This window comes from Novosphingobium sp. CECT 9465 (assembly GCF_920987055.1).
Taxonomy (GTDB): domain Bacteria; phylum Pseudomonadota; class Alphaproteobacteria; order Sphingomonadales; family Sphingomonadaceae; genus Novosphingobium.
Map to the genome: position 1 here is coordinate 792501 of NZ_CAKLBX010000001.1, position 112723 is coordinate 905223.

Annotated in this window: 114 protein-coding genes, 2 tRNA genes and 1 pseudogene (2 of these 117 only partly in view); 59 read left to right on the forward strand and 58 right to left on the reverse strand. The window is 62.2% G+C overall.

What is annotated here, in order from left to right:
- Nucleotides 1-1491, forward strand: the end of a protein-coding gene (locus LUA85_RS03860; RefSeq protein ID WP_231467053.1) for a PAS-domain containing protein. Its footprint begins 1863 nt before the window's first position; 1491 of the gene's 3354 nt are visible here — the last part of the coding sequence; the start codon falls outside the window, past its left edge; it ends in the stop codon at nt 1489-1491.
- Here LUA85_RS03860 and LUA85_RS03865 read toward each other — a convergent pair.
- On the reverse strand, nt 1465-2088 hold the full coding sequence (locus LUA85_RS03865) for a response regulator transcription factor (protein ID WP_231467055.1): 624 nt from the start codon (nt 2086-2088) through the stop codon (nt 1465-1467). The genes LUA85_RS03860 and LUA85_RS03865 overlap by 27 nt on opposite strands.
- Before the next feature lie 242 nt (nt 2089-2330).
- On the opposite strand from LUA85_RS03865, the gene LUA85_RS03870 reads away from it, so the two are divergent.
- Nucleotides 2331-2780, forward strand: coding sequence for a glycosyltransferase (locus tag LUA85_RS03870; protein ID WP_256448216.1), 450 nt, complete (start codon nt 2331-2333; stop codon nt 2778-2780).
- Nucleotides 2781-2960: 180 nt separating this feature from the next.
- Nucleotides 2961-4826, forward strand: coding sequence for an acyltransferase family protein (locus LUA85_RS03875; RefSeq protein ID WP_231467058.1), 1866 nt, complete (start codon nt 2961-2963; stop codon nt 4824-4826).
- A gap of 10 nt (nt 4827-4836) precedes the next feature.
- On the opposite strand, the gene acs is transcribed toward LUA85_RS03875, so the two are convergent.
- A complete protein-coding gene (gene acs / locus LUA85_RS03880) occupies nt 4837-6786 on the reverse strand; it encodes an acetate--CoA ligase (protein ID WP_231467060.1) in 1950 nt (649 codons plus the stop codon).
- Between the two features lie 173 nt (nt 6787-6959).
- Between acs and LUA85_RS03885 the strand changes: the two genes are divergently transcribed.
- The 9 genes from LUA85_RS03885 (at nt 6960) to LUA85_RS03925 (ending at nt 16618) form a co-directional block, all read left to right on the forward strand.
- The gene (locus tag LUA85_RS03885; RefSeq protein ID WP_231467062.1) at nt 6960-8369 is read left to right on the forward strand and encodes a DcaP family trimeric outer membrane transporter; all 1410 of its coding nucleotides are present in this window, start codon (nt 6960-6962) and stop codon (nt 8367-8369) included.
- A 19-nt stretch (nt 8370-8388) separates the two neighbouring features.
- Nucleotides 8389-10101 carry an MFS transporter gene (locus LUA85_RS03890; protein ID WP_231467064.1) on the forward strand — a complete coding sequence of 571 codons (1713 nt, stop codon included), beginning with the start codon at nt 8389-8391 and terminating at the stop codon, nt 10099-10101.
- 93 nt (nt 10102-10194) lie between these two features.
- Nucleotides 10195-10530 carry a DOPA 4,5-dioxygenase family protein gene (locus LUA85_RS03895; RefSeq protein ID WP_231467066.1) on the forward strand — a complete coding sequence of 112 codons (336 nt, stop codon included), beginning with the start codon at nt 10195-10197 and terminating at the stop codon, nt 10528-10530.
- A 183-nt stretch (nt 10531-10713) separates the two neighbouring features.
- Nucleotides 10714-11436 carry a response regulator transcription factor gene (locus tag LUA85_RS03900; protein WP_231467067.1) on the forward strand — a complete coding sequence of 241 codons (723 nt, stop codon included), beginning with the start codon at nt 10714-10716 and terminating at the stop codon, nt 11434-11436.
- Nucleotides 11433-12743 (forward strand): ATP-binding protein, encoded by a 1311-nt coding sequence (locus tag LUA85_RS03905; RefSeq protein WP_231467069.1) that lies wholly within the window; start codon nt 11433-11435, stop codon nt 12741-12743. The genes LUA85_RS03900 and LUA85_RS03905 overlap by 4 nt, the downstream gene beginning before the upstream one ends.
- Nucleotides 12744-12865: 122 nt before the next feature.
- Nucleotides 12866-13561, forward strand: coding sequence for a carbonic anhydrase (locus LUA85_RS03910; protein WP_231467071.1), 696 nt, complete (start codon nt 12866-12868; stop codon nt 13559-13561).
- Nucleotides 13558-15102, forward strand: a complete 1545-nt coding sequence (locus LUA85_RS03915) for a SulP family inorganic anion transporter (protein ID WP_231467074.1) — start codon at nt 13558-13560, stop codon at nt 15100-15102. Before LUA85_RS03910 ends, LUA85_RS03915 begins: the two co-directional genes overlap by 4 nt.
- Nucleotides 15103-15348: 246 nt before the next feature.
- Nucleotides 15349-16194 (forward strand): TorF family putative porin, encoded by an 846-nt coding sequence (locus LUA85_RS03920; protein ID WP_231467076.1) that lies wholly within the window; start codon nt 15349-15351, stop codon nt 16192-16194.
- Between the two features lie 118 nt (nt 16195-16312).
- Nucleotides 16313-16618 carry a hypothetical protein gene (locus LUA85_RS03925; RefSeq protein WP_231467078.1) on the forward strand — a complete coding sequence of 102 codons (306 nt, stop codon included), beginning with the start codon at nt 16313-16315 and terminating at the stop codon, nt 16616-16618.
- Nucleotides 16619-16650: 32 nt separating this feature from the next.
- On the opposite strand, the gene LUA85_RS03930 is transcribed toward LUA85_RS03925, so the two are convergent.
- Both LUA85_RS03930 and yghU read right to left on the reverse strand, forming a co-directional pair.
- A tRNA-Gln gene (locus LUA85_RS03930) sits at nt 16651-16725 on the reverse strand.
- Between the two features lie 89 nt (nt 16726-16814).
- Complete coding sequence (gene yghU / locus LUA85_RS03935) at nt 16815-17681, reverse strand: glutathione-dependent disulfide-bond oxidoreductase (RefSeq protein ID WP_231467080.1); 867 nt, start codon at nt 17679-17681, stop codon at nt 16815-16817.
- Between the two features lie 89 nt (nt 17682-17770).
- Here yghU and LUA85_RS03940 point away from each other — a divergent pair, with 89 nt between their 5' ends.
- Complete coding sequence (locus LUA85_RS03940) at nt 17771-18799, forward strand: DNA topoisomerase IB (protein ID WP_231467082.1); 1029 nt, start codon at nt 17771-17773, stop codon at nt 18797-18799.
- Between the two features lie 26 nt (nt 18800-18825).
- Here the strand turns inward: LUA85_RS03940 and LUA85_RS03945 are convergent, their stop codons facing one another.
- The gene (locus tag LUA85_RS03945; protein ID WP_231467084.1) at nt 18826-19497 is read right to left on the reverse strand and encodes an HAD-IA family hydrolase; all 672 of its coding nucleotides are present in this window, start codon (nt 19495-19497) and stop codon (nt 18826-18828) included.
- A gap of 61 nt (nt 19498-19558) precedes the next feature.
- Here LUA85_RS03945 and glmU point away from each other — a divergent pair, with 61 nt between their 5' ends.
- From glmU to LUA85_RS03960, 3 genes are all read left to right on the forward strand, one after another.
- Nucleotides 19559-20920 carry a bifunctional UDP-N-acetylglucosamine diphosphorylase/glucosamine-1-phosphate N-acetyltransferase GlmU gene (glmU, locus tag LUA85_RS03950; protein ID WP_231467085.1) on the forward strand — a complete coding sequence of 454 codons (1362 nt, stop codon included), beginning with the start codon at nt 19559-19561 and terminating at the stop codon, nt 20918-20920.
- Between the two features lie 137 nt (nt 20921-21057).
- Nucleotides 21058-21543: a hypothetical protein gene (locus LUA85_RS03955; RefSeq protein ID WP_231467087.1), complete on the forward strand. Its 486-nt coding sequence runs from the start codon at nt 21058-21060 to the stop codon at nt 21541-21543.
- A 70-nt stretch (nt 21544-21613) separates the two neighbouring features.
- Nucleotides 21614-21904, forward strand: coding sequence for a DNA-binding transcriptional regulator (locus tag LUA85_RS03960; RefSeq protein WP_231467088.1), 291 nt, complete (start codon nt 21614-21616; stop codon nt 21902-21904).
- Nucleotides 21905-22163: 259 nt separating this feature from the next.
- On the opposite strand, the gene LUA85_RS03965 is transcribed toward LUA85_RS03960, so the two are convergent.
- The gene (locus LUA85_RS03965; RefSeq protein WP_231467089.1) at nt 22164-22574 is read right to left on the reverse strand and encodes a DUF3597 domain-containing protein; all 411 of its coding nucleotides are present in this window, start codon (nt 22572-22574) and stop codon (nt 22164-22166) included.
- A 566-nt stretch (nt 22575-23140) separates the two neighbouring features.
- Between LUA85_RS03965 and glmS the strand changes: the two genes are divergently transcribed.
- Complete coding sequence (gene glmS, locus LUA85_RS03970; RefSeq protein WP_231467091.1) at nt 23141-24964, forward strand: glutamine--fructose-6-phosphate transaminase (isomerizing); 1824 nt, start codon at nt 23141-23143, stop codon at nt 24962-24964.
- 101 nt (nt 24965-25065) lie between these two features.
- Here the strand turns inward: glmS and gltX are convergent, their stop codons facing one another.
- The 3 genes from gltX to LUA85_RS03985 form a co-directional block, all read right to left on the reverse strand.
- Nucleotides 25066-26394, reverse strand: a complete 1329-nt coding sequence (gene gltX, locus LUA85_RS03975; RefSeq protein ID WP_231467093.1) for a glutamate--tRNA ligase — start codon at nt 26392-26394, stop codon at nt 25066-25068.
- Between the two features lie 27 nt (nt 26395-26421).
- Nucleotides 26422-26856, reverse strand: coding sequence for a hypothetical protein (locus tag LUA85_RS03980; RefSeq protein ID WP_231467095.1), 435 nt, complete (start codon nt 26854-26856; stop codon nt 26422-26424).
- Between the two features lie 77 nt (nt 26857-26933).
- A complete protein-coding gene (locus LUA85_RS03985) occupies nt 26934-28601 on the reverse strand; it encodes an NAD+ synthase (RefSeq protein WP_231467097.1) in 1668 nt (555 codons plus the stop codon).
- A 101-nt stretch (nt 28602-28702) separates the two neighbouring features.
- On the opposite strand from LUA85_RS03985, the gene LUA85_RS03990 reads away from it, so the two are divergent.
- Nucleotides 28703-29638 carry a ribose-phosphate pyrophosphokinase gene (locus LUA85_RS03990; RefSeq protein ID WP_231467099.1) on the forward strand — a complete coding sequence of 312 codons (936 nt, stop codon included), beginning with the start codon at nt 28703-28705 and terminating at the stop codon, nt 29636-29638.
- 125 nt (nt 29639-29763) lie between these two features.
- Here LUA85_RS03990 and LUA85_RS03995 read toward each other — a convergent pair whose 3' ends face one another.
- Together LUA85_RS03995 and LUA85_RS04000 are read right to left on the reverse strand one after the other, a co-directional pair.
- Nucleotides 29764-30123: a hypothetical protein gene (locus LUA85_RS03995; protein ID WP_231467102.1), complete on the reverse strand. Its 360-nt coding sequence runs from the start codon at nt 30121-30123 to the stop codon at nt 29764-29766.
- A gap of 44 nt (nt 30124-30167) precedes the next feature.
- Nucleotides 30168-31112, reverse strand: coding sequence for a helix-turn-helix domain-containing protein (locus LUA85_RS04000; protein ID WP_231467104.1), 945 nt, complete (start codon nt 31110-31112; stop codon nt 30168-30170).
- Nucleotides 31113-31268: 156 nt separating this feature from the next.
- Between LUA85_RS04000 and LUA85_RS04005 the strand changes: the two genes are divergently transcribed.
- A complete protein-coding gene (locus tag LUA85_RS04005) occupies nt 31269-32048 on the forward strand; it encodes an inositol monophosphatase family protein (protein ID WP_231467106.1) in 780 nt (259 codons plus the stop codon).
- Between the two features lie 41 nt (nt 32049-32089).
- Nucleotides 32090-32482 (forward strand): annotated as a pseudogene (locus LUA85_RS21670) (gamma-glutamylcyclotransferase family protein); the annotation flags it as partial.
- A 73-nt stretch (nt 32483-32555) separates the two neighbouring features.
- Here LUA85_RS21670 and LUA85_RS04010 read toward each other — a convergent pair.
- The 11 genes from LUA85_RS04010 to LUA85_RS04060 all read right to left on the reverse strand — a co-directional run bounded on the left by LUA85_RS04010 (nt 32556) and on the right by LUA85_RS04060 (nt 41022).
- Entirely contained in the window at nt 32556-33437 is an 882-nt protein-coding gene (locus LUA85_RS04010; protein WP_231467108.1) for a LysR substrate-binding domain-containing protein, read from the reverse strand.
- A gap of 9 nt (nt 33438-33446) precedes the next feature.
- Nucleotides 33447-34388 (reverse strand): transporter associated domain-containing protein, encoded by a 942-nt coding sequence (locus tag LUA85_RS04015; RefSeq protein ID WP_231467110.1) that lies wholly within the window; start codon nt 34386-34388, stop codon nt 33447-33449.
- Nucleotides 34389-34407: 19 nt separating this feature from the next.
- Nucleotides 34408-34911 carry an rRNA maturation RNase YbeY gene (gene ybeY / locus LUA85_RS04020; protein WP_231467112.1) on the reverse strand — a complete coding sequence of 168 codons (504 nt, stop codon included), beginning with the start codon at nt 34909-34911 and terminating at the stop codon, nt 34408-34410.
- The gene (locus LUA85_RS04025) at nt 34908-35960 is read right to left on the reverse strand and encodes a PhoH family protein (protein ID WP_231467114.1); all 1053 of its coding nucleotides are present in this window, start codon (nt 35958-35960) and stop codon (nt 34908-34910) included. The genes ybeY and LUA85_RS04025 overlap by 4 nt, the downstream gene beginning before the upstream one ends.
- Before the next feature lie 92 nt (nt 35961-36052).
- Nucleotides 36053-37399 carry a tRNA (N6-isopentenyl adenosine(37)-C2)-methylthiotransferase MiaB gene (gene miaB / locus LUA85_RS04030; RefSeq protein ID WP_231467116.1) on the reverse strand — a complete coding sequence of 449 codons (1347 nt, stop codon included), beginning with the start codon at nt 37397-37399 and terminating at the stop codon, nt 36053-36055.
- 33 nt (nt 37400-37432) lie between these two features.
- Complete coding sequence (locus tag LUA85_RS04035) at nt 37433-38206, reverse strand: 1-acyl-sn-glycerol-3-phosphate acyltransferase (protein WP_231467118.1); 774 nt, start codon at nt 38204-38206, stop codon at nt 37433-37435.
- Complete coding sequence (locus LUA85_RS04040) at nt 38190-38612, reverse strand: Fur family transcriptional regulator (protein ID WP_231467120.1); 423 nt, start codon at nt 38610-38612, stop codon at nt 38190-38192. Before LUA85_RS04040 ends, LUA85_RS04035 begins: the two co-directional genes overlap by 17 nt.
- A gap of 113 nt (nt 38613-38725) precedes the next feature.
- On the reverse strand, nt 38726-39166 hold the full coding sequence (locus LUA85_RS04045) for a MucR family transcriptional regulator (RefSeq protein WP_231467122.1): 441 nt from the start codon (nt 39164-39166) through the stop codon (nt 38726-38728).
- 166 nt (nt 39167-39332) lie between these two features.
- A complete protein-coding gene (locus tag LUA85_RS04050) occupies nt 39333-39806 on the reverse strand; it encodes a GNAT family N-acetyltransferase (RefSeq protein WP_231467124.1) in 474 nt (157 codons plus the stop codon).
- 18 nt (nt 39807-39824) lie between these two features.
- The gene (gene tsaB / locus LUA85_RS04055; RefSeq protein WP_231467126.1) at nt 39825-40442 is read right to left on the reverse strand and encodes a tRNA (adenosine(37)-N6)-threonylcarbamoyltransferase complex dimerization subunit type 1 TsaB; all 618 of its coding nucleotides are present in this window, start codon (nt 40440-40442) and stop codon (nt 39825-39827) included.
- Nucleotides 40443-40446: 4 nt separating this feature from the next.
- Nucleotides 40447-41022, reverse strand: a complete 576-nt coding sequence (locus LUA85_RS04060; RefSeq protein ID WP_231471761.1) for a NifU family protein — start codon at nt 41020-41022, stop codon at nt 40447-40449.
- A 98-nt stretch (nt 41023-41120) separates the two neighbouring features.
- Between LUA85_RS04060 and LUA85_RS04065 the strand changes: the two genes are divergently transcribed.
- Nucleotides 41121-41708, forward strand: a complete 588-nt coding sequence (locus LUA85_RS04065; RefSeq protein ID WP_231467128.1) for an FKBP-type peptidyl-prolyl cis-trans isomerase — start codon at nt 41121-41123, stop codon at nt 41706-41708.
- A 48-nt stretch (nt 41709-41756) separates the two neighbouring features.
- A complete protein-coding gene (locus LUA85_RS04070; protein WP_231467130.1) occupies nt 41757-44633 on the forward strand; it encodes a pitrilysin family protein in 2877 nt (958 codons plus the stop codon).
- Here the strand turns inward: LUA85_RS04070 and LUA85_RS04075 are convergent.
- From LUA85_RS04075 to LUA85_RS04085, 3 genes are read right to left on the reverse strand one after another with little or no spacing between them, the layout of a single operon-like run.
- Nucleotides 44630-45277 (reverse strand): TadE/TadG family type IV pilus assembly protein, encoded by a 648-nt coding sequence (locus LUA85_RS04075; RefSeq protein WP_231467132.1) that lies wholly within the window; start codon nt 45275-45277, stop codon nt 44630-44632. The two genes, LUA85_RS04070 and LUA85_RS04075, sit on opposite strands and share 4 nt — an antisense overlap.
- Nucleotides 45274-45858 (reverse strand): TadE/TadG family type IV pilus assembly protein, encoded by a 585-nt coding sequence (locus tag LUA85_RS04080; RefSeq protein WP_231467134.1) that lies wholly within the window; start codon nt 45856-45858, stop codon nt 45274-45276. Before LUA85_RS04080 ends, LUA85_RS04075 begins: the two co-directional genes overlap by 4 nt.
- Entirely contained in the window at nt 45855-47795 is a 1941-nt protein-coding gene (locus LUA85_RS04085; protein ID WP_231467136.1) for a pilus assembly protein, read from the reverse strand. The genes LUA85_RS04080 and LUA85_RS04085 overlap by 4 nt, the downstream gene beginning before the upstream one ends.
- Nucleotides 47796-48045: 250 nt before the next feature.
- Here LUA85_RS04085 and LUA85_RS04090 point away from each other — a divergent pair, with 250 nt between their 5' ends.
- The gene (locus tag LUA85_RS04090; protein ID WP_231467138.1) at nt 48046-49419 is read left to right on the forward strand and encodes a class II 3-deoxy-7-phosphoheptulonate synthase; all 1374 of its coding nucleotides are present in this window, start codon (nt 48046-48048) and stop codon (nt 49417-49419) included.
- A 241-nt stretch (nt 49420-49660) separates the two neighbouring features.
- On the opposite strand, the gene LUA85_RS04095 is transcribed toward LUA85_RS04090, so the two are convergent.
- Complete coding sequence (locus tag LUA85_RS04095; protein WP_231467140.1) at nt 49661-50050, reverse strand: ribonuclease HI; 390 nt, start codon at nt 50048-50050, stop codon at nt 49661-49663.
- A gap of 28 nt (nt 50051-50078) precedes the next feature.
- Nucleotides 50079-50729: a guanylate kinase gene (gmk, locus tag LUA85_RS04100; RefSeq protein ID WP_231467142.1), complete on the reverse strand. Its 651-nt coding sequence runs from the start codon at nt 50727-50729 to the stop codon at nt 50079-50081.
- Here gmk and LUA85_RS04105 point away from each other — a divergent pair.
- A complete protein-coding gene (locus tag LUA85_RS04105) occupies nt 50728-51471 on the forward strand; it encodes a hypothetical protein (protein WP_231467144.1) in 744 nt (247 codons plus the stop codon). The two genes, gmk and LUA85_RS04105, sit on opposite strands and share 2 nt — an antisense overlap.
- On the opposite strand, the gene LUA85_RS04110 is transcribed toward LUA85_RS04105, so the two are convergent.
- A complete protein-coding gene (locus tag LUA85_RS04110) occupies nt 51387-51794 on the reverse strand; it encodes a hypothetical protein (protein ID WP_231467146.1) in 408 nt (135 codons plus the stop codon). The two genes, LUA85_RS04105 and LUA85_RS04110, sit on opposite strands and share 85 nt — an antisense overlap.
- Before the next feature lie 32 nt (nt 51795-51826).
- Nucleotides 51827-52324: an SspB family protein gene (locus LUA85_RS04115; RefSeq protein ID WP_231471762.1), complete on the reverse strand. Its 498-nt coding sequence runs from the start codon at nt 52322-52324 to the stop codon at nt 51827-51829.
- Nucleotides 52325-52408: 84 nt separating this feature from the next.
- Between LUA85_RS04115 and hisB the strand changes: the two genes are divergently transcribed.
- The 15 genes from hisB to LUA85_RS04190 all read left to right on the forward strand — a co-directional run bounded on the left by hisB (nt 52409) and on the right by LUA85_RS04190 (nt 63000).
- Nucleotides 52409-53002 carry an imidazoleglycerol-phosphate dehydratase HisB gene (hisB, locus tag LUA85_RS04120; RefSeq protein WP_231471763.1) on the forward strand — a complete coding sequence of 198 codons (594 nt, stop codon included), beginning with the start codon at nt 52409-52411 and terminating at the stop codon, nt 53000-53002.
- Nucleotides 52995-53624, forward strand: coding sequence for an imidazole glycerol phosphate synthase subunit HisH (gene hisH / locus LUA85_RS04125; RefSeq protein WP_231467149.1), 630 nt, complete (start codon nt 52995-52997; stop codon nt 53622-53624). Before hisB ends, hisH begins: the two co-directional genes overlap by 8 nt.
- A gap of 69 nt (nt 53625-53693) precedes the next feature.
- Nucleotides 53694-54827 (forward strand): glycosidase, encoded by a 1134-nt coding sequence (locus LUA85_RS04130; RefSeq protein ID WP_231467151.1) that lies wholly within the window; start codon nt 53694-53696, stop codon nt 54825-54827.
- Nucleotides 54828-55070: 243 nt separating this feature from the next.
- Nucleotides 55071-55796 (forward strand): 1-(5-phosphoribosyl)-5-[(5-phosphoribosylamino)methylideneamino]imidazole-4-carboxamide isomerase, encoded by a 726-nt coding sequence (hisA, locus tag LUA85_RS04135; RefSeq protein ID WP_231467153.1) that lies wholly within the window; start codon nt 55071-55073, stop codon nt 55794-55796.
- Between the two features lie 122 nt (nt 55797-55918).
- Nucleotides 55919-56680, forward strand: a complete 762-nt coding sequence (hisF, locus tag LUA85_RS04140) for an imidazole glycerol phosphate synthase subunit HisF (RefSeq protein WP_231467154.1) — start codon at nt 55919-55921, stop codon at nt 56678-56680.
- Between the two features lie 120 nt (nt 56681-56800).
- On the forward strand, nt 56801-56965 hold the full coding sequence (locus tag LUA85_RS04145) for a hypothetical protein (protein WP_231467157.1): 165 nt from the start codon (nt 56801-56803) through the stop codon (nt 56963-56965).
- 46 nt (nt 56966-57011) lie between these two features.
- Nucleotides 57012-57335, forward strand: a complete 324-nt coding sequence (locus LUA85_RS04150) for a phosphoribosyl-ATP diphosphatase (protein WP_231467159.1) — start codon at nt 57012-57014, stop codon at nt 57333-57335.
- Between the two features lies 1 nt (nt 57336).
- Nucleotides 57337-57714: a histidine triad nucleotide-binding protein gene (locus tag LUA85_RS04155; protein WP_231467161.1), complete on the forward strand. Its 378-nt coding sequence runs from the start codon at nt 57337-57339 to the stop codon at nt 57712-57714.
- A gap of 75 nt (nt 57715-57789) precedes the next feature.
- The gene (locus LUA85_RS04160; protein ID WP_231467163.1) at nt 57790-58254 is read left to right on the forward strand and encodes a YbgC/FadM family acyl-CoA thioesterase; all 465 of its coding nucleotides are present in this window, start codon (nt 57790-57792) and stop codon (nt 58252-58254) included.
- Complete coding sequence (gene tolQ / locus LUA85_RS04165) at nt 58251-58952, forward strand: protein TolQ (protein WP_231467165.1); 702 nt, start codon at nt 58251-58253, stop codon at nt 58950-58952. The genes LUA85_RS04160 and tolQ overlap by 4 nt, the downstream gene beginning before the upstream one ends.
- Nucleotides 58953-58961: 9 nt before the next feature.
- Entirely contained in the window at nt 58962-59408 is a 447-nt protein-coding gene (locus LUA85_RS04170) for a biopolymer transporter ExbD (protein WP_231467168.1), read from the forward strand.
- Nucleotides 59409-59418: 10 nt separating this feature from the next.
- Nucleotides 59419-60366 (forward strand): hypothetical protein, encoded by a 948-nt coding sequence (locus LUA85_RS04175; RefSeq protein WP_231467170.1) that lies wholly within the window; start codon nt 59419-59421, stop codon nt 60364-60366.
- Nucleotides 60363-61745, forward strand: coding sequence for a Tol-Pal system beta propeller repeat protein TolB (gene tolB, locus LUA85_RS04180; RefSeq protein ID WP_231467171.1), 1383 nt, complete (start codon nt 60363-60365; stop codon nt 61743-61745). The genes LUA85_RS04175 and tolB overlap by 4 nt, the downstream gene beginning before the upstream one ends.
- Before the next feature lie 110 nt (nt 61746-61855).
- Complete coding sequence (pal, locus tag LUA85_RS04185) at nt 61856-62368, forward strand: peptidoglycan-associated lipoprotein Pal (protein WP_231467173.1); 513 nt, start codon at nt 61856-61858, stop codon at nt 62366-62368.
- A 98-nt stretch (nt 62369-62466) separates the two neighbouring features.
- Nucleotides 62467-63000: a J domain-containing protein gene (locus LUA85_RS04190; protein WP_231467174.1), complete on the forward strand. Its 534-nt coding sequence runs from the start codon at nt 62467-62469 to the stop codon at nt 62998-63000.
- Between the two features lie 4 nt (nt 63001-63004).
- Here the strand turns inward: LUA85_RS04190 and LUA85_RS04195 are convergent, their stop codons facing one another.
- The 4 genes from LUA85_RS04195 to LUA85_RS04210 are packed head-to-tail and all read right to left on the reverse strand — an operon-like array spanning nt 63005 to nt 65879.
- Nucleotides 63005-64186: a CCA tRNA nucleotidyltransferase gene (locus tag LUA85_RS04195; protein ID WP_231467176.1), complete on the reverse strand. Its 1182-nt coding sequence runs from the start codon at nt 64184-64186 to the stop codon at nt 63005-63007.
- Nucleotides 64179-64781 (reverse strand): CoA pyrophosphatase, encoded by a 603-nt coding sequence (locus tag LUA85_RS04200; RefSeq protein WP_231467178.1) that lies wholly within the window; start codon nt 64779-64781, stop codon nt 64179-64181. Before LUA85_RS04200 ends, LUA85_RS04195 begins: the two co-directional genes overlap by 8 nt.
- Nucleotides 64778-65347, reverse strand: a complete 570-nt coding sequence (locus LUA85_RS04205; protein ID WP_231467180.1) for a DUF1285 domain-containing protein — start codon at nt 65345-65347, stop codon at nt 64778-64780. The genes LUA85_RS04200 and LUA85_RS04205 overlap by 4 nt, the downstream gene beginning before the upstream one ends.
- 22 nt (nt 65348-65369) lie before the next feature.
- Nucleotides 65370-65879 carry a GNAT family N-acetyltransferase gene (locus tag LUA85_RS04210; RefSeq protein WP_231467182.1) on the reverse strand — a complete coding sequence of 170 codons (510 nt, stop codon included), beginning with the start codon at nt 65877-65879 and terminating at the stop codon, nt 65370-65372.
- Nucleotides 65880-66105: 226 nt separating this feature from the next.
- On the opposite strand from LUA85_RS04210, the gene LUA85_RS04215 reads away from it, so the two are divergent.
- The 3 genes from LUA85_RS04215 to LUA85_RS04225 are packed head-to-tail and all read left to right on the forward strand — an operon-like array spanning nt 66106 to nt 68673.
- A complete protein-coding gene (locus LUA85_RS04215) occupies nt 66106-67527 on the forward strand; it encodes a cytochrome ubiquinol oxidase subunit I (RefSeq protein ID WP_231467184.1) in 1422 nt (473 codons plus the stop codon).
- Nucleotides 67527-68525, forward strand: a complete 999-nt coding sequence (gene cydB, locus LUA85_RS04220) for a cytochrome d ubiquinol oxidase subunit II (RefSeq protein WP_305799984.1) — start codon at nt 67527-67529, stop codon at nt 68523-68525. Before LUA85_RS04215 ends, cydB begins: the two co-directional genes overlap by 1 nt.
- Complete coding sequence (locus tag LUA85_RS04225) at nt 68512-68673, forward strand: DUF2474 family protein (protein ID WP_231467189.1); 162 nt, start codon at nt 68512-68514, stop codon at nt 68671-68673. Before cydB ends, LUA85_RS04225 begins: the two co-directional genes overlap by 14 nt.
- Here LUA85_RS04225 and LUA85_RS04230 read toward each other — a convergent pair.
- Nucleotides 68654-70048, reverse strand: a complete 1395-nt coding sequence (locus LUA85_RS04230; RefSeq protein WP_231467191.1) for a short-chain fatty acyl-CoA regulator family protein — start codon at nt 70046-70048, stop codon at nt 68654-68656. The two genes, LUA85_RS04225 and LUA85_RS04230, sit on opposite strands and share 20 nt — an antisense overlap.
- A gap of 146 nt (nt 70049-70194) precedes the next feature.
- On the opposite strand from LUA85_RS04230, the gene LUA85_RS04235 reads away from it, so the two are divergent.
- The 3 genes from LUA85_RS04235 to LUA85_RS04245 all read left to right on the forward strand — a co-directional run bounded on the left by LUA85_RS04235 (nt 70195) and on the right by LUA85_RS04245 (nt 74547).
- Entirely contained in the window at nt 70195-71790 is a 1596-nt protein-coding gene (locus LUA85_RS04235) for an isocitrate lyase (protein WP_231467194.1), read from the forward strand.
- A 79-nt stretch (nt 71791-71869) separates the two neighbouring features.
- The gene (locus LUA85_RS04240) at nt 71870-72040 is read left to right on the forward strand and encodes a hypothetical protein (protein WP_231467195.1); all 171 of its coding nucleotides are present in this window, start codon (nt 71870-71872) and stop codon (nt 72038-72040) included.
- Nucleotides 72041-72192: 152 nt separating this feature from the next.
- Nucleotides 72193-74547: a bifunctional diguanylate cyclase/phosphodiesterase gene (locus tag LUA85_RS04245; RefSeq protein ID WP_231467196.1), complete on the forward strand. Its 2355-nt coding sequence runs from the start codon at nt 72193-72195 to the stop codon at nt 74545-74547.
- Here LUA85_RS04245 and purQ read toward each other — a convergent pair.
- The gene (purQ, locus tag LUA85_RS04250) at nt 74544-75221 is read right to left on the reverse strand and encodes a phosphoribosylformylglycinamidine synthase subunit PurQ (protein WP_231467198.1); all 678 of its coding nucleotides are present in this window, start codon (nt 75219-75221) and stop codon (nt 74544-74546) included. The genes LUA85_RS04245 and purQ overlap by 4 nt on opposite strands.
- Nucleotides 75222-75236: 15 nt before the next feature.
- On the reverse strand, nt 75237-75470 hold the full coding sequence (gene purS, locus LUA85_RS04255; protein WP_231467201.1) for a phosphoribosylformylglycinamidine synthase subunit PurS: 234 nt from the start codon (nt 75468-75470) through the stop codon (nt 75237-75239).
- 386 nt (nt 75471-75856) lie between these two features.
- On the opposite strand from purS, the gene LUA85_RS04260 reads away from it, so the two are divergent.
- Nucleotides 75857-76462 carry a TetR/AcrR family transcriptional regulator gene (locus LUA85_RS04260; RefSeq protein WP_231467203.1) on the forward strand — a complete coding sequence of 202 codons (606 nt, stop codon included), beginning with the start codon at nt 75857-75859 and terminating at the stop codon, nt 76460-76462.
- Nucleotides 76463-76472: 10 nt separating this feature from the next.
- Here LUA85_RS04260 and LUA85_RS04265 read toward each other — a convergent pair whose 3' ends face one another.
- The 4 genes from LUA85_RS04265 to purC all read right to left on the reverse strand — a co-directional run bounded on the left by LUA85_RS04265 (nt 76473) and on the right by purC (nt 81192).
- Nucleotides 76473-79316, reverse strand: coding sequence for a pitrilysin family protein (locus LUA85_RS04265; RefSeq protein WP_231467206.1), 2844 nt, complete (start codon nt 79314-79316; stop codon nt 76473-76475).
- A 50-nt stretch (nt 79317-79366) separates the two neighbouring features.
- Entirely contained in the window at nt 79367-80014 is a 648-nt protein-coding gene (locus LUA85_RS04270) for a hypothetical protein (RefSeq protein WP_231467208.1), read from the reverse strand.
- Entirely contained in the window at nt 80011-80235 is a 225-nt protein-coding gene (locus tag LUA85_RS04275) for a DUF2188 domain-containing protein (RefSeq protein ID WP_231467211.1), read from the reverse strand. Before LUA85_RS04275 ends, LUA85_RS04270 begins: the two co-directional genes overlap by 4 nt.
- Before the next feature lie 171 nt (nt 80236-80406).
- On the reverse strand, nt 80407-81192 hold the full coding sequence (gene purC, locus LUA85_RS04280; protein WP_231471764.1) for a phosphoribosylaminoimidazolesuccinocarboxamide synthase: 786 nt from the start codon (nt 81190-81192) through the stop codon (nt 80407-80409).
- A gap of 238 nt (nt 81193-81430) precedes the next feature.
- Here purC and LUA85_RS04285 point away from each other — a divergent pair, with 238 nt between their 5' ends.
- From LUA85_RS04285 to LUA85_RS04295, 3 genes are all read left to right on the forward strand, one after another.
- Nucleotides 81431-83635, forward strand: coding sequence for an alpha-ketoacid dehydrogenase subunit alpha/beta (locus LUA85_RS04285; RefSeq protein WP_231467214.1), 2205 nt, complete (start codon nt 81431-81433; stop codon nt 83633-83635).
- 130 nt (nt 83636-83765) lie between these two features.
- Nucleotides 83766-84797: an ACP S-malonyltransferase gene (locus tag LUA85_RS04290; RefSeq protein WP_231467216.1), complete on the forward strand. Its 1032-nt coding sequence runs from the start codon at nt 83766-83768 to the stop codon at nt 84795-84797.
- Nucleotides 84794-85258, forward strand: coding sequence for a low molecular weight protein-tyrosine-phosphatase (locus tag LUA85_RS04295; protein ID WP_231467218.1), 465 nt, complete (start codon nt 84794-84796; stop codon nt 85256-85258). The genes LUA85_RS04290 and LUA85_RS04295 overlap by 4 nt, the downstream gene beginning before the upstream one ends.
- Nucleotides 85259-85313: 55 nt before the next feature.
- On the opposite strand, the gene LUA85_RS04300 is transcribed toward LUA85_RS04295, so the two are convergent.
- From LUA85_RS04300 to LUA85_RS04315, 4 genes are all read right to left on the reverse strand, one after another.
- Nucleotides 85314-85616: a hypothetical protein gene (locus tag LUA85_RS04300; protein ID WP_231467220.1), complete on the reverse strand. Its 303-nt coding sequence runs from the start codon at nt 85614-85616 to the stop codon at nt 85314-85316.
- A gap of 10 nt (nt 85617-85626) precedes the next feature.
- A complete protein-coding gene (locus tag LUA85_RS04305; protein ID WP_231467222.1) occupies nt 85627-86085 on the reverse strand; it encodes a hypothetical protein in 459 nt (152 codons plus the stop codon).
- Nucleotides 86082-86822, reverse strand: coding sequence for a hypothetical protein (locus tag LUA85_RS04310; RefSeq protein ID WP_231467224.1), 741 nt, complete (start codon nt 86820-86822; stop codon nt 86082-86084). Before LUA85_RS04310 ends, LUA85_RS04305 begins: the two co-directional genes overlap by 4 nt.
- A 649-nt stretch (nt 86823-87471) precedes the next feature.
- Nucleotides 87472-88238 (reverse strand): IS5 family transposase gene (locus LUA85_RS04315; protein WP_231466484.1). Its coding sequence is split into 2 segments (ribosomal slippage): nt 87472-87926 and nt 87926-88238, totalling 768 coding nucleotides; the frame shifts between segments, so codons are not numbered across the junction.
- A 55-nt stretch (nt 88239-88293) separates the two neighbouring features.
- Here LUA85_RS04315 and LUA85_RS04320 point away from each other — a divergent pair.
- A complete protein-coding gene (locus LUA85_RS04320; RefSeq protein WP_231466483.1) occupies nt 88294-88461 on the forward strand; it encodes a hypothetical protein in 168 nt (55 codons plus the stop codon).
- A 21-nt stretch (nt 88462-88482) separates the two neighbouring features.
- On the opposite strand, the gene LUA85_RS21580 is transcribed toward LUA85_RS04320, so the two are convergent.
- The 3 genes from LUA85_RS21580 to LUA85_RS04330 are packed head-to-tail and all read right to left on the reverse strand — an operon-like array spanning nt 88483 to nt 91532.
- Nucleotides 88483-88617 carry a hypothetical protein gene (locus LUA85_RS21580; RefSeq protein WP_256448220.1) on the reverse strand — a complete coding sequence of 45 codons (135 nt, stop codon included), beginning with the start codon at nt 88615-88617 and terminating at the stop codon, nt 88483-88485.
- Nucleotides 88614-89597 (reverse strand): alpha/beta hydrolase, encoded by a 984-nt coding sequence (locus LUA85_RS04325; RefSeq protein ID WP_231467225.1) that lies wholly within the window; start codon nt 89595-89597, stop codon nt 88614-88616. Before LUA85_RS04325 ends, LUA85_RS21580 begins: the two co-directional genes overlap by 4 nt.
- 51 nt (nt 89598-89648) lie before the next feature.
- Nucleotides 89649-91532, reverse strand: a complete 1884-nt coding sequence (locus LUA85_RS04330; protein WP_231467227.1) for a bifunctional sugar phosphate isomerase/epimerase/4-hydroxyphenylpyruvate dioxygenase family protein — start codon at nt 91530-91532, stop codon at nt 89649-89651.
- Nucleotides 91533-91669: 137 nt separating this feature from the next.
- Here LUA85_RS04330 and LUA85_RS04335 point away from each other — a divergent pair, with 137 nt between their 5' ends.
- From LUA85_RS04335 to LUA85_RS04350, 4 genes are all read left to right on the forward strand, one after another.
- The gene (locus tag LUA85_RS04335) at nt 91670-92491 is read left to right on the forward strand and encodes a TetR/AcrR family transcriptional regulator (protein WP_231467229.1); all 822 of its coding nucleotides are present in this window, start codon (nt 91670-91672) and stop codon (nt 92489-92491) included.
- Nucleotides 92492-92566: 75 nt separating this feature from the next.
- The gene (locus LUA85_RS04340; RefSeq protein WP_231467231.1) at nt 92567-93811 is read left to right on the forward strand and encodes an MFS transporter; all 1245 of its coding nucleotides are present in this window, start codon (nt 92567-92569) and stop codon (nt 93809-93811) included.
- Between the two features lie 78 nt (nt 93812-93889).
- The gene (locus tag LUA85_RS04345; RefSeq protein ID WP_231467234.1) at nt 93890-96847 is read left to right on the forward strand and encodes a TonB-dependent receptor domain-containing protein; all 2958 of its coding nucleotides are present in this window, start codon (nt 93890-93892) and stop codon (nt 96845-96847) included.
- A gap of 69 nt (nt 96848-96916) precedes the next feature.
- On the forward strand, nt 96917-97816 hold the full coding sequence (locus tag LUA85_RS04350; protein WP_231467237.1) for a shikimate dehydrogenase: 900 nt from the start codon (nt 96917-96919) through the stop codon (nt 97814-97816).
- A 165-nt stretch (nt 97817-97981) separates the two neighbouring features.
- On the opposite strand, the gene LUA85_RS04355 is transcribed toward LUA85_RS04350, so the two are convergent.
- The 5 genes from LUA85_RS04355 to infA all read right to left on the reverse strand — a co-directional run bounded on the left by LUA85_RS04355 (nt 97982) and on the right by infA (nt 100204).
- A tRNA-Phe gene (locus LUA85_RS04355) sits at nt 97982-98057 on the reverse strand.
- Nucleotides 98058-98195: 138 nt separating this feature from the next.
- Nucleotides 98196-98369, reverse strand: coding sequence for a DNA gyrase inhibitor YacG (yacG, locus tag LUA85_RS04360; protein WP_231467240.1), 174 nt, complete (start codon nt 98367-98369; stop codon nt 98196-98198).
- The gene (locus tag LUA85_RS04365; RefSeq protein ID WP_231467242.1) at nt 98366-99358 is read right to left on the reverse strand and encodes a ribonuclease E/G; all 993 of its coding nucleotides are present in this window, start codon (nt 99356-99358) and stop codon (nt 98366-98368) included. Before LUA85_RS04365 ends, yacG begins: the two co-directional genes overlap by 4 nt.
- The gene (locus tag LUA85_RS04370; RefSeq protein ID WP_371823645.1) at nt 99348-99878 is read right to left on the reverse strand and encodes a nucleoside triphosphate pyrophosphatase; all 531 of its coding nucleotides are present in this window, start codon (nt 99876-99878) and stop codon (nt 99348-99350) included. Before LUA85_RS04370 ends, LUA85_RS04365 begins: the two co-directional genes overlap by 11 nt.
- A gap of 80 nt (nt 99879-99958) precedes the next feature.
- Nucleotides 99959-100204 (reverse strand): translation initiation factor IF-1, encoded by a 246-nt coding sequence (infA, locus tag LUA85_RS04375; protein ID WP_231467245.1) that lies wholly within the window; start codon nt 100202-100204, stop codon nt 99959-99961.
- 239 nt (nt 100205-100443) lie between these two features.
- On the opposite strand from infA, the gene LUA85_RS04380 reads away from it, so the two are divergent.
- Nucleotides 100444-102867 carry a TonB-dependent receptor domain-containing protein gene (locus tag LUA85_RS04380; RefSeq protein WP_231467247.1) on the forward strand — a complete coding sequence of 808 codons (2424 nt, stop codon included), beginning with the start codon at nt 100444-100446 and terminating at the stop codon, nt 102865-102867.
- On the opposite strand, the gene LUA85_RS04385 is transcribed toward LUA85_RS04380, so the two are convergent.
- Complete coding sequence (locus tag LUA85_RS04385; RefSeq protein ID WP_231467249.1) at nt 102868-103275, reverse strand: PilZ domain-containing protein; 408 nt, start codon at nt 103273-103275, stop codon at nt 102868-102870.
- A 150-nt stretch (nt 103276-103425) separates the two neighbouring features.
- On the opposite strand from LUA85_RS04385, the gene uvrC reads away from it, so the two are divergent.
- The 4 genes from uvrC (at nt 103426) to LUA85_RS04405 (ending at nt 107889) form a co-directional block, all read left to right on the forward strand.
- Nucleotides 103426-105363 carry an excinuclease ABC subunit UvrC gene (gene uvrC / locus LUA85_RS04390; RefSeq protein ID WP_231467251.1) on the forward strand — a complete coding sequence of 646 codons (1938 nt, stop codon included), beginning with the start codon at nt 103426-103428 and terminating at the stop codon, nt 105361-105363.
- A 10-nt stretch (nt 105364-105373) separates the two neighbouring features.
- Nucleotides 105374-106438: a PLP-dependent cysteine synthase family protein gene (locus LUA85_RS04395; protein WP_231467253.1), complete on the forward strand. Its 1065-nt coding sequence runs from the start codon at nt 105374-105376 to the stop codon at nt 106436-106438.
- A gap of 123 nt (nt 106439-106561) precedes the next feature.
- Nucleotides 106562-107428: a hypothetical protein gene (locus tag LUA85_RS04400; RefSeq protein WP_231467255.1), complete on the forward strand. Its 867-nt coding sequence runs from the start codon at nt 106562-106564 to the stop codon at nt 107426-107428.
- Nucleotides 107425-107889 (forward strand): hypothetical protein, encoded by a 465-nt coding sequence (locus LUA85_RS04405; RefSeq protein ID WP_231467258.1) that lies wholly within the window; start codon nt 107425-107427, stop codon nt 107887-107889. Before LUA85_RS04400 ends, LUA85_RS04405 begins: the two co-directional genes overlap by 4 nt.
- Nucleotides 107890-107903: 14 nt before the next feature.
- Here the strand turns inward: LUA85_RS04405 and LUA85_RS04410 are convergent, their stop codons facing one another.
- From LUA85_RS04410 to LUA85_RS04430, 5 genes are all read right to left on the reverse strand, one after another.
- Nucleotides 107904-108845, reverse strand: a complete 942-nt coding sequence (locus LUA85_RS04410; protein WP_006966739.1) for an IS110 family transposase — start codon at nt 108843-108845, stop codon at nt 107904-107906.
- A 487-nt stretch (nt 108846-109332) separates the two neighbouring features.
- On the reverse strand, nt 109333-110226 hold the full coding sequence (locus LUA85_RS04415) for an acyl-CoA thioesterase II (protein ID WP_231467260.1): 894 nt from the start codon (nt 110224-110226) through the stop codon (nt 109333-109335).
- Nucleotides 110227-110278: 52 nt separating this feature from the next.
- Nucleotides 110279-111160 (reverse strand): cupin-like domain-containing protein, encoded by an 882-nt coding sequence (locus LUA85_RS04420; protein ID WP_231471766.1) that lies wholly within the window; start codon nt 111158-111160, stop codon nt 110279-110281.
- Nucleotides 111160-112296, reverse strand: a complete 1137-nt coding sequence (locus LUA85_RS04425) for a GNAT family N-acetyltransferase (protein ID WP_231467263.1) — start codon at nt 112294-112296, stop codon at nt 111160-111162. Before LUA85_RS04425 ends, LUA85_RS04420 begins: the two co-directional genes overlap by 1 nt.
- Nucleotides 112297-112486: 190 nt before the next feature.
- On the reverse strand, nt 112487-112723 hold the final stretch of the coding sequence (locus LUA85_RS04430; RefSeq protein WP_231467267.1) for a sodium-translocating pyrophosphatase. 1887 nt of this gene lie beyond the right edge of the window; the window shows 237 of its 2124 coding nt (coding positions 1888-2124); its start codon lies off the right edge, out of view; it ends in the stop codon at nt 112487-112489.

Genomic DNA, 112723 nt, shown 5'->3' on the forward strand with positions numbered 1-112723 from the left:
GATGCGCAGCTCAATGTCGTTGCCTGGAACACTCGCTATGTCGATCTGTTCGGCTATCCGGCGGGTCTCGTACGCGTCGGTGTGCCCGTCGCCGATCTTATCCGGTACAATGTCGAACGCGGCCAGTTTGCCGGATCGGTGGATGACGAGGTCGACAAACGCATCCGGCACCTGAAGGCGCGCCGCAGTTATTCATCCGAACGCGTTCGTCCCGATGGCAGGGTGATAAAGTCTGTCGGCGGGCCGATGCCCGGTGGTGGATACCTGACATCGTTCACGGACATTTCCGATGATGCCGCCGTGCGCGACGAACTGGAGCGGACACTGGACGAGCTTGAGCAGCGCGTGGCCGAGCGGACATACGAACTGCGGCAGGCAAATGTCCGACTTGCCGATGCTACCCGCGAAAAGACGCGCTTTCTTGCAGCGGCAAGCCATGATCTGCTGCAACCCTTGCATGCCGCAAGACTGTTCACTTCAGCGCTGGATCGTAATCTGGAAGGTAATGCCAAAGTGCTGGCAGAGCGGGTGGATCGTTCGATTGTGGCGGCGGAGGCGCTGTTGCGCGCCTTGCTCGATATTTCGAAGCTGGATGCCGGCGGGGTTCAGCCCAGCCCTGAAATCGTCGTGCTTGAACCGCTATTGACAGACCTGCTGGAGAGCATGCGGCCACTTGCCGATGAAAAGGGGCTGTCGCTGCGCGCCGGATCGCTGGCGGGGGCGACATTGACCGATCCCGGCCTGTTGCGTTCGGTATTGCAGAACCTGATGGCCAACGCTGTGCGCTATACTGTTGCAGGCGGCGTAGTGGTAGGTGTGCGGCGGCGCGGGGCCTATCTGCGGATCGATGTGATCGATAGCGGGGTGGGTATTCCGGCTGATCGCCAACGCGAAATCTTTGGCGAATTCACCCGGCTTGGAACTGTCGAGGTGGAAGGCCTTGGTCTGGGGCTGGCGATCGTTGAGCGGATCGCGAAGCTGCTCGGCGTGCGGGTCGAGATGGCCTCGCACGAAGGACGCGGCAGCCGCTTCAGCGTGTGGCTCCCAGCGGTGGAAACGGCTTCTGGCACGGTCGGCAATTCACGCGCAGGACCATCGTCGGGAGGGATGGTAATGGCGCGTTCACTGCGCGTGCTGGTGGTCGATAACGAGGCGGACATTGTCGACGCGACCATGGCGATGCTGGCGGGGTTGGGGCACGACGCGGTAGGCGCGGGCGATATTCCAGACGCCTTGGCTCTGGTGGGCGAATGTGATGTCCTGCTGGCGGACTATCATCTCGACAACGGCGAAGACGGGCTGGCGTTGATCAAGATGGCCCGGAAACTGAACCCTGCGATTGCGGTGGCACTGGTGACCGCTGAAAGCGGCCCGGCTTTGCGCCACACGATCAGCCCGCACGATATTGCCCTTTTCGTCAAACCGGCCGATCCCGCGGCGATCGAGGCATTTCTGGCGCGCATCTCAATTGGTGAGATCAAGCCCCAGTGAACGCGCGACGAGCGCTGCCTGTGTACGGTTCTGTACATCAAGTTTGCGCATGATTGCGGTCATGTGCGCCTTGACCGTGGCCTCGCTCATGCCCAGATCGAAGGCAATCTGCTTGTTCAGCTTTCCATCGAGTACGCAGAGCAGCACTTTCAATTGCGTCGGCGTCAACCCTGCAACTTCGCGACGGACCTGATCGACCGGATCGGCGGAAGTGCCGTGAGCGGATGTGCCGTTCAGCGCCGCGCGCATTGCGTCTTCGATCTGGGAAAGATCGGCATCCTTGCGCAGGAACCCGACCGCGCCAAACGCGCGCGCTTCGTCTGCGGCCAACGCGCCTTCGGCACTGGAAACGACCAGGATGGGCACATCCGGCTTTTCGGCATGAAGCAGCGCAATCCCCGAATAGCCGATGGCGCCCGGCATTTTCAGGTCGAGCGTGATCAGGCGCAGATCGTCGGCCTCTGCGGCTGCCCGCGCCGCGGCATTCAGGGTGCCGGCCTCGATCACGCGGGCAAGCGGGGCGGCATTGGCCACCGCCAGTGCCAGCGCCTGCCGGAACAGCGGATGATCGTCCGCAATCAGAATGGTTTCGCTCACGCCCCTCCACCAGGCTTGTCAAATGCGCCGCCGCCGCCAGCCTGTTGGCATGCAAGGTATCTACAATGCGCGGAACGGCAAGGGGGATGTGCATTTACCGCGTTCGAGCGGCAGGCTTTGGATGAACACGAAATTTTGCGGGACGGTGGGGCGGTCGAAATTCCCGTGAAACCCTCAAAATATATTCGGATACGTCTTTGCTTGCGTGTTCCAGCAATCGCACCCTATCCTGATGACGAGAAATGATTGACGCCAACTCTGAATGGATTTCGTACCATAGCCACATGTCCAACACGCAGGTACTCGAAACCATGCGGTCCGCCCATGTTGGTATGCTTCCAACATATGCGGATACTTATGGCTATGCGGTGCTTGAGATGCAGGCTGCGGGATGTCCTGTTATCACCACCAACGTCCGTGCGCTTCCCGAAATCAATTCCGAAGAAAAGGGCTGGGTGATCAAAGTGCCCCGAAATGCGCTGGGTGAGGGGCGACACCAGACGCCTGAAGGGCGCCGACAGATCAGTGCGGAAATTCGCGCCGGGATTGCTCGCGCCCTTCACCAGATATTCGCCGACCGCATGGTGATCGCCCGGAAAGCCGAAAATGCCATTTCCCACATTCAGGCATCCCATGACCCGGATGCCCACGCGCGCGCTTTGAAGGCAATCTATACCCAAGCGGTTTCCTGAGTACGGGCTGGTTGTGATTGATATATTGGCGTCACAGGCTTGTTTATCTTGTATTAGGTGATTCGAAATCGACGGGGGCGTGATTTTGTGATGATCCGGCATCTGTACAGTGGATTTGCATTTGCCAGGTCAGGCCAGGACCAACGCGCCCAAGCCGGTTATCGATCCGATATTGATGGCATGCGGGCGATTGCCGTCATTGCAGTCGTACTTTTCCATCTCGATTTCAGGATGGTTGGCGGGGGCTTCGTCGGGGTCGATATCTTTTTCGTGATATCGGGATATTTGATCGGAAAATCCATTCTGCAGCAATTGCGGGAGGGGCGATTTTCTCTTGGGGATTTCTACCAGAGGCGTCTGCGCCGAATTGCGCCAGCGCTGGTTGCCATGCTTGCGGCCACGACCGTCGCGGGATGGTTCATCCTGCTTCCCAGCCCCTATGCCGGTTACGGTGCGTCGCTGATCGCAGCGGTGCTCTCGGTCGCAAACATCTATTTCTGGTTCGAAACCGATTATTTCGCAGCGGCGGCGCACGAACAGCCATTGCTTCACACATGGTCGCTCGGCGTCGAGGAGCAGTTCTACATCCTGCTGCCTATCGCGCTTCTGGCAACATTCAAGGCGCGGCGGCTTGACCTTGCATGGCTGGCGTTCCTCGCATTCGCATCGTTTGCGGCCAGCATCGTCATTGCCCGAAGCTCTCCAACCGCCAACTTCTATCTGATTCCGACGCGCGCCTGGGAATTGCTGCTGGGTACATTTTCGGCAGAATTGGGCTTCAGGATCTTGCGTGAACGCAGGATCCTCCGCGAGATACTTGCCGTGATGGCAATCGCGGTGATTGCGCTGTGCATCTTCACTTATGATCGATCCACGTCGTTTCCCGGATTGGGCGCTGCGCCGCCAGTGGTCGCCACAGCCGTCCTGCTGTCCATCGGAGCGCACGGGTCGAGCGTCGTCAGTCGCGCACTTGGCTTGAAGCCTGCTGTGTGGGCGGGTCTGATCTCCTATTCCCTCTACCTGTGGCATTGGCCTGTGATCGTGTTGATGAAGCAGTGGATGGCTTCGGGCTGGCTGAGAATGCCGGACCGGATCATGGCCCTTGCGATCATGGTGATCCTCGCGGTGCTGTCCTGGTGGCTTGTCGAGCGGCCATTCCGTTCGGCGCGAGTATCCAACAGGGCGGTCTGGTGGTTCTCCGGGATCAGCGCCCTGCTGCTTTCGCTGGCTGGCGCGGGGCTGGTTCTGGCCAACGGCGTTGCGCAGCGATTTCGGCCAGATATCGCGCAGGTGGCTGGCTGGCTGGATCGGCCGGAAGGAAAGAGGGACGGTTGCATCATCGGTCTTTTCGCCTCGCCGGGCACTGCCGTATCGCCGTCGTGCTTGCAGCGGGATGGTACGCGGCCCGATGTCCTTATCCTGGGCGACAGCCACGCGAACCATTTGCGCAAAGGGCTGGCCCGCCGATATCCCGGCATCAACTTCATGCAGGCCGCAGCTGCCGGTTGCAGGGTCACCATTGAGCCAGCCCCGAACGAAACGCCAACGTGCAGCGCATTCCGCAAAGAGGTGTTTGGCCACTTGCTGTCGGAAAATCCGCCGCGGCATGTATTGCTGGCGCTTTTCTGGGGTGAGGGGATATCACCATCGCTCAAGCCAACGGTTGACTGGATGCAGCAGCGCGGGATCGACGTGATCATCGGAGGGCCGGTAGCGCGCTATGAAGTGGCCCTTCCGCAAGCCATCGCGGTTTCGAAAATGCGTGGTGATCTGACCATTACAGACCGGACGCGGATTCCCGGTGTCGCCGAAGCGGATGCTGCCTTCAGGACCTTTGCCGAAAGCGAAGGCGTTGGCTACATGTCCAGTTACTCAGCGATGTGCCCGAACGATAAATGCATCGTCGAAATCAAACCCGGACTGCCGATCCAGTTCGATTCGCATCACCTGAACGATGAAGGTTCCTATATCGTTTCTGCAGCCTTCCCGGCAGATCGCGTGCTGGCTGCGGGGAAGGCTTCAGGAGCGGCGGACCGCGCAAGGTGACATCCGCCGATCACGCCCGCGCGAGTTGCGGGCGGTTGGCCAGCAGGTTGTCCACCACCCCCGGATCGGCCAGCGTCGATGTGTCGCCCAGATTGGAGACGTCGTTCTCGCCGATCTTGCGCAGGATGCGGCGCATGATCTTGCCGGAGCGGGTCTTGGGCAGGCCGGGGGCGAACTGGATCACGTCGGGCGTGGCTATGGGGCCGATTTCGTGGCGGACCCATGCGATCAGTTCCTTGCGCAAGGCGTCATCGGGTTCGATTTCGGCATTGCAGGTGACGAAGGCGTAGATGCCCTGGCCCTTGATGTCGTGCGGCATGCCGACGACCGCCGCTTCGGCCACCTTCGGGTGGGCCACCAGCGCGCTTTCGATTTCGGCGGTGCCCATCCGATGGCCGGATACGTTGATCACGTCGTCAATGCGCCCGGTGATCCAGTAATAGCCATCGGCATCGCGGCGGCAGCCGTCACCAGTGAAATACTGGCCCTTGAATGTGCTGAAATAGGTCTGGAAAAAGCGTTCGTGATCGCCCCAGACGCTGCGCATCTGGCCGGGCCAGCTGTCGGTGATGACCAGGCAACCATCGGTGGCACCGTCCAGAAACACACCGTCATTATCGACCAGTGCGGGCTTCACGCCAAAGAACGGGCGGCTGGCCGATCCAGGCTTCAGCGGAGTGGCGCCGGGCAGGGGAGTGATCATCGCGGCCCCGGTTTCGGTCTGCCACCATGTGTCCACGATCGGGCAGCGACCATCGCCCACCACCTTGTGATACCATTCCCACGCTTCGGGATTGATCGGTTCGCCCACCGACCCCAGCAGGCGCAGCGAGGCGCGACTGGTGCGCTTCACCCAGTCATCGCCTTCGCGCATCAGCGCGCGCAGGGCGGTGGGGGCGCCATAGAAGATTTCGACCTTGAACTTGTCCACGACCTGCCAGAACCGGCTCGCGTCGGGGAAGTTGGGCACACCTTCGAACATCACCGTGGTCGCGCCGTTCATCAGCGGACCGTAGACGACATAGCTGTGGCCGGTAACCCAGCCGATGTCTGCCGCGCACCAGTAGATCTGGCCGGGTCGGTAATCGAACACGTACTGGTGCGTCATCGATGCCCAGACCGCATAACCGCCGGTGGTGTGCAGCACACCCTTGGGCTTGCCGGTGGAGCCTGAGGTGTAGAGGATGAACAGCGGGTCTTCTGCGTTCATTTCCTCAGGCGCGCAATCGGCAGATTGCTGCGCCACCGCGCTCGCCCAGTCCACATCGCGGCCTTCCACGAAGCCCACGTCCGCGCCGGTGCGGCGCAGCATGATGACGGTATCGACGCCGGGGCACTGCTTCAGCGCTTCATCGACGTTGGCCTTGAGCGGCACCTTGCGGCCGCCGCGCAGGCCTTCGTCGGATGTCAGCACGATGCGGCTGTCGCAGTCGGTGATGCGCCCGGCCAGAGCATCGGGGCTGAAGCCTGCAAACACGATCGAATGGATCGCGCCGATCCGCGCGCAGGCCAGCATGGCAACCGCCGCTTCGGGCACCATCGGCAGGTAGATCGTCACCCGCTCGCCCTTCCTGACGCCCTTGGCCTTGAGCAGGTTGGCGAAGCGGCAGACGTCTTCGTGGAGCTGGCGATATGTGATTTCGCGGTGCGGCTCTTCCAGGCCATCAGGCTCCCACAGGATCGCCACGTCATCGCCGCGCGTGGCCAGATGGCGATCAAGGCAGTTGGCGGAAAGGTTGAGCGTACCATCCTCGAACCAGCGAATGCCGAAATCAGCTTCATTGAACGAGGTGTTCTTTACCTTGGTGAAGGGCTTGATCCAGTCGAGCCGCTGGCCGTGTTCCGCCCAGAAGCTTTCGGGGTTCTCTACCGATTGACGATACATTTCATGGTAGCGCGGTTCATCCACCAGCGCATCGCGCGCCCATTCCGCCGGAACCGGATAGACTGCCTCGCCCATGTCACGCTCTCCTTTTCGAGTCTTCTCTTGCCACCACGTTACCGCAGCAGGGGCCGCCGGGGCTTTTAGACAATAGTCGTAGATATAAGACCATCCTCTCTCTGGTTGCCACGTCCCGGTCAAGGGATTGTCCCGGCAGGATGTCGCGAAATGCCGGCACCGGGAGAGGGAACATGTTGCACTCACGCTGGCGAACGCAGGCGATCCTGCTGGCAGCCACTGCGCTTACGACGCCGATGGTTGCAAGCGCCGCCGCACCGTCAAAACGCGAGGCAGAACTGGAAGCGCGCCTGCTGCGGCTGGAAATCGAGATGGCGGCGCTGAAAGGCGATCTTGAACAGGCGAAGGCCGAGAAGGCCGTTGCAGTCGATATCCAAGCCCTGCAAGTGGCGCAGGCTGCCGTGGCGAAGGCCGATGCAACCGCCGTGAAGCTTGCGGCGCTTGAAGCAAAGCCGCAGCCCGATGGCTTCAGGGTCGGCTCCACCACATTCAGGATGGGCGGGTTCGTCAAGGTCGTCGGCAGCGCCACGCACTTCAGTTCAGGTGAACTTGCGGGTGGATCGCTGGGCAAGGAATTCTTCCTCCCGCAACAGATACCGGTGGGCGGCAGCGCCAGCACCGATGTGATCGGCCATGCCCGGCAAACACGCCTGTTCTTTGCCACCAGTACTCCGATGGGCGGCAAGGAACTGAAAAGTCATATCGAATTCGATTTCGCATTGGCAGCAGCGCCGCTGGGGGCGCAGCGCGCAACCAATGCCTATACGCCCACCTTCCGGCGCGGATTCATCGCATATGGCAACCTGCTGATCGGCCAGGAATGGACGACGTTTCAGAACGCCGCGCACTTGCCCGAATCCACTGATTTCGTTGGCCCGATGGATGGTTCGATCTTCGTTCGCCAGATGATGGTGCAGTATCGCCAGCCGCTGGGCAGCGGACTGGACCTCTACCTTGCAGCGGAAAATCCGCAGACCGAGACGATCACCTCAACTTCGGCGGCGATGGTCGACAACGATCAGGACCGGATGCCCGATTTCATCGCCAAGCTCGCCTTCAAGGACAAGACGAAGGAACTTCACGTTGCGGGGCTGGTCCGTTCGGTATCGGTGCACAGCGGCGGTGCGGGCGACAATGCTCTGGGCTGGGGAGCAACCGTTGGCGGCAAGGTCCTGTTCGGCCATGACCTGCGCCATGATATCCGCTTTGTCGCATCGGGCGGGCGCGGCATCGGGCGCTACTTCACGGTCGGCTATGCGCCGGATGCGATCTATGATCGTGCCGTGGCAGACCGGCTCAATCTGGTCAGCAATGTCGCGGCATGGGCATCGGTCAAGCTCGGCTGGACTGCGTCGGTGCGCTCGACCTTCATGGCGGGCTATCAGCATGCCGATTATCCCGATACCATCGCCACGCCGGGACTTGCCAATGTCGAGGCGTGGAGCGTTGCGGGCAACCTGTTCTGGTCGCCGGTGCGCAATCTCGATTTCGGGATCGAATACCGTCATGCCCTGCGCGAAGTCGCATCAGGGCTGACGGGCAAGATGGACCGCGTCGAACTGGCAGCAAAATATACGTTCTGAGGGACGAGGGAGAGGAACAATGGCAATAATCGAAGATGGCTTGCCCCGGCATCACAAGGCAACCCACAACGAAAAGCTGATCATCACCGCGTCGTCATTGGGCACGGTGTTCGAATGGTACGACTTCTATCTTTACGGCCTGCTCACCGCGATCATCGCGGCCAAATTCCTGACCGGGCTGAACCCGACCACATCGTTCATCATGGCGCTGCTGGTATTCGCGGCGGGCTTCATCGTCCGTCCTTTCGGGGCGCTGGTGTTCGGGCGCATCGGCGATATGGTAGGGCGGCGTTATACGTTCATCGTCACGCTGCTGGTCATGGGCCTGTCTACGTTCCTGGTGGGTTGCCTGCCCACGTATGAAACGGTCGGTGTTGCTGCGCCAATCATGCTGGTGGTGCTGCGCATGTTTCAGGGGCTGGCGCTGGGCGGCGAATATGGCGGGGCCGCCACTTACGTTGCCGAACACGCACCCGAAGGGAAACGCGGGCTGTACACCAGCTGGATCCAGATCACCGCCACGGCAGGCCTCGCCATGGCGCTGTTGATCGTGATCCTCGTGCGCTCTCCGGTGACGGGCGTTGGTGAAGAGGCGTTCAAGGACTGGGGCTGGCGTGTGCCATACCTGCTTTCGGGCCTGTTCCTGATGGTCGGGCTGTGGCTGCGCCTCAAGCTGCATGAATCGCCCGTTTTCCAGAAGATGAAGGATGAAGGCACGTCGTCCAAGCGCCCGCTGACCGAAGCCTTCGGCGAATGGAAGAACCTGAAGATCGTGCTGATCGCGTTCTTCGGTGCCATCGCGGGCCAGGCGGTCGTCTGGTACACCGGCCAGCTCTATGCGATGTACTTCCTTGAAAAGATGCTCAAGGTCGATGGTCTTACCGCGAACATGCTGATCATCATCGCACTGGCGCTTGCCACGCCGTTCTTCCTGTTCTTCGGCTGGCTGTCCGACAAGATCGGCCGCAAGAAGATCATCCTGACCGGCTGTGCGCTGGCCGCGCTCACGCTGTTCCCCGCGTTCCACATGCTGACCGATGCTGCCAATCCGGCACTGGCCCGCGCGCTTGCCACCGCTCCGGTCAAGGTTACCGCAAATGCTGGCGAATGCTCGTCGCAGTTCGATCCGGTGGGCGGCAACAAGTTCGACACCACCAGTTGCGATATCGTCAAGAACGCGCTCGCCAAGGCAGCGGTGAATTACGAGAATGTTGCAGCACCCGCCGGGACCGTGGCTGCCGTCACAATCGGCGACATGACCATCACCGCGCCCGATCCGGCCAGGCTTTCGGGTGATGACAAGAAGGCCGCGATTGCCGCCTTCACCGCCCAAGTCGCGGGTACGCCGGCCAGCGATGGCAAGCCTGCGGTGATCGGCGAACTGGAAAAGGTCGGCTATCCGACCAAAGCCGATCCCGACGAGATCAACCAGCCGATGGTCGTGGCGATCCTGTTCTACCTCGTGCTGCTGGTGACGATGGTTTACGGTCCGATTGCGGCCATGCTGGTCGAACTGTTCCCCAGCCGCATCCGCTACACCTCGATGAGCCTGCCTTATCACATCGGCAATGGCTGGCTTGGCGGGCTGCTTCCGGCCATCGGTTTTGCCATGGTCGCGGCCAACGGGGATATCTACTATGGCTTCTGGTATCCCGTAGTCGTCGCTGCTGCCACTTGCGTCTTCGGTCTGTTCTTCCTGCCTGAAACTTTCAGGAAGAACATCGACGATTGAACCTGGAACGGGGTGGACGCCGCGCCTGCCGGTATTCCCCCCGTTCGCACGAGAGCGCTTGAAGCAATGGCCTGCGTGGGGCAGGACCGTGTGATGACCCGTTTCGCCGATTACCACGCCCACATCTATTTCAACCCTGACGAGGCCGAACAGGCGGGCGCGCTGTGCATGGCCATGCGCGATGCCCTTGGCCTTGCCATGGGCCGCGTCCATTCCCGCCCGGTTGGTCCCCATCCGCGCGGCTCCTGCCAGATGACCATCCCTTCAGCCCGCATCGGCGAAGCGCTGGAATGGCTGATGACCCATCGCGGGCATTTCACGGTGTTTGCCCATGGCAACAGCGGCAACGATCTTGCCGATCACACCGCGCACGTCATGTGGCTGGGGCAAAGCGAAACGCTCGATCTCAGACAGTTCGGGCCGGTTTGAAGCGGTTTTGCGCTCCAGCAACATTTTGTCGCGACTGCGCCCGCCTGCGGAAAAAGGGTCCGTCCAGCTAGGACGCGCATCGTCGGGCGTCTTACCAGCTGGAAAGGTGCCTGAACTCGTCCTTGGCAGCCCGCGCATGTCGACCTATCGTATGTGCGGATGCCGCAACCTTGCCGGGAATTTATGCAATCACCTTCGATCGTACTGGTGGAAGACGACGGGCCACTGCGGACGCTGACCGCGCGCGCCCTGCGTGAAAACGGCTATGCGGTAAGAACCGCCGCCACCGGCGCGGAAATGTGGGTGGCGCTGGAAAACGAACCGGCGGACCTCGTCGTGCTCGACATCATGCTGCCGGGCACCAGCGGCATAGAGCTTTTCCGCCGCCTGCGCCGCCAGAGCGACGTGCCGATCATCTTCGTGTCCGCCCGTGGCAGTGAGGAAGATCGTGTGCTGGGGCTTGAACTGGGAGCAGACGATTACCTGGCGAAGCCGTTCAGCACCCGCGAACTGGTCGCCCGCATCGGCGCAGTGCTACGTCGTGGCACGACGATGGGCAGCGATTCTTCCGGGGAATCCGGCGGGCGCAGCGGCGATATCCGCTTCGATGGGTGGACCGTCTCCATGGCCCGGCGCGAACTTCATTCGCCCAGCGGTGCGATGGTCGACCTGACCGGCGCCGAATTCGATCTGCTGGCTACTTTCATCGGGCAGCCTCAGCGTGTGCTCGGCCGCGAACGCCTGATCGAATTGTCACGTACGCGGCTGGGTGACAGCTCGGACCGCAGCGTCGACGTATTGGTCAGCCGCCTGCGGCGCAAGCTTTCGGCGGCGGGTGGTCCCGCGCCAATCGTTACCGTGCGCGGCGTGGGGTACATGTTCCGGGCAGAAGTGGCGCGCGCTTGACGCTGTTCCGCCGGTTCGGACTGCCAGAGCGGCTGCTGGCGATCCTCCTGCTGGTGGCCGGGGTGGATTTTGCCGCCAACACCCTGCTGTTCGATCGCGCCAGCCGTTTTGCGCTGCGCGAAGACGATGCCGCGCGCGTGGCCGAACACCTCGTCATCGCCAGTCGCGTGATCGAGCGTACGCCGCAAGCCAGCCGCGCGCGCGTCGCCCGCGATCTCAGCACCAGGCGGTTTTCGCTGGAGTGGCGCGCCAGGGGGCCGCGTCCCGTCGGCCCGGTGGCGCTTGTCGGGATGCGCGAGCAGATCCTCGACGTTGCGACCGAACTCGATCACGCCGATCTGCAATTGCACCTCCGATCCATCGGCGCATCGGGCAATATCGTGGGATCGGTGCTTTTGCCCGATCGCAGCGTCCTGCAATTCCAGACGTATGCGAGCGACGCCTGGACTTTGAATGCGGGGCGCATCGTCACCTTGCTGCTGCCAACGCTGGTGCTGGTCGTTCTTGCCTGGGCCTTGTTCCGGGCTACGCTTTCGCCATTGCGGACCCTAGTGCGCGCCTCGCGCAAGGTGGGGGCCGAATCGCCTGAGCCGATTCCCGAACAGGGCACCGGCGAAGTGCGCGAACTGATCGCCGCGTTCAACCAGATGCAGCAGCGCATTCACCAGTCGATGGCTGATCGCACCCAGTCGATGCTGGCCATCGGCCACGATCTTCGTACCCCGCTCTCACGCATGCAGTTGCGCCTTGAACGCGCGGGGCTGGACCCCGAAACGGTCGAGGACATGACCACGGACCTTGGCGAGATGCGGCACATGCTCGAATCTCTGCAAGCCTTCGTCGAAAGCGGTGGATCGCGCCTGCCGCCCGAAAGAATCGATGTGGCGGTGATGACGCAGACACTGATCGATACTGCCGCGGACGAAGGGCGCGATGCCACTTACCATGGGCTGGACAGCCTTGAAATCATGGCGCGGCCGGTATCCCTGCGGCGGGCCTTGTCCAACCTGATCGAGAATGCGCTCCATTATGCCGGCAGCGTGTGGGTGACCGTCCGGCGCGATGGGGCCATGGCCGAGATCGTGTTCGAGGACGACGGGCCGGGCATTCCCCCCGAACGGCTGGATGACGTGCTCCAGCCCTTCGTCCGGCTCGATACCGCGCGCAGCCGCGATACGCCCGGAATGGGACTGGGTCTGCCCATCGTCTCGCGCGCCATCGCTCTGGAAGGCGGTGTGCTGCAATTGCGAAACCGGGAACAGGGCGGCCTTTGCGTGACCATCCGGCTTCCCTGCGCGACAACCTGAAATGCTGGAAATATTTCGTTACAAAGCGGTCTGACACAGGCAAAGCCGGTAGCATATCTATGTTCGCAATCGCGGCATTTTCGCCGCGGTCAACCGATCCGCAACGGAAAAGGGTGACAACTGTGAACGAACTCCTCGGCCGTGTCTTCAGCTTCGAGAAGACCGTATTCCCCGATAGCCGCGAACTGTTCGGCAAGCTTTCGACCGAGGGCCAGTCGCCCAAGGCCCTGATGATTTCATGCGCCGATTCGCGCATCGTGCCCGAACAGATCATGCAGGCAGAGCCGGGCGAACTCTTCGTCTGCCGCAATGCCGGCAACATGGTGCCCTCTTATGCCACCATGAACGGTGGCGTTTCGTCGACCGTAGAATATGCCGTCGTGGCGCTCGGTGTGCGCGATATCATCGTCTGCGGACATTCGGATTGCGGCGCGATGAAGGCGCTGGCCGCCCCGGAAGAGCCAAAGGGTATGCCGAATGTGGTTGCCTGGCTGCGTCATGGCGCCGCCGCAGAGCATGTCATTTCCAGCTGTGCGCCCCATCTCCATGGTGATGAGCGTGTACGTGCTGTGAGCCTTCAGAACATCATCGCCCAGATCGATCATCTGCGCACGCATCCATCGGTCGCCGCTGCCATTGCACGTGGCGAAATGGCGCTGCACGGCTGGTTCGTCGATATTACGGCAGGCGTGGTGCTGGGTCTTGATGGCGATACAGGGCAGTTCGTGCCCATGCGCGAAGACCGCCCGCTCCCCGTGGCGCTGCCGGCTTATGTTCGCGTGGCTAATGAGCCTTCCTATGCGGTGGCGGCTGAATGACGACGGCACTGGCAGCGGAGCAGGAAAAAGCGGAGGGGACTGGTCCCTTCCGCTTTTTCGCGCGTGATTTTACCGCATCGATCGTCGTTTTCCTGGTCGCCATGCCGCTATGCATGGGCATTGCCATCGCATCGGGTGTGCCGCCGGAAAAAGGACTCGTTACCGGCATTATCGGCGGAATTGTTGTCGGCCTGCTCGCAGGTTCTCCGCTTCAGGTCAGCGGGCCTGCCGCAGGGCTTGCCGTAATCGTGTTCGAATTCGTGCGCGACAATGGCCTGTCCGCGCTTGGCCCGGTGCTGGTGCTTGCTGGCGCGATTCAGGTCGTGGCGGGAGTGGCGCGGCTTGGCGGCGCATTCCGTGCGATCTCGCCTGCCGTGGTTCATGGCATGCTCGCCGGTATCGGTGCGCTGATCGTTATCGGGCAGTTCCATATCCTTTTCGATGAAAAGCCGTTGTCGAGCGGCCCTGAAAATCTTGCGATGATGCCTGCACGCATCCTGGGCCTGACACCGTTCGATCTGCGCTCCACCGAACTCGCCCTGATGCTCGGCCTTCTCACCATCGGCACGATGCTGCTGTGGGAAAAGGTCAAGCCTGCAAAGCTTGGACTTTTGCCCGGTGCGCTGCTTGGGGTGATGGCGGCAACGCTTGTTGCGGCGGGCTTCGGCCTTGATGTCGCGCGTATCACAGTGCCGGAATCCATTGCCGCTGCCTTTGCCTTGCCGGAAGCCGGTGCCTTTTCTGTGCTGGGCAATTCTTCGCTGATCCTTTCAGCCGTTGCCATTGCCTTCATTGCCAGCGCTGAAACGCTGTTGTCGGCTGCTGCGGTTGATCGCATGCACGACGGCGTCCGCACCGATTACAACAAGGAACTGCGCGCACAGGGCGTCGGCAATTTGCTGTGCGGCGTGTTCAACGCTCTGCCGATGACCGGCGTGATCGTGCGCTCCTCTGCCAATGTGCAGGCGGGCGCGATGACGCGGCTTTCGGCCGTTTTGCATGGCGTCTGGATATTGGGCTTCGTCGCGCTTCTGCCATGGCTTTTGCGTGAAGTGCCGATGGCCGCGCTTGGCGGTGTTCTGGTGGTCACCGGCTGGAAACTGGTCAGCATCAAGCATGTCCGCCACCTGTTCCGTGTGCACGGGTTCCTCCCTGCCCTCATCTGGACCGCCACGTTCGTCCTCGTGGTGACGACTGACCTGCTCACCGGCGTTCTCGTCGGCCTCGCATTGTCGGTGGTCGAAGTTCTCCCGCATGTGCGAAACCTTCGTTTCCGCGTTGGCGAAAAGTCTGTCGGTGAAGCGGTCGGGCTTGAACTTGAAGGCGCGGCGACTTTCCTGGGTCTCACCCGGCTGACCAACGCCTTGGAACAGCTCCCGCCAAGCAAAGCCGTTCATGTGAACATGGATCGTGTCCACATGATCGATCACACGACGGCCGAAATGCTTAACGAATGGGTCGTTCGTCGGCGCTTGCGGGGTGATGTGGTCAAGGTGACCGGGCCTGATGCGGTCATACGCACGCTGGCGCCTGCAACCTGATTTCGCCGGCCTGATTTCGCCGGAGCGCCCCCTCCGGCCTTGTGCCGGGCGGTTCCCGACCTCCCTCATCGGAACCGCCCGGCATATTTTTGCATTGCAGCATTGGAAACATTTAGTTACAATATAGACATACTTTAGCAATAAATGGCGTGTATGAATCGGCTTCCGCGGCGACAGTGCTCCATTGAGAGGCTCTGCGCAGCGGACGCAGCTGGAACGTGATAATCCTTACAGGGAGCGTTCCGTATGAAGATCCGTCTGGCCGCAGCCGTGGCTGCAATTGCCATCGCCACCGCCGCGACCCCCGCTTTCGCTCAGGAAGAAGAGTCCGGCCCGATCACCGTTTCGGGCAGTGCTGCCCTTGTGTCCGACTACCGCTTCCGCGGCGTGTCGATGTCCGACAAGGAAATGGCTGTTCAGGCTGGCGTTACCGTCAGCCATGAAAGCGGCCTCTATGTCGGTACCTGGGGTTCGAATCTGGCAGGTTGGGGGACCTTCCTTGGCTCGAACATGGAACTCGACATCTACGGTGGTTACAAGACCACTATCAATGACGTGACCGTCGACGTCGGCCTGACCTGGTACATGTATCCGGGCGGTCTCGACAACACAGACTTTGCAGAACCCTACGTCAAGGTTTCCAGCGCCGTCGGCCCTGCCAGCGTTCTGGTTGGTGTAGCCTATGCTCCCAAGCAGGAAGCGCTCGGAAAGTGGTATAACAATGGTGCCTCGGCTTCCACGGGCGTTTACGACAACCCCGGTGCCAAGGCTGACAACCTCTACCTGTGGACCGATGTTTCTGCAGCCATTCCTGAAACGCCGCTGACGGTAAAGGCGCATCTCGGCTACAGCAAGAGCGGTAATGACGGCCTCGGACCTCAAGGTACGGCCGTTTCGCCAACCGGCGAATATGTCGACTGGCTGGTAGGTGCCGATTACGCTCTCGGACCAGTGGTCCTTGGCGTCGCTTATGTCGATACAAACATCAGCGATACGGAACGCGCTTACCTGACGCCGAACTTCGCGTCGACCAAGGATGGTTCCTCCATCGCCAGCTCGCGCGTTGTTGTTTCGGCAACGGTTGCGTTCTGATCTGACGCTGCAAAACGTCTGACAGAAGCCCTCTCTCCCTTCGGGGAGGGAGGGTTTTTTGTTTGGTCCCGATCTGCGATAGGCTTGTTTCGCCAGGGCGAAGCAAGGGTGCAACCGGATGCAACTGATCGAACATGCATTGGCGGCGCTGGCGATTCAGGCCGTGATCGGTTTTGCAACGCGCAACTGGTGGGCAGGGGCCGCGCTGGCCTGTGGCTATTTCATCGGGAGAGAGCTGGCGCAGGCCGAATATCGCTGGATCGAACAATTCGGCAAGGGCCTTCGCGCCAACCTGCCGTGGTGGGGTGCGTTCGATCTGCGGGTCTGGCCAAAGGCAGACCAATGGGCCGACTGGATCGGGCCAATCGCCGCCACCACTACCGCCGCCGCAATCATCCACCGCCGCCGCAAACCGCGCGGTTGAAGGCTATGCCGATCCGTTCCGAAATTTCCTGCTGGCTGGGGCGGCAGGATTCGAACCTGCGAATGGCGGCATCAAAAGCCGCTGCCTTACCACTTGGCGACGCCCCATCAGGAGGCGCGCTTATAGCGCAGGTTGCGCGGATGAAAAGGGGGGCAAAGCGATACATTGCGGCATTTTGCCCGGCCCCCTTTCCCGGTCAGAAGCCCTTGACGATGCCTTGCAGGCTTTCAGGCGGAAGAACGTCGAAATCGCTGGCGTCGTGGCGTTCGGCAATGCCCTTCTGCGAGTTCACCAACCGCCCGCGCAACACGCCGGGGCGCGCGTCGATCTCGCCCACCCAGCGCCCGACGTACTCGTATTCATGCATTGAAAGGAACGTCGCCGCCTCGCCATAGGCTTCGCCGCGATAGATGTTGCCGAACCAGGTGTAAGTGGCCAGATCGGCAATCGTATAGTCGTCGCCCGCAAGATAGCGCGTTTTGGCCAGCTGGCGGTTGGCCACGTCGAACAGGCGCTTGGTTTCCATGGCATAGCGGTCGATCGCGTATTCGATCTTGATCGGCGCGTAGTTGTAGAAGTGTCCGAAGCCGCCGCCGATGAACGGCGCGCTGCCCACCTGCCAGAACAGCCACGAAAGACACTCGGCCCGCGCGGCGCCCGATGTCGGCAGCAGTACGCCGAACTTTTCCGCCAGATGCATCAGGATCGCGCCCGATTCGAACACGCGGAACGGTTCAGGCCCGGAGCGGTCGACCATCGCCGGGATTTTGGAATTGGGATTGATATCCACAAAGCCGCTCGAAAACTGATCGCCTTCAAAGATTTTGATCAGCCAGGCGTCGTACTCAGCCTCGGAAAAGCCCATCTGGAGCAGTTCTTCCAGCATGATCGTCGCCTTCTGGCCATTGGGCGTGCCCAGCGAATAGATCTGGAACGGATGCTTGCCGACCGGCAGATCTCTCTCGCTCGTCGGCCCGGCAATCGGCCGGTTCACGCTGGCAAAGGCGCCGCCATTAGCCTTGTCCCAGGTCCACACCTTGGGGGGAACGTACTCTTCGGACATGGCCTGCTCCTTCGAATTTAGTTAGTGTTACAAACTATATTGAAACGATGCGAGCGGAACCGCAAGAGCCATCGCCCGTTCGCTCCAACATGGAAAGCAAAGCCGCTTCGCACAAGCCCGGACTGGTCTTCGTCGATGACAGTCTGCCCGGCGTCACCCGCCGCCGTTGCGGCAAAGGCTGGGCCTATTTCGATCCCGCCGGCGCCCGGATCAGGGATCGTGCCGAGATCGATCGCCTGAACGCCATCGCCCTGCCGCCCGCCTACTGCGAAACCTGGTATTGCCCCGCATCCAACGGCCATATCCTCGCCACTGGCATCGACGCCAAGGGCCGGAAACAGTACCGCTATCACCCTGATTTCCGCACGGCGCGCGAAGGCGAGAAGTTCGACCGCTGCGCCGCCTTCGGCCGCCTCCTGCCGCTCGTGCGGAAGCGCGTGGAGGATGATCTTTCCGCCCCGCGCCTCACCCGCGAGCGCTGCATCGCAGGCGTCGTCCGCCTGCTCGATGGCGGCGGCATCCGCATCGGTAACGAGGCCTATGTCCGCGCCAACAAGAGCTTCGGCGCGACTACGTTGCGGATGCGCCATGCCGAGGTGAAGGGTCAGGTCCTGCGCCTGCGCTTCCGCGCCAAATCGGGCAAGGAGCGCGAAATGCGTATCACCGACCGCAGCCTTGCCCGCTTCGTCAGGAAGATGCAGGACCTGCCCGGTCAGCACCTGTTCCAGTATGTGGACGACAGCGGCGAGGCCTGCCCGGTCGGATCGGGCGAAGTGAACGCATGGCTGCGCGAGACGATGGGCGACGACTTCACCGCCAAGCATTTCCGCACCTGGCGCGCCAGCGCGCTCGCCTTAGGCCTGCTCGCCGAAGCGCGCCAAAAGCTCACCCTCAAGGCGCTGCTTGAGCAAGTGTCCGAGCACCTCGGCAATACCCCCGCCATCGCCCGCAAAAGCTACGTCCATCCCGCCGTGCTCGCGCTGGTGGACGATCAGGAGGCATGGCGCGCGTCTCTTCGCTTGCCGCGCGCAACCCGCTGGCTATCGCGCGAGGAAAGGGGGCTGATTGACCTGCTGGAGGGCGGCCCGGCGGCGGCGGAACTGCTGGCAGTGGCCTGAGCTTCGCGCACGAACGAGATAGGAATTTACCCCAACTGCTCCAGCGCCCCCACCAGATCAGCGAAGTGATCCACCACCACGTCCGCGCCCAGTTGATCCGGCGGCAGATCACAGAACCCGAACCCCACCGCCACCACCGGCAACCCGGCCGCCCGCGCTGCGCCCACGTCGAACGTCGTATCCCCCACAAACGCCGCGCGCCCGCCGCCGCAGCGTTCGACCATCGCGTGGAGCATATCGGGGCGGGGCTTGGCGGTGCCAGCGCCCAGCGTATCGCCACCGATGATCGTGGCAAAGCGGTGCGCCAGGCCCAGTTCCTCGAACAGTTGCACCGCCAGATGCTCCTTCTTGTTCGTCGCCACGGCCAGTTTCACCCCGCGCGCCTCCAGCGCATCGAGCATGTCGTAACCGCCCGGAAACAGCGCGGTGTGCGCGGCAATGTTCTCGCCGTAGAACCGCACCAGTTCGGCTTGCAACCCGTCAAAAGCCGCCTCGTCCACCCCGCCCGACTCCATCAGTGCAGACCGCAGCATCTGCGCCGCGCCGCCGCCAATGTGGCGCGCCACATCGTCCAGCGGCACAGGCGCGCGCCCCGCCAATGCCATCGCATGGTTCAGCGCCACGCCAAGGTCGCGGCTGGTATCCAGCAAGGTGCCATCAAGGTCGAAGCCGACCACATCAAAAGGAAATTGTGCCATGGTCGCGTCAACTGGCCTCCCGTTCTGGAAAGCGCAAGATTTGTCTGGCAAGGATACGGGTATGACCGACACGACACCAGCAGCCACCCCCGTAGCCACGATCGTCCTCGCCGCCGGAAAAGGCACCCGCATGAAGAGCGACCTGCACAAGGTCCTTCACCCCATTGCCGGGCGCCCCATGCTGATGCACCTGATGGACAGCGCCGAAGCCCTCGCGCCAGCCCGGCAGGTCGTCGTCGCAGGCCACGGCCGCGAACAGCTCGAAAAGGCGCTCGGCACCCGCGCCACCATCGCCGTGCAGGATCCGCAGCACGGCACCGCCCACGCCGTCCAGCAGGCCGAAGCCGCACTCGCAGGCTTCGATGGCGATGTGCTGATCCTCTATGGCGACGTGCCTTTCGTCCGCACCGCTACCATGCAGTCCATGCTGGATCGCCTCCACGAAGCTGACAGCCCCGCCGCCGTCGTCCTCGCCTTCGCGCCCGAAAACCCTCTGCAATATGGCCGGGTGATCGCAGAAGGCGACCGTATCGTGAAGATGGTCGAACACAAGGACGCCACCACCGAAGAACGCGCCTGCAACGTCTGCAATTCAGGCCTGATGGCCGTGCGCAGCGAAGACCTGTTCGGCCTGCTCGCCCGCGTCGGCAACGATAACGCCCAAGGCGAATACTACTTGCCCGACGTGGTCAACATCGCCATCGCCGATGGCCGCACCTGTGCGGTCGTGGTGACGGACGATGCCGACGAAGTGGCCGGGATCAATTCCCGCGCCGAACTGGCCGAAGCCGAAGGCCGGTGGCAACAACGCCGCCGGGCGCAGGCCATGGCAGACGGCGCCAGCCTGATCGCCCCCGAAACCGTGTGGTTCGCCTGGGACACGCAGATCGGGCGTGACGTCACCATCGAACCCAACGTCGTCTTCGGCCCCGGCGTGACCGTGGCGGACAACGTCGTGATCCACGCGTTCAGCCACCTTGAGGGCGCGACGCTGGCAGAGGGCGTCCAGATCGGCCCCTACGCCCGCCTGCGGCCCGGCGCAGTGCTGGAGGAAAAGGCCAAGGTCGGCAACTTCGTCGAGATCAAGAACGCCGTCCTGCACAAGGGCGCCAAGGCCAACCACCTCAGCTACCTCGGCGACGCAGACGTCGGCGCCGGCGCCAACATCGGCGCAGGCACGATCACCTGCAACTACGACGGCTACTTCAAGCACAAGACCATAATCGGCGAACGCGCCTTCATCGGCTCGAACTCGGCGCTGATCGCTCCGATAAAGATCGGCGCGGACGCGATTGTGGCGGCAGGCAGCGCGGTGTCACGCGATGTGGGCGACGGCGAATTGCGGATGGTGAGGGCGGAACAACTGGTCAAGCCGGGCTGGGCTGACCGGTTTCACGACGCGATGAAGAAGAAGAAGGGGTGAGGGCTTTGTGCGACCCAACAATTACGCTGTTTAGGGTTTGCAAGCGTCTTCGACGGGTTTCAGTTTGATTCTCAGAAAGTATTTTCTAAAATTGATTGCACAAATTATTGATTCTAAATTTGTGAATAGGATAAATTATGCGGGCAAATTTTCTGATCTTCGCATTCGCGATAGCATCAATTACGCCTGCTTTCGCAGCCGAAAAAGGTGGTACATCTGAAGCTCAAAAATTTGCGTCAGCTCGCACATTTTCATTGCCAAACTTGCCTGCGGATAAGCTTAAGTCCGAATTGTTCCGAAAGGTCAATGGAAATGTAGTAATGGCCGACATTGTGGATCTAAATCTAGATTTTGTGAAGGATCATGGAAAACCTTCGTTTATGCCTCCGCAGATGGCTCCACAGACCTCTACTATAATTCTGAAGTTTCCAGACGGCTGGTGGACCATGAATATGGTCAGGTCCGATGGCAACGGTTCGTTCTTGTGTAGAGTCAGTGTGAGTTTGTTTGAGCCAAAGCCGGACGAAAAGGATTTTTCAAAATATGTATTTTGGTGTCAAGCTGCCCTCACATTGTCAGTGCTCGATCCCGCTATATTGGACGGTGGATTAGCGGGCGAATAATGCCAACCTGAAATTACGGTGACACGTGAGTAAATCCCCAAATTCGTCTCGCAACATACGGAGCCGAATCATGAGCGAAGTTTACAACAGCGTTATGGATGGCCTGAATGAAGCGCTGGCTTTCGCGCGTGGCGATAAGACCCGCGCCGTTGTCCATCAGGTCGAAGTGCCCGCCGTTGATGTCGCTGCGATCCGGGCCAGCACCGGTCTGTCGCAGGGCGCGTTTGCGCGTAGTATCGGCGTTGCCAAGGGCACGCTGCTCAACTGGGAACATGGTCGCCGCCGCCCGACCGGCCCCGCGCAAGTGCTGCTGGCGATGATCGCGAAGAAGCCCTCGCTGGTGAGCGAACTCCTGCGCTGAAATTCCCGTCGCCCCGGACTTGATTGGCGGTTATCCCCTTCGAGGCAGCAAATACCCAACTTCGTCTTGCTGAACTTGTTTCAGCATCCATTTATCCCTACGGACCGCCGTGCGACTGGAGAGATGGGCCCTGAAACGAGTTCAGGGTGACGATGTGGTATGAGCAGCATGCAAAAGGGGCCGCCACCGACTTGGCTCGGACCGACGGGTGAGCGAAGGTCGCGCGGGGCAGCGCATCCGCCGCCCCGCGCGCCCAACCTTAATCCGTCAAATCAGCAGGCACCTTGCCACCGTTCTCGGCCAACTTGCGCATCGTTGCCTTGTGCAGCCAGATGTTCATTTCCGCCGAACCGTCGAGCGCGCCGGTGTAGCCGAGTTCCTGCGCGAGTTCCTTGCGGTTTGCGAGGCTGGAATCGATGTCGAGCAGCTTCATCAGGTCGACAATTGAGGTGCGCCAGTTGAGCGACTGGCCTTGCGCCATCTCGGTGAGATTGGCTTCGACATCGACTGGTGCGGCTGGCGCTGGCGCGGGTGCTGCCGGGGCAGGGGCACTTGGCGCCGGGGCGGCATTGGCGGCGGGCGCAGGCGCCGGCTTCGGCGTCTGGCCGGTCTGCGTGGGCCGCGTACCCTTCCATGAAATGGCGTCCATGATCTTGCTGAAAATGCTCATCTTGCGCTCCTGCGTGGGGTTACAGCACAGGCAACCGGCAGTGACGGCATTGTGTTCCGGGTTCGCTGCAAATGCATCGCAAACCCACCCCCAGCCCTTCCCGCAAGCGGGAGGGGAGAAGTTCAAACAACGCCCCTCCCGCAAGCGGGAGGGGAGAAGTTCAAACAACGCGCCTCCTGCATGCGCGAGGGGAGCGAGACTTGCGGCTCTGCAAGAGGCGTTAGTCGCAGCGGGGTGGGCATCCGCGCCTTTTGCCTGGCCGAAGCAGAATCCCACAAGCCATTTTCCTACAGGCCCGCGAACACGGCAGCGTTCGCAGCATGATCCCGTCGCCCATCCACCCCGCGTTCCTGCGCCTTATCCCATAAGCGGGCAGGATGGGGCCAAAGCGCCAGCCAGACCGCCCCAGACCTTCCCTCTGGACTGTGTAAGCTACCTCCGCCCGGACCGGATCAATCCGCGAATCCCCGCTGGACAAACCGCCCGGCGCTGGCGAATGGAAAGACAATCCCAACTTCTTCGTGCGATAGAGTGCGAAACGGCTTCTTCAGGATCAAGCGACAGCCATGTGCGGAATTATCGGAATTGTCGGCAAGGAACAGGTGGCGGACCGGCTGGTCGATGGCCTGCGCCGCATGGAATATCGCGGCTATGACAGCGCGGGGGTCTGCCTTGTCGAAGGCGGGCAGCTCATCCGTCGCCGTGCCGAGGGCAAGCTGAACAATCTGGTGATCGAACTCGCGCGCAATCCGGCGCAAGGGCTGATCGGCATCGCGCACACCCGCTGGGCCACCCACGGCGCGCCGACCACCAGCAACGCCCACCCCCACGCGACCGAACATGTCGCGCTGGTCCACAACGGCATCATCGAAAACTTCAAGCCGCTGCGCGATGCCTTGATAGGGCGGGGCCGCACGTTCGAGAGCGAGACCGACACCGAAGTCGTCGCGCACCTCGTCTCCGAACAGGTCGAGGCGGGCCTTTCCCCGCAGGACGCGGTCAAGGCCGTGCTGCCGCAGCTGCGCGGCGCCTTCGCGCTCGCCATCGCGTTTCGCGCGCATGACGACATGCTGATCGGCGCGCGCCTCGGCTCGCCGCTGGTGGTGGGCTATGGTGAGGGGGAGACCTATCTCGGCTCCGACGCGCTTGCGCTCGCGCCGCTGACCCAGCGCATCACTTATCTTGAAGAAGGCGATTGGGTCGTCATCACCCGCGAAGGCGCGCAGATCTTCGATGTGGACGATAATGCGGTGACCCGCCCCATCGTCGCTTCTGGTGCAACCGCCGCCGCCATCGAGAAGGGCAATTATCGCCACTTCATGCAGAAGGAAATCTTCGAGCAGCCGGTGGTCGTCGCGCAAACCCTGCGCTCGTATCTGCGCCGGGTGGAGCAGACCGTGGCGCTGCCGCAGATCGATTTCGATCTCGCCAGTATCAACCGCGTCACCATCGTCGCGTGCGGCACCAGCTTCTACGCCGCGATGGTCGCCAAATACTGGTTCGAACAGTTCGCGCGTCTGCCGGTGGACATCGATGTGGCGTCCGAATTCCGCTACCGCGATCCGGTGCTGGAACCCGGCGGCCTGTCGCTGTTCATTTCGCAGAGCGGCGAGACGGCGGACACGCTGGCCGCGCTGCGCCACTGCAAGGCGGCGGGGCAGACCATCGCGGTCGTCGTCAATGTGCCCACCAGCACCATGGCGCGCGAGGCGGACCTGCTCCTGCCCACCCATGCCGGCCCGGAAATCGGCGTGGCTTCGACCAAGGCGTTCACCTGCCAGCTTGCGGTTCTGGCGGCTCTGGCAGCGCATCTCGCGGTCAAGCGCGGGCGGATGAACCGCGCCGAAGAGGCCGAGATCGTTGAACATCTGGTCGAAGTGCCCGCCGCGCTCAATGCCGCTCTGGCCCATGACGATGAGATCGCGGGCATGGCCCACCTGATCGCACCAGCGCGCGACGTGCTCTATCTTGGGCGCGGGGCGGACTATCCGCTGGCGCTGGAAGGCGCGCTGAAGCTCAAGGAAATCAGCTACATTCACGCCGAGGGTTATGCTTCGGGGGAAATGAAGCACGGGCCGATCGCGCTGATCGACGAACTGGTGCCGGTGATCGTGCTGGCCCCGTCAGGCCCGCTGTTCGAAAAGACCGTGAGCAACATGCAGGAAGTCCGCGCGCGCGGGGGCAAGGTCGTGCTGATTTCCGACGCGGAAGGCATTGCTGAAGCCGGGGAGGGGTGCCTCGCCACCATCGAAATGCCCAAGGTTCACCCGCTGATCGCGCCGCTGGTCTATGCCGTGCCGGTGCAATTGCTTGCCTATCACGTTGCCGTGGCCAAGGGCACCGATGTTGACCAACCGCGCAATCTGGCGAAGTCGGTTACGGTGGAATAACGCTACACTTCCCCCCTCCCCGGCGGGGAGGGGCTGGGGGTGGGGGCTCCACAGACGTTGAACACCCCCACCCGGCCTCCCCCTCAAGGCGGAGGAGAAGGCTACGCGCGCAGCCTGCGCACCGCTTCATCCTGCGCAATCAGGGGAAGCAGCGCTGCCATTTCCGGGCCGTGGTCCTGACCGGTCAGTGCCTGACGCAGCGGCAGGAACAGCGTCTTGCCCTTGCGCCCGGTGCTGTCCTTGAGCGAAGTGGTCAGCGCGCGCCAGGGATCGGCGCTCCAGTCGAGCGAGACTGCGACGTTCGCCGCCTCTGCCAGAAACGCCCGCGTTTCGTCGTCGAACGCAGGCGGAGCAATCGGTCCGGTCACCACCTGCCACCAGCCCGCAGCCTCATCGATATGGGCAAGGTTGGGGCGGATCGCCTCCCAGGCCGCTTCGCTCATGCCATCGGGCAGGAGGTGTGCGACGCGGGCATAGGGCAGGCGATGCACGATCTGGGCGTTGACGCGGTGCAGGTCCGCCTCGTCAAAGCGCGCCGGTGCGCGGCCGAAGCGCGAAAGATCGAAGCTGGCGGCCAGCGCATCGGCATCGAGCGTCGCGTCCACCGGATCGGACGTACCGAGCCGCGCCAGCAGCGCAACGATGGCTTCCGGCTCGATGCCTTGCTGGCGGAAATCGGCCATACCCAGTGCGCCAAGGCGCTTGGACAGCTTGCCCTCGCTGCCGGTCAGCAGGGCTTCGTGGGCAAAGCGCGGCGGCTGCGCGCCCAGCGCGGTAAACATCTGGATCTGTGTGGCGGTGTTCGAAACGTGATCCTCGCCGCGCAAAACGTCAGTCACGCCCATCGCGATATCGTCAATCGCGGACGGCAGCATATAGAGCCACGATCCATCGGCGCGGCGCACGACAGGGTCCGACATCTGGCGCGGATCGAAGCTCTGGGGACCGCGGATGCCATCTTCCCAGGTGATCGGCTGGTCATGGTCGAGAAGGAAGCGCCAGTGCGGCTTCTCGCCCGCCGCCGCTTTCGCCGCATGCTCGTCCTCGGTCAGCTTCAGGCCGGAACGGTCATAGATCGGCGGAAGCCCGCGCCCCAGCAGCACCTTGCGCTTGAGGTCGAGTTCCTGCGACGTTTCGTAACAGCGATAGAGCCGCCCGGCCTCGACCAGACGCTCGAACTCGGCCTGGTATATCGCGAAGCGCGCTGACTGCCGTTCTTCGCCATCGGGCACCAGCCCCAGCCAGATCAGATCGGCGCGGATCGCCTCGACATATTCCTCGCGGCTACGCTCGGCATCGGTATCGTCGATGCGCAGCAGGAACTTGCCGTTGGTCTTCTTTGCCAGCAGCCAGTTATGCAGCGCGGTGCGGACATTGCCGACGTGCAGCTTTCCGGTGGGTGAGGGGGCGAAGCGGGTTACCGTGATCATGGTTCACGCCCCTATCGCGGAGCGGCGTCAAGGGGAAGGGAGCAGTGCGACCGCGTGGACGGTGGATTCGTAGAGAGCGGCGTGGCGTTCGGGGCGCACGAAACCGTCGACTGCCAATGCAAAACCGGTGCGGTCCGCCGCCAGCGCCGTGCGGACGAGCGCGGATAGCGTCACCTCGTCGGGCGTCATCGCCAGGCAGCAGGGGCGGTTGACCATGAACGGTTCGGGCCAGACCTGCTTGATCGTGGCAACAAGGCCATGGACCGCGCAGGCGGCTTCGATGCTGCGATAACGTCGGGCAAGGTCGGGCACGGGATCGCGGTCGGCCTGATCGAACAGCGCGCACAGGCGCATCGCCATGACCATGTGCAGCGCGGTCAGCGTCAATCCGCGCACGTCGTGCGGCCGGGCGAGCCTTTCGACCGTGCTGGAGAACCGGGTGGTGTATTCGCCTGCTGGCATCGGAAATCCTCTCTTGCGAACGATTCGCAAACTAGGGCGCTTAGCTCTTCCCGTCAATGCGAATCGTTCGCAATAATTCAGCCCGTGCGAAAGCCATGCGTGAGCGGGTAACGGCGATCACGCCCATAATTGCGCGCACCAAGCTTTACGCCGGGAGGGGCCTGCCGTCGCTTGTATTCCGCCACATGAAGCAGGCGCTCCACGCGCACCACGGTTGCACGGTCGAACCCTTCGGCAACGACCTGATCGACGCTCTTTTCGTTCTCAACCAGCCCGGTAAGGATGCCATCGAGCACGTCATAAGGCGGCAGCGAATCCGAATCCTTCTGGTCGGGACGAAGTTCGGCGCTGGGCGGCTTGGTGATGATCCGTTCGGGCATGACCGGACCATCGGGACCAAGCCCGATCTTCGGACGCTTTTCGTTGCGCCACTTCGAAACCGCGAAGACGGTGGTCTTGTAGGCGTCTTTCAGCGGATTGTAGCCGCCGTTCATGTCGCCATAAATGGTGGCATAGCCCACGCTCATCTCGCTCTTGTTGCCGGTCGTCACCAACATCGGGCCGAATTTGTTGGAAAGCGCCATCAGCGTGACACCGCGAATGCGCGACTGGATGTTCTCTTCTGTAAGATCGGGCTGCTTGTCGGCAAATACCGGGGCCAGCATGTCGGCAAAGCCAAGCACCGCCGGATTGATCGGCACGGTATCGAGTTTTACGCCGAGCATGCTTGCACACCCTGCGGCATCGTCGAGGCTTTCCTGACTGGTGTAAATGCTGGGCATCATCACGCACCACACGCGGTCTGCGCCCAGTGCATCCACCGCAATGGCGGCGCAGATCGCGGAATCGATCCCGCCTGACAAGCCGAGAACGACGCCGGGGAAGCGGTTCTTGTTCACATAATCGCGCAGGGCCATGACCATTGCGCAATAGATGTCCTCTGGATGTTCGGCGAGGTCATGGACTTCTCCCGCCTCGCACCGCCAGCGGTGGCCCGACCCGAATTCAGTACGCGTCCAGACGGTTGTCGCAATGGCTTCCTCCCAATCGGGCATCTGTACCCACAGCGCGCCTTCGGGACCGACGACGAAACTGGCGCCATCGAACACGATCTCGTCCTGCCCGCCCACGCGGTTGAGATAGACCAGCGGAATGCCGGTATCGATGGCGCGGCGCTTTGCCACGCCATCGATGCGCAGCACGTCCTTGTCTATTTCATAGGGACTGCCGTTGACGCAGATAAAGATTTCCGCGCCAAGTTCGGCAAGGTGGCGGCAGACATCGGGTTGCCAGATGTCCTCGCAGATCGGCAGGCCCAGCATGGCGCCCTTGAACAGCACCGGTTCGGGCAGGGGACCGGGCATGAAATAGCGCTTTTCATCGAACGTGCCGTAATTGGGCAGTTCATACTTGAAGCGCGTGGCGGCGATGCGCCCGCCTTCCAGCAGCGCCACGCCGTTATGTAGTGCGCCGTCGCGCACGAACACCGAGCCGACCAGCATGGCCGGGCCGCCATCCGCGGTGACTTCGGCCAGTTTCTGCAATTCTGCCGCGGCGCGCTGGATCAACGCGGGTTTCATGATCAGGTCTTCGGGCGGATAGCCGATCAACTGCAATTCGGGATAGACGATCAGGTCGCTGTCACGCGACCTTTCTCGCACGGCCAGCATCGCGGCGGCGTTGGCGGCAAGATCGCCAACCGATTGGTTGAGCTGGGCGAGGGTGATGCGAAGTGTGTCGGCCATGATGGATCACTAGGCGGCAAACCGCATGGCCTGCAAGAGTTGCAAACCTGTCATCTTGGGCTAAGGGCCGCTTGGGGATCGAATTCGAGGGAATCGCACGCATGAAGATCATGGCCGGCAACTCCAATCTGCCGCTCGCTCGCGCCATTTCGGCTTATCTCGAAATGCCGCTGACTGACGCCAGCGTGCGCCGCTTTGCCGATGAGGAAGTTTTCGTCGAAATCCATGAGAATGTGCGTGGCGAAGACGTGTTCGTGGTGCAATCGACCAGCTATCCGGCGAACGACAATCTCCTTGAACTGCTGATCTGCATCGATGCGCTGCGCCGCGCATCGGCCAAGCGCATTACCGCCGTGGTCCCCTACTTCGGCTATGCCCGCCAGGACCGCAAACCCGGTCCGCGCACACCGATTTCTGCCAAGCTGGTGTCCAACCTCATTACCACGGCGGGCGCCGATCGCGTGCTTGCCGTCGATCTCCATGCCGGACAGATCCAGGGTTTCTTCGATATCCCGACCGACAACCTGTTCGCCGCGCCGGTCATGGCAGCAGATATCCAGACGCGTTATGGCGCGCAGGAACTGATGGTCGTTTCGCCAGACGTTGGCGGCGTGGTGCGCGCCCGCGCGCTGGCAAAGCGGCTCAACAATGCGCCGCTGGCCATCGTCGACAAGCGCCGTGACCGCCCCGGCCAGTCCGAAGTGATGAACATCATCGGCGATGTGAAGGGCCGCATGTGCATCCTGATCGACGATATCATCGATTCGGGCGGTACGCTGTGCAACGCGGCGCAGGCGCTGCTTGATGCCGGCGCGGCGGGTGTATCGGCCTATATCACGCACGGCGTCCTTTCCGGCGGCGCGGTTGCCCGCGTAGCGAGTTCGGCGCTGAAGGAACTGGTAATCACTGACACGATCATGCCGACCGAAGCGACGGCAACCTGCGATCGCATCCGTGTGCTGACCATCGCTCCGCTGATCGGTGAGGCGGTGCGTCGCATCGCTGATGAAAGCTCGGTCTCCAGCCTGTTCGATTGATCCTGCGAATGGGTCATTGCGAAGCCGAAGGCTGAAGCAATCCAGAGCCTTTGTGTTCGACACTCTGGATTGCCGCGTCGGCTTCGCCTCCTCGCAATGACGATTCATAATTTGCGTACGCGGGCCTAGTCGGCGGCGGAAGGCTTTGCCGCCAGCCGCAACCGTTCCAGCCACGCGCGGGCCTGCTTCGGTTCGCCCACGGCATGCGCGCCAGGCTTGCCGCGCGCGGCCATGAATTCGTCGTGAAGCGTGAACGGCTCCATGAACAGCGTTTCGCGCGCCACGGCGATTTCGTCCGCGATGTCCTGAAGATTGGCGATAACCGGCGCAGTGGCAGCGCGCATGATCTTGTCGGCAGTGTGATCGAACAGGCCCCACTTGCCCGCAGCAGTTGTGTGCAGCGCCTCGATCAGGGCTTCCAGATAGTCCGCTTCCATTTCGGCGCGGCGCTTGTCGAGACGTTCGAGACGATCTGCTTTTGCCATTGTCCGGCGATAGGCAGCACAAGCGGCTTACGCAACCAGCGCCGTCATTCCCAAGGCTTTATACCGCCGGGCGCAATCCGCTGGATCGCTTCGAGGCGGCGACTCTGCCGGGTTTCGAGGCCGATGGTGATCAGCGGCTGAGGCCGTTCGACAAACTGGCGTGGACTCATCCCGAACATCGCGGTGAATTCGCGGATCAGGTGGCTCTGATCGTAATAGCGCAAGGCCAGCGCGTCGGCCTCGTCCTGATCGGCGACACCACGCAAATGACTGGCCATGTCAAGCGCGCGGGCGCGGCGCAGCACTTGCTTGGGCGTCATGCCGAAGTCCCGCTTCACGATACGCTCAAGGCGACGCTGCTCCACGCCCAGATCGTTTGCCAACTGGGCGACGGAGACGGTCGGGTCCGAAAAGGTGGCAGCTTCGAAACGGGCGGATATCTGGTCCGGTTCACGGACGGCACGGTCCGCGATCAGGCTGCGCATCTCGTTTTCCATTGCCAGAGTCCATTCCTCCGGCGTGGCATCGGGATCGCACAGGGTCAGCCAGCGCGATTCGGGCATATGCAGTTGGGTGAATGTGGCAAGGTTGTCGGTCAGTCCCGATATTTCCGGGCCATTGAGGGCGTGGCATGCACCGGGACGCAGGAAAACGCCAACGCTGGCAAAGCTTCCGGTCACGCTGATCGGCATGCGCCGGGAATGCGGGCCAAACAGCATGGCGGCCTGTTCGGACGTTTTGACGCCTTCGGCAGTGGTGGCCTGCCATTTGCCGCGCAATTGCACTCTGATCGAGGCAAAGTCGCTAAGCAGGCCGCAATCAAGCCGATGCCCCGCCGGCATGTCTACCACCGTAACGTAAAAGCGGCCCACCCAGCGTTCGAGATCTGGCGCAGGGGCGCGGCTGAACGAGATCGGCTGGCCATCGCGGGTAGCCCCGTTGGCCGAGACGACCGCGCTGTCGATCGCGGGTTTGCTGCTGCGACTCACTTCTGCGCCCCTTAAACAACCGTTGCCGCGGCCTAGCCCCCGCCGGTCCATATATCTGTGCGGTTTCTCACGCCCTAACCCATGTTACAGCCAAGGTGTATCGCAAAGGGATTCGTCGGCTTGATCAATTCCCTTTTGCAGGCGAAGAGGCAACGCATGAAGCTTGAACATGACATCGCTCTTGCCATGCGCCTTGCCGATGCGGCGGCGGCGGCAATCCGTCCGCATTTCCGCACCGTGATTGCAGAGCGCAAGGGCGACGATACCCCGGTGACCCTGGCCGACCGGGCCGCAGAAGAAGCAATGCGCCGCATCCTGACTGCGGAGGTCCCGCGCGATACGATCATTGGCGAGGAGTTCGGCTCTACGGCTGGCACTTCAGGGCGCAGCTGGGTGCTCGATCCGATCGATGGCACTGCCGGGTTCCTGGCAGGACGGCCGATCTTCGGTACGCTCATCGCGCTGGTGATCGAAGGCTTCCCGGTGCTGGGGGTGATGGACCAGCCCATAACCGGAGAGCGCTGGGTCGGCGCCACCGGCATGGCGACAACACTGAATGGCAAGCCGGTGCGGACGCGGGTGTGTCGCGAGTTGAACGAGGCGACTCTGGCGACCACCGGACCGCATTATTTCGATGATCATGATGGCGCGCATTTCATGGGGCTTGCTGCCAAGACCGATCACAAGCGCATGGTCATGGGTGGCGATTGCTACAACTATGCAATGCTGGCAACCGGCCAGATCGACCTGGTGTGCGAGGCGGGCCTGAAGCTGCACGACTGGGCAGCGCTGGTGCCCATCGTCGAAGGCGCCGGCGGCACCATGGCGGACTGGAATGGCGAGCCGCTGCATGCAGGGTCGGACGGCCACATTATCGCACTGGGTGATCCTGCGCGGCTCGATGATGTGGTCGAGGCGCTGGCCTGCCATCACTGACCGCCCCTTGCGCATCGGCGGCCCCATGTTCACTGGTGCCGATGCGCGGGCGCTGGTTTTTCTTCTACGGCACCCTGATGCACGATCATGCAAATGCGCTGACCCGCGCGATCCTGCCCTTGTTTGCAGGTGGCGGGCGACGGGCGTTCGTACGCGGGCGGTTGCGTGGTGTGCAGACGCCACAGGGCTGGTATCCCGTGCTTTGTACCGGCGATGGCCGGGTGTCGGGCAGACTTTATCGCGCAGGACACGGCTTTCAGCCCAGGCACTTGCGCGCGCTGGATGTTTACGAGGGATTTGACGGGCGTCGTCCCTCACGGTCCGAATATGTGCGGCGGGCGATCCGCATCAGGGTTGCGGGCGGCGGCATCGTGAATGCGCAGGTGTATTGTTACAATCGCGCCGTCCATCCGGGCTTGCCGATCATTCCGGGCGGCGATTTCACGGCTTTTGCAAGGCGCCGCCGCCTGCGCGTGTTTGCTGCCGATCAGCGGGTATTCACACCGGTCAAAGTCCGGCCTTCAGCATCCAGTCGTGAAACAGGCGAACGGGGCGTGATTGCAGTGCGCGGGGCCGGCATACGAACCAGTAGGAGTAGGGGCTGTCGACATCGATGTCATAGAGCCGGGCGAGGCGGGGATCATGGCTACGGAGATAATGATCGTCATGCATGATCGCGATGCCCAGCCCTTGTGCGGCGGCTTCCAGGATCAACTGGCCGGAATCGAAATGATCGATGGCGGCCGGTTCCAGCTTTTCGAGATGGAGGACCTTCTTCCACGCTTCGAAGCTCATCGGCAGATCGTTGTGGACAAGGAAGGTCTGCTTCGAAAGCCGGGCAACGTCGGGCCGCGGACCAAGTTCCTCGGCCAGGGCGACCGATGTGATTGCGTGGACGCGGTTGTGATCGAGCCGTACCGAATGCAGCGAGGCATCAGGCCCTTCGGACAGGACGATAGCTGCATCGATCGTGTCGCCCAGCTTGGTTTCGGCGGCGTGGCCTGAATCGATGTCAATGTGCAGTTGAGGGTGCAATTTGCGCAATTCACCAAGGCGCGGGAACAGACGCTGGCTGCCGAACAGCGGAAGTACGCCCAGCCGCAGGCGCATGACCTTGCCCGTATCGATCAGGCGGTCCACCCGGTCGGCCATTTCGTCAATCAGGGGCGCAACCGCATCATAAAGCTGCTGGCCTTCCTCGGTCAGTTTCAGGGCCTGATGTTTGCGTTCGAACAGCGCCTTTCCGACGAATTCTTCAAGCGCACCCAGCCTGCGTGACAGCGCCGAGGGGCTGAGCGCGAGTTCTGCCGCCGCAGTCTTTGCCGAACCGGCGCGCACGACACGGATGAACGCCTCAAGCGAACGCAGTGGTGGCAGGCGGCGGATCATCGCTTCGTCCTATTCATCATCAACCGTTTCCGCCTGCGGAGCATGCAGCCGAAGGCGGGTAAGGCGGCGTTCGTCGCCTCCTGTCACTTCCAGCCGCCATCCGCTGGCGTGTTCGAGCACACGGCCGACAGGCGGCACTTCACCGGCCAGCACTACCGCCAGGCCGCCTAGCGTATCCACGTCTTCCTCGACTTCCGCAAGCCGGGGATCGACCATTTCGGCCACGTCGTCCAGTTCGGCACGGGCATCTGCATCCCACGTGTCAGGATCGATGCGGCAGATCATCTCCTGCGGCGCGTCATCGTGTTCGTCCTCGATTTCGCCGATGATCTCCTCGACCAGATCCTCGATGGTGATGATGCCGTCGGTCCCTGAATATTCGTCGATCACCACGGCCAGATGCGTACGGCGGCTACGCATGTCCGCCAATACGTCAAGCGCCCCGCGCGCCTGCGGCACGAACAGCGGCTGGCGCATCAGGCTGGTCCAGTCCTTGGGCGGAGCCTTGCCCGAAAGATGCATGCCCGCCACGATCACAAACACGTCCTTGACGTGGATCATGCCGATGATCTCGTCGAGGGATTCACCGAATACCGGCATGCGGCTGTGGCCGTGTTCGGCAAAAGCGCCAACAATCTCGTCGAACGTGGCAGACGCAGGCACGGCCACGATCTCGCCGCGCGGAATGGCTACGTCGTCGGCGTCATGCTCGCTGAAATGCAGGAGATTGCGGAGCATCTGGCGTTCGAGCGGCACAAGGTCGCCCTTTCCCGCACCGCCCGCGCGCGGCTCGCCCTCGTGCTCGTCGATGGCCTCTTCGATCTGCGCGCGGAGCGACTGGTCATGGTCGGGACCGCGAAAGAACGCCTTGATTGCGCGCCATAGCGGGCGGCTGCTACTGTCTGCGTCTCCAGACCGGCTTTCGCCGGCGGAGTCATTGCCCTCGGGCACTACCTGGAACTCCCTGCTGTCAGTCTTCGACCGCATATGGGTCTGCGATGCCCATCAGCGCAAGCGACTTCCGCTCCAGATTTTCCATTTCCTCGGCCTGGGCTTCACCCAGTTCGTGATCGTGGCCCGCCAGATGCAAAAGGCCGTGAACGATGAGGTGCGTGGCGTGGACCTCCACCGACACTCCCTTTTCCGCAGCTTCGCGGACGCAGACGCCATGGGCGAGGATCATGTCGCCCAACATGCCGGGCGCGCCTTCACTGGCCCCGGCCCTGAGCACTTCCTCGCGGCTGAGCATCGGGAACGACAGGACGTTGGTTGGCTTGTCCTTGGCCCGCCATTGCTTGTTCAGCGCGTGCACTTCCTCGTCATCGGCCATGACAAGGCTGACCAACAGGTTTTCATGGGCGAGCTCCGGGGCCACTTTCGCGGTGGCCTCGGCAGCCCGGTTGGCGAGCGCTTCCCAGTCGGTCGCATCGCCCCAGATGGGATCGATATCGATTTCCAGCGTCGGTGCGCTCACGCGTCCTTGCCCTCATATGCCTCGACGATCCGCCCCACGATGGGGTGGCGCACGACGTCGGCGATGTTGAAGCGCACGGTGGCAATGCCGTCCACGCCTTCCAGACGGTGCACCGCATCGTTCAATCCGCTGGCCCCGACGCCGCCGGGGATATCGACCTGTTTGGGATCGCCGCACACCACCATGCGGCTGTTCTGGCCGAAGCGGGTAAGGAACATCTTCATCTGCGCAGGGGTGGTGTTCTGCGCTTCATCGAGGATCACGAAGGCATCGGCCAGTGTGCGTCCGCGCATGAAGGCGATGGGCGCAATCTCGATTTCGCCACTGGCGATGCGGCGTTCGACCTGTTCGGGCGGCATGCAATCGTAAAGCGCATCGTAAAGCGGGCGAAGATAGGGATCGACCTTTTCCTTCATGTCACCCGGAAGGAAACCGAGCCGCTCGCCCGCTTCCACCGCCGGACGCGACAGGATCAGGCGCTGGACAGAACCAGAGATCAGTTGCGCCACGGCCTGCGCCACGGCGACATACGTCTTGCCGGTGCCTGCCGGACCGAGTGCGAAGATCACGTCATTGGAAATGAGCGCCTTCATATATTCGATCTGGGTGGGGCTGCGCGGGACGATGGTTTTCTTGCGCGTGCGGATCATGATCGGCGGTGTCCCGCCGGGCATGCCGCTGATGATGCCTTCCAGCGTCGGTTCGACCGACATCGCGATCAGCGATTCGACCGCACCTGCATCAAGATCCTGCCCGGTCAGCAGTCGCTGGTGCATGCCCTTGAGAACATCGCGCGCGCGCGCGACAGAATCATCCGGGCCTTCGATCATGACGCGGTTGCCGCGCGCCGAAATGTAAACCCCCAACCTGTTCTCGATCAGCACGAGATTGGTATCGAACTGGCCGAACAGTGCGCCAAGCACGGTCTGTTCATCGAATTCGACTTCGATCCGGGCGCGTCGGTGTTGATCCGGCTTGTGCAAGTCCGACCGAGGGTAGTCCGGGCGATGATGCGCCTCATCATGGGCGCGGGGGAATTTACGGGCCATGCTCTCCTTTCAGGTAAGGGGCCTGGCCATGAGAATAGGGGGGGAAGTTGCAGGCGCAAGGCAGTGCGCGGCGAAATTACCCCGTAAAGCGTTTATTCCACAGGAGTCTGCAAGACACGCCCTGAAAGCGAGTTCGGCCCAGCTTCGATCAATTCCACATCGACCAGATCGCCGATCGCGAAATCGCCGATGAAATGCACCGATTGCAGCCACGGCGATTTGCCGAGCCACTGGCCGGGCAGCTTGCCCCGACGTTCGACCAGCACGGTGCAACGCCGCCCGATACTGGCCTGGTTGAAGGCAAGCGAACTGCGCTGGAGCGCGGCTTGCAAGCGCTGCAACCGTTCGTCCATTTCGACGGCGGGGACATGATCGGCCATTGTGGCCGCCGGTGTGCCGGGTCGCGGGGAATACTTGAAGCTGAACGCCTGCGCATAGCCGACCGCTTCAACGAGTTTCACCGTTTCATTGAATTCGGACGGAGTTTCACCGGGGAAGCCGACGATGAAATCCCCGGAAATCGCGATGTCAGGCCGCACCGCCCGGATACGGTCAAGAAGCGACAGGTAACTGCTGACCGTGTGGCTGCGGTTCATCGCTGCCAGCACGCGGTCGCTGCCCGCCTGTACGGGCAGATGGAGGAAGGGCATCAACTTGTCGATCTCGCCGTGCGCGGCGATCAGGCCCTCGGTCATGTCGTTAGGATGGCTGGTGGTGTAGCGAATGCGGCTGAGATCAGGATCGGCGGCAAGCGCGCGGATCAGGCCATCAAGGCCGATCGTGCGACCCTTGTCGTCCTCGGACGTCCAGGCATTCACGTTCTGGCCAAGCAGCGTGATTTCCCGTGCGCCGCCCGCGACGAGAAGCCTAGCCTCCTCGACCAGGTCGTTGAACGGGCGCGATATTTCCGCGCCGCGCGTGTAAGGTACGACGCAATAGGTGCAGAACTTGTCGCAGCCTTCCTGGACTGTAAGGAAGGCGGACGGGCCGGATTTCCGACGCTTGGGCAGGGCGGCGAACTTGGCCTGTGCGGGCATATCGGTTTCGGTCGCACGGCCACCGGCGGCGGCGCGCGCCACCATATCGGGCAAATGGTGATAGGATTGCGGGCCGACCACGACCTTGACACTGGGGGCGCGGGCCATGATTTCCTCGCCTTCGGCCTGGGCGACGCATCCGGCAACGGCGATCAACGGGGCAGTGCCATCTTCGCGGCGCAAGCGCCCAATGTCGGAATAGACCTTTTCGGTCGCCCTTTCGCGGATATGGCAGGTGTTCAGCACGACGAGGTCCGCATCCTCGCCCCCGCTGACCGCGGTCATGCCCTGCGCGCCGAGCAGTTCGGCCATGCGTTCACCGTCATAGACGTTCATCTGGCAGCCGAAGCTCTTGACGCTGAATGTCTTCGGGAAGCTTTTGGGGGCAGAGGATGCAGGCATGGCCGCGCCGATACGGGATTCGGGGGCGTTTGGCTACCGTTTGCGGGCAAGCGCGGCAAGGATGCGTTCGCGCGCGGCGATCGCCATCGTCTTGCGATTGACGGTTTCGCTCTCGTCCAGGGCCGCAAGGAAGTGAACTGTCACCTGCTGGCGGCGGCGGCGCGCAAGGATCTTGAGGAAGTTGTCCAGCCCCGGCTCTTCGCCGATCCATGCCATGGCGGCCACATCGGGACCATAATCGAGCCAGACCGGCTGGATGGCGATGCCGGGCGGTGGCGGATCGAGCGCAGACAGCAGCGAGGACTTGAACGGCAGCAGGCCGTTACCATCGCTGGTTGTGCCTTCGGGAAATACGGTCAGCGCACCGGTATCGGTCAGCGCTGCACGAACCAGTTCGACCTGGGTGTGCACAGAGCGGCGTTCATGGCGCGCCACGAACACGGTGTCGTTCATATCGCACAGCCATTTGAGCAGTCCGTGATCGGCAAGGCCTGAATGCGCGACGAAGGCGCTGCCGCTGGCCCCTGCGATAACCGGAATGTCGAGCCAGCTTACATGATTCGACAAAAGGAAAGCGCCCTTGCGGGAAGGCGCACCCTCGATCCGCACTTTCGCTCCGGCGATAGTCGCAATCCCGCCAAGGAACAGGCGCGGCCAAGGGTTATGCAGCCGCAGGACCGGCCACACGTAGTAAAAGGGAATGCAAACGATCAGCCACAGCAGCATCGCGGACAGACGCAGGCCGATGCGCAACCTTGCGGCCAGCGAAAACCCGATTCCGCTGGCGGCGTCAGCCGTCCCGTTCAAGCTTGACGCCGTAAAGTTCCATCCGGTGATCGACCAGGCGATAGCCCAGCTTTTCCGAGATCTGGCGCTGAAGCTGTTCGAGTTCGGGATCGACGAATTCGATGACCTTGCCCGTTTCGACATCGATCAGGTGATCGTGATGGGCCTCAGGCGATGCTTCATACCGCGCGCGACCATCGCCAAAATCGTGGCGATCGAGAATGCCGGCTTCTTCGAACAGCCGCACTGTCCGGTAAACCGTGGCGATCGAAATTCGGGGATCGATGGACGCGGCCCGTTCGTGCAGCTTTTCTACATCGGGATGATCGTCGCTGTCCGACAGGACACGCGCAATGGTGCGACGCTGATCGGTGATGCGCAGTCCACGCTCTGCGCAGAGAGCTTCGATGTCGATGGCCTGGTGCACTGGGAATCCGTCAAAAAAACAGCCGAAAAGAAATCGGCCCGCCGAACTATAGAGCGGCGGGCCGAATCTTCAACAGTGCGCAATGCAATTGCGCCGTCTATATTTTTCGCAGGTCACGCAGCGGCAGGCTTGCGTCCACGCTTTGGTGCAGGCTTGCGGCCCAGGCCGATCTTCTTGGCAAGTTCACGGCGCTTTTCAGCATAAGCCGGAGCGACCATCGGATAATCGGCCGGGAGATTCCAGCGTGTGCGATACTGGTCCGGCGTCATGTTGTAGCGCGTGGAAAGGTGGCGCTTGAGCATCTTGAGCTTCTTGCCATCTTCCAGACAGACGATGTGATCGTTCTTGACCGAAGAGCGGATCGACACGGCCGGCTCAGGCATCGGCTCTTCAGCAGCAACAGGCTGATCAAGGCCAGCAAGCGCCGTATAGACGTTGCTGATCAGGACGGGCAGGTCGCTGACGGCGACGCTGTTGTTGCTGACATGTGCAGCCACGATGTCCGACGTGAGCGTGATCAGGGTTTCACGCATGTCGATTTGAACTTCACTCATTGCGAACCAACCTTCTGTGTTTGCTCGTATCGAGCCTTTGGTTATTTCAAGATATAAAAGGTGATGTGGATCACCTTTTATAGTCGAGTCGATCAAGGATACAACCATAGGATTCAACTTTTTTTAATGCGGTTTTGCACTTAGCAAAATCTCGTCAAGTATCTGTTCAATCATCAAAGACCAGTTCCTGGCTGATGGCATCGATGCGACTGCCTGCTGCGGTGCGGTAATAAGCTGGACGAACACCGATTTCCCGAAAACCATGCGCCGCATAGAGATAACTGGCCGGATTATCGCGTCGCATCTCAAGGAAAATCCGCGCCATTCCATTGGCGCGCGCCTGATTGATGAAGCGCTGCAATAGTTGCCGGCCAAGTCCTTGGCGGCGGTATTGCGGTGCGATTGCGAACAGAAGCAATTCTTCTTCGTCAAGAATACTGCGGCCCATGAAGAAGCCAGCCGTATCGGTATTCGGGTCAAGTACATCCGAACCATCAGGTCCGATCAACCCGTAGCGGCAATTGCCGACCGTCAAGGCGTCGCCAACCTGCCTGCGGTTCCAGGCTTCGCCAAATTCAGGGGGAAAAGCGCGCTCCATGACAGACATGATCCGATCAATGTCGTCAGGCGGTGCGATCATCGGCGTGTGGGTCTGCGGTCAGGCCGCTGCCGGCAGTCGCGCATCCGGCGCGCGGCCATAGCTCGGCCTTGGATCGGCATGGAATGCGGTCACTGGCAGCAGTGCCACGCGCCGTGCATCCGGCCGCAGATCGAGTGCCAGAGTGTCCGATCGCGCTTGGGCAATGGCCATTGCCTGGCTGCCCGCGACAATCGGAGCGGTCGAACGTGAGATCGCCTCGGCCGGCGGGAGCGAGGCCAGGGCTGCGCCTGGCAGGCCGTCGGGGCCGAACGGCTGGAAGAACCATTCGCCGTGGCCGCCCGTCATGCACACGTCGACAGGGCTGCGGGGGTGTTCGGCCTGCGCCATGGCGGCGACCAGCCACAGGCTCTCGAAGCCCTCAAGCCGCGCGCCCCATGCCATCGCCAGCGCTCTGGCCGCGGCAAGGCCTACGCGAATGCCGGTGAAACTGCCGGGGCCAACATCGACCGCAATGATGTCCGCGCGGCCTTTGCCGGGCAGACTGGCGATCATCGGAACAAGCCGTTCGGCATGGCCGCGGCCGAGGGTCAGGCATTCTCCGGCGACGAGTCGGCCATCCTCGATCAGGGCGATCGAGCAACTTTCCGTTGCGCTGTCGATCACCAGAGTCCGCATCGCGTCAGGCAGCGCGCACTTCGCTGACTTCGGGGACGTAGTGCTTGAGCAGGCTTTCGATGCCGTTCTTCAGCGTTGCGCTGGATGACGGGCAACCTGAACACGCCCCCTGCATCTGCAGGTAGACCACGCCTTCGCGGAAGCCGCGATAGATGATGTCTCCGCCATCGTTGGCAACCGCCGGGCGGACGCGGGTCTCGATCAGGTCCTTGATCTGTTCGATCACTTCTGCATCTGCCGGATCGTCGCTGAAATCATCGGATTCAGCGGGCACCGCGATGCCAGCGGCACTGCCGGGGGTGAACAGCGGTGCCTGTGCCACGAAATGATCGAGCAGCAGCGAAAGCACCTGCGGCTTGAGGCTGGCCCATTCGACGCCGGGAGCAGCCGTCACCGAAACAAAATCGCGCCCGAAGAATACGCCGGTCACATCGCCCAGATCGAACAGGGCCTGCGCCAGCGGCGATGCCTCTGCCGCTTCGGGCGAAGTGAATTCGCGCGTACCAGTGGCCATCACCAGTTCTCCGGGCAGGAACTTGAGCGTGGCGGGGTTGGGCGTGGTTTCGGTCTCTATGAACATGATTCGCATGTACGCCTGCCACAAGCGGGGTCAAGTGGACGAAATGAGTCGTATTTGCGTTTCGCGCCGGGTTTTTCGATTTATCCGCAAGGCGGCGCATGGCGCAGATCAACACCAGCGCCTATGCGGGAGCCATGACGACCTTCGCCAAGGCTCTGAGCCGCATCGCCCCTGTCCTGTTCATCGCAATTGCATCGACTGCTGTGGCCGCCGCGCCGCCCAAGCCGCCGGTCCCTTCGATGCAGGCAATTCCGCTACCGCTGAACCCGGTGGTGAGCGCGAGCCAGCGTCTGTGCACGATAAAGACCGCCAGCGGGCTGGGGGCGATGACACTGAAGCCTGCCGAGGGGGCAAGACCCGCCAAGGCGGATTTCGCGCTGGTCAATTACATCGGTTATCTTGCCGCTGACGGGACCGTCTTCGATCAGGCGATGCAGGCCGCTTTCCCGGTCGAAGGAGTCATTCCCGGCTTTTCCGAAGGTTTGCAGATGATGGCCAAGGGCAGCACCTGGCGCTTCTGCGTCCCGGCGGTACTGGGTTATGGTGCTGAAGTATCCGGCCCGATTCCAGCCAATTCCGACCTCGTATTCCAGGTCGAACTGGTCGATTTCAAGACTTCTGCCGAAGTCGAGGCGATGCGTGCCGAACAAGGTGCGCAACAAGGCTCGATGGAAAGCCCGCAATAACAGGTCTATTCACTGGTCCTTAATCCCAAGGCTACCTATAGTCGGGCGATGCAATCCCCAAAAACGCGCGCCCTGCGCCTTGGCCTTCTCCTTCCGCTCCTGCTGCTGTCCGCGGCCCCGATCGATGCCCGCGCGCCGGCAAAGGCAGAGGTTCCGTGGCTCTACAAGGGATCGGACGTCCCGCAGGACAAGCAATGGACCTTCGGCGTCCTGCCGAACGGCATCCGCTATGCCGTTCGGCACAATGGCGTGCCGCCCGAACAGGTTTCGATCCGCGTCCTTGTGGATGCAGGGTCGATGTATGAAACCGATGCCCAGCGTGGGTATGCACACCTGCTGGAACACCTGACCTTCCGCGAATCGAAATATCTCAAGGAAGGCGAGACGATCCCTACCTGGCAGCGGCTGGGTGCCACGTTCGGCAGCGATACCAATGCCGAGACCAGCCCGACGCAGACCGTCTACAAGCTGGATATTCCGCAAGCCTCACCCGAAAAGCTGGACGAGACGTTCAGGCTGCTGTCGGGCATGATCATGGCGCCGGTGTTCACCGACCATGGCGTGAAGACCGAAGTACCGATCGTGCTGGCCGAAATGCGCGAACGCACCAGCCCGCAATCGCGTGTGCTGGACCAGACGCGCGACCTGTTCTTCAAGGGCCAGCTGCTCGCCTCGCGCAATCCCATCGGCACGCCGCAGACACTGGAAGCCGCCAATGCAGCGGCGATCAAGGCGTTTCACGACAAGTGGTATCGCCCCGACAATACCGTGATCGTGGTGGCGGGCGATGCCGATCCTGCAGCGCTGATCGCGCGCATCGAACAGTGGTTTGGCGGCTGGAAGGTGGCGGGAAAGAAGCCGCCGCAGCCAAATTTCGGCAAGCCCGTTGCCCCGGCTGGCGTCGATCCGAAGAATCCGGTGGGCGAGGCGAAAGTTCTGGTCGAGCCGGATCTGCCGCGCATCGTCAACTGGGCCATCCTGCGCCCCTGGGTGAAGGTCAACGATACCATCGCCTACAATCAGGGACTGATGGTGGATCGGCTCGCGCTCGCGCTGATCAACCGCCGCCTCGAAGGACGTGCCCGTGGTGGCGGCAGCTATCTCGTCGCCTCGGTTGACGAAATGAAGCAGGAGCTTTCGCGATCGGCCGACGCGACCATTGTCACGGTCACGCCGCTGGGCGAGGACTGGAAAAGCGCCGTTACCGATGTTCGCTCGGTTATCGCCGATGCTTTGGCGACGGCGCCTTCTCAGGAAGAGATTGACCGCGAGGTGGCCGAGTTCGAAGTGGCGTTCAAGGTGGGCGTGGAAACGCAATCGACCATCGCCGGATCGAAGGCGGCGGACGACATCGTCAACGCGGTCGATATCCGCGAGACGGTGGCCAACCCCGATACCGTCTATGACATCTTCAGGCAGTCCATCCCCCGGTTCAAGCCGGAGGCAGTGCTGGCGAGCACGCGCAAGCTGTTCCAGGGCACGGTGATCCGTCCGATGATGATCACGCCCAAGGCGGGCGAAGCGGATGAGGCGGCATTGCGCGCAGCGCTGACCACTGCCGTCGATGCGGCTTCGGGCAGTCGCGTGGCTGCCAATTCGCTGAGTTTCGCAGACTTGCCACCCGTGGGACCAAAGGGCGCTGTGGCTTCGGCGCGGCCGATCGGCCTGCTGGGGATCGAACAGGTTGAATTGGCGAACGGGGTCAAGGTCCTGTTGTGGCCCAACGATGCAGAGCCGGGGCGGATCATCGTCAAGGTGCGGTTCGGCGGCGGCTATTCGGCGATCAGGCCGCAGGATGCGGTCTATGGCCCGATGGGATCGGTGGCGCTGATGGACAGCGGCATCGGTACGCTGGGCCGCGACGATCTTGATCGGCTCGCCACCGGGCGCAAGCTGAGCCTCGATTTCGATATCGACGACACCGCGTTCCGCATGTCTGCCGATACGCGCCCCGCCGACCTTGAAGACCAGCTTTACCTGATGGCGGCCAAACTGGTGACGCCGCGCTGGGACCCGAACCCCGTCCTGCGCGCCAGGGCAGCGGCAAAGCTGCAATACGAAAGCTACAACTCATCGCCGATGGCGGTGCTGGGCCGTGATCTCACCTGGCTGTTGCGCGATGGCGATCCGCGCTATGCCACGCCCAACCCGGCAGAACTCGACAAGGTAACGCCGGAAGGCTTCCGCGCGACATGGGAGCCATTGCTGGCGCAAGGCCCGATCGAGATCGATCTGTTCGGCGATTTCAACCGCGAACAGGCGTTGGCATCGCTGGAAAAGACCTTTGGTGCCTTGCCTGCGCGGACGGCTGCTCCTGCCTCGGCGCTTGCGCCTTCGATCCCTGCGCATAATGCGGAGCCGCTGGTGCTGACCCATCGCGGCGATCCTTCGCAGGCGGCGGCAGTCGTGGCATGGCCGACCGGCGGTGGGCAGGCGGGTGTGCGGGAAAGTCGGCAACTCGAAATCCTGGCGCAGATATTCAACAACCGCCTGTTCGATGCGATGCGCGAAAAGACCGGCGCCAGCTATGCACCACAAGTGGGTTCAAGCTGGCCGCTGGACTTGCCATCAGGCGGGTATATCGCCGCAACCGTGCAGTTGCGACCCACCGATTTCGCAGCGTTCTTTGCCGCGGCTGACAAGATCGCGGCCGATCTTGCCGCCAGCCCGCCGACGGTGGACGAAGTGGGCCGGGTGACAGAGCCGCTCAAGCAGTTGATCACGCGCGCCAGCACCGGCAACGGGTTCTACATGTTCCAGCTGGAAGGCGCGGCCAACGATCCGCGCAAGATCGCTGCGATCCGCACGATCCTGAACGATTACAGCCAGACCACGCCCGAACGGATGCAGGCGCTTGCCGCGCGTTATCTGAAGCAGGACAAGAGCTGGCGGTTGCAGGTCGTGCCTGAGAAAGCGACGCCTTAACAGTCGTTCGACGATTTGGCGTTGCCGATTCCCGGCGTAAGGTTGCGGTTGTCCCGCACGATGACTGCTGCCTGTTCGTGCATGGTAAAGGGCTGGACGAACATCGTGCCGAACAGGCCCTTGTAGGTGTACCACACTTCCGCGACCATCACGGCAGAGCCAGCGGGCGCGGTCACCTTGGTCTTGCCCAGCGCAAGGCCATTGGCGATGCCTGACAAGGCGCTACCCAACGGATCGGGCTTGCCGTGGGACGAGCTTTTCTTGAGGTTGCCCTTGCACTGCTGCCGGTGAACGTATTGCTTGCCGGTCACCGGGTGGGCTTCGAGGCTGGAGAGGATCACGCGGCCTTCGCCTTCCAGATTGATGTTGCGGCCTTCTTCCAGCGCGCCGGTGAGGACCGAAGCGACATCGTCGGTGGAAATGGTCGGGGTCACGCCGCTGTTGTCGGTCTGGCCAAGGCGCGATGCGTTGTCGGCCAGGGCGATGGCGACCTGGCTGGCCTCCATCGCCGCCGCATTCATCCACGCGATTTCCGCGCCATACATGCCCAGCGTCATGAACACCGGCAGCACGATGGCGAATTCGGTGATCGAGACACCGGCACTGTCGCGCCCAATGGCGCGCATCTTGTCCAGCAGGCTCATGCGCAAGTCCCCGCGCTTGCGCCATAGCCCGCCTGTACCCCGAACGGCTGATTCCGGGTGACGGCAGTGGATGTCAGTGTGCGGGTCGACCAGTGTTCCGGCAGGAACGGAACCTTGAAGACGGGCGAAAACGACGCGGTGACAGTATAGACGACAACGTCGTTGGCGGTGCCTTCGCTGGACGCATGGCCGACATCGTCGTCCCACTGGCCGTTGCGGTTTTCATCGGTATAGGCCTCGCCATTGTCGCACGTGCCGCTGGTATTGGCATCGTTCCACTTTTCCGGGCGGCCAATGTCGGCGAAATCGTAATAACTGGTGCGCGCCGTCTTGATCGTGACGCCTGGCAGTACCGGGCGGATCGCGTCCAGGACTTTTGCGTCTGCTTCGGATGTGCTGCGTGTTTCCAGCGCGGAATCGCGCGCGGCGCGGCGCACGGCACCGCTCAATACCGATTTGCCATAGACCATCTGGCCGATGTCCATGATCCCCAGCAAAAGCGTCATGAACAGTGGCACCACGATGGCGAACTCGATGATCGTCGCGCCTTGCATGTCGTCAGCAAGAAGCCGCCTGATCATTGCACGACCCGCAATTCGCCCACCTGCTTGGCGATGGACTGGAAAGCTGCATCCAGCTTGCTGGCATTTTCCGCGGTAAATGCACTTTCGTCAGACGCGCAGGCATCGAGTTCGGTCGTCATGGTCTGGGCAAAGGCAATCACCCACAGGCGGATGCCCTTGGCCTTCACCGCTTCGCACAAGGCGAGAAACCGTGCATTGTGGCGCGATGTGTCGCCCGTCACGCCATCGTCCGTCACGCGGTGGTCATGGTATTCGATACCCCAGGCGGATTGTGTCGAATAGGAAGGCGACATCTCTCCATCGGTCATGAAGATCAGGTGGCGCGAAACCTCGCCGCCATTGTCCGGCGCTTCGCGGACATTGTCTGCCCACATGCCGTCCGACGAAAACAGGCGTCCGCCCCACGCCATTCCGATATCGTGATACGTGCCGCCTTCGGCCACCAGTGAATCCGCAAAGGCATAATAGGATGACTTGTCCATCGGCGCGAGCAGCCGGGCTGCGGTGGGGCAGAACGATGACGCCTGCTGGCCGGTGGGCGAAGGCAGCGCGCTGTTCATGTAAACCGTGCCGAAATAGGTGACGGTACGGATATAGGCGACCTCTGGCCACAACGGCGCCCAGCGCGTGGCATCTGAGCCATCCGGGGCGTTGTCGATATCGAGGTCCATAGCGCCTGTCGGCGTCATCCCGTTGATCGAAGACCACGTGAAACTGTCTTCGGAGACCGTCGCGCGCTCCTCGATGCAACCATCCCATTGCGACGAGACCGCAGCGGCGTTTTCGCCGGTGTAGGTCGTGGTCGTTTCGAACAGTTTGAAGCGGCTCGTATCGTAAGTGACCGGGCGGTATTCCCATCGGTCGAACGCTTCGGCGGTCACATAGATCGGATCCGCAGTCTGCGTCTCGGTGTGGACGACTTCGCGTGTTCCGGTCCGGTATTTGAGCCTGTAGCTGAGCAGGGCATTGTTGCAGGCGTAAAGGGTTGCCGTCTGGACCTGCGTGGTAGTGGTGGTGACCACCTGTTGCCCCGAAGCGTTCGTCGTCGTCACGCTGGCGACCGTGGCCGCCCCGCTGTTCGTCCAGGCGGTGTCGGCGGGCTTGTGGTTGTTGCAGCTGTTGAGGCTGAGATAGAGCGTGGAGTTGTAATTCGCCCAATTGGTGTAGACTGGCGTGGTCGTTGTCTCGCTACTGGCATTGGCCGGGGTGCCGTACCCGCTGAGCGTCTTGACCGTCTTGTAGATCGGTTTGCGCGACTGGATCGTCCAGCTGTCGACAAGATAGGCAGGGTCCTGATCGACCAGCAGCTGCCCCACGTTGACCGTGGAACTATAGGGTACGAAACCATAGCGAATGCGGGCATTGGTGCCTGACAAGGCGGTTTCGACCGTATCGTAGAAGTTCTTCATCGAGACGCGCAGCGCCTCCATCCGCGTCTGCGTACTTCCCGCCAGTGCCCACGACATGGACCCGGTGGTGTCGAGCACCATCATGATGTCGCTGTTGCCAACGCCCATCGATGCCGTGCAATCGATGGTCACTTCCATTGCGCCGAAGCCGAACAGGTGCATCAGCAGGGGCGGCATGAATGTCGTGGCGCTGCCATCGATCGTGCTGCCGTTATCGGCGGAAGAGGCGCTGAATTCGGTATCGCGCGCGCCGTAATAATCCTCGTTGAAGTTGGCCGCAAAATAGGTGTCGGCCTGCGCCTTGGCCCTGGCGTCGAAGCCTTCGGTGCTTACCGACTTGCGACCGGCAAGCACGGCGGCATCGCAGGCGGCCTGTAGCCGGGTCTGCGTCCGCCAGGCGCGGCTGATATCGATTGCCCCGCCGATCAGCGCTGCCACCGCAAATATCGCCATCGCCGAAAGCGGCAGGATATTGCCCGCGCGATTGCGCAGGAGGGCAAGGAAAAGACGGTGGAAACACGACATGGGCTGCGGTGAAAATCCCGTGATGGCTAACGACACCACAGCGGCACATGTCCGAAACGCGGGTTTAGTGCCGATGGTTCAGGTTAACCTACCCTCACGAGGCCCAATCAACCGCTTATCGGCCATAGTGGACTCCACGTAATCCGGCGCAGTTTGGCTTATGCAAATCTTCGATTGCGGTAACAGAAACGCTTCCTTTGCATTTCCGCCGCGCCCGGCTTATGGCCCCGCCTCTTGAAAGGAAGAGCAAGTGGCACAGAACTGGACTGCGGATTCGTGGCGCGGATATGAAGGACGGCATCTGCCGGCTTATCGGAACGCCGAAAAGCTGAACGAGGTCGAGACGACCCTGACGAGCTTTCCGCCGCTGGTCTTTGCCGGCGAGGCACGCGCGCTCAAGGCTGATCTGGCGCAAGTGGCTGCGGGCAAGGGTTTCCTGCTGCAGGGCGGAGACTGCGCTGAAAGCTTTGCCGAATTCCACCCCAACAACATTCGCGACACTTTCCGTGTGCTGTTGCAGATGGCGGTCGTACTGACATTCGCCAGCAAGCAGCCGGTGGTGAAAGTGGGCCGCATGGCCGGGCAGTTCGCCAAGCCGCGCTCTTCGCCCGTCGAGACCATCGGTGGCGTGGAATTGCCGAGCTATCTTGGCGACAATATCAACGGCATCGATTTCACCCCGGAATCGCGCATTCCTGATCCCGAACGCATGCTGCGCGCCTATAGTCAGGCTGCCGCAACGCTGAACCTGCTGCGCGCGTTTTCGACCGGCGGTTATGCCAACTTGCGCCAGGTCCACCAGTGGACGCTGGACCATATCGGCAAAAGTCCGTGGGCGACGAAGTTTGCCGAGATGGCGGACAAGATCGGCGAATCGCTCGACTTCATGGAAGCCTGTGGCGTCGATCCGCGCACCGTGCCGCAGCTTCAGGGCACCAGTTTCTACACCAGCCACGAAGCGCTGCTGCTGCAATATGAAGAGGCAATGACCCGGCAGGATTCGCTGACCGGGGACTGGTACGATACCAGCGCACACATGCTGTGGATCGGCGATCGCACCCGCTTTGAAGGATCGGCCCATGTCGAATTCCTGCGCGGTGTGGGCAACCCCATCGGCATGAAGTGCGGTCCTTCGCTGACCCCGGACGCGCTGCTCAAGATGCTCGATACGCTCAACCCATCGCGCGAAGCCGGCCGGATGACGCTGATCAGCCGCTTCGGGCATGACAAGGTCGAGGCAGGGCTTGCCCCGCTCGTGCGCGCGGTGAAGCGCGAGGGGCACCCGGTGGTGTGGTCTTGCGATCCGATGCACGGCAACGTCATCAAGGCCGATAACGGGTACAAGACGCGCCCGTTCGACCGGATCCTGACCGAAGTGAAAGGCTTTTTTGCCGTTCACCGCGCCGAAGGTACGCATGCGGGCGGCATCCACATCGAGATGACCGGCCGCGATGTGACCGAATGCACCGGCGGCGCCGTGGCGATCACGCAGGAAGGCCTTGCGGACCGCTATCACACGCATTGCGATCCGCGCCTCAACGCCGCACAGTCGATCGAACTGGCGTTCCTGCTGGCCGAAGCGCTGAATGCAGAGCGCGCGGGCACCAAGGCCGAAGCGGCCTGATCGCACCACGTGCAGCCGTTGTAACAGGATTTGCGCCGGAGGCCCTCATGGGTCTCTGGCACTTTTCCCAAGCCATTATGCCGTTTGCAGACATAAGCCTTGGTTTTGTCATTGCGAACCCCGCGAAGCGGGAAGAAGCAACCCAGAGCGGTTTGCGCAGACTCTGGATTGCTTCAGCCTTCGGCCTCGCAATGACGATGATCCAGATTAAACGCACGAGACTCTAGTTGCCCACTTCCCATCACCGCTCGTGTCGCGCCGCCAGCGCTATTCCTGCAAGGTTCTGCGCGCGTCTGATCCAGCGGATGCGCGCGGGTGGGTGGACTTCAGCCAACGTGACAAATCGCGCATAATGCGCCCTGCCGGCAGCCGAGCGGCCTTTTGCGATGCCATTGGCCTGTGCGATCACCGGTACGCTGTCGCCCACCAGTTCAAAGTCGTGCGCGCCCGTCGCTTGTGCAATTTCCAGCGCATGAAGCAGCGCCAGCCACTCGGCATCGCTGTTGGAACCGTGGCCCAGATCATCGCGGATATGCACTTTCCCGCGCACCACTGCCGCCACTTCGATCGGGCCGGGATTGGGGCGGCAACCGCCATCGAAGAACACCTTGAGCCTGCGTTTGCCCGACATCGGTTGCTCTCCGGCAAAGCCGGGCCGTTCAGCCCCGCATCAATCCGCGCACGAAATCGATAAGACCGGTCTGGCGGGTGCGGCGCATGCGTTCGGCAGCCAGAATCTCGCGCACTTTCTCGAAGCATCCGGTCACGTCGTCGTTGATCACGACGTAATCGTAGCCGTCCCAGTGGCTGATTTCCGCCTGGGCGCGGGCCATGCGGGCGGCGATCACGTCGGCGCTGTCAGTACCGCGACCGGTCAGGCGGCGGTTCAGTTCCTCCAGACTGGGGGGCAGGATGAACACGCGCACCACATCGGCCTGCGCTTTCTGGTGCAATTGTTGTGTGCCCTGCCAGTCGATATCGAACAGCACATCGCCGCCCGCCTTCAGGCGATCACGGATATGGGCCTTGGGCGTACCGTAGCAATTGCCGAAGACCGTCGCCCATTCGTAGAACTCGCCCGCATTCACCATGCGGTCGAATTCGGCCTGATCGACGAAGAAGTAGTCCCGGCCTTCGACTTCCCCATCCCGCATCGGTCGCGTGGTTACCGAAACCGACATGGCGATCTCGTTGTCTTCACTCAACAATTTGCGCGCGATCGTGGTCTTGCCGGCACCAGACGGCGAGGAAAGGATGAACATGAGGCCCCGGCGGTGCAGGGTATCGTCGTGCGGGATCGTTGCAGGCATGCGCGCTAGTGCCGCAACCGCCGCCCGATGGTCAAGCCGTGTTCCATCACAATCGCGGCTTGCAGTGCCCGGCGATGCCATGGATGAGAACGCGATGACGCCATCGATCATCCTCGACCCTGCCACCGCGCGCGCGCTGCTGAACGGGCGCAAGACCCAGGTCCGCATGATCGCAGGCGGTGGTCATGGGATGTTTCCCATCGGCGCGCGCATTTACGGGCGGGAGGCTTGCGCGCCGGGACGGATGCAGGATGGCAGGGAAGTGCTGACCGATCTCCACCGCGCCGAATTCGTGGCGTTTGCTGATGGCTGGCGACGGGATTGCGCGGGGCAGGGATGGCAGGGCGCCGTGCCACATGATCCCAACGAAATGTGGGTCAGCGCGGTTCACATGCCCATTTGGGCCTGCCGGGTCATGCTTGAGGTGCGCGGTAGACGGACGGAGCGGCTCCAGGATATTGCGACCCAGGACTTGCGCGCCGAAGGTGTGCAGCCGATCCTTGCAGGATTGCTGTGGCGCGGGGCAAGGCCGTTGCCCGGCCTGCACTGGTCAGCGCGGCGGGCTTTTGCAGCCCATTGGGATGTGACCCATCCCGTCCCCGGCCTGCGATGGGCCGATAACCCGATTGTGGAAGTTCTTGATGTGGCGGTTGCGAATCAGGCCTTCTTGCCGCGCGCGACCTGTTCTTCCAGTGCCGCCGTGCCTTCGACTTCGGCTTCGGTGCGGCGTTTGCGATCATAGAGCGTCTTTGCCAGCATCCCGCCGCCGACGATGATGGCACCGGGGACCGAACGCGTGGCAATGCGCGCAATGGCGGTGCCGACCAGCGTCTGCATCATGGTCCGGCCCTTGATCACGCGCCCGGCCTTTTTCTTGCCGAGCTTCGTGCCGATCAGCCCCCGCTCCACGCCATGGCGCAACAAGGCACCGCCTGCGCGAAGGGCAACATCGGCAAGGATCAGGTTCGTCATCGGGTTGGGGCTGGGGGCAGGCACCTTGTCGATGGCCCCTTTGGCCGCTTGGGTTGCCCTGTCGCGACTGTTGACGCCACTCTTCTTGACCATGCCCTTGCCTTTGCTAGCGGGCGGGGTGCGCCCTACTTTTTCTTGCCGAAATCAACCGTGACGACGTTCGATCCGTCGTCGCTGCGTTCAACGGTGCTTTCGTCGGCTTGTTCCGGCGAATCGTTCTCGGCAGCGTCGACCGGCTCGGCTTCGTCATCCACCACAGCCTGGAACTGCAATCCGAAATCGACGGCAGGATCAACGAAGGCGGTGATCGCGGAGAACGGGATCAGCAGGATCGACGGGATCTGGTTGAACGAAAGACCCACGCTGAAGCGGTCTTCCTCGACCTTGAGATCCCAGAACTTGTTTTGCAGGACGATCGTCATCTCATCCGGGAAGCGTTCGCGCAGCCGCTGCGGAATGTCCACGCCGGGCGCGCCGGTCTTGAACGTGATGTAGAAATGGTGCGTGCCCGGCAACATGCCGCCGCCTGCCGCTACCTGGCCCAGAACCCGGCCAACGACCGCGCGCAGGGCCTCCTGCACGATTTCGTCGTAGGGGATCAGGCTGTCGGGTGCATCGCTCATGCCGCCACAACTGGCCTTGGCTGCGTTTCGGGTCAAGTGGGCACGGTGATTGATTCTCAAGAGGAGGGGCGTATAGGCGCGTTCATGCGCACCGGATCGATCACGCGAAAAACCGAGGAAACCGACATTGCCGTGTCGGTGAACCTCGATGGGACGGGCATTTACAAGGTGGAGACCGGCATCGGCTTTCTCGATCACATGATCGAGCAGTTCAGCCGTCATTCGCTGATCGATATCGAATGCCGGGTGAAGGGCGATCTTCACGTCGACCAGCACCACACGACTGAGGACAGCGCCATTGCGCTGGGCCAGGCCATCGCACAGGCGCTGGGCGACAAGAAGGGCATCACCCGCTACGGCCACACCTATTCGCCGATGGACGAGGCGTTGTGTCGCGTCGCGCTGGATATTTCGGGCCGCCCGGTGCTCGTGTGGAAGGCAGCTTTCACACAACCCCGCCTTGGCGAGATGGACACCGAACTGTTCGAACACTGGTTCGCTTCGATTTCGCAGGCCGCCGGGATCACCCTGCATATCGAAAGCCTTTACGGTTCGAACAATCACCACATCGTCGAAGGCATCTACAAGGGTTTCGCCCGCGCGATGCGGCAGGCCGTGGCGATAGACCCGCGCAAGGCCGACGCCGTGCCTTCGACCAAGGGCATCCTCGGTGGCTGATACCCTCGCACTGGTGGATTACGGCGCGGGCAACCTGCGCTCGGTCGCCAATGCGCTGAAGGCGGCCGGCGCTGAGGGCGTGGTCGTTACCGCCGATCCCAGTGTCGTGCGGACCGCTGACCGCATCGTCCTGCCGGGCGTCGGCGCTTTTCGACACTGCATCGGCGCGCTGGCGGGTGTTCCGGGGCTGATCGATGCGCTGGAAGAGCGGGTGCTGGTGGGCGCTGCGCCGTTCCTGGGCATTTGCGTGGGCATGCAACTGCTGGCGGATCGCGGCGTGGAGCACGGCGTGACCAACGGCCTTGGCTGGATCGGAGGCGAAGTGCGCGCCATCGAACCTGCGGACCCCACGATCAAGGTGCCGCACATGGGCTGGAACGATGTAGCGCCGATGCCGCATCCCGGTGGTGCGGAACTGGTCGAACCGGGCGAAGCCTATTTCCTGCACTCCTACCATTTCGTAGCCGAAGAGGGCGCACACATCGCGGCGATGAGCGATCATGGCGGCGGGATCGTTGCGGCGGTGGCGCGCGACAACATCCTTGGCGTACAATTCCACCCGGAAAAGAGCCAGGGCTATGGCCTTGCCATGCTGACGCGTTTCCTTGAATGGAAGCCTTGACGGGGCGGCCTGAGGGAACCTGACGGGATGCAGGGACTTCCTTCCCTTTGAGAAGGAGTTTTCGCGCCGATGAGCAAGTTTCCGTTTGATCGTCTCGTGTTCACACCATTCATGGTCGACCTTGAACGGTCGCCGCTGGCGGGGCACTTCGGGGCGGAAACATTTGTGCTGGGCGCTTTCAATCCCGGCATGACCGTTCTGCCCAACGGCAACCTGCTGCTCATGGTGCGGGTTGCCGAAGCGCTGCGCCACCCGATCAGGGACGGAAAGGTTCACGCGATCCGCTGGCACGATGGCGGTTACGTCATCGATGCCTGGCCGCTGGAGCTTGCGGACACGTCGGACCCGCGCAAGTTCCTGCTGCATGGCGGAGGGTGGAAGGTCATGGCGCTGACTTCGCTGTCATGGCTGCTGCCGGTTGAAATGTCAGCCGATGGTCTCGATGTGGTCGCAGCCCACTATGACAAGGCTATCGCGCCACAGGGCACCTACCAGGCCTATGGGATTGAAGATGCGCGAATTTCGAAAATGGGTGATGGCGCCTATCTGATGACGACCTGCTCGGTCAGCCCGGAACGCCATTCGACAACCCTCTATTCGTCGCACAACGGGCTGGACTGGACCTTCGAAGGCATCGTGCTGGACCACCAGAACAAGGACATGCTGATTTTCGAGGGGTTGATTCGGGGTGAATACTGGGCGCAGACCCGCCCCTTGGGCGATCTCTATTTTGCCTATCCTCCCGGCAGTGAATGGCGCGCAGGCCCTTCGATAAATCTTGCGACATCACCCGATGCCTTGCACTGGCGGCCGCATATCAATCCCGGCATCCGTCCGCATTCGGGCACCGCGGCGACCGCGCGGATCGGCGGGGGCGCACCGCCGGTCATGACGGAGATTGGCGGACAGAGGGGGTGGCTGACGCTGTGGCACGGCGTGGAACCCAAGGAGATCGTCGGCATCTATCGCACGTACTGGTCGCTGCTCGATCCGCACGATCCATCGCAAGTGATCGCGGGCAGCCACGCGCCGTTGCTAGAACCGGACGCCGAATTGACCCGCCCGCTCGAAGACCTGCTTTATCTGCGCGACGTGGTGTTCACGACCGGCATCGTCGATGCTGGCGAACGCTTCATCGTCGCTTCGGGTGAAGCTGACCTTGCCTGTCGGATCACACATGTTCCGAAGGAGGCATTCAGGTAAGAGTGTTTCGCGCAAAGGCGCCAAGAAAAGGAAGGCGCTAAGGAGGGCGTATTGGCCGATAGGTGCTGTGCGGATCGCATCTTGATTTGGACCGGTTCGGGTGAAAGGCGGCGTTGTCGCAGGGGGACCATCTTCGCGCCTTTTTGCTCTTGCTGCCTTTGCGCGAACCTGCTGCAACTTCTGCGCGCCCACACGCGAAACCCACCTTCACGCCAAGCCGAAGCGGTGCTAGGCGCGCGGTCCATGATCGTCTTTCCCGCCATTGACCTGAAAGCTGGCCAGGTCGTCCGCCTTGCCGAAGGAGACATGGATCGCGCGACCGTTTACGGCGACGATCCCGCGCATCAGGCGGCTTTGTTCGCACAGGCCGGATCGCAATTCCTCCATGTGGTCGATCTCGACGGCTCGTTCGCGGGCCGGGCCGAGAATCGCGAGGCGGTGGAAGGCATCCTCAAGGCGTTCACTGGCCACGTCCAGCTCGGCGGTGGAATCCGCACGCGCGAGGCGGTTTCGGGCTGGTTCGACCTCGGCGTTTCGCGCGTGGTCATGGGCACGGCGGCGCTGAAAGACCCGCAATTCGTCAAGGATATGGCCAAGGAATTTCCCGGCGGCATCGTCGTGGCGGTGGACGCGCGCGACGGCATGGTTGCCACCGAGGGCTGGGCCGATGTGTCCGATGTGTCGGTGGTCGATCTCGCCCGCCGGTTCGAAGATGCGGGCGTTGCCAGCCTGCTGTTCACCGACATTGGCCGTGATGGCCTGCTCAAGGGCGTGAATATCGAAGCGACCGTCGAACTGGCCCGCCGCGTGGACATTCCGGTGATCGCCAGCGGTGGCGTGAAGGGTCTGGACGATATCCGCATGCTCAAGATCCACGAAGTCGACGGGATCGAGGGCGTGATTACAGGGCGGGCGCTGTTCGAAGGTCGGCTCGATCTGGCCGCTGCGATTGCGATGGCGGAAGCCTGAAATCCACAAGCGCCGCGCGCGGGCTTCGACAGGCTCAGCACGAACGGGGTTTTGTGATAATGTGAAAGTCCGCTCATCCTGAGCCTGTCGAAGGATGCGCGCTGCCACCCGGAGCTAGTTCCATGACCGTCCGCGTCCGCGTCATCCCCTGCCTTGATGTCCGCGATGGCCGCGTGGTCAAGGGCGTGAATTTCGTCGATCTGCGCGATGCGGGCGATCCGGTCGAACAGGCCCGCGCCTATGACAAGGCGGGCGCAGACGAACTGTGCTTCCTCGACATTTCCGCCACGCACGAAGGACGCGGTACGCTGCTCGATGTCGTCGCGCGCACCGCCGAGGTCTGCTTCATGCCGCTGACTGTGGGCGGCGGAGTCCGCGCGGTGGAAGACGCCCGCGCTCTGCTGCTGGCAGGGGCGGACAAGGTTGCGGTCAATTCCGCCGCCGTCGCCCGGCCAGAACTGGTGCGCGACATCGCCGAGAAGTTCGGCGCGCAGTGCGTGGTCGGCTCGGTCGATGCGCGGCGGGTTGCGCCGGGGAAATGGGAAATCTTCACCCACGGCGGGCGCAAGGGGACCGGGATCGACGCGCTGGCCCATGCGGTGAAACTGGCCGAACTGGGCGCTGGCGAATTGCTGGTCACATCAATGGACGGCGATGGAACGAAAGCGGGCTACGATCTTGAACTGACCCGTGCGATTGCCGATGCCGTGCCGGTTCCAGTCATCGCCAGCGGCGGTGTCGGTACACTCGATCACCTCGTGGCAGGGGTCACGCAGGGCCATGCCAGCGCGGTACTGGCGGCTTCGATCTTCCACTTCGGCACACACTCGATTGCCGAGGCTCACGCCGCCTTGCGCAGCGCGGGATTGCCTGCGCGTTCGTAATCCTTCGGTCAGTCCCGTAATGGGTCATTAACCATACGATATAAGGGGTTATACCGAATCACAGGCTCTGGCAGGGCAAGGCGTGAACCACACACGGTTTGCCAGATCAGGTCACCCCCCGTGCTTCGCATATCCTTTGCCCTTGCTGCGCTCCTCGCTTTCGCCACGCCTGCGCTCGCGCAGTCGGCAGGCATTTCCATTCCTGAACCCACCGATGGCGCGCTGTTCGCGCTGGGTCTGGTCGGGCTGGTTGTCGGCAGGCAGGTTGCCAAGCGGCGGAAGTGACGCTGCTGGCTTGACCGGCGCGAACAGGCGTTTCATGGCGTTGCGCATGGAACACAGCGACACTCTCGCCCGCCTTGAAGCCACGATTGCCCAGCGCATGCAGGGCGATCCTTCGGCGAGCTATGTCGCGAAGCTCAATGCCAGGGGCATCGCCAAGATCGCGCAGAAGGTGGGCGAGGAAGGCACCGAGACCGTCATCGCCGCACTGGCAGGCGATCACGCCGAACTTGTGGGTGAAGCTGCCGACCTGATATTCCACCTGATGGTACTGCTTGCCGCCCGGCAAGTGCCGCTGGCCGACGTACTGGCGGAATTGCAGCGCCGCGAAGGCACATCGGGCATTGCCGAAAAAGCTGGCAGGAGCAACTGACATGGCCGTTGACGCGACGCAGCCCTATGACGACCAGAACATCTTTGCGAAAATCCTGCGTGGGGAAATCCCCAACAAGACCATCTATCAGGACGATTTCGCGCTGGCTTTCCACGATATCAATCCGCAAGCGCCAACGCATGTTCTGGTGATTCCCACAGGCGCCTATGTCAGCTGGGACGATTTCTCGGCCAGGGCGAGCGACGCCGAAATTGCCGGTTTCGTGCGCGCCGTGGGCAAAGTCGCGCGCGACATGGGGTTGGTTGCGCCGGGTTATCGCCTGCTCTCGAATGCAGGCACGGACAGCCATCAGGAAGTACCGCACCTGCACGTCCATCTATTCGCCGGAAAGCCGCTCGGCCCGATGCTCGTGCGTTGAAACGGACTTTCGCGGGGTCAGGACGTTAACCGCCCCTTGCCCTTCGACTCGTCGCAAGGGTAGAGTCCGTGTCGCATGACCTTGCCCCAGCCTTCTTCCGGTCTTTTTGACGGTAGCCAGCACCTGTTCGCGGTCCGCGTCTATTTCGAGGACACGGACCTTTCGGGCGTGGTCTATCACGCCAATTATCTGCGCTGGTTCGAACGCGCCCGGTCAGACATGCTCCGTCTGCTGGCGATTGACCAGCGCGCCGCGCATGAAGCGGGTGAGGGGGCCTATGCGGTCAGCACCATGGATTTGCGCTATCTTCGCCCGGCAAAGCTGGATGATAGCGTACTGATCAATAGCCACGTTGCCGAACTTTCGCCCGCTTCCTGCCGCATCGTGCAGCGTGCGTTCAGGGATGAAACGCTCCTGTGCGAAGCGAAAGTGCGTGTCGCTTTCGTTGCCCCGAACGGTCGCCCGCGTCGCCAGCCGCGCGAATGGGTGGCAGCTTTCCAGACCGTCTTTTCCGAATCTGAAGGACTACAATCCGCATGACGTTCGAGTTGTTAAGCCAAGGCGTTTCCTTCGCGCCCACTTCGCTCAATCCGGTGCAGTTGTTCCTCGATGCCGATTACGTCGTGCAGGCGGTAATGGCGGGGCTGGTGCTGGCGAGTGTGTGGACATGGACGATCATCATCGGCTTTTCGCTGAAAATGGGCAGCGCCCAGCGCAATTGCGACAAGTATGAACGCGAGTTCTGGGAAGCGCGCGATATCGACCAGTTCCAGAAGGACAACAAGGGGCGTGACCTGCCTTCGGCGCGGCTTGTCAACGCTGCCCTGGCCGAATGGCGGCGATCGACCTCAGGCAAGGCAATCGACCGCGAAGGCACACGGCAGCGCCTGTCGAGCGCGCTGGAAGGAGCGGTCGTTGCCGAAACCGATGCGCTGGCCAGCCGGTTGAACTTTCTTGCCACCGTCGGTTCGGTCGCGCCTTTCGTGGGCTTGTTCGGCACGGTCTGGGGGATCATGGACAGCTTCTTCAACATCGGCGCGCAGCAGAATTCCTCGCTCGCGGTGGTGGCTCCCGGCATTTCCGAAGCGCTGTTCGCCACGGCCATTGGCCTGTTCGCGGCCATCCCGGCGGTCATCGCCTACAACCGCTTTTCGCACCGCGTGAACCGCTTCGAAACGCGGCTTTACCGCTTTGCCGATCGCTTCCACGCCTCGCTCAGCCGCGAACTGGAGGCCTGAGCCGTGGCGATGTCCATGGGCACAGGCGGCGGCGCGGGCCGTGGGCGGCGAGGTCGGGGCGGTCGCGCGGCGATGAGCGAGATCAACGTGACGCCGCTGGTCGATGTCATGCTGGTGCTGCTGATCATCTTCATGGTCACCGCGCCGATGCTGGCGGCAGGTGTGCCGGTGGACCTGCCCGACAGCAAGGCCGATCCGCTGGACCAGCAGCAGGATCAGATCACCGTCAGCATCGATGCGCAAGGCGTGGTGTTCCTTGACGATCAGCAGCTTGCGCCGGGAGAATTGGCAGATCGCCTTGCGGGCCTTGATCGTGGTCCGAAGCCACCGCTGGTGACGCTCAGGGCTGACCGTGTGCTCGACTGGGGCCGGGTTGCCGCCGTGATGGGCGAATTGAACGCAGCGGGCTTCAAATCGATCTCGCTGGTCACCAACAGTTCATCCGCACCGCAATAGGCTTGATAGGATGCGAGATTCCAGCGCAGGCGGACTGAGCAAGCAGGAAGGGGCCGGGCTGATCATTGCAGCGGCGGCGCACGTTGCGTTGCTCGTCGCCTTCTCGCTCGCGCCACCCGGCAAGACCATCCAGCCGCCGCCCGAACGGATGGAAGTGACGTTCTCGGAAGAGATCGCGGATCAGTCGACGTCGCCCGATCCCGCAGCGCAAGCTGCGCCCGATGTCGCGCCCCAACTGGGTGAGTCGCAACCGGAGCCTGAGCCGGTCGTGGAACCCGCGCCGCCGCAGCCAGCGCCGCCCCCGCCGAAGCCACAACCTGCGCCGCCGAAGCCCGCCCCGCGGCCCGTTGCCAGGCCGCAGCCCGCGCCGCCGCGTCCTGCACCGCCCAAGCCTGTGGCCAAGCCTGTGGCCAAGCCGCAACCAGCACCTGCACGCCCTGCGCCGGCGAAACCCGCTGCCAAGCCTGCTCCGGCAAAGCCGACCGCCAAATCGGCGCCGGCCAAACCCGCTGACGCAAGTCCGCGCCGCCGCCCTGATGCGCCCAGCGGGGCAAGCCGCGTGGGATCGGATTTCCTCAAGGGCATTCCCGGCGCCAGCGCGCCAGGCACTGCAAAATCACCGCCTGCCGCCACCATCGGCCCGGAAGTGAAGGCCTCGCTCGCCAGCGCCATATCGCGCCAGATCAAGCCGCGCTGGGCCGCGCCGCAAGGGGTCGATGCCGATAAACTGGTGACGATCCTGGCATGGGACCTCAATGCCGACGGGAGCCTTGCCGGGCGTCCGCGCGTTGTCAGCCAGCAAGGCATCACGCCTGCCAACGAGGCGCAAGCTCCGCGTCATGCCGAACAGGCGATCCGTGCGGTCCAGCTTGCCGCGCCGTTCGATCTGCCTGAAATGTATTACTCCGGCTGGAAACGCATCGCCGCGTTCCGCTTCGACAGGAAGTTGTCTCAATGAAGATGCGCCACCTTCTCCTGCTCGCAGGGTTGATATCAGCCCCCGCGTTCGTTGCTGCGCAACAGACTGCGCTGCCATCGTCGGCTGCCCCGCAGGTTGCCGAAGACGAAGGCGGGCTGACCGGCTCGGTTTCGGACGAGAACGAATGGCAGGACCTCGGCATCGCGATTCCGGCGTTCCCTACCAACGCCAGTGTCAGCACGGCTGCCGAAGGGGGCAATACCGAGGCGTTGGGCCGCAATGTTGCGCGCGTGGTCTATAATGATCTCAAGAACAACGGCTTGTTCAAGCCGGTCGGTCCCGATGCGCTGCCTGCGATCGATTTTCCGCAAGTCTCCGCTCCTGCTTTCGATGGCTGGCGCGGACGCTCGGCCGAAATGCTGGTGCAGGGTTTCGTTCGCGCCAACGATGACGGTCGGTTGACCGTTGGCTGCTACCTCTATGACGTGGCGCTCGGCAGCGAACTGGCGCGGCAGGGCTATGTCGTGAAGCCTGAGGATTGGCGCCGCGCCGCGCACAAATGCGCTGACATGGTCTATTCGCGCCTGTCCGGTGAAAGCCCGTTCTTCGACAGCAAGATCGCCTATATCGCCGAAACCGGCCCCAAGGACCGCCGCCGCAAGCAACTGGCGATCATGGATTCCGATGGCGCCAATCACCGCTTCATCACCAATGGTCAGGCCACGGCGCTGACGCCGCGCTATTCGCCCGACTACAGCCAGATCGTCTATCTCAGCTATCTCAACGGTGCACCCCGCATCTATATCTACAACATCGGCACCGGGCAGCAGAAGCTGGTCACGTCGAGCAACAACCCCACATTTTCGCCGCGCTGGTCGCCAGACGGGAAGTGGATTCTCTATTCGATGGCGATTGCCGGTAACACCGACATCTATCGCGTTTCGGTCAACGGCGGGCAGTCGATTCGCCTGACCGATTCGCCGGGGCTGGACGTGGGCGGATCCTATTCGCCCGATGGCAGCAGGATCGTATTCGAGAGCGATCGTTCGGGCGGACAGCAGATTTACGTGATGAACGCCGATGGATCGAACCAGAAGCGTATCAGCTTTTTTGGCGGTCGCGCAGCCACGCCGGAATGGTCGCCCCGTGGGGACCAGATCGCGTTCACGCATCTGGGCGGCAATTTCCGTATCGCTGTCACCACGCCGTCTGGCGGGGATATGCGTTTCCTGACAGACAGTTGGCAGGATGAAGCGCCAACATGGTCACCCAACGGCCGGATCGTTCAGTTCTTTCGCACCGAACGCGGCAGCGGAAGGACCGGTGTCTGGCAGGTGGACCTGACCGGGCGGAACGAACGGAAACTGAATACACCCGTCGATGGTTCCGATCCATCATGGGGACCGGTTTTGCCCTGAACGGTCGTGGTGAATTTCGCTACGTAACGGGTGAATCCGGTCACTTGCTATTGCACGGCGCGCATATCACCATGCGCCGTCCCTTTTCTTCCCTCCCAAAGGAGAAACGTATGTCCCGTTCGCTGATGATCGCCGGCCTTGCCGCCGTCACGTTGAGCCTTGGCGCCTGCGCGTCCAAGCCCAAGGAACTGCCGCCTGAACCCGGCACCGCCAACACCACACAGACGATGCCGGCACCTATGCAGCCGACCGGGCCAATCCCCGGCAGTCAGGCCGATTTCCTCGCTTCGGTAATGTCGGATACCGTCAATTTTGATACGGACCGCTACAATATCGACGCATCGGACCAGGGCATTCTGCAAAGCCAGGCGCAGTGGCTCGGCCGCTATCCCGCCAAATCGATCACCATAGAGGGCCATGCCGACGAACGCGGCACCCGCGATTACAACATTGCCCTTGGCGAACGCCGCGCCAATTCGGCCAAGAACTACCTCGTCAGTCTCGGCATCGACGCAAGCCGCATTTCGACGGTCAGCTATGGCAAGGAACGCCCGCTGGCGCTCGGTTCCGACGAGGAATCGTGGGCAAAGAATCGCCGCGCGGTTACCGTAACGGTCAACTAAGTCCGGCATCCTGCGACGCTGGTTTTCGAACCGGCGCCGCAGGATTGTCCTGCTTCCCGTCTTGACCTTTGGCGGCGGGTCGGGCTTTGACGATACGCATGACACGGCATGGGCGATCTTCTGATTGGGGCTTCCCGCGATGGCGCGGGTATGGCAGCGCGCGCGATGCTGCGTCTGTGCGCCTGTGCGACCGTGCCGGGTGCAATGAAAAGGGTGATTGCCCCGCTCCCAAATCGCCCAACACCCCTGATCGCTGGTATTTCTGCCAGAAGCACGCCGCCGAATACAACCAGGGCTGGAATTATTTCGAAGGGCTGGACAAGGAAGAGGCCGAACAGCGCGAACAGGCCGAGCGTGGCGATACTTCGGGCTATCGCCAGGCGGCATGGGCCGAATGGGGCGGTTCGGGCGATGGTTCGCGCAGCCGCGATGAACTGCGCGCGCTGGAAGTGCTGGGGCTTGATCCCGACGCCGATTTCGATGCCGTGAAAAAAGCTTGGCGGACCAAGGCCAAGGAAGTCCACCCCGACGTCCGCCCCGGTGACAAGGCCGCCGCAGAACAGTTCCAGAAGTTGCAGGTTTCCTACGAAGTGCTGCGCGCGGCTGAAGACCGGCGCGAATGGAAGGGCTGATAGTTCAGCCCAATTCCTCGTCCAGCATCTGCATCACCCGCGCTTCATCGGGGAAGCCTTCCGAAATCCAGCGCGCTTCAACCGCGCGCAACAATCGCGCCACTTCCGGCCCGGCGCTGATTCCACGGGCGACGATCTGGCCGCCCTTCAGCGGAAGGGCAGGGATATCCCAATCCTGCAAAGCCTTGATCGAAGCGCCTGCCAGCAACAATCGGTCAAGCGCTTCTGCAATGCCGATGCGATAGGCCAGCGCGCGCGGATTATTGCAATGCCCGTCACGCGCGGCCGCTGCCGCCAGTCGCTTGCGCTGCGCGATGGACAATCGCAGCCGCGGGGCGACTTGTTCAGCCATGGCAGGATCGGCCGGGAGCAGGGCCGCAAGACGGCGCAAGGCCGTGCCTTTGACGCCGAGGTTGCGTTCGTGTGCGGTCAATGCCGCCAGCGCCTCCAGCCCTGAAGTCGTTACTTCGGGCAGGACTTGCGCCAGCACGCCCAGTTCCGCCATCCGCGTCACCGTCGGGGCGGGGTCGGGCAGCCCCAGCAGGGCGATCAGTTCCCAGCCCACCCGTTCGCGCGAAAGTCCCTTCAGGCCGGGCGCCAGTTCTGCAACGGCGCTTTCTGCTTCTGCGTCCGCGGGAACCGATCCGAACCGCGCCTGAAACCGGAAATAACGCAGGATGCGCAAGTAATCCTCGCGAATACGTGCGCGGGCATCGCCGATGAAGCGTAAGTGGCGCGTTGCCAGATCGCCAAGCCCGGTGTGGTAATCGTACACCTCCAGCGTGCGCGGATCGGCATAAAGTGCGTTGATTGTGAAATCACGGCGTGCGGCATCGTCGGCCCAGTCGGTGGAAAAGGCGACCGTTGCGTGCCGCCCGTCGGTAGACACGTCGCGGCGAAGCGTGGTGATCTCTACCGGGCCACCAGAGACGACGGCCGTTACCGTGCCATGGGCAATCCCGGTCGGCACGGTCTTGATCCCGGCACCGCCCAGCCGCGCAACCACCTCGTCCGGCAGCAGCGTGGTCGCCATGTCGATGTCCTTGGCGGCAATGCCCAGAATCGTGTCGCGCACCACGCCGCCAACCCAGCGGCAATGGCCTTGAGCCTGCGGATCGAGCGCATCGACAAGCGCGGAAAGGTCTTCGCGATGCGTCCATTCGGCAGCGGGAAGGCGCTCAACCATGCCAGGCGATCCGTTTGGCAAGGTTGGCAATGATCGCGGCGGTCACGCCCCAGATACGATGTTCGTTCCACATGATTTCGATGTAGCTGCCCTTGCGCCCGTTGAATTCGGCGTTCTTGCGCGTGTGCCGGGCCGGATCGAGCACGAAGCCTAGCGGCGGTTCGAACCATTCTGCCACTTCTGCCGGGTTAGGCAGCAATGGCAGGTCGGCGGGCACCACCGCCAGAACCGGGGTGATGTCATACCCTGAGCCGGTACGGAAGCGGTCGGTCGCGCCAATCACGGTCACGTCGTGTGGACGGATGCCCAGTTCCTCGTACGCCTCGCGCAGTGCCGCCTCGACCGGGGTTTCGCCCGGATCGATCTTGCCGCCCGGAAATGCGGCTTGTCCGGGATGAGCGCGCATATGCGACGGACGGTGAATCAGCAGCACACCGGGGCCATCGGCGTGATCTGCGCGATCGGTTACGGCGATCAGCACGGCAGCGGGGCGCAGACCGGCTGCGGGCAGAGGGCGCCAGTCTTCGTAGATGTCTTGTGCGGGCGCGCGATGGCCGTCCCTGTAAAGCGTTGTCAGGCGTCCCAGCAGGTTCACAGGGCGGGCACCACCGGAAAGCGCTGGCCCATGCTCTCGATCGCCAGATCCGCCTCGCCCAAGGCCAGCGCATGGTCGATCAGCTGGCCGTATGTGCTGCGGTTCAGCCGCGCCTCCGTGCCGTGGCGCACCCCAAGGTAGAATGCCGGCACATCTGCCGTTCCAGCAACGCGCAAGGGATGATCCGGTCCCAGCAGTACCAGGTCGTCGGTATTCAGCCGGAACGCCAGCGCAACAAGTCCGTCCGTGCCACGCATCGCCTGCATGTCGGTGGCGATGAATGCTGCATCGTCCACGGCGATCGACAAGCGCTGAAACGGCGTGACCAGCCAGTGCTGGCTGTCCGCACCACGCATCAGCAAGGACGAGAATGCGCGCACCATCGCCGGCCGCCGGATTTCACCGCCCTGATGATACCAGCGGCCATCGGCGGCAATCCGCATCTCGCTGTCACCCGTTTCCTGCGGGTTCCACTGATCGAGCGGGGGCAGCTTGCGCGCGGCAACCTGTTCGGCCAGTTCGGCAAGGCTCAGCGAGGCGAGTTCGGGCGGAGGAGTATATGGCACGCTCCGCCGATGCCAGATCGGATCAGCGCCGCCAAGGCCCCAGTGTGCCCTGTTGCGGCAGGACGGCGGGATTGGCGGTCCGGCACAGCAGGCGATGCTGCTCGAACGGTCCGGGAAGCTGCCATCCACCGGTGTTTGCGTTGGAAAAGCCGAAGAACCGTCCGTAATATTCCGGGTCGCCGATCAGCACTTGCGGCAGCGGGGCGCGCGGGTCGATCGCGGTCAGCGCCGCGGTCATCAGCGCCTTGCCAAAGCCGTGGCGTTGCAGGTGCGGCAGCACGGCCACGGGGCCAACCATGATCATGGGGTGAGCGCGGCCCTGCGCGTCGGTCAGCGCAACCGGCCAGCACTGGATCGATCCTGCCAGCATGTCGTCATCGTCAAGCGCGGCGAACGACAGGTTGCCCAGCGCTTCCATGCCTTCGCGCACTTTGTAGGCGGTTCGTTGATGCCGCGCCGGTTCGAAGGCCTGGTCGAGCAATTGCTCCACCAGTTCGGGATCGACATCGGCAAGCGGGATGATCTTGGACAAAAGCCGTTTCCTAATTTGTCCGGGCACGGATGGGGTGGACGCGCGCCGATAGCCGCCCTGCCGTTCGGCTGCAAGGTTGGCGAAACGTCAAGCGCCTATGCCTATTGTCAGAGATGCAGAAACCGCAACTGTACGGCAACAAATTCACTTTAGAAAAAACTTATATAGCGGTATTGGCTTTACCGAGGCGCCAGCAGAGACGCCGATCCCACCCAGGGGAGTGAACATGTTCGCAGGGCTTGATCCACAGGATGCCGCGCTGGTGCTGGCGCGAATGCAATTCGCCTTCACGGTAAGCTTCCACTTCATCTTTCCGTCCTTCTCCATCGGGTTGGCAAGCTACCTTGCCGTTCTCGAAGGGCTGTGGCTGAAGACCGGCAAGGCGATCTATCTCGACCTGTTCCGTTACTGGCTGAAGATATTCTCTGTCGCCTTCGCGATGGGCGTCGTCTCCGGGCTGGTCATGTCCTACCAGTTCGGCACGAACTGGTCGGTGTTCTCGGACAAGGTCGGCGGCGTGATCGGGCCGTTGATGGCTTACGAAGTGCTGACCGCGTTCTTCCTTGAGGCCGGGTTCCTTGGCGTCATGCTGTTCGGCATGAACCGGGTGGGCCGCAAACTGCACTTTGCCGCCACGCTGATGGTGGCGGTGGGCACGTTCATATCGGCGTTCTGGATTCTCTCGGTCAATTCATGGATGCAGACGCCCACCGGGTTTGAAATGGGTCCGAACGGAGAATTCCTGCCGGGGCCAAGCTGGATCGCGATCATCTTCAACCCCAGCTTCCCCTACCGCCTCGTCCACACCGTGATCGCGGCCTATCTGACCACGGCCTTCGTGGTTGGCGCGGTGGGCGGATGGCACCTGCTCAAGGATCGTGCGAATCTGCACGCGCGCAAGATGTTCTCGATGGCGATGTGGATGGCGGCGCTTGTCGCGCCGATCCAGATCCTTGCGGGCGACATGCACGGCCTCAATACGCTGGAGCATCAGCCAGCCAAGGTCATGGCGATGGAAGGGCACTTCCAGTCGCACCCCGATGGCGCGCCGCTCTACTTGTTCGGTGTGCCTGACGACAAGGCGCAGACGCTGAACTACGCCGTGGGCATCCCCAAGGCGTCGAGCCTGATCCTCAAGCACGATCTCGATGCTCCGCTGGCGGGCCTCGATACCATTGCGCCAGACAAGCGCCCGCCGGTGTGGATCGTGTTCTGGTCTTTCCGGGTCATGGTCGCCATCGGCTTTGCCATGCTCGGTCTCGGCTTGTGGAGCCTGCTCGCCCGGATTCGCAAACGGCTGTACGATTGGCCCGCGCTTTATCGCGCTGCCATCGTGATGGGACCATCGGGCTTTGTTGCCGTGATTGCCGGATGGGTGACTACCGAAGTCGGCCGCCAGCCTTATACGGTCTACGGCTTGCTCACCACGGCAGACTCGGTCAGCCCCATCGCGGCGCCTGCCGTTGCCGCATCACTGCTCGCCTTCGTCGTGGTCTACTTCGCGGTGTTCGGCGTCGGCACCTGGTATCTCCTGCGCCTGATGAGCGCGGCCCCCGAACCCCATGAGGACGGGCCGGAAGACAATGAGCGGGCACCGATCCGCTCGGCGGGGATCACACCTGCCCAGCAGCGTGAAGGAGCGGCATGATGTTTGACCTGACCGTGATCTGGGCGCTGATCATAGCCTTTGCCGTGTTCATGTATGTGGTGATGGACGGGTTCGACCTTGGCATCGGCATCCTGTTCCCGGCCTTCGCGCCGGGCGAGGAGCGCGATCAGGCGATGAACGCCATCGCGCCGGTGTGGGACGGCAACGAAACATGGCTTGTGCTGGGCGGCGGGGGGCTGCTGGCAGCGTTTCCGCTCGCCTACGCCATCATCCTGCCCGCCACATACCCGCTGATCACCGCGATGATGCTCGGTCTCGTGTTCCGGGGCGTGGCGTTCGAATTTCGCTGGCGCGATCCGCGCCACCGGGCGTTCTGGGACATGGCATTCTTCTCAGGCTCGCTCGTCGCGGCGCTATCACAAGGCATCATCCTTGGCGCGCTGTTGCAAGGCATTCACGTCGAGGGCCGCGCCTATGCCGGCGGCTGGCTCGATTGGCTCTCGCCCTATTCGCTGCTGACCGGGGCTGGCGTCGTCGCGGGCTACGCCCTGCTCGGCGCCTGCTGGCTGGCGCTGAAGGTTGAAGGCAGCGCAGAGGACAAGGCGTTCCGGTTCGCCCGCATCACCGCCTGGGCAACGCTGGCGCTGATGGGCGGGGTCAGCCTCGCCACGCCGTTTCTGGCCGGGCAATATTTCCAGCGCTGGTTTACCGAACCGATGATCTACTGGCTTGCCCCGGTGCCGCTGGTGACCGGAGGCGTGGCGATCGCCCTGCTGCGTTCGCTGGGCCATCGCCACGCGTGGCGCCCGTTTGTGCTGACTCTGGTGCTGTTCCTGCTGGGCATGATCGGCCTTGGCGTTTCGATGTGGCCGTGGGTCGTGCCGCAGAGCGTATCGATCTGGGATGCCGCCGCCCCCTATCGCAGCCAGGTGTTCATGCTGGTGGGCGTGGCGATCATCATGCCGCTGATCCTGGGCTATACTGGCTGGGCCTATTACGTGTTCCGTGGAAAGGTCGGCACGCATGGCTATCATTGACCCGCGCCTTGATGGAGCAGAGCAGGCCGAAGCCAAGCCGTTGTGGCAACGCCTTGGCTGGATGGCGGCGATCTGGCTGGGCAGTGTGCTGGTGCTGGGCGTGGTCGGCGGCGTGATCCGTTTCTGGCTCAACTCTCAGCAAAGCTGAACGGTTCTGCCGCGCGGCGATAGTCGTCAGGCAGGATTTCGCGCCCGATCGGCGGTTCTGCCCGCGCGGTGCACTGTGCGCGGTGGCACAGGCGGCAGGTGACTCCGATGGGAGTCGCCACCGCTGCCTTGGGATCGGTCCCTGTGGCATAGATCAGTCGGGGTGCATGTTCCGCCGCGCAGGCCAGCGCTATCGCCCGCGTCGTGACGGGCCGGTCAAATCCGCCGCCGCCAGACGTCACAGTCCGCGCCACCGAGAAAAATCGCTGCCCGTCAGGCAGGTCGAGCCACTGCATCACCACCTTGCCGGGTGTGCGGAACGTGTCATGCACACTCCACAACGGGCATCCGCCGCCGTGCGCGGCAAAGGGAAAGCCTGCGCCGTCCAGCCGCTTCGACACGTTGCCTGCTGTATCCACGCGAATAAAAAAGAACGGCACCCGTTCCTGTCCCGGCCGGTTCAGCGTGGTCAACCGGTGGGCTACTTGTTCAAAGCTGGTGCCAAACAGGCCCGCCAGCGCCTCAATGTCATAACGCCTTGCATCCACCGCGCGGGCAAACCGGTCATACGGCATCAGCAGCGCTGCCGCGGCATAGCCTGCGAGCGCCCGCCGCACCAGGTTCGCGGCGGTCTGGCTGGCAAAGCTCTCTCCCCGGATCACCGCCGAAATCTCTGGCCGCAACGCGGTATAGGCGATGTGCTGCACCATCTGCCACGTCCGACTCGATAGGGTGAGCGTATCGTCGATCAGCAATTGTTCGTTGTGCCGGTCATAGCGGCGGATAGCGTCCATCATCACGTCCGGCGGCAGGAAGCGCACCCGGACACCGCGCTTGCGCAGCCATTCCCGCGGCCCGCCCGCCTTGTCGATTTCGCCTGCCAGTTCCTCGGCTTTCGAATCGATGGTCGGAAAGTAATTGCGCCGCGCTGCCACGAACCGCCGTGCTTCACCCACCGGATCGCTTGCACTGCTGCCCGCTCCGTCATGGCGCTGCTCGGCCAGTGCCTGCTGCTCGCGCTGCCACGCGCCGTAAAGCCGCAGCAAGGCCTCGGTCACGCCGGGGAAGCTGGCGGCCACATCGGCCACTTCCAGTGGAGGCAGGTCGATGTCGGCAAAGATCGGATCGCGCAGGGAGTCTGTCAGGCGGCGCGCATAATCGTCGCGATCATCCGCCGCCAGGTCCGCCATATCGAGCTTGTAGGCCCGCGCCAGTCGCAGCAGGAGGTCCGCTGTCAGCGGTCGCTGGTTGCGCTCGATCAATGCGATGTAGCTGGGTGAAATGCCCAGTTCGTCAGCCATGGCCTGCTGGGTCAGGCCCAGTTCGCGGCGCAACCGCTTGAGGCGTGGGCCGAGATAGAGCGGTCGTGAAGCCATGACATGCGTTCCTGTGCTTACCACACAACTTTACAAGCATATTCTGTAAAGTTTGACAACAAGACTGCGAAGGTCATTTCCGCACCGCAGCAACCCGCCTACTCCCGCCTCAGACGAACACTCCGCCGAGCAAGGAAATCGGGACCATGACCTACCAGCAGACCATTGCCGAGGCGCGCAAGGCCATCGCACCATTTGACCAGACCTGGGACGGCATCGAAGCGGCATCGGTTGCGCGCATGCGCCTGCAGAACCGTTTCCTGACCGGCATCGACATCGCGCGCTACACCGCCAGGATCATGCGCCGCGACATGGCGGCCTATGATGCTGACCCCGCCAACTACACCCAGTCGCTGGGCTGCTGGCACGGGTTCATCGGCCAGCAGAAGATGATTTCGATCAAGAAGCACTTCGGCACCACCAAGGGCCGTTACCTCTATCTGTCAGGCTGGATGGTTGCCGCGCTGCGCAGCGAATTCGGCCCGCTGCCCGACCAGTCGATGCACGAGAAGACGAGCGTTTCGGACCTGATCGCCGAACTTTACACCTTCCTCAAGCAGGCCGATGCCCGCGAACTGGGCATGCTGTTCCGCGATCTCGATGCGGCCAAGGCTGCTGGTGACGCGGTCAACACCCACCGCCTGCTCCACAAGATCGACGAATTCGAAACGCATGTCGTGCCGATCATCGCCGATATCGACGCAGGCTTCGGCAATGCCGAGGCGACCTATCTGCTCGCCAAGAAGTTCATCGAAGCAGGCGCTTGCTGCATCCAGATCGAAAACCAGGTTTCGGACGAAAAGCAGTGCGGCCACCAGGACGGCAAGGTTACCGTTCCGCATGAGGACTTCCTCGCCAAGATTCGCGCGGTTCGCTACGCCTTCATGGAACTCGGCGTTGATGACGGGGTGATCGTTGCGCGCACCGACTCGCTCGGCGCTGGCCTGACCAAGCAGATCGCGTTTACCCGCACGCCGGGCGATCTTGCCGATCAATACAACAGCTTCCTTGATTGCGACGAAGTCGATCCGGCCAACCTGAGCCACGGTGACGTGCTGATTGCGCGCGATGGCAAGCTGATGCGCCCCAAGCGCTTGCCTTCGAACCTGTTCCAGTTCCGCACCGGAACAGGTGAAGACCGCTGCGTGATGGATTGCATCGCCTCGCTTCAGAACGGCGCGGACCTGCTGTGGATCGAGACGGAAAAGCCGCACATCGGCCAGATCGGCGGCATGGTGAACCGCATCCGCGAGGTCATCCCGAACGCCAAGCTGGTCTACAACAATTCGCCATCGTTCAACTGGACGCTGAATTTCCGCCAGCAGGTGTACGATGCGTGGGTTGAATCAGGCAAGGATGTCAGCGCGTTTGACCGCGCAAGGCTCATGAGCGTGGATTATGATGGCACAGAACTGGCTGACGAAGCCGATGAACGCATCCGCACGTTCCAGCGCGATTCAGCGGCACAGGCGGGCATCTTCCATCACCTGATCACGCTGCCGACCTACCACACCGCTGCACTGAGCACCGACAATCTGGCGAAGGAGTACTTCGGCGAACAGGGCATGCTGGGTTACGTCAAGGGCGTCCAGCGTCAGGAAATCCGCCAGGGCATCGCCTGCGTGAAGCACCAGAACATGTCGGGTTCCGACATTGGGGACGATCACAAGGAATACTTCGCAGGGGAAGCCGCGCTCAAGGCTGGCGGCGCTGCCAATACGATGAACCAGTTCGCTGCCTGATCGCAGCAGGCAGCAATTTGCCGCCCGATAGGTGCAAAGTTCGCGGCAATCCTGCCACGAAGATCCAAGGAGACTGACAATGGCTCAATCTGCGGCTGAACCTGCCCGTGCCCGCGCGGTCCTCTCGACCGAGGACTTCAAGCTGATCCGCGAAGCCGTACTGCACTATCTCAAGGTGATCGAAGATCAGCCGGAATCGGTCAAGTTTTCGCATCTCTACCACCGACTTGGCAGCGCGATGGGTCGCTGATCGCGCCTGCCTGCAAGGACCTTTCCTGGGGAGGAAAGTCCGGCCCGTCGCGCTCCTTCGGGAAGTGCGGCGGGCTTTTTTGTGCCATCCTTATCGTTTGCATCATCGCGATCCTTACCTTTGGCTAATGAATTGGCGGTATTCGTCCCTACGTGACCCAATCTTGCGCCCCTGCTGCCGAATTTGCGCCGACCAAGCTGCCGATTCTTGCCGTCATCGGTCTGAAGGATCCGGCCGAAGGCGATTGGGGCCGCTTGCGTGGATTGCAGTTCAGCAGCCTGTCCCGCCTCACGTTCGTCCGGCTGCTCGGCCATGCCATGGCAGCGTTGCTTGTCTTGCAGACATACCAGGACGTTATTCACCCGGCTTTCCTGACCTGTTGGATGGCGTTGCTCGTCGGCGTACTGATTTCCGGTGCGCGGTTCGATCGCAGCATGGTCAATGCCGATCGTCGCCGGGTCAGCCGTCAGGAAATGCACCGGCAGACGCTGAGTTCGCTGTTCGTGGCGCTGGTCTGGGCTGTGCCGATGGTGGCGTTCGGCCCGTTCGGCGGACCGGCCGAACGCATGACCTTGTGGACCGTGCTGGCAATGCTGATGACCGGCATGGCCGTGACTTTTGCGGCAATGCCGATGGCTACGGTCGTGTTTACAAGCCTTGTCGGTACATCGGCGCTGGCCGTATTCCTGCTCGAAGGGGAGTTCACGATCGCCGCAGTGGTTGCTGTTTTCGTCGTGATCGTCACGATTGGCGCTGTCGAAACCGCCCGCGCCTTTCTGGGCGCATGCGTTGCCGAAGCGGGAATGGCAGAAAAGAGCGAGGTCGTGTCGCTGCTCTTGCGCGAATTCGAGGAAGGCGATGCCGACTGGCTGTGGCAGGTCGATGCGAACCGCCGCGTCCGCACCGTCAGCCCGCGCTTTGCCTTCGCGCTGGGAGAAGACCCAGAGGACGTCGAAGGCAAGCCTCTGATCCAGTTGATTTCCGGCGCGGCCTGGGACAATGGCCATTTCCATTCCAGCCTGCATGATCTGGCCGAACGCCTCAAACGGCGCGAGAGCTTTTCCCACTTGCTGGTGCGTGTGAACCTGCGCGGCAATGATCGCTGGTGGGAATTGTCTGCTTCGCCCAAAGTGGATGAGAACGGCGCATTCATTGGTTTTCGCGGTGTCGGCTCCGACGTGACTGAGCAGCGCGAAAGCGCCGAGAAAATCGCCTACCTCGCTCGCTACGATACACTGACCGGGTTGCCCAATCGCCTGATGCTGTCCGAGGCGGTCGGCGATGCGATGGGCTATGCCGAGAAATGGCGCACCCATTGCGCATTCCTGATGATCGACCTCGATCGGTTCAAGGCGGTCAACGACACGCTTGGCCACCTCGTCGGCGATCAGTTGCTCGCGCTTGTATCGGAACGGCTCAAGGCAATCATTCGCGAAGGTGAGGTTTGCGGGCGTCTGGGTGGCGACGAATTTGCCGTGATCGTGCGTGATGCTTCGGACGTTCAGCGTGTCGGGGACCTTTGCGAAGCGATCATCGCATCGCTGTCGCTGCCTTACGAGGTCGATCATCACATGCTCTATGTCGGGGCGAGTGTCGGATCGGCCATCGGGCCGCGCGATGGCTCGACAGTGGAGACCCTGCTGCGCAACGCCGACCTTGCGCTTTACCGCGCCAAGGATGAAGGCGGCGGGCGCCATTGCACGTATGAGCCAGCCCTTCACGCCCATGCCGAAGAGCGGCGGATGCTTGAATTTTCGATGCGCCACGCGCTGGAGCGTGGCGAGTTCGCGCTGATGTACCAGCCGGTGGTCGATGCGATCACCGAAGAGGTGGTCAGCTTCGAAGCCTTGCTGCGCTGGAACAGTGCCGAGCATGGCTTTGTCAGCCCGGTGAAGTTCATTCCGCTGGCCGAGGACACCCGCCTGATCGTGCCGATTGGCGAATGGGTGCTGCGAACGGCCTGCCTTGAGGCGATGAACTGGCCGGACAATGTCAAGATCGCGGTCAATGTGTCGGGCGAGCAATTGCTCGATCCCTACTTCCCCGAAACCGTTGTCAGTGCCTTGTCATATACCGGTTTGCCGCCACACCGGCTTGAGATCGAGGTGACCGAGAGCATCTTCGTGCGCGATGGGACGACTGCGCAGCAGACGCTTGAAAACCTGATGGGCATCGGCTGCGGCGTGGCGCTTGACGATTTCGGCACCGGCTATTCGTCGCTCGGTTACTTGCGCCGCATGCGCTTTTCCACGATCAAGGTGGACCGCAGCTTCGTGCAGGGCGCGGCCAAGGGCAATCCCGAAAGCCTTGCCATCGTGCGTGCCGTGGTGGCCATGGCCGACAGTCTTGAGATGTCGACCACCGCCGAAGGCGTGGAAACCGAGGCGGAACTCGACATGATCCGCAAGCTGGGCTGCAAGAAGATCCAGGGCTACTTTTTCGGCCGTCCGATGAGCGCAATCGACGCGCTGGGACTGTTTGGCCGCAAGATGCTGAGGGCGGGTTAGGCGTTCACCAATCCGCGTACGACGCTTTCGAACAGGGCGCGGCCATCGGTGCCACCCTGCGCTGCTTCGATCATGCGTTCGGGGTGGGGCATCATGCCGAGCACGTTGCCGCGATCGTTCAATACGCCCGCGATGTCCCGCGCCGAACCATTGACGTTTTCAGCATAGCGAAAGGCCACGCGATCTTCGCCCTCGATCCGGTCGAGCGTTTCAGCGTCGGCAAAGAAGTTTCCATCGTGGTGCGCCACGGGAATGGTGATCTGGCGGCCTGAGTCATAGCCTGCGGTGAACAGCGACTGCGTGTTCCCGACTGTCAGCTTCACATCGCGGCAGACGAAGCGGATGCCGGCGTTGCGCATCAGCGCGCCGGGCAGGAGGCCCGCTTCGGTCAGCACCTGAAAGCCGTTGCACACGCCGAGCACGGCCACGCCGCGTTCGGCAGCGCGGACAACGGCCTGCATCACCGGCGAGCGGGCGGCCATGGCGCCTGAGCGCAAGTAATCGCCATAGGAAAAGCCGCCGGGCAGGGCGATGAAATCAAGACCTTCGGGCAGATCGGCATCGCCGTGCCACACGCGATGGACGGTGCCGCCGCAAACCTGTTCGACGGCGACGGCTATGTCGCGATCGCAGTTGGAGCCGGGGAAGGTGATGACGGCGGATGTGAAGGCCATGGTGTGCGCTCCTGCTCAGGCGGCCTTTTCGATGCGATAATTCTCGATCACCATGTTGGCGAGGAGCTTCCTGCACATCTCGTCCAGCGCTTCGTCAGAGGTGGCATCGGCCACGTCGAGTTCGATCACCCGGCCCGCGCGCACATCGTTGACGCCGGCAAAGCCCAGGCCTTCCAATGCATGATGGATAGCGCGGCCCTGCGGATCGAGCACGCCGTTCTTGAGGGTGACAATGACGCGGACCTTCATCGCGGAGCCTTTCGGACGCTTGGGTTGAGAATCTTCGCGCGGCCTATGCAACCGTGCGGGCGCAAGGGCAAGGTTTGTGTGCCGCAGTTGACACGGTTTACGGCATCCGGGAAATACCGCGCTCCCTCCCGGCGGAGCTATCATGGCGGCAGCAAGAGGGGCGGGGCGACATCACGGGCGCCCGCCATGCGCCGAATGCGTAAGTAGGAAAACGGTGCTGCCGCAGGCGATTGGACAGGTATTGTGGGGTATTGGGGAGAGCATAACTCCCTTCCTTGCGGCGGCCAGCCGGGCACAACCACTTTCGCACCCCACGCGACCTGCCCGACTGCCGCCGTATCTTTTCTCTCCATTTACATAACTGACGCGTCAGTTATTATAACCCGATGCCAAGGGTTACGCCAGCCGACCGCAGGACACGGATTCTCGATGCCGCGCGCGAGGAATTCGCCGCGCGGGGCTTTGCCGCATCGCGAATGGAGGACATTGCCAAGCGTGTCGGGATAAGCCGCGCCGCGCTTTATCTGGCGTTTCCGAGCAAGGAAGCGCTGTTCCGCGCGCTGGTTTCCGAAGTGATCACCGATGTGATGCCCCAACTGCTGCCGAGCGATTACGGCGATATTCCCGCAGCAGCCCTGCTGCGCGGGTTCATCCGCATCGCCATGACGCGGATGGCCAGCCCGGAAACGGCCTTCCTGCCGCGCCTGATCGTGGGCGAGGGCCGTAACTTCCCCGAACTGGCACGGTTCTATCACGATACTGCGCTGATCTGCGTGCTGGGTGCGGTCGAGCGCCTGATCATCCATGGCGTGGGACGCGGCGAGTTTACGTGCGCCGATCCCAAGATGGCATCGCGCACTGTGGCCAGCGGGATCATCTTTGCGGCGCTGTGGTGCAATGTGTTCGAGCCGGTGGGAGCCGAACCGCTGGACATCGACTGGCTGGCGGAAAATCACGCAGGGCTGATACTGGCAGGTTTGCGCAAAGTTTGAGCGTTGCGCTTCAATTCGCAGGGGCGGATGCACCTTCGGGCAGCACCACGATCTGCACGGCTTTTTCCGGGGTGAGGTAGCGTCTGGCCAGGGCTTGCACGTCCCCGGCGGTCAGGCGTTCGAGACGGGCGCGGGCCGATTTGGCGCGCACAAGGCGGTCTGGTTCGGTCTGGGCGCGTTCGGCAAGGTTCATCCAGCCGCCGTTGGTTTTCAGGGCGTTGTCGATCCGTTCGAGCATCGGCGCGCGGGCGCGCTGGAGTATGTCTGCGTCAACCGGAGCAGAGACGAGCGCGCGCAGGGTTTCATCGAGCGCGCCGCGAGTGGCGGCAACGTCTGCCAGATCCACCGAGGCGGCGACGACGAACGTGCCGTATCCGGTCCATACACGGCTGAGGCTGCTCGACGCACCGGGACTGTAGGCCTTGCCCAGCGTTTCGCGCAACGTATCGAGCACTTCGATCTGGACGACTTCGGAAAGCAGCGCGAAGGCCATCGCCTCATCGGGATCGCGGTCGTCGCGGGTGGGCCAGACATAGCGAACGATAGCTTGGTTGGCCTCGCCGGTGTGGCGAATGACGCGCAGGCCGCGTGTGGCCGTAAACGGGCGGTGGCGCTGTTCGGCATAGGCCTGGAAATCGGCCTCGCGCATCGGCAGCGCGCCAAAGGTTTGCGCCACGGCTGCAATTGCGGTGGCCTCGTCAACATCGCCGACGATGGCGATTTCCAGCGCGCCACGGGCAAGGCGGTCGGCGAGGGCTTCGCGCAACTTCGCATAGGAGAGCGCAGCGTAGGCTTCCTGCGGTTGCAGGGTGAAGCGCGGATCATTGTCTGACAGCATGCCGCCGATGGCGTTGGAAAGCGCGGCTCCGGGCGAGGAGCGCAGGCGGGCAAAGAAATTGGCGATGTTCTGGCGGTAGACCGTTTCGCCTTCGGGCCGGTAGCCGGGATCGGTGAGCAGTGCGGCATAGAGTTGCAATTGCAGCACAAGATCACGCGGGGTGGTGGTAACACCGCTTTCGAAGGTATCGCCCCCGGCGCCAAGGCCGATGGTGACCGACCGGCCCGCGAGAAGTGTTTGCAGGTCGTCCTCGCTGTGCTGCCCCAGCCCGCCGCGCGCAAGAACGCCGGTCATTTCCGTGGCCAGCGGGTTCGCTTTGGTGTCGAGCAGTTCCCCGCCATCCAGGTTGAGGCGCACATCGACGCGGTCCCTTGCCAGATCGGTGCGCTTGAGGTTCAGGCGCACGTTGTTGGCAAAGCGGATGGTGCGGATGCCGTAGAGCGGCTCGGTGGTGTCGGCGACAACCGTGCCTGCGGGGCCGAAACTGCTGTAGGCAAAGGGGGCGGGGTTGGGCACTTCGTTTGCGGGGGCCTTGGCGCGGATGGCCTTGTCCCAGGTCTGGCGGATTGCCTCTGGGCCTGCGGGTGCGGTCCGCCCCTGCCAGCGGATGAGCGGGGCCGTGAGCGGGACCGCTTCCTGGCGCAGCGCATCCATCACGGCCTTTGGCGTGATCGAGGGTGCGAACTGGTTGAAGCGGGCGAGGCCGGATTCGGGCGTGGTGGGGATTTGATCGTCGCGAATGAGGGCAAGCGCAGCGCCGACCAGTGCGCCGTGAGTGCGGGTGTCGGCCCCGGCGGCAGCGTTTTCAAGGGCGGTACGGATATTGGCGATCTGTTCTGCGATCTCGCCCTTGGTGAAGCCGTTTGCCATGGCGCGGGCATAGGCTCCGGCAGCGGCGGCCAGTCCGCGTTGCCAGCCGCCATCGGTGGTATCGACGATCAGGTTGGTGGTGCGGCCGATCTTGAACACTTCGCTGGTGCCAAGGCCCGCGCCGCGAAACGGCGGGTCCACCACGCGGGTCATCCGCTGGAACCGGCGGTTGACCACGCCGTAGCCGATCTGGCGCAGCAGGTTGCGGCGGCGGTTGGCCACGGTGTCCGGCTCATTCAGCCATGGACCATGACGTGATGCGGTGACGCGTTCGGACAGCGAAGGATCAAGGTGGATGTCGGTTGCCGACTTCTGTTTGGGATCAACCCTGCCCTGATCGGGGCGCGGGGTTTCAGCGCGCGGCTGCCAGTCGGCGAAGCGGGCGCGGATGGCCCGTTCTACGTCATCAGGCGCAAAGTCTCCAACGACGATCAGAGTTGTCTTGGCGGGCACGTATTCTCGGCTCCAGAACGCCTTGAGCGTTTGGGCCGTGGCACCATTGAGCGTTTCGACGGTGCCGATCGGGAGGCGCTTGGGGTAAGTGGCGGCGGGGTAGAAGAAGGCGAGCTGGTCTTCGAGATTGGTGCGCTGCCAGCCTTGCCCATCGCGCAATTCGGACAGGACCACGCCGCGTTCGCGCTGGACCGCTTCGGGCGCGATGGTCAGCTCGCTGGCGGTCTCGCGCATGAGCATCAGCGCGGTGCCCAGCAGCTTGGGATCGGCGCGCGGCAGGTCGAGCATGTAGAGCGTCTGTTCGAACGAGGTCTGCGCGTTGGTATCCGCGCCGAATGACAGGCCGTTGCGCTCAAGCAGCCTGATCATCTCGCCTTCGGGCACATGGGTGGAGCCGTTGAACGCCATGTGTTCGACGAAATGCGCAAACCCGCGCTCGCTCTCGCGCTCGTCCAGCGAGCCGGTCGCGATATCCATGCGGACCTGCGCGGTGCCAGCGGGCGTCGCGTTGCGGCGGATGATGTAGCGCAGGCCGTTGGGTAGCTGCCCGTAACGGAAGGCGGGATCGGCGGGAAGGTCACTTTGCTGGAACGCCCATGCGGGTTTGGGCGCGCTGGCGAGGTGCGCGGGCTGGGCGGCGCAGGCGGCGAGCGAGAGGGCGGCGGCAAGGGGAAACAGGCGGCGGAGGATCATTACGCGATGGTGTGCCCGGTTGGGGGGCGGGGTGCGATAAAGGATAAATGTTATTCGGATTGCCACTGATCAGGTTTCCCCAGATCAACCCATTCACGCATAGCTTGAACAATCTGGACTGTTGGATAGTCTTTTATGTCGTCATCCGACGCGCCTCGTTCAAGTTCGCGCTCCCAGTACCATTCTTGGAAAGTGAGGTAGTCGCCCTGTATTTTTGCTGGACCTATTGGGACCGCACTAGCCTGCTGCACCAGCCAATTTCGTACTACCCTGACAGCCTTGATATGGTCTCCGTTATGCGGCTCGATATCCCAACCAGAAATATCAGACAGCGTTTTCTGATAATCATATTTCGTTTTTTCGAGTATCAAGATTGATTTGGTCGAAAGGTACTCTTCGCCAAAGCGTACACGCCCGTGATCTAAGCCCAGTTCAAACGGCATGTTCATACGAGCATATTCGCCTGCCTCCGCCGACATGCAGCGACTGAGGTCATGGATCCCGTATTTCGAGGTTTTGACCAAATCAATGATGCGTTCGAGGCGGTTGAGCGCATTATCAGCATTTTCCGGTGCCAAGCGCGGATAGAAACCTAGAGTCGTCAGGCAGAAGGCAATCGCCTGCAAAAGTGGTGCAAAATCTTCGTCGAAAGGGCAGTTTACGAATACTGACCGTTCAAAAGGGATTTGATCGCTCATCCTTGCGGTGGATGTGGATCACGACCGTAGGAGTTCCGTTCCCGAATTCTCCCGTCTCTTCCGTGAATATACAATTCTGTCTGCTGGTTGCGCGCAATCTGGGTGGCAGCAGCAATTGCTTCCTGCTGCGTCGCGTGTGTGCTGCTGGCGCGGGTAGCTCCAGCTTTCTTGACGCTCCATCCATTGCTTGATGGAACAACATGTTGCCCCTTTTTGGACATCGCAGAACTCCTTCTTGGGACACATATATGTCGCAGGGTTGATCTTGGCTAGCGGTTCGCAACAGCCTCAGTTAAAAAACTACGATGATCATGGCGATAGGGTGGTCGTTACGGCCAAACAAAAACCCCCTCCGTTGCCGAAGAGGGCTTTGATCCAGCCAGAGGCCGAAGTTACTTCTTCCCGCGCAGTTTCCGATGCGCGCCCAGATCGAACACCTCGCTTGGTCCACCGTCGTTTTCCAGAAGACCCAAGCGCCGGGCGACTTCCTGGTAGGCTTCTTCTTCGCCGCCGAGATCGCGGCGGAAGCGGTCCTTGTCGAGCTTTTCGCCGGTGGTCATGTCCCACAGGCGGCAGCCGTCGGGGCTGATTTCGTCAGCCAGGATCACGCGGGCGTAATCGCCATCCCAGATGCGGCCGAATTCGAGCTTGAAATCGACCAGGCTGATGTTGATCGCCGCGAACATCCCGCAGAGGAAGTCGTTCACGCGGATCGCCATCGAGGAAATGTCCTGCATTTCCTCGTTGCTGGCCCAGCCGAAGCAGGCGATGTGTTCTTCGGCAATCAGCGGATCGCCAAGCGCATCGTCCTTGTAATAGTATTCGATCAGGGTGTGCGGCAGCGGCTCACCCTCTTCAATGCCGAGGCGTTTGGAGATGGAACCTGCGGCTATATTGCGCACGACCACTTCGATCGGGATGATTTCAGCCTGACGCACCAATTGTTCGCGCATGTTCAGGCGGCGGATGAAGTGGGTGGGGATGCCGATGTGGGCCAGCCGCGTGAACACATATTCGCTGATGCGGTTGTTGATCACGCCCTTGCCGTTGATCGTGCCGCGCTTTTGCGCGTTGAACGCGGTGGCATCATCCTTGAAATACTGGATGATCGTGCCCGGTTCGGGGCCTTCGTAAAGGATCTTGGCCTTGCCTTCGTAGATCTGGCGGCGACGAGACATCATCGTGTTTCCTGCGCGGCGCCGGGGATTCGCTTCCCGGCCGGAATAAGAAACCCCGGCATCACGTGGAGGCGACTCCATCGCTTCGGCCGGGGCGTTCCTTCGGCCCATAAGCGAAGCCGGGAAAAAGTGCAATTGCAGGGAAGCCGGGGCAAGATCATTGCACGGCACCGCAGGCTTCCCTTTCGGGCACGGCTGCGGCTAAGACAGGGTTTCGTTACGAGGGAAACGATATTTCATGTCGCTCGATGCCGCCGAACACGTGCACCGTCAGTTCCTTGCCGCGCTGGACGGGGGCACAGTGCGGCGGCGGTCAAATCTTGGTCTGAACGACGTTGGTCTGGCGCCTGAACGGGCGGCGGCGCTGTTCCGGTCGCAGGCGCTTTCGCGGCAACTGGATCGGCTGAGCCGCAAGCTGCAGGCGCGGGGCGAGGGGTTCTATACCATCGGATCTTCGGGGCACGAGGGCAATGCGGTGCTGGCTGAAGTGCTGCGCACCGATGACATGGCGTTCCTGCATTACCGCGATGCCGCGTTCCAGATTCACCGCTCGCACCGCGTTCCGGGCGAAAATCCGGCGTGGGACATGCTGCTTTCGTTTGCCGCCAGCGCCGAAGACCCGATTTCGGGCGGACGACACAAGGTGCTGGGATCGAAACGATTGTTCATTCCGCCGCAGACATCGACCATCGCCAGCCATTTGCCCAAGGCGGTGGGGGCCGCGTTTTCCATCGGGATAGCGCGCAAGATGGGTTTCGATGGCGCCGTGTTAGCGAGGGATGGCGTCGTGCTGTGCAGCTTTGGCGATGCCAGCGCAAACCATTCGACCGCGCTGGGTGCGATCAACACGGCGTGCTGGGCGGCGTTTCAGGGCACGCCGATGCCGATCATCTTCCTGTGCGAGGACAATGGCATCGGCATTTCCACGCGGACGCCGCCGGGGTGGATCGAAGCGAACTTTTCAACCCGCGCGGGGTTGCATTACGTGGCGTGCGACGGGTCTGACCTGGTGGATGCGATGCGCGCTGCGCTTGAGGCTGAGGGCGTGGCGCGCCGTCAGCGCAAGCCGGTGTTCCTGCACATGAAGACGGTGCGGCTTTATGGTCATGCCGGGAACGATATGCAGCTATCCTATCGCAGCAAGGACGAAGTACGCGCGGAGGAAGAGCGCGATCCCCTGCTGGCGAGTGCAGCGCTGCTGATCGAGGAAGGCGTGATGACAGCCGCCGAAGTGCGCGCCGAGTACGATTCCATCGAGGCGGCGCTGGGCCGCCAGGTCGAACTGGCAATTGCACGACCCAAACTGGCGGACGCGGCGGCGGTGATGGCGAGCATTGTGCCTTCGAAACGGCTGGGCGTGGAGCGACCCTTGGCATCTGCCGAGGCGCGAGGGACCCTGTTTGCCGACGATGCGGGTGCGATGGACAAGCCGCAGCATATGGCAAAGCTGATCAGCTGGGCGCTGGCGGACCTGCTGTTGCAGTACCCGAATGCCGTGGTCTGCGGCGAGGATGTGGGGCCGAAGGGCGGGGTCTATGCCGCCACCCAGAAATTGCATGCGCGGTTCGGATCGGCGCGGGTCATCAACACCTTGCTCGACGAGCAGGCGATTCTGGGGCTGGCGATTGGCGCCGCGCACAATGGATTGCTGCCGCTGCCCGAAATCCAGTTCCTCGCCTATGTCCACAATGCCGAGGATCAGATCCGGGGCGAAGCGGCGACGCTTTCGTTCTTTTCCGATGGGCAGTTCACCAATCCGATGGTGATACGGATTGCGGGGCTGCCGTACCAGAAAGGGTTCGGCGGGCACTTCCACAACGACAATTCGCTGGCGGTGTTTCGCGATATTCCGGGCTTGGTACTGGCGGTGCCATCCAATGGGCGCGACGCGGTGGCGATGCTGCGCGAATGTGTGCGGCTGGCGCATGAGGAAGGCCGCGTGGTCGTGTTCGTGGAGCCGATTGCTCTTTATATGACACGCGACCTGCACGAACCGGGCGATGGCTTGTGGTCGAGCGTCTATCAGCCGCCGGGTGAGGGCGCGATCGGCTTTGGCGAAATCGGGTTGGCGGGCGAGGGGACCGACCTTGCCATCGTGACCTATGGCAACGGGTTCCACCTTTCGCTTCAGGCGCAGAAGCTGCTGGCGGGGCAGGGCGTTGCCGTGCGCGTGATCGATCTGCGCTGGCTGGGACCTGTGAACGATGATGCGGTGATCGCGGCGGTCGCGCCTTGTAACCGGGTGCTGGTGGTGGATGAATGCCGGATCACCGGCGGGCAGAATGAGGCGCTGATGGCGCTTCTGGCCGAACGCGCGCCGGGCAAGGCGATTGCGCGGATGGCGGCGGCGGACAGCTTCATTCCTCTGGCGCGCGCGGCAACGCATACCCTGCCGAGCCGCGACGGAATTGTGGCCAAGGTGCTGGAGATGATGGGGCAGTGATGGTGTTTCCAATTAGACTTGCTCGTCATGCTGAACTTGTTTCAGCAGCCATCTCGCCTTTGGCACGGACGGCGTTTGGGGCACGATGGACTCTGAAACGAGGTCAGGGTGACGATCGGGGGGCAAGTTGGTGACCAAGGAAACCATCCTTGTCGTGTGTCCCGGACGGGGCACGTACAACGCGCCTGAACTGGGCTATCTGGCGCGGCATCATCGCGGGTCTGACTGGCTGGCCCGGTTCGATGCCTTGCGCGTGGGCATGGGCAAGGAGCCGCTTTCTGCGCTGGACGGGGCAGCGAAGTTTTCGCCTGTGCATTTGCGCGGTGATAATGCCGCACCGCTGATCCATGCCTGTGCGTACCTGGATTTCCTGCAACTGGACCGTGAGCGGTTCGAGGTGGTGGCGGTGACCGGCAATTCAATGGGCTGGTACACCGCGCTGGCTTGTGCGGGGGCGGTGTCGCCTGACCATGGCTTTGCGATTGCCGATGGCATGGGGGTGAATTCGCAGAAAGCTTTGCCCGGCGGGCAGGCGGTGCTGGTTCTGGCGGGGGAGGACTGGACAGTCGATCCGGCGTTGTTGCATGGCGTCGAGGCATCGATGGCGCGGCACGGGGTGCACTTGTCGATCCGGCTGGGCGGGATGCTGGTGGTTGCGGGCACCGATGCTGCTCTGGATGCGCTGGAGCCCGATTTGCCCGGATTATCGCGCCCGCCGATGCGGTTAGCGGGCCATGGACCGTTTCATACAGCCCTGATGCAAGCCAGCAGCGATGCGGCGCGGGCCCAGTTCCCGGTGGACTGGTTCGGCAGGCCGGAACTGCCGCTGATCGACGGGCGGGGCAAAGTGTGGCGGCGGTTCGAGACAGCGCCGCAGGATCTATGGGATTACACCTTCCGGCATCAGGTTCTTGAACTTTACGATTTCACCGCCGCGATGACCGTGGGCATCCGCGAATTTGCGCCGGACCGGATTGTCCTGCTCGGCCCCGGCGAGACGCTGGGCGGCGCCATTGGGCAGGTGCTGATCGCGCTTAAATGGCTGGACATTTCGTCACGTAACGTATTTTCTGAACGACAGGGAAAGGATGCGTTCCTGATTGGCATGGGTAGGGCAAGCCAGCCCGGAAAACCTGACCAAAGAGGTATCGTGATCCCGTGAGTCAGCCGTCAATTTTGTTCGTGTGCCTTGGAAATATCTGCCGTTCGCCCCTTGCCGAGGCGGCGCTGCGCAAACGTGCGGTGGAGGCAGGCGTAGCCATGACCATCGATTCCGCCGGAACCGGCGACTGGCACGTGGGGCGCCCGCCCGATCCGCGCGCTGTCGCGCTCGCCCGGTCAAAAGGGCTGGATATATCGGCCTATCGCGCGCGTCGGGTGACTGAGGCGGACTTTCACAAGTTCGGCCACGTTTTCGCACTCGATCCGCAGAACCTGAAGGACCTGCACCGCATCGAACCCTCACGCCACATCGCCGAAGTGCGCCTGCTGATGGACCTTGTGCCCGGCCGCAAAGGCACGGCCGTGATCGACCCCTATTATGGCGACGAGGACGACTTCGAACAGGCCTGGGCCGATGTTGACGCGGCGGCGGAAGCGCTGGTGCGGCGGTATTTGGGGTAGTACAGCGAATTTCATTATTGCAATAGCAATTGGATACGTAAGCGCAGCCGCATCATCAGTTTTTCTGCGCCGTCCTACCGGCCGTTTCGTCTTCGTTCTCTGCTGACGGCGCAGGGCTTGCTCCAGACCATATCTGGATGGCGAACCGCCAGTGGCCGTGATAATCCAGGTAAATGTGCTGGCCGCAATGTTTACAAATCCCCTCATAGGGACGGTCGACGGCATCACCTGTTTTGCCTTTGACCATCACTGCACTGTGATAATTATATTGGCATAATGCAAATTTACGCCGGATTTTGCGAAAGATGTCTTTTGAAACCACCTTTTCCAAAATCATGACCGAGTTCTTCAAATTCATGGCACACCCTTTACTTTAAGGCGATTATCTTCGTGTGTGCAAATCCGTAAAAATCTTCGCCTTCATCACAGAAGGCAGCCCTACTGAGATGTTTCAGAAAGCAGCTTATCAAGGCGAAACAGAACTCATCGGCGCGGCTTGTATACAGTTGGGCAGTATCGGTCGAAATAAGCGGTGAAAATATGATTGTATAATCATTGGCAGATCCAAAAATGCAATAATTTCGGGGGACTAGTCTAATTAAGTCATAATAACTCGGACATTTTTCATTTAAAATAGGTGAATTCATAGGATTATTAAATTTAACACCTATAATTTCTGACATAATTGCAATGGATTTACAGACAGTTTCATAAAGTTCCACGATTTCTTGTTCAAAATTATCAGCGGTAACTTCTTCACAAAAATCTATAATGTACGAAACATATCTGCGGAGTGCGTCGAAACGCACAGGCGAAACATTGCTCACGGGTTGCTTCTTTCAATTGAATATGCACAGCCCGCGTAGGAAATGGTGATGCCCGGTTTCAATTTTGAACGAATGGTCGAGATCAGTACCCGGACCGAAGAATTGGCGAGTTCCCGTTTGCCGCTTTGCGATTTTCGCAGATGGTATGTCAGGACAGGCAAAGGCGACTTTTCCGCAAGGGCGGCAAGGATTTCATTCTCACGCGCGGTCAAGGGGGAGTCACACCAAAGAGACGGGTCGAAGCTTCGTGCCCGTCGCGGACTTCCCGTTTCGGCGGACATGCGGTAGCGCCGATGATGCGCCAGCAACCTTGCCTGCGCTTCGGGCACGGGTGTCCGTTGGTCGAAGACATCGTCGTATCCCGAATTCAGCAACTTGCTGCGGTCGGAAGGCATGGCGCCGACCAGAACTGCTATCTTGGGCTTTTTCGTAAGCACTGGTTGGTAAAGCCTCAGCAGGCGTTGCAACCGGCGCATATCGTAGCCAGCCACTACCAGAATATCGTATTCCTCGCGTACGCCGGTCAGGTCAGCGACATAGGATTCCGAAACGGTGCAAATCTGTTGATTGGGGGCGATGAAATGCAGCCACCCCATCGTGCCATGCGCTTTCATGTCTCCGATCACTGCCACGCGGACAGGAATATTCCTGATGTCTGTCAGGTTGAATGCCGCAGCACTCGCGAGTTCGTGAGCAGGGCGCTTTTGGTCGCAGAAGGAGAAATCCTCCGCATCCATCCTGTATGCCAACTGTGTCATTCTCCCCCCCCGGTTAGGGTGCGTCGGTCTTGCCAAAGAAACGCGAAATGAAAGCAAGACAATCTTTACAGCCCGCACTCGCTTTACTGCGATTTCTCCGAAATGGACAAGCTTCTAATATCGTTAATATATTTTTACGCACCGCACCGACGGTGAGAGTCTAAGTATATGAAAAAAAGGAAAAAAAATGATTTTTCCGGAATATTCAAAGTCCAAAACCTTAAAAAATTTTACAATATACCCAAAAGGGATGTGAAGTATAAATCTGAAAAATAACTTCAATAATTAGAATGATATAATGGTTAATGTCGAGTTAATATAAAGATTTACTTGAACTGTTTTTTCCACAAAAATTTAATGGACGTAGTATATAATCATAGGCCTAGAATTGTCGGCGTTTTAAGAATCATAGATGATAACAATTTCTGAAATAAAATATAGACAATCGTTCACCATGGCGAATCCACGACAGATTAGGGAGAAGCTTTTTCCTTGGTGGATCAAGACTGCCACGACATCAGAGGATAAGAAGCCCGCAAAACCATGTGGGGTGCGCGTCTGGCCCATCTTGCGCCAAATCAGGCACTTGTTTTGCAACGCCTTTTACAATGTCTTTTACGATGTCTTGCTAGGCCGTAGACTCATAAACGCGCAGCCACAGGCGCATTGAGGCGAGTTGGACCATGGCCAGAAAGTTTTCGGCCAACTTGTCGTAGCGGGTAGCTACTCTGCGGAAGTGCTTCAATTTGGAGAAATAGCGTTCGATCAGGTTCCGCTCGCGGTACAGCCATGTGCTGAAGTACGGTTTCGACTTCCGGTTTGCCTTGGGCGGAATGTTGGCAAACGATCCCTTTTCGCGGAGAGACGCTCGGATACGATCGGCGTCATACGCCTTGTCTGCCAGCACGATTGTTCCGGCGCCAACGTGATTGAGTAGATCGTCAGCCGCTTGCCCGTCGTGGCTTTGCCCGGCAGTCAGGCTGAGCCGGATCGGGAGGCCTTGCCCATCGACGACCGCGTGGATTTTGGTGGTGAGCCCGCCTCGGGAGCGACCGAGACAATGATCTCGATCCCCCTTTTTGCCGTCGCAGCCTGTTGGTGCGCCCGGATGGAAGTGCTGTCGATCATCTGGATATCGCCATCATGGGCGGCGGTGATGGCGTCCATCATTCGATCCCACACACCGGCTTTTCGCCATCGCACGAAGCGATTGTAGCAGGTTGTGCGCGGGCCATAGCGTTCCGGCAAGTCTCGCCACGGCGCCCCTGACCGCAGCACCCAGAAGATGCCATTCAGCACACGCCGGTCATCGACACGTGGCACGCCTCTAGGCTTGTTGGGCAACATTGGTTCGATCACACGCCACTCGAAATCGGTCAGGTCATATCGGCTCATCCAGTCCCTGAATCAGCTTTCGCTCAACAAGGAAAGGCGTGTTACGATGAACCCTATGAAGCCCTGGATGTCTTGGACGCTATTCTTCTTTGCCGCTGCCTTGATCGCATTCTTCAGCGGTGAGCAGTGGAACACCCGACTTATCGTGTTCCTGATTCTGACAATTCCGATTGTCATCTGGGCGGTGCGACAGATCAAGAAGGCTCAGACACCGTCGCGTTAATGGGTTCACGGCCTAACAATGTCAGCATTGGACAGTTCGAGTGTCTCCCAACGGCCCAACCACCCCGTCGATTTGCCCGCCGTCGACGGTCAGTGGTGATGCCAGCACAGGTGCCGCCAGCGCCAGCGCCATCGCTGCCAGAGCCTTGCGGATCACTTCTTCGCAACGCCCAGTTTCTGGTGGAAGAAATCGAATGTGGCATTGATGGCTTTCAGCGAGGCATCGCGCGTTTCAGCGGGAGTCCTGCCGATGAAACTGTGATCGACGGCGGGAATGAAGATCGACTGTACGGACACGCCCGCTGCCTTCAGCGCCGCTTCGCCGATGCGCGATTGCTCGGCGGGGACGACCTTGTCCTCCTCACCATGGATCAGCAGGAAGGGTGGGTCCTTGGCGTCGATGTAAGCAACGGGACTGACGATGCGATGCTGATCGGCGGTGCACGGTGCGGTGCAGCCGAGCAGCTTGGCTCCGGCGGAATTGCCATCGGGCGTGGCGTTCATTCCGGCAAAGTCGAACACGCCATACCACGTGACGGCAGCCTGCACGCAACCATCGCTGGCGGCGGCGGGATCGAGCGTAGTGTCCCTGCACGTCAGCGCGGTGAGCGCGGTCAGGTGCCCGCCGGCCGAACCACCCCACACGCCCACGCGGGACGGATCGATGGCGAAGCGCGAGGCATTGGCGCGCAGGAAGCGAATGGCAGCGTTGGAATCCTGCAACTGCGCGGGAAATTGCGCTTCGGATGACAGGCGATATTCGAGGCTGGCGACAGTGAAGCCTTCTGCGGCCAGGCTCGCCAAAACCTTGGGGAAATCGGCGAAAGCGCCGGAATGTCGTGTATGCCCGCCGCGCCAGCCGCCGCCGTGGATGTAAAGCACCAGCGGATGCGGGCCGTTGCCCGATGGAACATAGATATCGACGACTTGCGGGCGGTAACCATCCACGGTCTGGTACACCACGTCGCGCCATGCCTTGACCCCGCCGGGGAAGCTGGCCGGCACTTGCGGGAAATGGTCTTCGAGGACGGGCTTTTCGGCGACAGGGAAAACGCGATCACCGGCGTTGGCGGGGTGCACGAAGGCAATTGCGAGCAGGGCCGCGAGCAGGCTTGCGCCGGGGAGCTTTCGGGTCATCATTCTCTCCGTTCGGTCAGGCATGTTTGCCTTGGGTTTTTTCGTTGCGATTCAGATCAGGGTGGACGGGTCTGGTTTGTGGTGCGCCTGTGCGGCTAGGCGGATCGGGGCGTTGACCGCACCATACCCCGCGTAGCCGCGCCGTTCGACCACTTCGAAGAACACCCGGCGGGCAAAGGCGCGGCTGTAGAACTGGAGGTACTCAGCCTCGCCCCCCTGGCCATCATCGGATCGATCATAAAGCAGGTCCGCCGCCGCCATGCGTTCGACCAGATCCGGTTCCAGGCCCCAACGGGCTTCAAGATCGTCGTGATAATTGCGCGGTATGGCGAGGCGGGGGAGGCCCTTGGCTGCGGCGCTCTCCGCCACGGCGAAGGCGTCGTCCGTGCTGAACGCCAGATGCTGCACGCCCGCGCCGAAATAATTCTGCACAAAGCGCGAGGTCAGCGATTGCGCGGCGAGCGACCCGTTGAGGGTGAAACGCACGGATTTGTCCGCGCTTTCCACCGCCTGGCTTTGCACCAGCCCCATCGGATCGGCGATTTCAAGCTGCGGTGTTTTCGTCAGATCGAACATGGCGACATAGAACAGCAGCCAGCTGAGAAATTCCTCATACTGCATGGTCTGCGCGATGTGATCGACGCAGGTGAGCAGCGGCGCATCCGGCGCGGGTTCCAGCGCGTGCGGAAATTCATGCGCCCACATCGCATCGCGCGTGGCGGCATCGACAAGGTAGAGCAGGCTGCCGCCAACCCCGCGTACGCTGGGCACAGGCCATTCATCAGGAGCGACTGCCTGTTCAAAGCGGGGCACGCGCAGAAAATCGGCGCGGGCAAGTGCGGCGGGCACATCGGCGACGGCCAGCCCGATGGCGCAGACCGACGCGCCGTGGACGACATCGAACGAATGGGCGAGACCGTCCGGCTCGCAATTGATTACCACGTTGATCGCGCCCTGCTGCCATCGGGTGACATCTTTCGAGCGGTGGCGCGCGGTGGGGCGGAAGCCGAGTGGGCGAAGCATGTCGCCCAGCGCGCTGGCTTCTTCATGGCTGGCGGCAAATTCGATGAATTCCACGCCGAGTGGAGCCACCTTTGGCGGCAGCGTGGCGGCCTCGGCGCTGGGCTTGGCAATGCCGCCCTGCATCAGGCGCAGCGAGCGGTAGCCATCAAGCGCGACGCCATGTGCCGAGCCAGCGCGGAAGCGGTCGTTGAAGATTTCGAGGCTCCAGTAACCGTCATAGCCGATGCGGCGGATGGCATCGGCCCAGTCGTCGAGCGGGAAATCGCCCTGGCCGGGCATTGAGCGGAAATGGCGGCTCCATTGCAGCAGGTCCATATCGAGCACCGGGGCATCGGCGACCTGCACGATGAACAGTTTTTCAGGCTTGATGTCGCCGATGCTGGAGGAGGGGATTTTGCGCGAGAGCGAATGGAAGCTGTCGAGCACCAGTCCGATGGCGGGATGATCGACGTCGCGCACGATGCCCCATGCCTCGCGGTGATCGTTGACATGGCGGCCCCATGCCAGCGCTTCGTAACCGATCCGCAGGCCGCGTTTTGCCGCGCGTTCGCCCGCTTCGTGCAGATCGGCAATGGCGCGGGCGCGGTCTCCATCGGCGAGCGGGGAACAGGACGAGCAGACCAGCAACAGGTCTGTGCCGAGATCCTGCATCACGTCGAACTTGCGCTCAAGCCGGTCGAAGGCGCGGGCGCGCTGCGGTTCGGGCAGGCCATCGAGGTCACGGAACGGCTGGAACATCGTGCAGGCAAGGCCGAGATCGCGCATCATCGCGGCGATTTCGCGCGCAGAAAGGTGAGTGGAGAGCAAGTCGTTCTCGAACACTTCCGCGCCATCATACCCTGCTGCGGCAATCGCCTGCAGCTTGGCATCGAGCGTACCGCTGATCGAGACGGTGGCAATGGACGTCTTCATGGATCAGGCTCTCCGTTGTCCCGCCGTTTTCGGCTTTCGGACATGCGACTCTTGGACTCGGTGTTGACAATGTAAATTGTTAGGGACTAGTTCGTTACATAAATGACGCGTCGATGCAAGGGCGCAAGGGGAGTCTGGTGGCAGACGGTTCGGGAAAGGCTGCGGATGCGATTGCACAGGATCGGGGAAAACCCGGTTCGCGCGGCAACGTGTGCAGACCGCAGTCAGAAATGGCGCTAGGCTGGGGGGACGAAGAACCGCGCGCACTGCGCGATCCGTCCCTGCCTGCGGAGGTCGCCGAGTTGTCCGAACCTGATACCGATGCCAAACCAGCGCGCCGCAGCCGGGCTGAAAGCCGTGAACAGGCCATCAACCAGATCATTGACATCGCCACCAACGAGTTCGTGGAAAAAGGGCTGGCAGGCGCGCGGATCGACGAGATCGCGGGCAAGGCCACCAAGCGCAAGATCTACTATTATTTCGAGGGCAAGGACGAGCTTTACCGCGCGGTGCTGGCGCGCGCTTATGCCCAGGTGCGCGAAAGCGAGGCGCAAGTGGATATTGACAGCGGCAGCGCCGCGCAGGCGCTGCGCCGCCTGATCGAGCATGACGTGCATTATCACGCGCGCCACCCCGAACTGGTGCGGCTGGTGATGAACGAGAACATCCACCGCGCCGAACACCTCAAGCAGATTCCCGCGCTGCCGCAGGGCAACCGTCGCGTGATCGATATCCTGAAGGCGATCCTGACGCGGGGTGAGGCCGAAGGCCTGTTCCGCGCCGGGATCGATCCGGTGGATCTGCACCTGAACCTGACCGCACTGAGTTTCTACAACGTATCCAACCAGTTCACCTTTGCACATAACTTCGGCGTCGACATGACCAGCGACGAGGCGATTGCGCGGCGGGCACAGCAGGTTGGCGATATCATACTGGCCTGGGTGACGAAGAAGGACTGACCGCGCGGGGGCATTGTGCTCCTGTTTTCGCGCGGATCGGCCATGCGTCCCCCACGGCTCCTGAGGAGAGGACGAATGGCACTTCCCCCCGCCGCTGGCGGTGAACCAGCAAGCAGCGCGACTGCATGGACGCCAAAGGGCATTGCCATCGTCGCGCTGTGCTTTGCGATCAACATGGCCGATGGCGTGGATGTGACGATCCTGTCGTTCATCGCGCCGCGTCTGCAAAGCGAATGGGCCATCGGGTCCGATGTGATGGGCAACCTGTTCAGTGCCGGGCTGATCGGCATGGCGATCGGCGGCATGTTCATTGCGCCACTGGCCGACCGGCTGGGGCGACGGGCGGTGATCCTGGCCGCATTGGTGCTGATGTCTGTGGGCATGTTCGCCAGCAGCTTTGCGCCGAGCGTTGCCGTGTTGTTTGCGATGCGCGTGCTGGTGGGATCGGGCATCGGCACAGTGCTGGCCGCGATGGCGGCGCTGGCGGCAGAAAGCGCGCCGCCAGAACGCCGCAATCTGGCGGTGGGCATGGTGCAGGCGGGCTATCCCTTCGCCGCCGTGTTCACCGGGCTGATCGTGGCGCAATTGCTGCCGGTGTACGGATGGCAAGCCATGCTGTTCGGCGCGGCAGTACTGACCGTGGTGCTGTTTCCGGCGGCGATGCTGGTGCTGCCCAGGGATCGCCCGGCCAGCATTGGCGGTGAGGCGGTGAAAGCCGGGAGCGTGGGCGAACTTTTCCGGCCCGAACTGCGCGCGCGGACCGTGGCGCTGTGGAGCGCGGTGTTCTTCGGGCTGATGGTGCTCTATTTCATCGTCAGCTGGATTCCCAAGCTGTCCATCGCTGCGGGGCTTTCGGAAACGAACGGCATCTATGCCGGCGCGCTGTACAATCTCGGCGCGTTCATCGGCACGATGTCGATGAGCTTCCTGGCGCTGCGTGTGCCGCTGGGACGGCTGGTGCCGACCATGCTGGTGCTGGCAGGCGTGGCGATGGTGGTGTTCGGATCGGTGACCATGCCGGTGTGGCTGACACTGGGCGTGGCCTTCGCCATCGGTGTGCTGCTGCAGGGCGGATATAACGGCGTCTGGCCGATCGCCGCGGGGGCCTATCCAGTGCAGTTGCGCGCAACCGGCATCGGGTGGGCGATTGGCGTGGGCCGGGGCGGAGCAGTGATCGGGCCGATGCTGGGCGGATACCTGATGGCAGCAGAGGCGCCGCTCGGCTTTCTGTTTCTTGCCTATTGTGTGCCGCTGGCGATCTGCGCGGTGGCCGCATTTCGGGTTGAACGGAATAAAGTGTTACCAACCAGTAACAGCTAAATTGACAGGGACTAGTTCGTAACATAAATGCAAGAACCGTGAGGCGGCGAATCCAGCCGCCCGTGGAGGAGGATGACCATGAATTTGAGGGGCACTCGCCTGGCCGTTTCCGCGTCACTGCTGTCGGTGACCATCGCGTTGGCCGCACCGGCAATCGCGCAAGACGCGCCGCAGGATGCAGCGCAGGAAGAAGCGACCGACGCACCTGTGAACAGCAGCGAGATCGTCGTGACCGGATCGCTGATCGCGCGTCCGAACAATACTGCGGTCAGCCCGATCGTCAGCGTGGGCGAATCTGCGCTGAAGGAAACCGGCCAGGCCAACCTGCAGGATGCGCTGAACCAGTTTCCCAGCTTCACCACGGCGGGCAATTCGAGCACCGGAGGACAGGGCACCGGCGGTCGTGCCTCGGTAAACCTTCACGGGCTTGGCACCAACCGCAACCTCGTATTGCTGGATGGCAAGCGTCTGCCGCTGTCGGACATCAATGGCAACGTCGATATCAACATCCTGCCTGAATCGATCATGGGCGGGGTGGACATCATCACCGGTGGCGCTTCGGCCATCTATGGGTCCGATGCAATTTCGGGCGTGGTCAACTTCAGGACGCTGCGCAAGCTCGAAGGCGTTCGCATGGACGTGCAGAACGGCATCAGCGGGCGCGGCGATGCCCACCGCTTCAACGGCTCGCTGGCTTTCGGCAGCAGCTTTGACGAAGGCCGGGGCAACGTGCTGGCGGCATTCAGCTATGCCCAGCAAGACGCCGTCAACGGTTCGAGCCGCGACTTCTTCTTCGACAAGACGCCGTCGTCGTTCATCGGCACCGGAACTTTTGTGCCCAGCGCGCTCAACGCACCCGATGCCGGTGTGGTGGCGGGGGTCTTCTCAGGCTACGGCACGACCACGTTGCCCAACAATGTGCAGCTTCTTAACCTTGGTTTCAACAACGACGGCACACTGTTCACGCAGACCGGCGCGCGCAATTACAAGGGGCCGAACGGCACCAACGGCTATCTGGTCGTGGGCAATAACGTGCGCATGCCGGTGGGCCAGCAGATCGATTTTTCCAACGGGCTGAAGCGCAAGAGCGCCTTCGTGAAGGCCGATTATGAAGTGACGCCGGGCATCACCGCCTATGGCCAGTTCATGTTTGTCGACCTGGCGGTGCATACCGCATCGGGCGGCAGCCTGACGCAGTTCGGATCGCTGACCACGGTGCCGGTTACCAATCCGTTCATCCCGCAGGACTTGCGCACGATTCTGGCCTCGCGCCCCAATCCGACCGCGTCGTTCACCTGGAACGGGCGCTATGTAGGCGTGCCCTACAAGAACTGGGACGAGAACTATGCGGTCCAGCAGTATATGGCGGGCCTGAAGGGCGACATCACCTCCGGCTGGTCGTTCGACCTGTTCGCTTCGTATGACCAGTCGGTCCACGATCAGCAATTGAACGATGCCGTGGTGAAGAGCCGGGTGCAGACGCTGTTGAATGCGGTCGATGGCGGCGCTTCGCTGTGCAGCGGCGGGTTCAATATTTTCGGCGATGCCAATGCGCGTTCGCTTTCGCAGGCTTGCGTCGATTATATCACCAAGACTGCGTTCTCGAAGGAAAAGCTGGCGCAGACCCAGGCGCAATTGCAGGTCAACGGCAAGCTGTTCGATCTGGGCGCAGGTCCGGCGCAGATCGCACTGGTGGCGGGGTATCGCAAGAACACCTACAGCTTCATTCCCGACAGCGATCTGCGCGCGCAGAATATCGAATCCGTTATCGCATCGCAGCCTGCTTCGGGCCGGATTTCGGTCAAGGAATTCGCAGCGCAGATCGATATTCCGCTGATCGCCGACAAGCCGTTCATCCGCGAATTCGGCATCGGCGGCGCAGTCCGCTATTCCGATTATTCGGTGACCGGCGGCGTTACCAGCTATGAAGCCGATGTGCGGTGGAAGCCGGTGGACGCGCTGCTGTTCCGTGGCAGCTACCAGCGCGCGGTGCGCGCGCCAAACATCGGAGAGCTGTTCTCACCCCAGCAGGGCACGCAATTGGTGATCGGCACGCCTCCGGGTGCACTGGGCGATCCATGCGACGTGCGTTCGACCGCGCGGACCGGAGCCAATGGCGCACAAGTGGCGGCGCTTTGCGTGGCGCAGGGCATCCCGCAGGCGGCGATTTCAAGCTATACCTTCCCGACGACGGCAACGGGCCAGCTTGTTTCGGGCAACACCGCGCTGACGCCTGAGCGCGCCGACACGTTCAACGTCGGCTTCGTGCTCAACTCGCCGTTCGATGGCGGCCTGCTGTCGGACTTCACGCTCTCGGTCGATTACTACAGCATCTCGGTCAAGAACGTGATCTCGAATGTACCGGGGCTGACGGTTCTGTCGAAGTGCTTCAACCTTGATGGTTCGAACCCTGGCTACGATCCCGGCAACCTGTTCTGCGGGTTGATGGAGCGCGATAATGCGGGCCAACTGGTGACAGTGGCGACGCCGTTCCTCAACCTCGGCTCGGTTAAGACCGATGGCGTGGAAGCGCAGGCCAACTGGTCGGTGCCTTCGCCGATCATGCGTGGCGACAGCGGCCGGTTGTTCGTCAATGCTGCCGTGGGCTGGCTGAACAAGTACAGCCTGCAATTGCTGCCGGGTGCACCCGTGCTGGATTATACCGGCATCAGCAATGGCGCGGCTGGCGTCAGCAGCCTGCCGCCGCGCGCAACGCCCAAGTGGAAGTCGGTCACCAGCTTCGGCTACCGCTCCGACGATGCCACGCTGGGCATGCGCTGGCGCTACCAGAGCGCGATGAAGGATACGACCTCTGTCCTGACGCCTGCCACTGCGCAAGTCGGCGTCGGCGCCTATGCGCTGTGGGACATGTTCGGCACGGTGAAGGTCAACAAGACTATCGAATTCCGCGCCGGCGTGAACAACCTGTTCGACCGCGGCCTGCCGTTTATTTCCAGTTCGCAGAACGGCACCGATGTGGCGCTCTACGATCCCATCGGGCGTTCGTTCTATGTCGGCGCGCGCGTGAACTTCTGATCCACCCTCAGTCCCGGCACTTCACCGGTGCCGGGACGCTTTTTCAGCTTTGCACCGGGAACGGCCACCGTGTTCGACACCATCAGCCTTGCGGAATACGAAGGTCAGGCATTGCGGACCGGCCTTGTCGGTCGCGGAATCCTGGCATCGGGATCGCCATGGCTGCATGAAAAGGAAGCGGCGGCGCAGGGGTTGGCGCTGAAATACGAGCTGTTCGATTTTTCAGACCGCAACTGGCCTGACGATGCACTGGGCGCGGTCCTGGCACAGGCGCTGGACGCCGGGTTCAGCGGGTTGAACGTGACCTTTCCGTTCAAGCAGGCGGTCATCCCGCTGCTGGACGACCTCAGCGACGATGCCCGCGCGATCGGCGCGGTCAACACCGTGCAGATGACCGACGGACGGTTGATCGGCCACAACACCGATGTAACGGGCTTTGCAGCAGGCTTTGCCGCGGGCCTGCCTGATGCGGCGCTGGACAGTGTGTTGCAGATCGGTTGTGGCGGGGCAGGTTCTGCCACTGCCCACGCCCTGCTTTCGCATATCGGCGCAGGGCGATTGTTGCTGGCCGATTCCGATGTGGACCGCCGCGAGGCGTTGCGACATGCACTGGCTGGCCTTTATGGTGAAGCACGGGTCGCCATCGCGCCGGACCCGGAAATCGCGGCGCGCGAAGTGTCGGGAATCGTCAACGCGACGCCGGTTGGCATGGAGAAGTTTCCCGGCATGCCGATTTCGGCCAATGCCATAGAAGCGCGCCACTGGATCGCCGACATTGTCTATTTTCCGCTGGTGACCGAATTCCTGGCGCAGGCGGCGGCAAAGGGATGCCGCACGCTCGACGGATCAAGCATGGTGATCCATCAGGCCGCAGGCGCGTTCGAGATTTTCCTGAACCAGCGCGCCGACCGCCAGCGCATGCGCCTGAGCTTCACCGACTTCGTCCGGCAGGGCAAGCCGACCGACTGAGCCGAGCAGGCTGTGCCAGCCACCAGCGCATAGACCGCGCGGCCAGCGTTCTCCAATTTCCTCAGCCAACCGCACCAGCCATTCCGCACGCATTCTGCAACCCGCAGAAGACCCACAAACGCGTTGCGCTTTTCAAGCTTTGGCGGGGTCTGGCGAACAGGCCAATGGTGCCCGGGGACGGATTCGAACCGCCGACACGCGGATTTTCAATCCGCTGCTCTACCAACTGAGCTACCCGGGCATCGTCAGTCGGCACCTTGTTCAGGGCCGTGCCGATTTGGAAGCGCGCCTATGGCGAAGCGGGGGCGGATTGGCAAGCCCCTGTGACGGATTTCTGAAGGATTTCGCGCAGGAAATTTTGCCGTGCTGCGGATGGTGGTCAGTCTTCTGGATCGACTTCGACGGGCAGGCCGGGGAGGGCGTAGCCTTCATCGAGCCACTGCAGCAGATCGCGGTCGCGGCAGCGGGTCGAGCAGAACGGCGCATGGGCTTCCACGCGCGGCTTCCGGCAGATCGGGCAGCGGCGGACGGGGCGGGTGGCGTCTGTAGTCATGCGGGAACGGCCTGTGCGTGGCCGCCGGTAAGGGCGAGCTTCGGTTCTGGCTGGCGACGCACGGTGCGGCCGGTGCGGCGGGCGAGTTCTGCCTCCCATTCGGGCTTGATCGCATCGAGCACGACGGGATGAGCGCTGAGCAGGAGGACGCCCGGTTCGGCCACGCGCTCGGCGGCGCGCAACAGGATGCGGGCTGCGGCGGCGCTTCGCTGGCGCGCAAAACGCGCGACGAGCGAGGGGCGTTCGAGGCGGGCGACAAGGTGGATGAAGCCGAAGCCGTTCATCGCGGTGCGCTCTCCGGTCCAGTCGATCAGCGCATCGGCCAGCGCCTTGTCGATATGCTGCCGATCCTTCTTGTCGGGCAGCGAGGGGAAATCGATGCCGATGGACCCGCCGATGTCGAGCCGGTGGAGCGCGTCGGCGATGACCGGTACTGCCGCCAGTGAGAGCTTGAGCGGGGGCAGCGCACCGTCAATGTCGATCAGCGTCATCGCAGGCGTGGGGCTGACGATGATCGAGCCGCCCGCAAAGGGGATTTCCCCGGTGAAGGCCTGTTCGACCAGATCGTCCCAGCCGTGCGAGGCAAGATCATTGCCGGTTATGGGCACGATGCGCAGACGCGCGCCGCTCGCCTCGATTTCCTCGCGCAAGGTAGGCGCCGGCGTTGGCGCTTCGCCGGTGGCGGGGCGGGTTACCGGAAGCTTGGTGCGGCCCTTTTCGGCGATGGCGGCGCGCACGACGCGGACGGTGAGCGTCACACCTTCGGTCGCATCGCGCGGGAGCTGGTCGATCAGGGCTTCGGTGCCGTCGTTTAGGCGCACCGTGCCGCGTTTGGCATCATGGTGGCGCTTGATGAGGCGGGCCGGGGTGATGAGGCCGGGGCGCACGGGATCGCCCCATTCGATGCGCGCAGACAGGATCTGACCGCGAGAGACGAGGATCGCGCGTTCTTCGGCTATGCCAGCTTCGTAGAGCCACTCAGCGGACATGGAGACCCGCCGCGATCAGGAGGCGACGCGTTTCGAACAGCGGCAGGCCGATGACGCCGGAATGGCTGCCCGACAGCCAGTTGCAGAAGCCTTCGGCGCTGCCCTGGATGGCATAGCCGCCCGCCTTGCCGTGCCATTCGCCGCCCGCGATATAGGCGTCCACCTCTTCACGGGACAGGCGCTTGAAGCGCAGGATGGTTTCGGACAGGGCTTCGCGCAAGCGGCCATCGGGTGTGATCACGGCGACGGCGGAGAATACGCGGTGGCGGCGGCCCGATAACAGCGCCAGGCACTGGCGCGCGGTGGCTTCATCCTCTGCCTTGGGCAGGATGCGCGCGCCTGCGCCGACTACGGTATCGCCTGCAAGGATGACTGCGCCCGGCGCAAGGGCAGCGGCGGCGCGCGCCTTTTCAGCGGCGAGGCGGACGGCGTGATTGCGCGCGCGTTCACCCTTCAGTGGGGATTCGTCGATGTCTGTCGCGACAACGCGGGACGGCGCAATGCCAAGCCGCCCAAGCAATTCAAGCCGACGCGGGCTGGCCGAGGCCAGGACCAGTTCGGGTGAGGGAGAGGAGATTTCGGGCGAGGTGCCGTCCTTTGTCAGGTGCCGCCCGGACCGCCGCGGCCGGGCATGAAGCGATAGGTTATGCGGCCCTTTGTCAGATCATAGGGTGTGAGTTCAACCAGAACTTCATCGCCCACCAGCACACGGATGCGGTTCTTGCGCATCTTGCCAGCGGTGTGGCCGAGAATTTCATGGTCGTTTTCAAGCCGCACACGGAACATCGCATTGGGCAGGAGTTCCACCACGCTGCCGCGCATTTCGAGGAGTTCTTCTTTCGCCATCGGCAGGACCGGAAGCCTTCTGACCGGTCGTGCGTCACGCGGCACGGGCCACCGATCAAACCCCGCGCGGCGCGCGCCTTAGCGCTGACACGCACGAAAGGGAAGGGCATCGTTCAGCATGCTGCAATGCGACAAATTGATACGATATGCGCATTGCCTGCCGGGGACTGCTTGGCCACCTGTGCGTTATCGAAGCTGAGCCGCGCAAGGCGACACAATTTTCAAGGGTTTGCATAGTGATGTTGAAAGCAGCTGCATCCATGGCGGCATTGGCGTTCTGCCTGGCAGCGCTCAACCCCGCGATGGCACAGGATGTTACAGCGGGCACGGACGATGCATCGCAGGACGGCACACGTGCAGAGGATGAAGACCCGATCTTTGCCGAGCCGGGGCAGATTCTGGTCGTGGCGACACGGATCAGGGGGCAGGTCGATACCGAGCTGGCGCCGATCGCCGTGCTGGATGAGGAAGCGATTGCATCTTATGGCGCAGGATCGCTTGAGGACCTGCTGACGGCGCTTTCCCCGCAGACTTCTTCGGGGCGCGGGCGCGGCGATGGCAGACCGATCGTGCTGCTGAACGGGATGCGGATTTCAGGCTTCCGGGAAATGCGCGGGCTGCCGCCCGAAGCGATCCGGCGGGTGGAAGTGCTGCCTGAGGAAGTGGCGCTGAAATACGGCTATCGGCCCGACCAGCGCGTGGTGAACTTCATCCTGAAGGACGATTTCAACGCCTTTGGGACCGATACCGAGGTACGCTTGCCAAGCGGCGGCGGCTTTACCGAACTGGAGCAGGAATTCACCCTGACCCGGATCGACAACGGCAACCGCATCAACGTGACCGGCAAACTGGAAGACGCCAGCCCGCTGACCGAGGCGGAGCGCGGCATTGTCCAGACGGCGGCAGGCAGCGCGGCAGCGGCGGAATATCGCACGCTGATCGATGATTCGCGGTCGGCTGAGTTGAATGCCACGCTGGCGCGCGCGCTGGGCAATGGCGCGGGGCTGAGCCTGAACATGCTGGCGCAGCGCAAGGATTCGCGCAGTCTCAACGGCCTTAACACGATAATTCAGGATGAAACCGGCGCATTGCAAGGGCTGGCCCGACGCACCAGAACCACGACCTTGCAGGCGGGCGCCGCGCTGAACAAGCCACTGGGCGAGTGGTTTCTGGCGGTGACGGCGGACGGTGGCCATGTCGAGACGAAAACGACCATCGACAACAACGGCTATGTCGATGCCGATCGGGCGCTGTCGAAGACGGATTCACTATCGAGCCTTGCCACGATCAGCGGGCGACCCCTGCGCCTGCCGGGCGGCGAGGTGGGCCTGACGATGAAGGCCGGGTTCGATTATTCGGGCATAGAAAGCAGCGACACGCGGACGACGACCGGCACGGTGAACCTGAAGCGTGGCGATGCACAGGCTGGGTTCAGCGTGGACTTGCCGATCACCAGCCGCAAGGAGGGTTTCGGCGCGGGGGTGGGTGACATTTCGCTCAATGCCAACGCCGAGGTGCACCGCCTTTCGGACTTTGGCACGCTGTACAACTGGGGTGGCGGCCTGACCTATTCGCCCACCGAAAGGCTGACCTTGCAGGCCAGCTATGTGGCGGCGGACAAGGCGCCGACGCTGACGCAACTGGGCGGGCCGGTGACGGTGACGCAGAACGTCTCGCTCTATGATTTCACGCGTGGCGAAACGGTGTTGGCGACGGTGATCAGCGGCGGCAATCCGAACCTTGTGAAAGAGCGGCAGCGCGATTGGAAGTTCGGGCTGAACTGGTCGCTGCCGTTCCTGAAGGATTCGGCATTCGTGGCCGAGTATTTCCGCAACCGTTCGACCAATACGTCCAACAGCTTTCCCTTGCTGACGGCGGATGTGGAAGCAGCGTTTCCGGGCCGCGTGGTGCGCGATGCCGATGGGCGGATCGTTTCGGTGGACCAGAGCGCGGTGACCTTTGCCGAGGAAAAGGGATCGCGGCTGCGCTATGGCCTGAATGTCTCTGGCGGTTTCGGCAAGCCTGATCCGGCCATGCAGCGGCGCGGGCCGATGGGGGTGTTGCGCGCCGGTGGCGGCCCGCCTCCGGGTGGCGGTGCCGGTGGGCCGCCTCCAGGCGGCGGGGGTGGACCACGCATGGGCGGTGGAGGCCCCGGCGGCTCCGGCGGAATGAACGCGGACGGGCGCGGGCGATGGAATCTTTCGCTGTTCCACACCGTGCGGTTTCAGGAATCGGTGCAGATCGCGCCGGGCGGCACGGTACTGAATCTGCTGGAGGGCGACGCCATCAGCAGCGGCGTGGCGCGCCATTCGCTGGAAATGGAAGGCGGCGGATTTTATCGCGGGTTCGGCCTTCGGGCGAGCGGCAGCTATACCGGCGGATCGCGCATCGATGCGAGCGGCGCGCCGGGATCGACAACGCTGAACTTCGCCCCGATCGCCACGTTCAACTTGCGCCTGTTCGCCGATCTGGGGCGCAAGGAAAAGCTGGTCGAAAAGGTGCCGTTTCTCAAGGGAAGCCGGGTATCGCTTTCGGTGGACAACGTGTTCAACGCGCAGCAGCGCGTGACCGACGATACGGGCGCGGTGCCGCTGCGCTACCAGCCTGGTTACCTTGATCCGCGGGGGCGCGTGTTCGAGATCGAGTTTCGCAAGCAGTTCTGATTACATGTGGCGGGTGCTGCCCTGCACCCATGCGCGGGCACGGGCGCGAAAGTTTTCGCGTTCGTTGTTCTCATAGGCATCGGCGAAATGCCGCAGCGAAATGACGCTGGCGAGCGGGAGCCGTTCATCGAACAGCAGGCCGCAACGGCCATAGCGCGACCACTGCACCGTTCCGAACGCCTCGATGTTTTCGCACTGGAGAATCCCTGCCGTACCCTCGACGGGGAGCGCATCCTTCGGGATCAGCGCCGCGCCGGTTACGGAAAGATCTTCGAGCATGCAGTGCTGTACGCCGGTCAGCAGGATCAGCCGCGCCGGGACATGAAGGCGCACCCGCGCCTCGCCCCGGCGGTGGGGGGTGGCGGTGCCGTTGTGCGACGCCAGGGTCTGGAATAGTTTACCGGCCATTCACGATCTTTGTGGCCATGGCTGCTAAAACGGTTGAAACGCCCGATCCGGGAAAACACGCATGACCCAAAGGGCGGGGCAGGCGGGACTGGGGAAATGCCGCTGCGGCCCATTGCGCGGCCCGGCAGAGGCACTATCTGCTGGTCCAGCATGGCCCGAAAGCCCGAAACTCCGCCCGACCGCGAAACCGACCGCTTCCACGAGGATCGCGCGTCCGTCACCGTGCGCGGCGCGGATCAGCCCGATATCGACAAGGGCGTGTCGGTGATCCGCGATACGGTGAACACGCTTAAGCCAAAGCCCGGCGTCTACCGGATGCTCGATGCGCGGGGCGATGTGCTTTATGTGGGCAAGGCGCGGGCGCTGAAGAACCGCGTGGCGAATTATACGCAGGTTGACCGGCTGACCAACCGGCTGCGGCGCATGGTCAGCCAGACCCGGTCGATGACGATCATCACGACGGCTTCGGAAGCCGATGCGCTGCTGCTGGAAGCGCAACTGATCAAGCGCTTCCGCCCGCCCTACAACGTGCTGCTGCGCGACGATAAATCGTTTCCGTTCATCCTGTTGCGCGCGGACCATGCCTTCCCGCGCATTCAGAAACATCGCGGTGCGCGCAAGGCCAAGGGCAACTATTACGGCCCGTTTGCCAGCGCGGGCAGCGTCAACACCACCATAAACGCGCTGCAAAAGCTGTTTCTGCTGCGAAGCTGCAACGATGGCTTCATGGCGCGGCGCGACCGGCCTTGCCTGCTGTACCAGATCAAGCGCTGTTCCGCCCCTTGCGTGGATCGCATAAGCGAGGGCGATTACGGCGAGCTGGTGCGGCAGGCGAAGGATTTCCTTGGCGGCAAATCGAGCGCCGTGCAGCGCGAGATCGAGACGCAGATGCAGGCGGCGGCGGAAAACCTCGATTTCGAGCGCGCCGCGATGATGCGCGACCGCTTGCGCGCTGCCACGTTCATCCAGGGCAGCCAGGCGATCAATGCCGAGGGCGTGGGCAATGCCGATGTCTTCGCGATGGCGAACAAGGGCGGGCAGGTTGCGGTGCAGGCGTTCTTCATTCGCGGGGGACAGAACTGGGGCCACCGCGCGTTCTTCCCCACACACACCGACGGTCTGGCCGAAGAAGAGGTCCTGACCAGCTTCCTTGCGCAGTTCTATGAAGAAGTGCCACCGGCGAGGTTGATCCTGGTGGACCGCGACTTGCCCGAAGCGGACCTGCTGGCCGAAGCGCTGTGCGAAGCAGCTGGCGGCAAGGTGGAAGTATCAGTGCCACAGCGCGGCGACCGGCGACGGCTGATGGAACAGGCGCAGCGCAACGCCACCGAGGCGCTCGACCGGCGCATGGCCGAGAGCGGGACCAAGGCCAGGGTCATGCGCGAACTGGCGGAATTCCTCGAACTGCCCGAAGTGCCGCAGCGGATCGAGGTTTATGACAACAGCCACATTCAGGGCACCAATGCGCTGGGGGCGATGATCGTTGCGGGGCCGGAAGGCTTTGTAAAAGCGCAATATCGCAAATGGAACATCAAGACCGCGCAGACCAACGACGATTTCGGCATGATGCGCGAAGTGATGACGCGGCGGTTTGGAAAGGTGCAGGAGGACGATCCCGACCGCGAGGGCGGCACATGGCCCGATCTCGTGCTGATCGATGGCGGCAAGGGGCAGATGTCAGCCGTGAAGGAGGCGCTGGGCGAACTTGGCATCGAGGATGTGCCGCTGATCGCGATTGCCAAGGGGCCACATCACGGGCGCGAGGGGCGCGAGGTGTTCCACTTCCCCGATGGGCGCGAAAAGATGCTGCCGGTCAATTCGCCGGTGCTGTTCCATTTGCAGAACATGCGCGACGAAGTGCACCGCTTTGCCATTGGCGCACACCGCGCCAAGCGCAGCCGCGCGATCACCGCCAGCCCGCTGGACGAGATCGCAGGCATCGGCCCGGCGCGCAAGCGGGCGCTGCTGCTGCACTTCGGCACGGCGGGCAAAGTCCGTGCCGCCAGTCTTGAGGATCTGCAGCGCGCACCGGGGGTGAGCGCAACGGTGGCGCAAACGGTATACGACTTCTATCATCCGTCCGGTTAGGAGACGGATCATGGGAGATGAGCGGCGGGCGTGGACCGACGAGGCAGTGCGGCGGATCGAGGCAGACTTCAACCGATCGGCCGATACGCACCTGATCCGGGTGGAATTGCCGAGGTTTCCCGGTATTACGCTCTACATGAAGGATGAGAGCGTCCATCCGACCGGGAGCCTCAAGCACCGTCTGGCGCGATCATTGATCCTTTATGGATTGTGCAACAACCGTATCGGGCCGGACACGCTGCTGGTCGACGCTACAAGCGGATCGACGGCGGGGTCCGAAGCCTATTTCGCGCGCCTGATCGGGCTGAAGTTCGTGGCGGTGATCCCGCGCAGCACGTCGCCCGCCAAGATCGAGGCGATCCGCTTTCACGGCGGCGATGTGCACATGGTCGACAGCGCAAGCGAGATGTATGTCGCAGCGGAGAGATTGGCGCGTGAGGCGGGCGGGTTGTTCCTTGACCAGTTCACATATGCCGAGCGGGCGACCGACTGGCGCGGCAACAACAACATTGCGCAATCGATCTTCCAGCAGATGGCGCGCGAGGACCATCCGGTGCCGACATGGCTGGTGTGCGGCGCCGGAACCGGCGGCACGTCTGCCACACTGGGGCGGTTCATCCGCTATGGCAGGCACCCCACGCGGCTGTGCGTGGCTGACCCCGAAGGGTCAGTTTTCCACCGCCACTTTGCCGACCGCAGTGTTATGGCGCCGCCTGCCGGTATGCCTTGCCAGATCGAAGGGATCGGACGCCCGCGCGTGGAGCCTTCGTTCCTGCCGGACGTGATCGACCGGATGATCGCCGTGCCCGATGGTGCATCGATCGGGGCGATGCGCGCGATTGCGGACACTATCGGCAGGCCGGTTGGCGGATCGACCGGAACCAATATCCACGCCTGTCTTGAACTGGCGCAGGAGATGGCGGCGCAGGGCCGTGAAGGCTCTATCGTGACGATCCTGTGCGATTCCGGCTTGCGCTATGCCCAGACCTATTACGACGATGGCTGGCTTGAAGCGCAGGGAATCGACTGGCGCGGATATGAAGCGCGGGCTGCGGATTTATTGCGCACGATTTAGCGAATGTCTCGTTTCCGTTGCGATAACCTTCCCTGTTCGCAACCAGTTGAGAATATCCAGCGCATATATTAACGAGCGAAAGGCCGAATCTGCGACGGGGTGCAGGGCTGGGGAATGTCGGGAATGGGTTTCAAGCGAGGTGTGGCGGCAGCAGCGGCAGCGCTCGCGCTGGTCACGGCAGCGCCTGCCGTAGCGCAGGCGAGCAATGGCGTAGGGACGGCATTCGAACTGGCGTTCTGGCAATCGGTAACGGGCAGCGATGATGCTACGCTGTATGAGGCCTATCTCCAGCAATATCCCGCAGGCACGTTCAGCGCGCTGGCACGGGCCAAGGTTGCAAGCCTGCGCAAAGGCACCGCGCCCGCGATAGCTGCCGCGCCGCAAGCGCCGCTTCCCCCGATGCCTGCCCCGGTTGTTCCTGCCCTAGCCTCTCCTGCCCTAGCCTCTCCTGCCCTAGCCTCTCCTGCCATGACCGCGCCAATAGAGCCGGCCCCGATGCAGGTGGCTGTTGCCCCGCCTGCGCGCATTTACAATGATGCGGCCCAGGCCGCCGCCGATGTGGCGATGCTGGCCGAACTGGCGAAATCGCAGGAAGTAAGCGGGGCGACTCTGCAGGTGGCCGTCGCGAACGGATTTGCGCTTCCACCCCGGCCCACGATGAACGAAGTGCCCGACCTGTCGCTTCCGCCCGCGTTTTGTTCGGCTGAAGCGCGAAACGCGTTTCACGAGACGCGCTACAAGCCGGTGATGGAACTGGCTCGTGACAACAATGCCGCAGCGGTGGCGCACATGCAGCGCTTGCAGCAGGAATACGATCGTTTGCAACTGGCGGGCGATCCCACGCCGATGAACGTGATCGCGGCCGAAGCGAGCGCCTATCAACAGGAGGTGGCAGCCATCGCCTACAAGCGGCAGGTGGCCATGGTGCAGCAATTCGATGCCATCATGGCGGTGCCGGTAACCGCCTGTCAGATTGCCGCTGCCAAATGAGGGGCGCGTTTAAGGCCATGGTCGCGCTGGGGCTGGCGATCGCCGTTCCGGCCCAAGCTCAGGCCCAAGCTCAGGCCTGCATCGACCGCGATACCTTGACCGCGGCACGGCTTGCGGAATTCGGGACGATGATGATGACGGTTAGCTTGCGCTGCAAGGCCATCGGGATTGACATATCCAGAGGATACGAGGCCATGTTGGGCACGCACCGTCCGGTGCTGGCGGCAGCCGACCGGCGTTTGCGCGCGTTCTTCGCCGGAAAATCCCGCGCGTTCGATGCCTATTCGACCCGGCTGGGTAACCGCTATGGCGGCGGAGCGACAGACCCTGCAAATTGTACGCGGTTCGAACGCGTGGCGCGCGATCTGGGGGCTAACCCCGGTGCAGCTGCGTTGGGCAAGGTGGTCTTTGCCATGATTGGCCAGCCGCGCATCGAAGGTCCGGCTTGTCCGAAACCTTAGAGTATCCGTGATGGTCAAGCGCATGCAGTGGTCCAGAGACGATCTGCCCTGAGTAGCGCATTTGCGGTGACGATGAGCTTTCGCATGATGGCTGTGATGGCGATTTTGGCGGGTTTTCCGGCAGCGATGAGCTGCTGGTATTTGGCCTTGAGGTTTGGATTGAATCGGGCGGCGACCAGAGCAGGCATGTAGAGAGCCTGTCGGACATTGGCCCTACCGCCGCGGATGAAGCTTTTGCCTTTCCATTGGCCGGACTGGCGCGCGACCGGGGCAAGTCCGGCGAGCGAGGCAGCCTGCTTGTTATCGAGCGATCCGAGTTCGGGCATGGTGGCGATGATCTGGTTGGCGGTGAGTGTGCCGAGGCCAGCGATGCTGGTGAGAATGTGGTGGCGCCGGACGAGCTTTTCATCTGCGGCAATGACGGCCGCGATTTCAGCGTCGAGCGCAGCGATGTGGCGAGCGATCTGTTCGAGCCGTTGGCTGCACTGGCGCTTAAGCAGCGTGACGGTGAGGTTCTTTTCGCGGTTTTTGAGCGCGGTGCGATCACGCACCAGACCATCGCGGGCGTTGACGAGTTCGGCCAGTTGGTTCTGCTGCGGGCTTCGGGCGGGCCTGACCGGGGGTTTCAGCGTCACCGCCATCCGTGCGAGCAGCCTGGCGTCGATGCGATCGGTCTTGGCGAGCGTGCCTGTCGCCTGAGCGAAGCGCCTTGCCCGTTCCGGGTTGAGCTTGACGCAGGGCATATGGCCGAGCGCGACCTCCAGCGCGCGGTGGTAGATGCCGGTAGCCTCATAGGCGATCCGCTCGACCTCCCATTGCCCGGCCCATGCGATCAGGGTCTTGTGGCCCTTGGTGGTGTTGGGGAACTGGCGCTCGATCCCGATGGGATGGACATAGCAGTCCAACGTCGCTTTGGAGATGTCGATGCCGATGGTTTGTGGTAGAGAGTTGCTCATCTTTTTCGCTGTCCCATGCTTGTCATCCGGGCCTTGAAAGCCCCGGTATCCGTTCGGGCCTGATGAAAAAGAAAGGGGCGATCCTACTCTAACCCGGTCCCTTCACGACCAGCGGTTTTGCGATCCGTCCCCTTCCGTCCGGTCCGGGGTGGCCACCCCGGACCGGACATCGCATCCTGACCCGAACGGACCACAAAGTCATAAGACAAGCCGGTTCTAGGCCGTAAACTCATAAACCACACCGTCGAGGCGTCGAAATGACGAACATATCGGGCCAAGGCGCCCGCTGGGAGGGCTGGTTGCCCTTCCAAGGGCGGCTTGGTTCGAGATGGAAGTCATTTCGACGTCCTTCGGATTTGACCAAAACGGCCCATCGCTTCGTCGGGCAGACTTGAAATATCGACATATTCCTGCGCCTGCCCTCCTTGCGCTAAGCCGTTTTGCCTCAAACCTCGACGGTGTGGTTTATGAGTTTACGGTCTGGCCTTTATCCGTTTGGCGCGATCGAGCGGAGCAGGCCTTCCTGTGTGGCGCTGGCGACAAGGCGCCCGTCCTGGCTGAAGATCAGGCCGCGGTTCAATCCCCGTCCCCGGTCGGCCCAAGGGCTTTCGCAGGCGTAGAGCAGCCATTCGTCCGCCCGGAAATCATCATGAAACCATACGGCATGATCAAGGCTGATGGCCATCATGCTGCCATCGGCCCAATTGATTTCGTGTGGCAGTGTTGCCGTGGACAGCAGTGTCATGTCACTGGCATAAGCAAGTACGGCGCGGTGAATGCGTGGATCGTCGGGAAGCGAAGACACCGCCCGGAACCAGGTGTACAAAACGGGTTCACGCGGCCCACCGCCCATCCATGGCATCCGCTGGGCCGGACGCAATTCGATCGGACGTGGTCGCAAAAGAAATTCGCGCCGCGAATCCGGGACTTTGGCGATGTGCAGACGCAGCAGTTCCGCCTCGCTGGCAAGGCCTTCCGGGCCGGGCACCTGCGGCATGGGTGCTGCGTGACGGAAGCCGGATTCGCGCCTGTGGAACGAGGCAACCATATTGAGGATCGGCTTGCCCAACTGGCTGGCAACGATGCGGCGGTTTGAAAAGCTTCCGCCATCCAGATCGCGGTCGATCTTGAAATCGATCGCGTGGTCTTCATTGCCGCCGCGCAGAAAATAGGCGTGCAGGGAGTGGACGGGACGATCGTGGGGAACGGTGCGCTCGGCGCTGGCGAGCGCCTGACCGATCACTTGTCCGCCGAACACGCGGCCCATGCCGCCGATTTTGCGCCGACCTTCGAAGCGGTCGCCTCCGCGATCTTTGACATCGAGCAGGTCGAGCAGCCGGGCGACCAGTTCCTGCGGATTCGGATTATCGTTGTCAGTCATCACCGTTTGGATGAACCAGCCTGCCGTTTACGTCAACGCCATGTCGGGCTGGTCAGCGAAGCCCGCGTGCCTTGCTGTAAAGCCGCCAGCCCAATGCCTTGGCGCGGTTGGTGGCGGGCCAGCGACCGGGTGCGCGAGGCGTGATGCCGACCTTGCGCAGCAGACCATTGAACGCGCGCGCATCGGCTTCGGCAAAACTCCATTCCGAGCGCCAGGTTATCGATAGCGAAACCGAGGGTTGGGGGCCATTGTTGACGAAGTGGGGCGACATGACCGGAACGTAAAGCGCTTCGCCCGGATGCAATGCCCATTCGCGGCCACCCGCAACAAGGTCATCGCGCCAGAACAGTTCGCGTCCGCCGCCGGTGTGATAGCCTTCGTGCGTCTCATCGGGCGCATAGCGCGCATCGCCCGCAGGGAACATCGTCATGACCTTGCTACCCATCAATTGCAGCAGGATATTGTGTTCGGGATCGAAGTGGTAGGGCGTGACGCCGCCCGGACTGGTAACGAAGATGAACCCCTGCGGTTTTAGCATGGCACCTGTTCGTGCCTCAATGGTTGGACGGAGTTCTGTCAGCAATGCCATGAGCAGATCATTGTAGGCAGGTATCTGTTCGATGTTCTTGAGTGCGGCCCAACTGCCGGTTGTGGCGATATCAAGGATGGTTTCGCCGATGCCGATGCCATTGGCTGGCGCCTTTTCGCCGTTTAGGCCCAGCGGCAGGTCGGACCGGTTGAATTCCACCGAGGCTTCGGGAAGCGCTTCGGCCATCCGGGCAAGCGCTGGCAATTGCATCAGCGGGTGATCTTCAAGCTGGTGCGCCAGCTTGTGCGGCACTTCGGGGTAGGACGCGGCGAAGATGGCATGGGAGCCACGGTCGAACGCATCGAGCGGGGTCGTTCGGGCAAAGGCGCTGGTCTGGTCGGTCATCATGTGAGTCCGGTCGGATTGCGGCCGAGTTCGAGCGACAGCAGCCGCTTGAATGCGGCCCGGCGAAGCGTTCCGCCAATGGCGATGGAGATGCGGCCGATGGGGCGGCGTTCGGTCCACAGACTGTCGATCATCGGGTGATCGGGCGCGGCGCAACTATCGCACCAGGCGATGTCATCACGCGCCAGCAGGGCAAGGTTTTCGCGCTGGAGCAACACGCCCGGCGAGAAACGCGAAAAGTCTTCGTCGAAGGCGGTCTTGTAGGAAAAGCTGCCCGGTGGAGTCAGGAAATTGGCCAGCATGGCTATGCGACGGCCATCGAGAACAAGGGCCAGCCGTTCAAGTTTGCCCAGCATCGCGGCCTGTTTCAGCGCGTTGCGGAAAAGCGTTTCGGTGGCAGGCGCACAAGCCATGGCGCTGCCAGCCTTGCCTTTCCAGCCACCCCCTTCGAGATGCAGGAAATCGTCTATCCATGCATCGATGCCTTGCGCTTCACTGTGCCGTTCGAACGAGAGCGCACCCTGTTCGGCAAGGCGCGCGTACTGGCGGCGCAGTTCCTTGCGCTTCTTGCCGGCCAACGCGCGTTCGAGATAGAGATCTGGCGGCAGAGGGGAGTGGAGCAAGGCCCGCTGTTCGCGCATCACCAGCGCGGACGTCCGGTTCCCTGCTGAAAGATCGAACAGCGCATGGGTGAGCGGCTGTTCCAGCGGCATGGCGGGCAAATGCAGGAACAAGGCCGAACCGGGGGCCGCATCTGCCCAATCGAAAAGCGCTTGCCAGAACATGGCTTCGCAACCCGCGCGGATCAGCGGCGCACCGAGAAACGCGTTCGCGTGAAGCCATGCGGAACGATGCGGCAGCGGCCAGCGGCCATAGCGCGCAGGGTTGTGCACGGGAAACAGACCCAGAAGCAGATCGCCGAATTCGAGCGTGAATATCTGAACGCGTCCATCGGGATCGAACGATTCGAGCGCGGGAAGCAGATACCACGGTTCGAAGAACGGATTGGGCGTGGAAGCAGTATCTGAAAGCGCCTGCCAGCGGGCGCGAGGCACATCTCCTGCCCATTCCCGCCATGCCACGGCCTGCCCGCGCACGGCTCCGGGCGGTGCATTTGCCACGGCGACGGTGGACATGGGGAAGGGCAGGGCGTTCAAAGGTTGGTTCTCCGCCTGCCGGATTAGGGGCAAGGCGCGAAAACTCGGTTAACATTCCAGCAAAAGAAGAAACCCGCCCGGATTTCTCCGAACGGGTTTCCCTCCTCCCCAACTCGTGGGCTGGTGCGCGGGGTTTTATCCCGCTGCGTTGCTTGCCCTGCCGTGAGCTTCAGCCTGCGGCATGACTGGCCAGCGCTGCCAGCAAAAGAAGCGCGACGATGTTGGTGATCTTGATCATCGGGTTGACGGCAGGCCCTGCGGTGTCCTTGTAGGGATCGCCCACAGTGTCACCCGTGACGGCAGCCTTGTGGGCTTCACTGCCCTTGCCGCCGTGATGGCCGTCTTCGATATACTTCTTGGCATTGTCCCATGCCCCGCCGCCCGACGTCATCGAAATGGCAACGAA

Bases quoted from the DNA above. Each gene is read 5' to 3' on its own strand.
- LUA85_RS03870 (WP_256448216.1), top strand. From the start codon at position 2,331: ATGATTGACGCCAACTCTGAATGGATTTCGTACCATAGCCACATGTCC.
- LUA85_RS03875 (WP_231467058.1), top strand. From the start codon at position 2,961: ATGCGGGCGATTGCCGTCATTGCAGTCGTACTTTTCCATCTCGATTTC.
- acs (WP_231467060.1), bottom strand. From the start codon at position 6,786: ATGGGCGAGGCAGTCTATCCGGTTCCGGCGGAATGGGCGCGCGATGCG.
- LUA85_RS03885 (WP_231467062.1), top strand. From the start codon at position 6,960: ATGTTGCACTCACGCTGGCGAACGCAGGCGATCCTGCTGGCAGCCACT.
- LUA85_RS03890 (WP_231467064.1), top strand. From the start codon at position 8,389: ATGGCAATAATCGAAGATGGCTTGCCCCGGCATCACAAGGCAACCCAC.
- LUA85_RS03895 (WP_231467066.1), top strand. From the start codon at position 10,195: ATGACCCGTTTCGCCGATTACCACGCCCACATCTATTTCAACCCTGAC.
- LUA85_RS03900 (WP_231467067.1), top strand. From the start codon at position 10,714: ATGCAATCACCTTCGATCGTACTGGTGGAAGACGACGGGCCACTGCGG.
- LUA85_RS03915 (WP_231467074.1), top strand. From the start codon at position 13,558: ATGACGACGGCACTGGCAGCGGAGCAGGAAAAAGCGGAGGGGACTGGT.
- LUA85_RS03920 (WP_231467076.1), top strand. From the start codon at position 15,349: ATGAAGATCCGTCTGGCCGCAGCCGTGGCTGCAATTGCCATCGCCACC.
- LUA85_RS03925 (WP_231467078.1), top strand. From the start codon at position 16,313: ATGCAACTGATCGAACATGCATTGGCGGCGCTGGCGATTCAGGCCGTG.
- yghU (WP_231467080.1), bottom strand. From the start codon at position 17,681: ATGTCCGAAGAGTACGTTCCCCCCAAGGTGTGGACCTGGGACAAGGCT.
- LUA85_RS03940 (WP_231467082.1), top strand. From the start codon at position 17,771: ATGGAAAGCAAAGCCGCTTCGCACAAGCCCGGACTGGTCTTCGTCGAT.
- LUA85_RS03945 (WP_231467084.1), bottom strand. From the start codon at position 19,497: ATGGCACAATTTCCTTTTGATGTGGTCGGCTTCGACCTTGATGGCACC.
- glmU (WP_231467085.1), top strand. From the start codon at position 19,559: ATGACCGACACGACACCAGCAGCCACCCCCGTAGCCACGATCGTCCTC.
- LUA85_RS03955 (WP_231467087.1), top strand. From the start codon at position 21,058: ATGCGGGCAAATTTTCTGATCTTCGCATTCGCGATAGCATCAATTACG.
- LUA85_RS03960 (WP_231467088.1), top strand. From the start codon at position 21,614: ATGAGCGAAGTTTACAACAGCGTTATGGATGGCCTGAATGAAGCGCTG.
- LUA85_RS03965 (WP_231467089.1), bottom strand. From the start codon at position 22,574: ATGAGCATTTTCAGCAAGATCATGGACGCCATTTCATGGAAGGGTACG.
- glmS (WP_231467091.1), top strand. From the start codon at position 23,141: ATGTGCGGAATTATCGGAATTGTCGGCAAGGAACAGGTGGCGGACCGG.
- gltX (WP_231467093.1), bottom strand. From the start codon at position 26,394: ATGATCACGGTAACCCGCTTCGCCCCCTCACCCACCGGAAAGCTGCAC.
- LUA85_RS03980 (WP_231467095.1), bottom strand. From the start codon at position 26,856: ATGCCAGCAGGCGAATACACCACCCGGTTCTCCAGCACGGTCGAAAGG.
- LUA85_RS03985 (WP_231467097.1), bottom strand. From the start codon at position 28,601: ATGGCCGACACACTTCGCATCACCCTCGCCCAGCTCAACCAATCGGTT.
- LUA85_RS03990 (WP_231467099.1), top strand. From the start codon at position 28,703: ATGAAGATCATGGCCGGCAACTCCAATCTGCCGCTCGCTCGCGCCATT.
- LUA85_RS03995 (WP_231467102.1), bottom strand. From the start codon at position 30,123: ATGGCAAAAGCAGATCGTCTCGAACGTCTCGACAAGCGCCGCGCCGAA.
- LUA85_RS04005 (WP_231467106.1), top strand. From the start codon at position 31,269: ATGAAGCTTGAACATGACATCGCTCTTGCCATGCGCCTTGCCGATGCG.
- LUA85_RS04010 (WP_231467108.1), bottom strand. From the start codon at position 33,437: ATGATCCGCCGCCTGCCACCACTGCGTTCGCTTGAGGCGTTCATCCGT.
- LUA85_RS04025 (WP_231467114.1), bottom strand. From the start codon at position 35,960: ATGGCCCGTAAATTCCCCCGCGCCCATGATGAGGCGCATCATCGCCCG.
- miaB (WP_231467116.1), bottom strand. From the start codon at position 37,399: ATGCCTGCATCCTCTGCCCCCAAAAGCTTCCCGAAGACATTCAGCGTC.
- LUA85_RS04045 (WP_231467122.1), bottom strand. From the start codon at position 39,166: ATGAGTGAAGTTCAAATCGACATGCGTGAAACCCTGATCACGCTCACG.
- LUA85_RS04050 (WP_231467124.1), bottom strand. From the start codon at position 39,806: ATGATCGCACCGCCTGACGACATTGATCGGATCATGTCTGTCATGGAG.
- tsaB (WP_231467126.1), bottom strand. From the start codon at position 40,442: ATGCGGACTCTGGTGATCGACAGCGCAACGGAAAGTTGCTCGATCGCC.
- LUA85_RS04060 (WP_231471761.1), bottom strand. From the start codon at position 41,022: ATGTTCATAGAGACCGAAACCACGCCCAACCCCGCCACGCTCAAGTTC.
- LUA85_RS04065 (WP_231467128.1), top strand. From the start codon at position 41,121: ATGGCGCAGATCAACACCAGCGCCTATGCGGGAGCCATGACGACCTTC.
- LUA85_RS04070 (WP_231467130.1), top strand. From the start codon at position 41,757: ATGCAATCCCCAAAAACGCGCGCCCTGCGCCTTGGCCTTCTCCTTCCG.
- LUA85_RS04075 (WP_231467132.1), bottom strand. From the start codon at position 45,277: ATGAGCCTGCTGGACAAGATGCGCGCCATTGGGCGCGACAGTGCCGGT.
- LUA85_RS04080 (WP_231467134.1), bottom strand. From the start codon at position 45,858: ATGATCAGGCGGCTTCTTGCTGACGACATGCAAGGCGCGACGATCATC.
- LUA85_RS04085 (WP_231467136.1), bottom strand. From the start codon at position 47,795: ATGTCGTGTTTCCACCGTCTTTTCCTTGCCCTCCTGCGCAATCGCGCG.
- LUA85_RS04095 (WP_231467140.1), bottom strand. From the start codon at position 50,050: ATGTCGGGCAAACGCAGGCTCAAGGTGTTCTTCGATGGCGGTTGCCGC.
- LUA85_RS04105 (WP_231467144.1), top strand. From the start codon at position 50,728: ATGCGCGCTAGTGCCGCAACCGCCGCCCGATGGTCAAGCCGTGTTCCA.
- gmk (WP_231467142.1), bottom strand. From the start codon at position 50,729: ATGCCTGCAACGATCCCGCACGACGATACCCTGCACCGCCGGGGCCTC.
- LUA85_RS04110 (WP_231467146.1), bottom strand. From the start codon at position 51,794: ATGGTCAAGAAGAGTGGCGTCAACAGTCGCGACAGGGCAACCCAAGCG.
- LUA85_RS04115 (WP_231471762.1), bottom strand. From the start codon at position 52,324: ATGAGCGATGCACCCGACAGCCTGATCCCCTACGACGAAATCGTGCAG.
- hisB (WP_231471763.1), top strand. From the start codon at position 52,409: ATGCGCACCGGATCGATCACGCGAAAAACCGAGGAAACCGACATTGCC.
- LUA85_RS04130 (WP_231467151.1), top strand. From the start codon at position 53,694: ATGAGCAAGTTTCCGTTTGATCGTCTCGTGTTCACACCATTCATGGTC.
- hisA (WP_231467153.1), top strand. From the start codon at position 55,071: ATGATCGTCTTTCCCGCCATTGACCTGAAAGCTGGCCAGGTCGTCCGC.
- hisF (WP_231467154.1), top strand. From the start codon at position 55,919: ATGACCGTCCGCGTCCGCGTCATCCCCTGCCTTGATGTCCGCGATGGC.
- LUA85_RS04150 (WP_231467159.1), top strand. From the start codon at position 57,012: ATGGAACACAGCGACACTCTCGCCCGCCTTGAAGCCACGATTGCCCAG.
- LUA85_RS04155 (WP_231467161.1), top strand. From the start codon at position 57,337: ATGGCCGTTGACGCGACGCAGCCCTATGACGACCAGAACATCTTTGCG.
- LUA85_RS04160 (WP_231467163.1), top strand. From the start codon at position 57,790: ATGACCTTGCCCCAGCCTTCTTCCGGTCTTTTTGACGGTAGCCAGCAC.
- tolQ (WP_231467165.1), top strand. From the start codon at position 58,251: ATGACGTTCGAGTTGTTAAGCCAAGGCGTTTCCTTCGCGCCCACTTCG.
- LUA85_RS04170 (WP_231467168.1), top strand. From the start codon at position 58,962: ATGTCCATGGGCACAGGCGGCGGCGCGGGCCGTGGGCGGCGAGGTCGG.
- LUA85_RS04175 (WP_231467170.1), top strand. From the start codon at position 59,419: ATGCGAGATTCCAGCGCAGGCGGACTGAGCAAGCAGGAAGGGGCCGGG.
- tolB (WP_231467171.1), top strand. From the start codon at position 60,363: ATGAAGATGCGCCACCTTCTCCTGCTCGCAGGGTTGATATCAGCCCCC.
- pal (WP_231467173.1), top strand. From the start codon at position 61,856: ATGTCCCGTTCGCTGATGATCGCCGGCCTTGCCGCCGTCACGTTGAGC.
- LUA85_RS04190 (WP_231467174.1), top strand. From the start codon at position 62,467: ATGACACGGCATGGGCGATCTTCTGATTGGGGCTTCCCGCGATGGCGC.
- LUA85_RS04195 (WP_231467176.1), bottom strand. From the start codon at position 64,186: ATGGTTGAGCGCCTTCCCGCTGCCGAATGGACGCATCGCGAAGACCTT.
- LUA85_RS04215 (WP_231467184.1), top strand. From the start codon at position 66,106: ATGTTCGCAGGGCTTGATCCACAGGATGCCGCGCTGGTGCTGGCGCGA.
- cydB (WP_305799984.1), top strand. From the start codon at position 67,527: ATGTTTGACCTGACCGTGATCTGGGCGCTGATCATAGCCTTTGCCGTG.
- LUA85_RS04225 (WP_231467189.1), top strand. From the start codon at position 68,512: ATGGCTATCATTGACCCGCGCCTTGATGGAGCAGAGCAGGCCGAAGCC.
- LUA85_RS04230 (WP_231467191.1), bottom strand. From the start codon at position 70,048: ATGGCTTCACGACCGCTCTATCTCGGCCCACGCCTCAAGCGGTTGCGC.
- LUA85_RS04235 (WP_231467194.1), top strand. From the start codon at position 70,195: ATGACCTACCAGCAGACCATTGCCGAGGCGCGCAAGGCCATCGCACCA.
- LUA85_RS04240 (WP_231467195.1), top strand. From the start codon at position 71,870: ATGGCTCAATCTGCGGCTGAACCTGCCCGTGCCCGCGCGGTCCTCTCG.
- purQ (WP_231467198.1), bottom strand. From the start codon at position 75,221: ATGGCCTTCACATCCGCCGTCATCACCTTCCCCGGCTCCAACTGCGAT.
- purS (WP_231467201.1), bottom strand. From the start codon at position 75,470: ATGAAGGTCCGCGTCATTGTCACCCTCAAGAACGGCGTGCTCGATCCG.
- LUA85_RS04260 (WP_231467203.1), top strand. From the start codon at position 75,857: ATGCCAAGGGTTACGCCAGCCGACCGCAGGACACGGATTCTCGATGCC.
- LUA85_RS04265 (WP_231467206.1), bottom strand. From the start codon at position 79,316: ATGATCCTCCGCCGCCTGTTTCCCCTTGCCGCCGCCCTCTCGCTCGCC.
- LUA85_RS04270 (WP_231467208.1), bottom strand. From the start codon at position 80,014: ATGAGCGATCAAATCCCTTTTGAACGGTCAGTATTCGTAAACTGCCCT.
- LUA85_RS04275 (WP_231467211.1), bottom strand. From the start codon at position 80,235: ATGTCCAAAAAGGGGCAACATGTTGTTCCATCAAGCAATGGATGGAGC.
- purC (WP_231471764.1), bottom strand. From the start codon at position 81,192: ATGTCTCGTCGCCGCCAGATCTACGAAGGCAAGGCCAAGATCCTTTAC.
- LUA85_RS04285 (WP_231467214.1), top strand. From the start codon at position 81,431: ATGTCGCTCGATGCCGCCGAACACGTGCACCGTCAGTTCCTTGCCGCG.
- LUA85_RS04300 (WP_231467220.1), bottom strand. From the start codon at position 85,616: ATGAATTTGAAGAACTCGGTCATGATTTTGGAAAAGGTGGTTTCAAAA.
- LUA85_RS04310 (WP_231467224.1), bottom strand. From the start codon at position 86,822: ATGGATGCGGAGGATTTCTCCTTCTGCGACCAAAAGCGCCCTGCTCAC.
- LUA85_RS04320 (WP_231466483.1), top strand. From the start codon at position 88,294: ATGAAGCCCTGGATGTCTTGGACGCTATTCTTCTTTGCCGCTGCCTTG.
- LUA85_RS04325 (WP_231467225.1), bottom strand. From the start codon at position 89,597: ATGACCCGAAAGCTCCCCGGCGCAAGCCTGCTCGCGGCCCTGCTCGCA.
- LUA85_RS04330 (WP_231467227.1), bottom strand. From the start codon at position 91,532: ATGAAGACGTCCATTGCCACCGTCTCGATCAGCGGTACGCTCGATGCC.
- LUA85_RS04340 (WP_231467231.1), top strand. From the start codon at position 92,567: ATGGCACTTCCCCCCGCCGCTGGCGGTGAACCAGCAAGCAGCGCGACT.
- LUA85_RS04345 (WP_231467234.1), top strand. From the start codon at position 93,890: ATGAATTTGAGGGGCACTCGCCTGGCCGTTTCCGCGTCACTGCTGTCG.
- yacG (WP_231467240.1), bottom strand. From the start codon at position 98,369: ATGACTACAGACGCCACCCGCCCCGTCCGCCGCTGCCCGATCTGCCGG.
- LUA85_RS04365 (WP_231467242.1), bottom strand. From the start codon at position 99,358: ATGTCCGCTGAGTGGCTCTACGAAGCTGGCATAGCCGAAGAACGCGCG.
- infA (WP_231467245.1), bottom strand. From the start codon at position 100,204: ATGGCGAAAGAAGAACTCCTCGAAATGCGCGGCAGCGTGGTGGAACTC.
- LUA85_RS04380 (WP_231467247.1), top strand. From the start codon at position 100,444: ATGTTGAAAGCAGCTGCATCCATGGCGGCATTGGCGTTCTGCCTGGCA.
- LUA85_RS04385 (WP_231467249.1), bottom strand. From the start codon at position 103,275: ATGGCCGGTAAACTATTCCAGACCCTGGCGTCGCACAACGGCACCGCC.
- uvrC (WP_231467251.1), top strand. From the start codon at position 103,426: ATGGCCCGAAAGCCCGAAACTCCGCCCGACCGCGAAACCGACCGCTTC.
- LUA85_RS04395 (WP_231467253.1), top strand. From the start codon at position 105,374: ATGGGAGATGAGCGGCGGGCGTGGACCGACGAGGCAGTGCGGCGGATC.
- LUA85_RS04400 (WP_231467255.1), top strand. From the start codon at position 106,562: ATGGGTTTCAAGCGAGGTGTGGCGGCAGCAGCGGCAGCGCTCGCGCTG.
- LUA85_RS04405 (WP_231467258.1), top strand. From the start codon at position 107,425: ATGAGGGGCGCGTTTAAGGCCATGGTCGCGCTGGGGCTGGCGATCGCC.
- LUA85_RS04410 (WP_006966739.1), bottom strand. From the start codon at position 108,845: ATGAGCAACTCTCTACCACAAACCATCGGCATCGACATCTCCAAAGCG.
- LUA85_RS04415 (WP_231467260.1), bottom strand. From the start codon at position 110,226: ATGACTGACAACGATAATCCGAATCCGCAGGAACTGGTCGCCCGGCTG.
- LUA85_RS04420 (WP_231471766.1), bottom strand. From the start codon at position 111,160: ATGACCGACCAGACCAGCGCCTTTGCCCGAACGACCCCGCTCGATGCG.
- LUA85_RS04425 (WP_231467263.1), bottom strand. From the start codon at position 112,296: ATGTCCACCGTCGCCGTGGCAAATGCACCGCCCGGAGCCGTGCGCGGG.